Here is a 115,035-nt window from a genome sequence, read left to right as displayed (position 1 = left end):
GGCGCTAAGCTGGCCCGCGACCTTCCCCGAGCGCGTGAAGGCGTGCGTCGTGATCGCCTCGACCGCGCGCCATACGGCGCAGAACATCGCTTTCCATGAGGTCGGGCGGCAGGCGGTGATGGCCGATCCGAACTGGCGTGGGGGCGAGTATCATGACGATGCGGCGCCGACCGCCGGGCTCGCGGTCGCGCGCATGGCGGCGCATATCACGTATCTGTCGGAAGCAGGGCTCACCGAGAAGTTCGGCCGCCGCCTCCAGGCGCGCGACGCGAAGTCGTTCGGGTTCGACGCCGATTTCCAGGTCGAGAGCTATCTGCGCCACCAGGGGCTCGCGTTCACCGATCGGTTCGATGCGAACTCGTACCTCTACATCACGCGGGCGATGGATTATTTCGATCTCGCCGAGGAGCATGGCGGGCTGCTCGCCAACGCCTTCCGCGCGACCAAGTCGCGGTTCTGCCTCGTCAGCTTCGACACCGACTGGCTCTACCCCACCGCCGAGTCGCGCGCGATCGTCCAGGCACTCAACGCAGCAGGCGCGCCGGTCAGCTTCGTCGAGCTGTCGAGCCCGTATGGCCATGATGCGTTCCTGCTGGAGGCGCCAGATCTCAACCGGGTGGTCGACGGCTTCCTGAGGGCTGGCCGATGACGATCATTCTGTCCGACGACGCAGGCAAGTTGCAGATCGACCGCATCCACGGGTGGCTCGCGAGCAGCTATTGGTCGCCGGGGATCGAGCGTGGTCTGGTCGAACGCGCGATCGCCGGGTCGCATTGTCTCGGCGCGTACGAGAACGAGCAGCAGGTCGGCTTCGCGCGGATGATTACGGATCACGCGACGTTTGCGTGGCTCGCCGACGTATGGGTCGACGAGTCCGTGCGCGGGCAGGGGCTAGGGCGGCGGATGGTGAGCTGGTTCCTGGAGCATCCGTCGTTTGCCGGGTTGCGCAGGTTCGGCCTCGTCACCGCCGACGCGCACGGCGTGTATGCGGACCTTGGTTTCCATCCTCTGGTGCGCGCCGATCGCTACATGGAGAGGCTCGCGCCGGGGCTCGCCGAGCAATTGCGGAGTGCGCCATGACGCCCCCCGAGACATTGCGGACCGATCTCGCCGTCATTTCGGAGAACGTCGCGCAGGGTAGTCGCGTGCTCGACATCGGTTGCGGCGACGGCGCGTTGATGGCCGCACTCCGCGACACGCGCGATGTCGATGCACGAGGGTTGGAGATCGACGCGCTCAACGTAGCGTCGGCGGTCGCGCGTGGCCTGTCGGTGATCCAGGGCGATGCGGATATCGACCTTGCCGGCTACCCCGACGGCAGCTTCGATTACGCGATCCTCAGCCAGACGTTGCAGACCGCACGCGCGCCCGATCTCGTGCTCGATCATCTGCTGAGGATCGGCCGACGCGCGTTCGTCAGCTTCCCGAATTTCGCGCACTGGCGCGTGCGGCTGTCGCTGCTCTGGGGCGGGCGGATGCCGGTGACGCGGCAGTTGCCTGAAAGCTGGTACGACACGCCGAACATCCACCACGTCACGATCGACGATTTCCGCGCCTTCGTGAAAGCACGCGGGATCACCGTCGAGGACGCCTGGTTCCTCTCGGGCGAAAAGCGCACCGGCGCGGGGGGTGCCAATCTGCTCGCCGAGCATGCGGTGTTCCTGCTGCGACGGTAATCGTTTGTAAGAGTTGGACCATATCGGGACGAGCCGTTGATCCAAATCACTGAAATTGCGGAACCGATCGGTGGGCGACTGGTTACTCCGCCGATGACCAAGACCGCCCTCATTGTCGAAGACGAGATTTTCGTTGCACTAGATCTCGAGAGAATTCTGATGGATGCTGGTTACGGCGTCGCGGGGATCGCGGCAGATCGCGACAGCGCGATCGCGGCGGCACCGGGATGCAACTTCGCGTTCGTAGACATCAACCTGCGTGACGGACCGACCGGGCCTGAGATCGCTAGGCGGATGGCGCAGGACTACGGTGTAAAGGTCGTGTTCGTGACTGCAAACCCCGCCCAGATCGGCGATGCGGAATGCCTAGGGTATATTCGCAAGCCGTTCAGCGATTCGGCCATCCTCGCCGCTGCCGCTTTGGCGTGCAACGACGACACAAGCGCGCACGACGACGTCATTCGCGTCAGCGGCTGAACGCGGTCTTCGGAATAGTCAGGGCGACGATCAGGCCGTCGTCGTTCCACGTCCGATTAACGCTACCGCCTAACTGACGCACCGCGCTCATCTCGATCAATTGCGTGCCAAAACCGGGTGGCGTCGTGGGCTTGGTGACGGACGGACCTCCCACCTCTCGCCAGTGCAATGTCACCGTATCGGTATTGGCCGCGACGGTGATCTGCACCGTGCCGAGTTCGGTCGCGAGCGCACCGTATTTGGTCGCGTTGGTCGCAAGTTCGTGAAACATCAGCGCGAGCGGAGTCGCGGAACGATCATCGATCGTCACATCGTCGCCCACGACGCTGACACGGGCGCCATCGATTCGCTGATACGGCTCGAACAATTCGTGCAGCAAGCCATGCAGGCTATTCTGCGCCATCGATGGTCGTGAGTTGGCGCTATGAGGGCGGACGAAATCATGCGCGCGACCCAGCGCGTTGATGCGGTGACGCAAATCGGTCGCGATCCCGGCGAACTCCGGCTTTCCCCTCGCCGAGAACGCGATCAGTCCGGCGATCACCGCGAAGATGTTCTTGATGCGGTGGCTCAGCTCCTGGCTGATGACCTCTCGCTCCTCATAGGCCAACTTCTGTTCGTGGATGTCGGTACACGTCCCGAACCAACGCGTAATCGCGCCGCTCCCGTCACGCACCGGCAGCGCACGGCCGAGCACCCAGCGGTACGTACCGTCGAAATGCCGAAGCCTGTATTCGATATTATAGGGTTCACCGGTTTCGAGAGACTGGCGCCAGATCGCCCAAGCGCGATCCTGGTCGTCGGGATGGAACATGTCGTTCCAGCCTTCGCCATCGGTCGTCCCTACGGGCGTGCCGGTGAACTCGTACCACCGCGCGTTGAAGTAATCGTGGAAGCCGTCGGGCAGCGTCGACCAAACCATCTGCGGCATCGTGTCGGCGAGCGTGCGGAACTTCAGGTCGCTCGCTTCCAGCGTACGGCGGGCTTCGGCCTCGGCCATCGCCTGCTCGCGTGCGGTACGGCGATCGTCGAGCCGGCCCATCGCCGCTTTTGCCAGCAGCGTGAGGCCGTCGCGCTGGAACCGGGTCAGGCCTTCGCGGGGCTCGTTCGCGAGCACGCAGAGTGCGCCCAACGGCACGCCCTCGCTGGAGACGAGCGGCGCGCCCGCGTAGAAGCGCACATACGGCTCGCCGGTCACCAGCGGGTTGTCGACGAAGCGTGGATCAGCCTGCGCGTCGGGCACTTCCATCACCTCGTGATGGTGCATCGCGTGCGCGCAGAACGACATGCTGCGCGGAGTCTGCTCCAGGTCGAAGCCGGTCCGCGCCAGAAAACGCTGATATTCCTCCTCGACCAGGCTCAGCAACGCGACCGGGGCGCCGCACAGCTCGGCTGCGAACGCCACGATATCGTCGAGTTGGCCCTTCGCGCGCGCGCCGGCGACGTCGTAGGCCGAGATCACGCGCGAGCGCTCGGCCTCGTCGAACGAAGCGGTCGGGACTGAATACAGCGTCGTCACGGCAATCAGAACGGCACGTCGTCGTCGAGATCGTCCGAGAAGCCGCCGGTCTGCCCGAAGCTGCCGCCGCGTGCGCCGCCACCGCCACCGCCACCCGAGGGTGCGCTGCCGCCACGACCACCGCCGCCGCCGCCGTAACCACCGCCGCCGCCCGACGAGCCGCCACCGAAGTCGTTGCCGCCACCGCCGCCGGCCCAGTCGTCGCCACCGCCGCGGCTACCGCCGCCGCCGCCTGCACCACCGCCTGCGCCGCCGTTCGGACCGTCGAGCATCGTCAGCACGCTGTTGAAGCCCTGCAGCACGATCTCGGTCGAATATTTGTCCTGGCCCTGCGCGTCCTGCCACTTCCGGGTCTGGAGCGCGCCCTCGATATAGACCTTCGAGCCCTTGCGGAGAAACTTCTCGGCGACGTTCGCAAGACCTTCGTTGAAGATCGCGACCGAATGCCATTCGGTCTTTTCCTTGCGCTCGCCCGACATCTTGTCCTTCCAGGACTCGGATGTCGCGATGCGCAGATTGACGACCTTGCCGCCGTTCTGGAACGCCTTGCTCTCCGGGTCGCGACCCAGATTGCCGACGATGATGACCTTGTTGACGCTGCCTGCCACGAACCAGGACTCCACTAGTAAGGTTTGATTGCTCAGACGAGCATGAACGAATATACGGTAGCGGCGTAGGACCTGGGTGCAGATTACCCGGTGGAAGGGATGATCGCTTCTGGGGAGAAGGACCAGGACCTACGCCTTGAACGGATTTGGAGTCCGCTCAGTGCATCACCTACAAACCAGCGGCTACCGCCAGCCAGTATGTGATACCCGCCATGATGTACGCGGCGGCGAACAAATAGCCAACCATGAAGGCGGGCCATTTCCACCCATTAGTCTCGCGGCGGGTGACGGCGATGGTCGAAATGCACTGCGGTGCGAACACGAACCACATCAGGAAGGCGAGCGCGGTCGGCAGGCTCCAGCGACCGCGCAGGTTCTCGATCATCGCCTTGCCGCCCTGGTTGCTGTCGGGGTCGTCGATCGCATAGACCGTGCCGATCGCCGCGACCGCGACTTCGCGCGCGGCCATCGCCGGGATCAGCGCGAGGACGATGTCGCGGTTGAAGCCGATCGGCGCGAACACTGGCGCGATGCCGTTGGCGATGCGGCCCGCAACCGAATAATCGACCGCCGAGATCTTCGGCGCGCCAGCGGGCTGTTCGGGCGGCTTGGGAAAGCTCAGCAACACCCACAGGATGATCGTCGAGGTGAGAATGATGCCGCCGGCGCGCTTCAGGAAGATCTGCGCGCGGCTCCACAGGCCGATGCCGACGTCGCGCCACTGCGGCCACTGGTATTTGGGCATCTCCATCATGAAGCCCGACGATACGCCCTTGGTCACCGTCCGGCGCAGCACCAGCGCGGCGACGAATGCGCCGACGATGCCCATCACGTACAGGCCGAGCATCACCAACCCCTGCAACCCGACGAACGGCAGCACCTGCGTATTCGGGATGAACGCGCCGATGATCAGCGTGTAGACCGGCAGGCGCGCGGAGCACGTCATCAGCGGCGCGATCAGGATCGTCGTCAACCGGTCCTTCTCGTCGTCGATCGTCCGCGTCGCCATGATGCCGGGGATTGCGCAGGCGAAGCTCGACAGCAGCGGGATGAACGCGCGGCCGGACAGCCCGACGCTCGCCATCACCCGGTCCATCAGGAACGCCGCGCGGACCATGTAGCCGCTGGCTTCGAGGACGAGGATGAATAGGAACAGGATCAGAATCTGCGGCAGGAACACGATGACCGCGCCGACGCCGGCAATCACGCCGTCGACCAGCAGCGAGCGGAGCAGCGAGTCGGGCAGTTCGGCTGTCAGGAAGCCCTGCAACGCGGTGAAGCCCGCATCGATTGCGTCCATGAACGGCTGTGCCCAGCTGAACACCGCCTGGAACATCAGGAACATGATCGCGAGCAGCAGGATCGGCCCGGCGACAGGATGCAGCGCGACCGCGTCGAGCATGTGCGTCCAGCGGCGGACCTGCGTCTCGGACACGGTCGCCGACGTCGCGATCTGGCGCGCGCGGCGCTGGAGCGTGACGATGTCGTCCTGGACGCTGCCGTCGGATTTGCGGAGGCGCATCGGGCCGTTGACGACGATGCCGGAGAGCGCCGCCTTCAACTCGTCGAGGCCTCGCTTGCGCACCGCGACGGTCGGGATCACCGGCACGCCGAGTTCGCGTTCGAGCACCTTGGGATCGAGCTTCAGCCCGTCGCGCTCGGCGAGATCGACCATGTTGAGCGCGACGACGACCGGCAGGCCGAGGGCGATCAGCTGGAGCGTGAAGCGGAGGTGGTTGTCGAGATTGGCGGCGTCGACGACGACGACCAGCGCGTCGGGCAGGCGCTCGCCGTCCTGCGTGCCGGTGACGACGTCCCGCGTGACTCGCTCGTCGGGGGAAGACGGTTCGAGGCTGTATGCGCCGGGGAGGTCGACCAGTTCGATCGGCCGGCCGTCGTCGAGCATCAGCCGCCCGACCTTCCGCTCGACCGTGACGCCGGGATAATTGCCGACCTTCTGGCGCGCACCCGTGAGCGCGTTGAACAGCGCGCTTTTGCCGGCATTGGGATTGCCGACCAGCGCAACCAGCGGTGCTGCATTCATTTTATGGGATTATTCAGCCGCGGCAGGCATTGGCGAGACGTGGATCGCGCCCGCGACCGCGCGGCGGAGCGCAACCGTCATCCGGCCGATCCGGCAGGCGATCGGGCCCTGACCCAGAGTCGCGCGGTGGAGAACCTCGACATCGACGCCCTCGTCGAAGCCCAGTTCGCGCAGTCGGCGCGCCTCGGGATCGGCAAGTCGTGCCCATTCGATCGCGGCAACGATGCCATGCTGCTTGCGAGGCAGCGTTTCGAGGCTGACGGAACGATCGGGGCGAGTGTCCATGATGCGACTGATTATCAGTAACGCCCGGGGAAGGGAAGCCCTAACCGTCGTGGGTTACGACCGCCTCGACGCCTCGCCATCCGGATGAAAGTCAGAATACAGAGACACTTAGCCGAGCGTTGATGGCTTCAGGCAGTCGGATAGCGCAGGCGGCCGACGAATCGCGACAGGCTGAAACCGTGTTCGGTGCGCTTGAGGAACCCGGCCTTGGCCTTCTCGAACTGCATGATCCCATTGATCCGGCGACCAAGGAACGCGCGCGTTTCGGCCAGACCTTCGCTTTCGTCGTCGAGGAAGACCGTGATCGTCGACGCGTACACGCCGAGCAGGATCGTCCGCTTGGTGTAGTAATTATAGTCGGTCGCGACGTCGCCGGCCGCGCGCCAGATCGTGTCGACCGTCCGCCAGCCAAGCCGTGTCGCCTTCGCCAGGTTCTGCGGAAGCGCGAGGATCGCCAGCGCGCGCCGCAGTGATTCGCGATCGATCGACGTCGCGTCGAGCCGCGCTTCGACCAGCGCGGTGATCTTCTCGCGGACCTTCATCAGCGCGAGCCGCTCGGGCGGCACCGCGGCGAGCATGACGCCGTCGATATGCGCGAACCACGCGTCGATCGTGTCGACCGGGCCGTCCTTGAACGCGAGCGCGGCGATGTCGGTGTCGATCCCCTCCGCCTGCGCGGCCATGTCGCGCGCGGCGTCGCTCCAGCCGTCGAACGCAGCGTTGGCGGCGATGCCGGGGGCGAGCTTTGCGCGGATTTCGTCGAGCGTAAGGTCCTGGGTCATACCGTCTCCTGCCGTTCAAAATCAGGCGTATCAAGCGTGTCTTCAAGGGGGACTTCCGGGGAAGGTCCCCGGCGGACGAGCACCAGCGCGACCGCCACCATCACCACGCCGACCAGATCCGCCGCGCCGAGCCGCTCGCCATAGACCAGCCAGCCCACGACGCCGGCGACCACCGGCTGGATCAGCAACGCGATCCCGATCACCAGCGGCGAGAAGCGGCCGAGCGCATAGATCATCAGGCCTTGCCCGAGCACCTGGCTGCACAGAGCGAGCCCGATCAGCGGCCCCCAGTGCGTCGGCATCACCCGCTCGCCCATCGCCAGCGCGAACACGAGCAGCGGCACGATCCCCGCCAGCGTCGACAAAGTCAGTGCGGAGAGCGGCGCCAACGTCGCCCGCGCACGTGCCATCAGAATGAAATAGACCGTGTAAAGCAGCCCCGCGAGGATGCAGAGCAGGTCGCCGACGAGGTTTTTCGCATCGAGTTGATACGACCGCCCGAGCAACAACGCCGCCCCCGCCGCCGCCAACACTAAGGCCCATCCCTGAGTCCGCGTCGGCCACGTCTTCGCGATCAGGAAACCGTAGATCGGAAAGATCAGCGTCGCCGCGTTGCCGAACAGAGTCGCATTGGCGAGCGTCGTGCGCCGGATGCCGAGATGCCACGCACCGAGATCGGCCGCGAAGCACACGCCGCCGACGATCAGCCCGATCCACACGCCGCGGCTCAACCGGGTCGGCCGCGCGCCCTGCTGGACTGCCAATGCGATCAGGAACGGCACCGCCAACGTCAGTCGCCAGAACCCCGCAGCCACCGGGCCGACCTCGGTCGCACGGACGAACCACGGCCCGAACGCCAGCGCGACATTCGCCACCACCAATGCCGCGAAGGCGATAAGTCCCGGCGCGGCAACACTTTGCGCGGTTGGTGCAGAACTGGGCGTCGTCAAACCGTGCGGCGTATCGGGCACGCTAGATAATCTTTGCGGGTCGGGGCGATGCATGCCGCCCTGTAGCCTCCTATCTTCCGCCCGTCAGGCCAATAAGGAGCCCCCATGCCTAGCCTTTTCGATCCGATTACCCTTGGTGCCGTCGAAGCGCCGAACCGCATCATCATGGCGCCGCTCACCCGCGGGCGTGCCGACAGGGATGCGGTGCCGTCCGACATCATGGTCGAGTATTACACGCAGCGTGCGAGCGCCGGCCTGATCATCTCGGAAGCCACCGGCATCAGCCGTGAGGGCCTCGGCTGGCCGTTCGCGCCGGGCCTGTGGACCGATGCGCAGGTCGCCGCCTGGAAGCCCGTCACCGACTCGGTCCATGCCGCCGGCGGCCGGATCGTCGCGCAGCTGTGGCACATGGGTCGCCAGGGCCATTCGTCGGTGTACGAGACCCAGCCCGTGTCGTCGTCGGCAACCGCGACCGAAGGCCAGGCGCACACGTTCGAGGGAAAGAAGGACTTCGAGGTCGCGCGTCCGCTCGAGACCAACGAGATTCCGCGCCTGCTGGCCGACTACGAGCTGGCAACGAAGAACGCGCTGGCGGCAGGCTTTGACGGCGTGCAGATCCATGCGGCGAATGGTTATCTGATCGACCAGTTCCTGCGCGACAACGCCAATTTCCGCACCGACGAATATGGCGGCTCGATCGAGAACCGCGTCCGCCTGCTCCGCGAAGTCGCCGAGCGCGTGATCTCGGTCGCATGGGCTGACCGCGTCAGCGTCCGCCTGTCTCCGAACGGCGATTCACAGGGTGTCGACGACAGCAACCCCGAGGCGCTGTTCACCGCCGCTGCCAAGGCGCTGTCCGACCTCGGCATCGCGTTCCTCGAACTCCGCGAGCCCGGCCCCGACGGCACCTTCGGCAAGACCGACGTGCCGAAGCTCAGCCCGGCGATCCGCAAGGTGTTCAACGGCGTGCTGATCGTGAACTCGGACTACACGACCGTCGAGGAGGCACAGGCCGAGCTCGATTCGGGCAATGCCGACGCGATCACTTTCGGTCGCACGTTCATCGCCAACCCCGACCTGCCCGAGCGCCTGCGCACCGGCGCACCGCTCGCGAAGGACGATGCGAAGACGTGGTACAGCCAGGGCCCCGAGGGGTACATCGACTACCCCGCGCTCGAGACTGCCAACGCCTGAGCTTAATCCTCCCCCGCAAGGGGGAGGTGGCAGGCGCCAGCCTGACGGAGGGGGAGGCACGCGCGAACCGCTGTTCCGTGTCCTCCCCCTCCGTCACCTGCGGCGACACCTCCCCCTGGCGGGGGAGGATCGTGAGGGCTGCCTCTGGTCACCCGCGCCGCCATCGCCTAGCAGCGCTTCCGCGCTCTGGGTAGCGTACCGGTGACGACAGGATATCTAATGACCGACGGCTGGCCGAGCGGCGGCAGGGGAACGGGACCGCTCACGCCGGGCGCCGCCGACCGTGCCGCAAAGCGGGCGGAAGAGCGCGCCAATGGCCGCGAGCAGCGCGCGAAGGAACGGCTTGCCGCGTCCGAACAGCGATCCGAATCGCGTGCCGCACAACGCGATCTTCAGTTCCAGGAACGCGAACGCGCCCGCGAAAGCCGGCGTATCGAAGAGGATCAGCGGATCAAGGCGCGGCTCGATGCGCCGCCGACCAACGATGTCGAGGCGTTGAAGATTTCTAAACGCCGCCGCTCGGGCGCGCTCGCGCGCAGCGGCGAGGAATCGAAGACCGACCGCGACACCCGTAGCTACAAGACGATCGTCGACACCGCGCGGATCCGCACGCTCGCCGATCGCGGCGCGTCGGTGGCGGGGCTTGCCGGCGCGTTCGGCATCACGATCGAAGAGATCGAGGCGGCGTTGCTGGAAACGGCCTCGCAGGACTAGGAGTCAGGTGGCGGTACGATCCCCGGCCAGCCACGCCTTAGCCTCGTCGATATCGAGGAACGTCCGGCAGTTCTCGGCCTTCAGATAGCGTTCGGTCTGGAGCTTGGCCAAATGCGACGCGACGACCGCAGCGATCGGTGCCGACGTCACCTTCAACGCCTTGGGCATCATCGCTTCGAGCGCATCGACGACCTTCAACGGCTGGATCGCGGCCTTGCGCAGGTCGGCGAGCACGACGAACCGGCCATGATACAGCCGCGCTGCGGATCCCCGAGCTAGCAGTTCCGCAGAGAACGCCGCCGTCGTCGCGACCGACCAGAACCCCTCGGTGACGATGTTGAGTGTCTTGGTCGGGACGTCGAAGCTGATCGTGTACATGACGATCTCCGTAACGTCCGCGGCTTAACGATACCCTGATGCACCCGTGGTTTTTTGCCACTGGCTATCATTGTCGTTCTTCCGCGAGAGCGGGAGCCCAAGGTTAAGAACGCCATCGTTGGCCCCCCCGCCTTAGCGGGGAGGGGACATGGGAGAGAAGAAAGCTCTAATCGGTACCCGGCAGGTCGACATGGATTCGGCGGAAGCGCGCCTCGACCAGACTGTACGCACCGAACAGCGCCAGCCCGATACCGGTCAGCGCCAACAGCCACTTGCCGCCCGGTTGCGATTGCAGCCGTTCCAGTGCCTCTGCCACGCCGCCCGCGTCGCTGGCATGTGCGGTCCATGCAGCCAATCCGAACAGCCCGGCGACGATCAGGAACACGAGCGCCCGCGCGCCGTAGCCGATTCGACCCATCGTGCAAACATAGCCGGGCGCAGGGGCGTCGCCGCGCAGGTCCTGGATGAAGTCGCCGCGCCACGCCTTCTGCGCCTGCTGGAAGGCGGCGACGAGGATCCCGATCGCAACCGCGCCGACCAGGAGGCGGCCGGCGGGCTGGTCGAGCAGCAACGCGGTCCAGTCGCGCGCACTCTCGTCGCCGGGCGAGACGGCGATCTTGCCCTTGCCCAGATCGAGTGCGAGCCGGGTCGCGGTCCAGGCGAGAATCAGATGCGCGATACCGCTGACGACATGGCCGATCCGCCTGAGGCTGCCCTTGGCGTCGCGCGTGATCTGCTCCGGGTTCGCCGTGGCCTCGGTCAGTCGCCAGATCGCGTAGCCGAGCAACCCCGCCGCGACGACCGCCAGCAGTACGGGGCCAAGCGGTCCGCCCGCCATCGACCCGATCGCGCCCTGGTTGTCGGCAACCTCGCCGCCGTGCAGCGCCGCATCGACCGCGAACCACCCGACGAGGATATACACCACCCCGCGCGCGGCAAAGCCGAGCTTGGCGAGCAACGTCGCATTCGCATCCGAAATCATGATCGCCCCTTTGTTACGGAGGCATAACGGCGCGGATGGCGCGACGTTTCTGTGGTGGGGCGGCGGAGAGTTTGGCGGTCCGCTGCTATCGCTTGCGGGGACGTCAGATTTGTTTCCCCGCGAAGGCGGGGATCCAGACTGGGCTCCCGCCTTTGCGGGAGAACAAGGACGGGCATGGTACCGTGGTTATCGAGGGCTGCGGGGCTTCGGGTTTGAGACGGGTGAGGGTGTTTTTCGGGCCAGTCAAAGCGATAACCACTCTTGTGCTTCAAGATCGCAGACCTCGAGAATCCTCCCCCGCCACGGGGAGGTGGCAGGCTCTTGCCTGACGGAGGGGGAGGGGGCGACAACGCAGGTTTCTTGTCCTCCCCCTCCGTCGCCTGTGGCGCCACCTCCCCCTGGCGGGGGAGGATTGCAGGCGCGGCGTTCGCGAAGGGAATTTCGAGGGACAACGCCGAGTGCCACGCTCACCCTTCGCCAGGGGAAGGGTGACGTTGAGGTTATTCCGGCGTTTCGTCGGGTGCGAGGCTCTCTAGCCTCGCACCATCGAGCGTCGCTTCGAGCCGAGCCTTCACAGCCGCATCCGCCGCCTTCTCCGCCCCGGTCCGCCCGAACACCCGCCGGTTCTGGTCCGCCCGTCCCGCGGCATCAACCCGAGCCCGCTGTTTCCGCGCAAGCCGCAGGTTGATCACCTCACCCACGCGCGGTCATGCGAGAAACCGGTCCTTCAGCGCCAGCATCGCCAGCGCCGCGTTGGCCGCGCCGCCGCCCTTGTCGCCTTCGGTGGGCTTTGCGCGCGTAAGTGCCTGCGCTTCGTTCTCGGTGGTCAGGATGCCGTTGCCGATCGGCAGGCCGTCCATCGTCAGCTGCATGATCCCGCGTGCGCTCTCGCCCGCGACGATCTCGAAATGATAGGTCTCGCCGCGGATCACGACGCCCAGCGCGACATAGGCGTCGAACGTCTCGCTCTCGGCCGCCAGCGCGATCGCGCCGGGGACTTCGAGTGCGCCCGGCACGGTGATCGTCTCGTGGGTGTGGCCGGCGGCTTCGATCGCGGCCTTCGCGCCCTCGACGAGGAGGTCGTTGAGGTGATCGTAGAACCGGGCTTCGACGATGAGGAGATGCGCCATCAGTTGCTCTTTTCCGTGTTCAGGGACGCGATCGGGCGCTCGCCGACGATCGACAGGCCGTAGCCGTCGAGGCCGACCAGCGTGTGATGCGTGTTGGTGATCAGCACCATGTCGTGGACGCCGAGTTCGGTCAGGATCATCGCGCCGACGCCGTAGTCGCGCAGTTCCTCCATGTCCGGGGTGATCTCCGCGCCGGCCTTCTTCATCACCGCCGAGGTGAAGGTGTTGCTGCGCGGCCGGTTGATAACGACGATCACGCCAGCGCCCTCGTCCGCGATCATCTGCATCGAGCGCGCGAGTATGCGGCCGCGATCGCCCGATTCGCCGAAGATGTCCGCGAACGGCGACAGTGCGTGCATGCGGACGAGCGTCGGCTTGGCGGGGTCGATCTTGCCCTTGACCAGTGCGACCTGCTCGGTGCCGGTGGCCTTGTTCCAGAACGTCAGCGCGCTCCAGTCGCCACCCCATTCGGAGGTGAACTTCGCCTCGGCGCGCTTCTCGACGAGGTGATCGTGGCGGCGGCGATAGGCGATCAGGTCGCGGATCGTGCCGATCTTGACGTTGTGGAACTGCGCGAAGGTGACGAGGTCGTCCATCCGCGCCATCGTGCCGTCCTCGTTCATGATCTCGCAGATCACGCCCGAAGGATTGAGCCCGGCAAGCCGCGCGACGTCGACCGCCGCCTCGGTATGGCCGGCGCGGATCAGCACACCGCCGTCGCGCGCGACCAGCGGGAAGACGTGGCCGGGGGTGACGATGTCCGGCTTGCCCTTGGTCGCATCGACCGCCACCGCGATGGTGCGCGCGCGATCGGCGGCCGAGATACCCGTCGTGACGCCTTCGAGCGCCTCGATCGACACGGTGAACGCGGTCTCGTGACGAGTGCCGTTGTTGCGGCTCATCAGCTCGAGCCCGAGCTCTTCGGTGCGCTCCCTGGTCAGCGCGAGGCAAATCAGCCCGCGACCGAACTTCGCCATGAAGTTGATCTTCTCCGGCGTCGCCATCTGCGCGGGGATGACGAGGTCGCCCTCGTTCTCGCGATCCTCGTCGTCGACCAGGATGAACATCCGGCCGTTGCGCGCCTCGTCGATGATCTCTTCGGGGCTCGACAGATAGCCGTGCTTGAGACGGGCGAGTTCAGCTGGCTTTGACACGGTAATGCTCCATGCGTTGGAGATAGCGGGCGAGGACGTCGATCTCGATATTGACCGACTGCCCCATCTGGATCGTCCCGAGCGTGGTGACCGCCCAGGTATGTGGGATGATGTTGAGGCCGAATTCGACCTCTCCATCGATGTCTTGAACGCTGTTTACCGTGAGCGAAACGCCATCGACCGTCACCGAACCCTTCGGCGCGATGAACGGCGCGATATCGGCGCCGGCGCGGATGGTGACGCGGTGCGAGCCCCCTTCCTCGCTCAGCGCGACGACGGTGCCGAGGCCGTCGACGTGGCCCGTGACGATATGGCCGCCGAGTTCGTCGCCAAGCTTCATCGCGCGTTCGAGGTTGAATTTGCGGCCTTCGGTCCATTGGTCCTTGGCGGTACGGCTGATCGTCTCGCCTGAGACATCGACCGCGAACCAGTTGGGCCCCTTGTCGACCACGGTCAGGCAGACGCCCGAGCAGGAGATCGACGCGCCGAGGTCGACGGTGGCGGTATCATAGGCGGTGCTGACGACGACGCGCGCGTCGCCGGGCGATTCCACGGTTGTGACGGTGCCGATGTCGGTGACGATTCCGGTGAACATTATGCCTCGTTTCGTTCGCGCTCGTAGACCTCGAGCCGGTCCATGCCAAGTTGCCGCGCATCGACTTGTGTCCAGCGTTGGTGCGCTTCGGCCAGGTCGGTGAGGCCGATGTCGCGGAGTGCGGGCTTGCCGCCGCCGACCAGGATCGGCGCGCGGTAGAGAAGGAGCCGGTCGACCAGATCGGCCGCGAGGAACGCCGACGCTACGGCCGCGCCGCCTTCGACGAGGATGTGGTCGACGCGGGGAAGGGTAGCGACTTTCTGCGGCGCAGCGATGACGGTCCAACCGGGCAGGTCTTCAGCGGTCGAAGATAAAAGCACGCGCATCGGTCCGCGAGCTTCCAGCCCCGGTAGCCGCACGTCGAGTCGCGGCGCATCGGCGTCATACGTGCCGCGACCGACGAGGATCGCTTCGTGCCGACTCCGCTCGAGATGCGCGTGGGCGCGGGCTTGCGGGCCGGTGATCCAGCGGCTTGATCCGTCCGCCATCGCGATGCAGCCGTCGAGCGATGTTGCAAGCTTCAGGGTGACGTGCGGACGACCAAGCGCTTGGCGGGTGAGAAAGCCGGCCATCGAACGCCTGGATTCGTTCGCCCGAACGCCGCGCGTCACGGCGATGCCAGTGGCCTCCAGCCGGGCAAAACCCTGGCCCGCCGTTCGTGCGTCAGGGTCTTGGAGGGCGGCAACGACACGCGCCACGCCTGCCTTGATCAGCAAATCACTGCATGCGGGTCCCCGCGGGGACTGATGCGCGCACGGCTCAAGCGTGACGTAGGCTGTAGCCCCCCGAGCTTCCGCGCCAGCCTCGGCCAACGCCATCGCCTCGGCATGCGGTCGCCCGCCCGCCTGAGTCCAGCCCCGCCCGACGACGCGGCCCTCGCGCACGATCACGCAGCCGACGTTGGGATTGGGCGCGGTTCGCCCTCGGCCGCGCTCGGCGAGTGCCAGCGCGGCGCCCATCCAGCGCGTGTCGGCCTGGGTCAGATGCCCATGGCCTTCAGCTTGTCGTCCAGCCGCTTGAACGACTCGCGCTGCGCGTCCTCGCGCGCCTTCTGCTCGGCGAGCGCCTTGGCCTTGATCGGCGCGTCGATCTTCTGCTGAGCTTCGATCTGCGCATCGGTGCGGTCCGCGGGCCATTGCTCGACATAGATGATCTTCGGGCGATATTCCTTCTCGACGTACGAGTCTTTCATGAACGCGTAGATCAGGAAGCTGGTGACGCCGAGCGCGGCCGCGAGGAAAAACAGCTCGTACGGTCGACGCTGGCTGAAGAAGAGCCGCAGGTCCTGATATGCGGCGATCGGCGAGAAACGACTGAAAAAGCCCATGCGCGCCAAGATAGGGGGGCGGAGCCGGCTAGGCCAGCCCCGCACCGCTCAAGCTTTAGTTCTGGAGCACAAACGTCAGCGCCATCGATCGCCACGCCTCGACCGGGACGCCGTCTCGGGTCGCCGGCTTGAACCGCCATTTCGCCAGCGCCCGGTCCAGCGTCGCGCGGTAGAACGCGTCGGTGGTCGCGCTGACCCGCTCGACCTGTTTCACGCGACCGTCGATGCCCACGAGTACGCGCACCACGACGCGACCCTCGCGTTCGGCGCGACGTTCCTCGGACGGGTAGCTCGGCTGGAATTCGGCGGCATAGCGCGGGTCGATCCCGGGCTGGACGAACAGCGGCGGCAGTTTCGGCGGATCGACCGCGACGGTGCCCGTTCCGGTGCCTTCGACTCCGATCGGCAGCGTGTAGGGCAGCGGATCGGGGGCGACCGTGAAGCCACCGGTTTGCGGTATCTGCACTACCGTAATCGGTGCGTCGGGACGCGGGGCGGGGCGCGGTTGCTGGCGGACCAGCGGATCGGCGGGCGGTACCGGCTCGGGCGGCGGTGGCGGCGTGTACGGCACATAGGTGACGAGCGGCTTGTCGGGCACGAACGGCAGCACGTTGGGCGCAGCGAAGAACAAGGCTCCGATCACCGCGCAATTGATCGCCAGCGCGACGCCGAGGCTCCCGGGATTGAATCCGCCCGTCCGGTTCAGTCGATCCGCGTACATTACCGTCTCCTTCGCTTCTCCTCGAGGATGGCGGCGAGATAGGTACCGCCGGTTGGGATGGTACATCATTACATTTCGGGGGCAAGGGGGTTGGAGAGGAGGTGAGGGAATGTCTGGGCGCTATTTTATTGGCGTCTCGTAAGCGCCGGATACGATCGCAGTTTGCTTGGCCAGGCGGAATGGTTCGACGCACAAAATCGGACCAGTTTTGCAGCGATCTCAGCTCCACCGCCACCACCCCGGCGTAGGCCGGGGCCCAGTTGGGGGACGTCGCTAACTGAAGCAGGCGCTACGCTACCGCGACCTTTCCAGCTGGGCCCCGGCCTCCGCCGGGGTGGTGCTTTGTGGGGGGGGGGCGGTGCTTTTTCGATCACGGGCAAAGTGACGCCCGGCAAAGTTATAGTCCGTTGCGATCGGATCGACGGTAGCCCGCCCTTCCTTGTTCTCCCGCGAAGGCGGGAGTCCAGTCTGGGCTCCCGCCTTCGCGGGAGAACATGCTTTTCGAGAGCCGAACGACCTTCAGGACGCGAGATCAGCGCGCGGCCAACCGCTCCAAAGCCCGCTCCCGCCCGATCAGCGGCAGCAACGCCGCCATATCCGGCCCATGATCACGCCCCGTCAGCGCGCGCCGCAGCGGCAGGAACAACGCCTTACCCTTGCGCCCCGTCTCCGCCTTCAACCGAGCCGTCAGCGCGTGCCAAGGATCGCTCGACCAATCGATCTCCCCAGCCGCCACCAGCGCCTGGTCGAGATACGCCGCGTCGATATCGCCCTCGACCGCAACCGGCCCCTCGATCACACCCCACCAGTCCGCCGTATCCGCCAGCGTCACGAGGTTCGGCCGCACCGCCTCCCACGCCGCCACGTCCATGCCCTCGGGCAACCGCTCAGCCACCGCCTCATACGGCAGCGCATGCAGTATCCGTGCGTTCAGCGCCGCCAGTTCCGCCTCGTCGAACCGCGCCGGTGCCCGCCCGAACCGCGCAAAGTCGAACCCTGCGATCAGCGGCGCGGCATCGGCGATCGGCTCGACCGGGTCGCTCGTCCCGATCCGCGCGAGCAGCGCGCGCACCGCCTGCGGCTCGATCCCGACCTCGCGGAAATGATCGACGCCGAGCGAGCCGAACCGCTTCGACAGCTTGCCCTCCGCGCCAGTCAGCAATGCCTCATGCGCAAACCGGGGCGGCGTCACGCCGAGCCCCGCGAACATCTGCAACTGGAGCGCGGTGTTCGACACATGGTCCTCGCCCCGCACGACATGCGTCACCCCCATCTCGGCATCGTCGATCGCCGACGGCAGCATATACAGCCACGATCCGTCTGCGCGGCGGATTACCGGATCGCTCATCGTCTTCGCCTCGAAATGCGCCACGCCGCGGATCAGGTCGTCCCACGCGATCGCCGAGTCGTGATCGAGCTTGAACCGCCAATGCGGCTGCACCCCGTCCGCCTCCAACTTCGCCCGCGCATCGTCATCCAACGCCAGCGCAGCGCGATCATAGATCGGCGGCAACCCGCGCCCAGCCTGAATCTTCCGCTTCAGGTCGAGCTCCTGCGTGGTCTCGTACGCCGGATACACGTGCCCGCTCGCGACCAGTGCCGCGAACCGCGCCTCGTACAGAGCGAACCGCGCCGACTGCCGCTCTTCCGCATCCGGCGTCATCCCGAGCCAGTCGAGATCGGCACGGATCGCGTCGACGAAGCGCTCTTCGCTACGTTCGGGATCGGTATCGTCGATCCGCAACACGAACTTCCCGCCATTGGCGCGCGCGAACATCCAGTTGTGGAGCGCGGTGCGGATGTTGCCGACATGCAGCCGGCCGGTGGGCGAGGGGGCGAAACGGGTGATCACGGTCATCCCGCCGCTGTACGGAGCGGCGCGGCGGCGGGCAAACCCTTCCACCAACGGGAAGCTGCGCCTAAGGGGTGCGGAATATCGAGCGGGAAATAGCTTCATGAAACTGATGACCGGCAATTCGAACCTGCCGCTGGCGCAGGAAATCTCCGCCTATCTCGAGATCCCGCTGACCGACGTTAGCGTGCGGCGGTTTGCGGACGAGGAGGTCTTCGTCGAGATCAACGAGAACGTCCGCGGCGAGGATGTGTTCGTGATCCAGTCGACCGGCTACCCCGCCAACGACAACCTCATGGAATTGCTGATCATGATCGACGCGCTCAAGCGCGCGTCGGCGCGGCGCATCACCGCGGTGATCCCGTACATGGGGTACGCGCGACAGGACCGGAAGCCAGGGCCGCGCACGCCGATCTCCGCCAAGCTGGTCGCGAACCTGATCACCGTCGCGGGCGCTAACCGCGTGCTGTCGGTCGACCTGCATGCCGGGCAGATCCAGGGTTTCTTCGATATCCCCACCGACAATCTCTACGCGGCGCCGGTGATGTCGGCGGACATTCTGGCACGGTTCAAGGGCAAGAACCTGATGGTCGTGTCGCCGGACGTCGGCGGCGTCGTCCGTGCACGCGTGCTCGCCAAGCGACTCGACAACGCTCCGCTCGCGATCGTCGACAAGCGACGCGAGCGCGCGGGCGAATCGGAGGTGATGAACATCATCGGCGAAGTCGAGGGGCGGTTCTGCATCCTAGTCGACGACATCGTCGATTCGGCCGGGACGCTGTGCAACGCGGCGGCGGCATTGAAGGAAGCCGGCGCCGAAGACGTCGTCGCCTATGTCACGCACGGCGTGCTGTCGGGCGGTGCAGTGGCCCGAGTCGAGGGCTCCGAACTGCGCGAGCTGGTGATCACCGATTCGATCGGGAATCACGAAGTGATCAAGGACGCCCACGGTAAGATCCGCCATCTCCAGATCGCACCGTTGCTGGGTGAAGCGATCAAGCGGATTGCAGATGAGACTAGCGTGTCGAGTCTGTTTGATTGAGAAGATAGTTTGTTTCCCCGCGAAGGCGGGGATCCAGGCTGCGCTCCCGCCTTCGCGGGAGAACACATTAAGGCAAGTTACCGTCGGCAAAGCCGCCGTCGGATGGGTTCGCTTGGGCGACCCACCGGCCGAGCCTGCGATTGCGCATCGCTACGCTCGCGCATCGGCGCGGGCGTATAGCCGCGCCTATCGCTGGCTCAGTGCCACAATATGCTCGAACACCGCCGGATGCAGCGGCTTGGCGAACGCGCAGCCATATTTGAACTTGTCGCGCCACGCGACCACCGCCTCGAGCGCCGCCAACCCAGGCAGAGTCAGCCACACCACAGTTCCCGGCCACAACGTAAAGCTCGTCTCCGCACGAAATCCCGAGAGCGACAAATCCGTCACCTCGATCTCGAATCGCGTCTGGCCCCGATCGCGCAAATGCGCGCGCATCTTGACGGCCTTGCGTAGCGCCTGACGGAGCTCCTCGCCTTTCGGTTCGGCGGGGGGGATGGGGACGGGCTGTGTCATGTCCGGAACACTGCTCCCCAAGTGGTTACTAATCTCCAAACGCCTTACGATTCGGCCGCTTGAGGTTTGGCCGCGCGTGGCTGAGCGGATGCACCATTGGCACCGGCAAAGTGGGTTCGGAACGCAATGATGCGGAGTCGGATCGCCATGGTCCTGCTGTAGAGGCGGCGGAGCGCGGCGCAAAAGGAATTGCCTTGGATCAGGAGGCCCGCAGCCATTAAATCGATCTATTGATAACGACACGCAACTGCAAATGCCTTAAGGGTGGATTTGCCGCGCGCCCTGTGCTTTACGCCCAACCAATTCCCGAGTTTCCTAAAAATTGCGTGGAGCCTTCCCGATGAACATCCATGAATACCAGGCCAAGGAACTGCTGGCCAAGTTCGGCGTCCCCGTGCCTGCCGGTTTCGCGGCACTGACCGTCGAGGAGGCCGTCGAGGCCTCGAAGAAGCTTCCCGGACCGCTCTATGTCGTCAAGGCGCAGATCCACGCCGGCGGCCGCGGCAAGGGCAAGTTCGTCGAATTGGGCCCTGATGCCAAGGGCGGCGTCCGCCTCGCCAAGACCGAGGACGAGGTTCGCGCCGCGGCGACCGACATGCTCGGCAACACGCTCGTCACGATCCAGACGGGTGACGCGGGCAAGCAGGTCAATCGCCTGTACGTCACCGACGGCGTCGACATCGACAAGGAATTCTACCTCGCGCTGACGCTCAACCGCACCACCGGCCGGGTGATGATGGTCGTCTCGACCGAAGGCGGCATGGACATCGAAGCGGTCGCGCATGACACGCCCGAGAAGATCCAGTCGATCGACATCGACCAGGCAACCGGCTTCATGCCGCATCACGGCCGCGCCGTCGCTGCTGCGTTGAAGCTCACCGGCGATCTCGCCAAGCAGGCCGCGAACACTGCGTCGAAGCTGTATGACGCGTTCATGGGCACCGATGCCGAGCAGATCGAGATCAACCCGCTCGCGGTCACCAACGACGGCAAGCTGATGGTGCTCGACGCGAAGGTCGCGTTCGACGGCAACGCGCTGTTCCGCCACAAGGACCTGCTCGAGCTGCGCGACGAGACCGAGGAAGATCCCGCCGAGCTCGAGGCGTCGAAGTACGACCTCGCCTATATCAAGCTCGATGGCGACATCGGCTGCATGGTCAACGGCGCCGGCCTCGCGATGGCGACGATGGACATCATCAAGCTCAACGGCATGTTCCCGGCCAATTTCCTCGACGTCGGCGGCGGCGCCAACAAGGAGAAGGTGACGGCGGCGTTCAAGATCATCCTCGCGGATCCGAACGTGAAGGGCATCCTCGTCAACATCTTCGGCGGCATCATGAAGTGCGACATCATCGCCGACGGCATCGTCGCCGCGGCGAAAGAAGTGAACCTTTCGGTGCCGCTCGTTGTCCGCCTCGAGGGCACGAATGTCGAGAAGGGCAAGGAGATCCTCGCGAACTCCGGCCTCGCGATCGTCCCCGCGAACGACCTCGGCGATGCGGCCAAGAAGATCGTCGCAGAGGTGCAGAAGGTCGCAGCGTAATCGCGACTGACCGCGCATACTGATTCTGCGAAAAACAGGGCTCGGGCGGAAACGTCCGGGCCCTTTTTCGTTGATGTCGTACACTATCCGGCAGGTGGTCCGATCGGCATCTCGCCGTGACGCTACGGCATAGCGATGTTTCCATACCGGACTTGCGAAAACGGCTCGAAACGGCCATCTGTCGCGCCAACGCCAGTTGGCGAAACGAATGATTTCACCTTGGAAGGAACCCCGATGAAGGTGCTGGTGCCGGTCAAGCGCGTGCTTGACTACAACGTGAAGCCCCGTGTGAAGGCGGACGGAACGGGCGTCGATCTGGCGAACGTCAAGATGAGCATGAACCCGTTCGACGAGATCGCGGTCGAAGAAGCCATCCGCCTCAAGGACAAGGGCGTAACGGAGATCGTCGTCGTCTCGATCGGCGAGCAGAAGTCGCAGGAAACGCTGCGCACCGCGCTCGCGATGGGTGCCGACCGTGCGATCCTCGTCGTCAGCGAGACCAAGGTCGAGCCGCTGGGCGTGGCCAAGATTCTCGCCAAGATCGTCGAGGAGGAAAAGCCCGACCTCGTGATCCTCGGCAAGCAGGCGATCGACGACGACAACAACCAGACCGGCCAGATGCTCGCCGGCCTCCTGAACTGGGGCCAGGGCACGTTCGCGTCGAAGGTCGAGATCGCCGACGGTTCGGTCAACGTGACGCGTGAAGTCGATGGCGGCGCGGAGACCGATACGCTGAAGCTGCCCGCGATCATCACCACCGATCTTCGCCTCAACGAGCCGCGTTACGCCTCGCTACCGAACATCATGAAGGCGAAGTCGAAGCCGATGACGCAGAAGACGCCGGCCGATTTCGGCGTCGACGTGACGCCGCGCCTGACCACGCTGAAGGTGGTCGAGCCCGCCAAGCGCTCGGCCGGGATCAAGGTCGCCGATGTCGACGCGCTGGTCGGCAAGCTCAAGGAAATGGGAGTCGCCAAGTGAAGACGCTCGTCTGGGTCGAACATGACGGTCAGGCCGTCAAGGATGCCACGCTGTCGGCGGTGACTGCCGCCTCGCAGCTTGGTGAAGTCCATCTGCTGGTCGTCGGCCAGGGCATCGACGGCGTCGCGGCCGAAGCCGCCAAGATCGCTGGCGTCGGCAAGGTGCATGTCGCGGACGACGCTGCGTTCGCGCATGCACTTGCCGAGAACGTCGCGCCGCTGATCGTCGAGCTGATGGCCAGCCACGACGCGTTCGTCGCACCGTCGACCACGCACGGCAAGAACATCGCGCCGCGCGTCGCCGCGTTGCTCGACGTCATGCAGATCAGCGACATCCTGTCGGTCGAGAGCGAAGACACGTTCACGCGGCCGATCTATGCGGGCAACGCCATTGCAACCGTCCAGTCGACCGACGCGAAGAAGGTCATCACGGTGCGCGGTACGGCGTTCGCCAAGGCTGCGACCGAGGGTGGTTCGGGCGAGATCGAGGCGGTCGCATCGACCGGCGACAAGGGTCTGTCGACCTTCGCCGGCTCGGAGATCGCCAAGAACGAGCGTCCCGAGCTGACCAGCGCGAAGATCATCGTCTCGGGCGGCCGCGCGCTTGCCTCGAGCGACCAGTTCCACGCGATGATCGATCCGCTGGCGGACAAGCTCGGCGCCGGCGTCGGCGCCTCGCGCGCGGCGGTCGACGCGGGCTATGCGCCGAACGACTATCAGGTCGGCCAGACCGGCAAGATCGTCGCCCCGGAAGTGTATGTCGCGGTCGGCATCTCGGGCGCGATCCAGCATCTCGCGGGGATGAAGGACTCGAAGGTCATCATCGCGATTAACAAGGACGAGGATGCACCGATCTTCCAGGTTGCGGACATCGGTCTGGTCGGCGACCTGTTCAAGATCGTGCCGGAGTTGACGGCGAAGCTGTAGGCGAATGCCGCTGCGCACGGCGAAGCCAAGCGCAACAGCAAGCCCGGCCGGCGGCGCTCCAGCGCCGACCGACGACGCGGGATTTACTCCCGCGTCGCGTGCCACGAACGGGCGGTGTGGCTTGGGTCGCACCGCCCGTTCTTGTGTCTGCCGAACGTGCAGGTCTGCCGACGCCGAACCGATACGCCGACAAACTGAGGTCTATCGCACCCAAGCGAGTACCACCCCGGCGAAGGCCGGGGGCCAGTTGGGTGACGTCGTTAATTGAGCGTAGCGCTTCGTTACTGCGACCTTTCCAACTGGGCCCCGGCCTTCGCCGGGGTGGTGCTTGAGTTTGGCAGGCGGCGCCTCTGGCGGTATGTCGTGTAAGCCCGATCGAGTTGCTGCTGGCAAACCTTGGAAACTCGGACCTTCCCTCACAGCCACCCATCCCGTTGCCGCCCACCTCGCTCCTCCCCAATTACCCTGCATGTACGGCGTCCACCCGAACCCGCGCGACCGCCTGATATCCGCGGCCAGCGCGGCGATACTCTGCGCCGTCATCGGCTACACGCTAATCCTCGGGCTCGGCGTCAGCATTCCCAGCGCCATCCCCGACGCGCTGAAGACGTTCGCAGTCCGCCCGAAACCCCCTCCACCACCGTCGCCTGACCAGATCATCCCCCGCCTCGTGAAAAGCCACCGCCCCGAAGGCGCCGCGTCCCCCGCCAACCTCCGCTCGAAGGCGACCGAACTCGTCGTCCCGAAGCCGATCGTACCCCCGATCGTTCCACCGCCCCCGGTCATCGCCACACTGAAACCAGGCCCCGGTAGCGACGCCACTAGCGGCGCGGCGCCCGTTCCTGGACCAGGGACCGGCGCAGGCGGCGGAGGGAACGGCACCGGTAGCGGGCGTTCCGGCAATGGCGACGGTGGTCAGGAGACCCCGCCCCGCCTCATCAAGGGCCGCTTCAAGAACAAGGATTTCCCCAATGCCGAGGCGGTAATCGGCGCGGGCGGGATCGTCGGCGTTCGCTACACCGTCGAGACCGACGGCAGCGTCACGCACTGCAGGGTCACGCGCTCCAGCGGAAACGGCGTGCTCGATGCGACCACCTGCCGCCTGATCGAACTGCGCTTCCGCTATCGCCCCTGGCTCGACACCACCGGTCGGCCAGTCCGTTCTACCGTGGTCCATAACCAGGAATGGGTGAACCAGCTCGATCCGCCGTCACGCGGTGACTAAAGCCGATCGCCCCAGCCGGCCGCCACTGAGCACCCGCGCGATTGACGGCGAGAGCGCCATCAGCACCCGCCCCAGCACGACCGTGACGCCGAGCACCAGCGGCGGCTGGACCAGCAGATAGACCGGATACAACCCCGCCCCCAGCGCGCCGGTCGCCAATCCGATCACCGGCCCGAACAGCCACAGCAGCACCAGATGATCGCAGAATGCGAGAAACCCGTAGCGCTCGATCCCGCGCAATCGGTCCGCAACATTGCTCCCAGCCAAGCCCCAGGCGAGCCGCCAGAACAGCACCGCGGAGGCCAATCGAAACACGATATCGAATGCCGCCATCAGATGCGGATATGCGTCGAAGAACGCGTTCCCCAGCAGCGCGGTCCACAGCCGTGGCGCAATCAGGACGACGAATGGCAGCCCGCATAGGGCGATGGGCCAACCCGCCGCCCGCTCCACCAGGCCAAACCGTCGCACGGCGACTCCCGCGGTAAAGAACAACAGGATCTGCGGTCGCAGCAATGGCGGAACGTGTACTCCGGACACGCTCCACACGACCACTATCGATGCGACCAGCGCCAGCCAGGCATTCGACGCGCGTACCAGACCGGGCGCGATGACCATGCAGACGAACAGGTCGCGCAGGAATGGCATCTGCACGTTGACGTCGTTTGCCTGCACGAGCGGCACCAGTTCGTTGAGTGTCCAGCCGATGCTGGTCGGCGTCGGCGCTTTCAGGTCGCCGAACGTCGCCGCCGCCCCCACCAGCACAATCGCGATCGCGTTCCACAGAACCATCGGCAGCAGGATCGTCCGCGCCTTGCCGAGCACGAACGCCGCGTAGCCCTGGCTCGTTGCGGTCGAGACGACCAGCCAGCCGGAGATCATCCCTAGCAGCGGCACAGCGCTACGTCCGAACACTTCGCCGAGCACCGTTCGCAGCACCGCCTGCCAACTGAACGCCACCGCTGCCAGTTCTTCCGCGGTCCGCCCGGTCCAGGCGTGAACGTAGACGATCCCCATGATCCCGATCAGCCGCGCGATCGCGATCGCGGTGGAGAGCCGGCTATCCGCCTCGCGCGCCGGTTCGGCCATTCCCGTGTACAATTCCGACCCTCTTCTCACGTTCGGCGAGCGCCTTACCCGGCTTGTCGCGCGCGAACACCTCCTTCAGGGTGGGGTGGACGCCATGGGGGACCAAGACATGATCGCCGCATTCCTGCTGCTGGCCGCGCAGGCGAGCCCCGACGCTGCCCTATCGCGACGCGTCGAACGCGTGCTGGAGCGCAGCCCGGTGATCGACGGGCATAACGATCTCGCCTGGGAGATCCGTGAACTGCACGACGCGAAGGTCGAGGCGGTCGATCTTTCCGTCGACACCGCGCGGCTGCCGAACCCGTTGCAGACCGACATCCCCCGGCTGCGTAAGGGTCATGTCGGCGGCCAGTTCTGGTCGGTCTACATCCCCGCCGATGCGCCGCGCGCGGTCGAGATGACGCTGGAAGAGATCGACATCGTTCGGCGCTTAGTCGCCGCCAACCCGGCGGCATTCGAACTCGCCACCACTGCCGCGGACATCCGGCGGATCGAGAAGGCCGGACGGATCGCCTCGTTGATCGGCGTCGAGGGCGGGCATCAGATCGACGGGCGGCTATCGGTGCTGCGCCAATATCGCGCGCTCGGTGTGACGTACATGACGCTGACGCACGGCAAGAGCCTGAATTGGGCGGACAGCTCGACCGACATTCCGCGCGCCAACGGGCTGAGCGACTTTGGGCGGCAGGTGGTCGCGGAGATGAACCGGATCGGGATGATTGTCGACGTGTCGCACGTGTCAGACGCGACGATGGCAGCGGCGCTGGCGGCGACCAAGGCGCCGGTGATCGCATCGCACTCCAGCGCGCGAGCGATCGCGGACGCGCCGCGGAATATCCCCGACGACCTGCTCCGCGCGATCGGCGCGAACGGCGGCGTGGTGATGGTGAACTTCTATCCCTCGTTCTTGTCTGGGGCATGGCGCGCCTGGGACGTGGCGCGCTCCGCCTATGCGAAGAGCGTCGGCGTGCCGGCAGGGGCGTACGGCGCGAAATCGCCCGCGCCTTTGGTGGCGTGGGACGCCGCGCACGCCGAGCCGCAGGTCACTGCTGCAACGGTCGCCGATCATGTCGAGCATATCGCGAAGGTCGCGGGTCACAATCATGTCGGGATCGGCGGCGATTTCGACGGTATCCAGGGAACCGGGCCGATCGGCCTGAAGGGCGTCGATGGCTATCCGCTGCTGTTCGCCGAACTGGCGCGGCGCGGGTGGAGCGATGGCGACATGGCGAAGCTGTCGGGCGGCAACGTCCTCCGCGTCATGGAGCGGGTCGAAGCGGTCGCGAAGGGAATGGCGGGCATGCCGCCGGTCGACGCGATTGACGTGGGGTCGCGGTAGAGGGGCGAGTGCACGTTGCTCGAGTTCGACCAAACCCGCCAGATCCCGTCACCCCAGCGAAAGCTGGGGTATCCCTCCGTATCAGATAACGTGGGCCAAACGATGATATCCCAGCTTTCGCTGGGACGACGGTTCGAGGCCGTCAAGGATCCGGCATCCGCTGCGGCGCGCGCGGCTCGACCACCAGTGGCGGTACCGTGCGCAACACCAGCCCGATCACCAGCGCGGCCACGCCGAGCAATAGGCAGAACGCCGTTACCCCCGGCCACCCGGCATGCGTCCACGCGAATCCACCTGCCGACCCCAGCACGCTCGACCCCATGTAATAGAAGAACAGGTAAAATGCCGCCGCCTGTCCGCGCGAGCCCTGTGCCCGCCTGCCGACCCACGCGCTCGCGATCGAATGGGCGCCGAAGAAGCCGATCGTCACCACCGCGATCCCCGCGATCACCAGCACCAGCGGCGTCATGGCGGTCAGCGCGACTCCGGCGATCAGCAGCACGACCGGGATCCAGAAGACCTTCCGCCGCCCGAGCCGCCCCGCTAGCGTGCCAAACTTCGCCGAACTCACCGACCCCAGCACGTACAGCAGGAACACGCCGCCGACTGCCGCCTGGCTGAGGCCGTAAGGTGGGCTCATCAACCGGAAGCCAGCGTAATTATAGATGGTGACGAACACGCCCATCAGCAGGAACGCCTCGAGATACAGCAGCGGCATCGCGCGATCGGTGAACAGCGCTCCGGCACTCCGCAGCAGCGCGCCCGGCCGTCCGACGCTCGGCGTGAAATTGCGCGAGAGCGGCGCGAGCCGGCGGAACGCCTCCGCCATCGCGAGGCCTGCGACGCCGACCGCGGCGAGTGCCCAGCGCCAGCCTTCAAGATCGGCGACGACGCTCACGACCAGCCGCCCGGCCATCCCGCCGAGTGCGCTGCCGGCGATATACAGTCCCATTGCCGCGCCGACCGATCCGGCGTCGACCTCCTCCGCGACATAGGCCATCGCCACCGCCGGCACGCCCGCGAGCGCGACGCCGGTCAGGAAGCGCAACACGAGCAACCCACTCCACCCCGGCACGACGGCCGCCGCCAGCGTCAGCGCGCCGGCCGCGAACATCGCCGCGATCATCAGCGGACGCCGGCCGACGCGGTCCGAGACGAACCCGGCGAACAGGATCCCGATCGCGAGTGGCCCCGTCGCCAGCGACACCGCCAGCGATGCGCCCTCCGCGGTCAACCCAAACTGCGCGGCGAACAGCGGCAGCAACGGCTGCACTGAGTACAGCAACGAGAAGGTCGAGAACCCCGCGAACAACATCGCCAGCGTCAGCCGGCGGTAGGCGGGTGTGCCGATCGCGATCGGCGCCTCAGAACCCACCAAGAAAACTCGCGACATTGTGGCCGAGTGCGTCGACCGCGTAGCCGCCTTCCATGACGATCGCGGTCGGCCAGCCCCGTGCGGAGATATCTCTGGCCAGCACCGTATAGTCGGGCGTGGTCAGCGCGAAATGCGAGATCGGATCTCCCTCCCACGTATCCGCGCCGAAGCTGACGACGAGCAGGCCGGGGTTGAATGCGGCGATCGCGTCGAGCGCGGTGGTCTGCGCGGTGCGGAAGGCAGCGATCTGCGTGCCGTGGGGAAGCGGGAGGTTTAGCGTGGTGCCGAGTCCTTCGCCGTCGCCGGTCTCGTCGGCATGACCCCAGTAGAACGGGTAGTCGGTCTTCGGATCCGCGTGGACCGAGGCGTAGAACACGTCGCCGCGGGCGTAGAAGATGTCCTGCGTGCCGTTGCCGTGGTGATAGTCGATGTCGAGGATCGCGACGCGGGCGACACCGGCGTCGCGCGCGGCCTGCGCGGCGATCGCGGCGGTGTTGAGGTGGCAATATCCGCCGCAATAGTCCGCGCCGGCGTGGTGGCCGGGCGGGCGGCACAGCGCGAATGCCGCGCGGTCACCGTCCAGGACCACGTGGGTCGCGGCGAGCGCGGACTGCGCGCTGCCATAGGAGGCGGCCCAGGTCTCGGGGGTGATTGGCGTGGTCGCATCGAAGCTGTGCGCGCCGATCAGCGCGTCGATCCGGGTGAGATCGAGCGGCCGGCGGCCGCGGATCGGGAAGGTGTAGGGGATCGCATCGCCTTCCCGCCCCGCCTCGCGCCAAAGTCGCGCGGCGTCTTTCAGGAACGTGAGATAGCTGGGCGAGTGCACCGCGAGGATCGGTCCTTCACCACGATCCTCCGGCGTCTCGACCGGACCGATCGCGCGGAGGATCGCGTCGATCCGCGCGGGCGTCTCGGCATAGGCGGTGAACGCACCGTTGTGGAGTTCGCGCGCGGGCGCATGGGTTCGCTGGGCGTCGTCGAAGAACAGCCGCATTGTTGCTCCTTGGTGCGCGGTCACGAGGGAAGAACCAACCGAACGCGTCCGGGGTCCTACGGGATCGCGCGCGTCCGGCAAATTCGAAGGCTCAGAACAGGGCCAACTGCCGATCGTCGTCGCCGCTCAGCAGCCAGCGGCCGAGCACATCGTGTCGCGTTCGCCCTATATGGCTGTGGACCAGTACGAACGCATCCACGTCCCAGCCGATCGGCGCGATGTCTTGCGTGAACGGCGCGCCGTCGCGGTAGCCGAGCGTCATGTGAGCACTCGAGCGAAATCCAGCGCGGGCGCGTAGCCCTGCCGCCTCGCGCGCTACGGCGATCCGCTGATACAATGCGGCGAAGGATGCGTTCTTCCGGCGGGGACGCATCGCAATGGATCGATCGCTGCCGATCACGGTATCGAACTCGATCCCGAACGGCGCTGCCTCGACCGCATCGCCCATCGCCTTCAGGTCCCGCTCCAGCGCGGTCGATACGCGGTCTTGGTCATCGAGGATGTCGATTGTGACGTGGAGATGCTCGGGGCGCAGCTTGTCCCCGTCGGCCTCGAACCACGACGCTGCGGCGGTGATCTGACGCGCTAGCGGGAGTGGCGGGCGAAGCGCGAAGAACAGGCGATGACGCGCGAGCGGTCGATGGAACATGCCGGTTTCCGAATCGGGGGAGGCGGACCTGTTGCTAATATGTTCTACCAAATTCGTCTAGGTAGCGCGCGAAATCGAAGGGCTCCATGCACCACCCCGGCGAAGGCCGGGGCCCAATTGGAAAGGTCACGGTAACGAAGCGTGCAGGGGAGTTAGCAACGTCCCCCAATTGGGCCCCGGCCTCCGGCGGGGTGGTGCATCCCTTCCGGATTGCCTTACCGCGCTAATGCCTCAGCGATCAGCTTCCGCGAGTTCGCCACGCCGTACAGCGCGATGAAGCTGCCCATCCGCGGGCCCTGCTCGGAGCCGAGCAACGTCTCGTACAACGCCTTGAACCAGTCGCGCAGGTTCTCGAACCCGCCGGTCTTGCCGATTTCGTAGACGATGTTCTGGATATCCTCTGCGCTCGCCTCCGCCGGCAGCGCGGCGAGTTCCGCGTCCAGCCGCTCCAGCGCCGCGACCTCGACACCCTCGGGCGCGCGGCGCTTCAACGTCGGCGCGACAAAATCACGGCTATAGGCCAGTGCATAGCCGATTAGCCGATCGAGCTCGGGATATTTCGCGGCCGACGCATCGGGCACATAGTTCGCCAGATAGCCCCAGACCTGCTCCTTGCTCGCATCGCCCATCACGCCGACAAGGTTGAGGAGCAGTCCGAACGTCACCGGCAGTTCGCCGGTCGGCAGCTTGCCGTCGTGGATGTGATGGACCGGATTGCCGAGCTTCTGCTTCAGGTCTTGGCCCGCATAATTCCCGCGGAACTGCCAATACTCGTCCACAGCGCGCGGGATCACGCCCATGTGCAGCGACTTGGCCTTCTTGGGCTCGCGGTACGCATAGAACGCCAGCGATTCCTCGGGACCATAGGTCAGCCACTGCTCGAGGCTCAGGCCATTACCCTTCGACTTCGAGATCTTCTCGCCATTCTCGTCGAGGAACATCTCGTAGTTGAAGCCCTCGGGCGGGCGCCCGCCGAGCACGCGCGCGATCTTCGACGACTGCGTGACCGAATCGATCAGATCCTTGCCCGCCATCTCGTAATCGACGCCGAGCGCGACCCAGCGCATCGCCCAGTCGACCTTCCACTGGAGCTTGGCCTTGCCGCCGAGCACGCTCTGTTCGATCCGCTGGCCTTCGTCTTCGAACGCGATCAGGCCCGTCTCGGCATCGATCACCTCGATCGGCACCTGCAACACGATGCCGCTGGTCGGCGAAATCGGCAGTACTGGCGAATACGTCGCGCGACGCTCTGCCCGCAGCGTCGGCAGCATCACGTCCTGGATACCCTGGAAGTGGCGGAGCACACCCTTCAACGCCTCGTCGAACCGCCCGCCGGTGTAATATTCGGTCGACGACGCGAACTCGTAGTCGAAACCGTAGCGGTCCAGGAATTCGCGCAGGATCGCGTTGTTATGCGCGGCAAAGCTCGAATGCGTGCCAAACGGATCGGGGATCTGCGTCAGCGGCTTGCCGAGATGTTCGCGCAGCATGTCGCCGTTGGGGACATTGTCCGGCACTTTCCGCAGGCCGTCCATGTCGTCAGAGAACGCGATCAGCCGCGTCGGCGTATCGCTCAGAGCGTGGAAGGCGTTGCGCACCATCGTCGTGCGCAACACTTCGTTGAACGTGCCGATGTGCGGCAGGCCCGACGGTCCATAGCCCGTCTCGAACAGCACCGGATCGCCCGACTTGCCGTTCGGATACCGCTTGAGGAGTTTGCGCGCCTCCTCGTACGGCCAGGCTTTGGACTCGAGGGCGGCGGTGCGGAGTTCGTCGGTCATGATACAGCGCGACTAGCGCGTGCATTCGTGTCCGTCACCCCCACCGCCGCTCGCGACTCAGCGGCAACGATCCTTCGCGGTGATCGTCCGGTCGACCGCACGGCCACCGAGCGCACCCGCTGCGCCGCCGGCGAGCGTGCCGAGCAAGCCTCCGCCGACCGCATTGCCGAGCACCGCGCCGCCGACGCCGCCTGCGACGAGGCCGGTCGTGCCGCTCGAATGACGGCAACGCTTGGCGCGGTAACGACGGTCATGGCCGCGATATTCGCGCTTCGAGCGCGCCTCGGCCTTGCCCGTGGGGATCACGGCAGCCGCCGGGATTGCGAGCGAGAGCGCGCTCAGCGCCATGAGAAACTTCCGCATGATGATCGTCCCTGTTGATGTAGGTAAAGTTCGATATCGATGAGTGCGCAACGCACGTAGACCGTGCCGGTTGCGTAACGGCCGATATGGGTGCCGATACAATCCTTCCCCGCCAGGGGGAGGTGGCGCCGAAGGCGTCGGAGGGGGAGGACACGGAACCCCGGTGATCGCTTACCGCCCCCTCCGTCAGGCTGCGCCTGCCACCCCCCCTGGCGGGGGAGGATTGCTAAGACATTCATATCTGGAGCACTGAGGCTTCACAAAAGGTTGCCCTTTCGTTCTCCATCCCACAAGGTCGCGCAGTGCTTCGCTATCCTGCCCTCCACGCCAGCCACGCCGGCATCTGGATCGCGAACGCGGACGGCGCGCGTCCGATCGGGCGGGGCGAAGCGATCCGGATCGCGGCCGATACGCCGGTCATCATGCTCAACGCGCCGCTGGTCGGGCAGCGACTCGGGTATCCCGATCTGTCAGGGCTCGATCTGCTCGAACTCTACGCGTTCCTTCGCCCGGCGCAGTTCGCGGTGCCGACGCCGAAGGGGATCGCGCGGGTTACCGGGCTCGACGTGCCGAGCGAGGACGCGGAGGTCGCGCCGTTCCTGCTGCGCGCGGCCGAGGCGATGCTGGCGCTTACCGATGGCGACTGGCCCGAGCGTGAGGGCGCTTGGACCGCGGCACAATCGCTGTTTCGCCTTCGCTGGCCTTGGGCGCCGGTCGTCGCCGAACGTCTGAAGAAGCCCGCGGTCAACGAACGCTGGCTGTTTTCGTCGCTTCCCGAATGGGAGGAGCACGCGCCGCGACCTGCGCCGCGCACCGTGACGATCGAACCTGGTGACGCCGAAGCGCGGCTGGTCGACCTCACCGGCCACGGCGCCGAGGAACGCCCTGGCCAGCGCGCCTATGCCGGTGCCGCCACCGCCGCCTTCGCCCCGAGAGCGATGCGCGATACGCCGAACCTCGTCCTCGCCGAGGCTGGCACCGGGATCGGCAAGACACTTGGCTACCTCGCCCCAGCCTCGCTCTGGGCCGAAAAGGCCGGCGGCGCGGTATGGATCTCAACCTATACCAAGACGCTGCAACGCCAGTTGGGGCAGGAAACCGCACGCCTTTATCCCGACGCGGCGATCCGGAAAGCCAAGGTCGTTACGCGGAAGGGGCGCGAGAATTATCTCTGCCTGCTGAACCTGGAGGACGCGCTGCAAGGCGGCTTCGCGGGGCGCGCGGCGATCCTCGCGCACCTCGTCGCACGCTGGGCTGCGTACAGCGCGGATGGCGACATGGTCGGCGGCGACCTGCCCGGCTGGCTGCCGACGCTGTTCCGGCGCAACGGTTCGACCGCGCTGACCGACCGGCGTGGGGAATGTGTCTACGCCGGCTGCCCGCACTACCGGAAATGCTTCATCGAGCGCGCCGCCCGCGCCTCGTCCGACGCCGACATCGTCATCGCCAACCACGCGCTGGTGATGGTCAACGCGGCGCGGGGCCGCGAACTCGCGACCCGGCCGACGCGCTACGTATTCGACGAGGGCCATCACATCTTCGACGCGGCCGATTCGATGTTCGCGACCGCGTTGACCGGCGCGGAGACGATCGAACTGCGCCGCTGGATCCTAGGCCCCGAATCGAGCGGTCGCGGGCGGCGGCGGGGGCTTGCCGCACGCCTGTCCGATCTCGCCAGCTATGACGAACAGGGCGCGCGAGCGATCTCCGACGCGGTGACCGCGGCGGGGGCGCTCGCGTCCGACGGCTGGCTGCAACGCCTCGGCGAGGGTGCGCCGTTCGGGCCGATCGAGACGCTGCTCGCTGCCGTCCGTGGGCTCACCTACGCGCGGGCCGAACAGCCGGGCGACGCGGGGTACGGCCTGGAGACCGAACTTGCCGAACCCGACGCGACGCTGATCGAGGCAGCCGCACCTGCCGCTGCGGCACTCGACGCCCTCGTCCGCCCGCTCGTGACGCTCGGTCGTCGCCTCGAAGCCGTGCTCGCCGAAGCCCCAGACTGGATGGACGCCCCCGCCCGCGCGCGAGTCGAAGGCGCGATCGCCTCGATCGGCTGGCGCGCGGAGACGGTGGCATCGTGGCTGTCGCTGCTCGCGCGCGTCGGTGGGCCCGTGGATGGCGATTTCGTCGACTGGCTCGCGGTCGACCGGATCGAAGGGCGCGAGTTCGACATCGGCCTCCACCGCCACTGGCTCGACCCGACCCGGCCGTTCGCCGAGATCGTGCTGAAGCCCGCGCACGGTGCACTGGTTACCTCGGCGACGCTGACCGGCGGCGGTGATTGGGAAGTCGCGGAAGCCCGCACCGGCGCGCCGCACCTGCTGCGCCCTGCCGCGCGGTTCGAGGCGAAGAGCCCGTTCGATTACACGCGCCAAGCCGAAGTGCTGATCGTCACCGACGTGAAGCGCGGCGATATCGGTGCGCTCGCCAACGCCTATGCGCAGCTGATCGTCGCCAGCCGCGGCGGCACGCTCGGACTGTTCACCGCGATCCGGCGGTTGCGCGGTGTCCACGGCCGCATCGCCGACCGACTCGCCCGCGAAGGCCTGCCGCTCCATGCGCAGCACGTCGATCCGATCGACACCGGCACGCTGGTCGATATTTTCCGCGATGATCCGGGGGCATCGTTGCTTGGCACCGATGCGCTGCGCGATGGTGTCGACGTGCCCGGCGAATCGTTGCGGCTGGTGGTTATGGAGGGCGTGCCTTGGGCTAAACCGTCCGTTCTGCACGCCGCGCGGCGTCTGGCCGGTGGCGGCTCGGCGTATGACGATCGGCTCGTTCGCGCGCGGCTCGCACAGGCATTTGGTCGCCTGATCCGTCGCGCAGACGACTCCGGCGTGTTCGTGATGCTGTCCGCCGCGATGCCCTCGCGGTTGCTCAGCGCGTTCCCGCCGGGCGTGCCGATCGCCCGCGTCACGCTCGAGGAAGCGGTGGCCCGGGTCGCAAGCCGGCTTTCCTCCAATCCACTTTCTTCTGGCGCGGCGGTAGGGCATGAGAGCCGCGAACCCGCTCGAGGATTGCCATGAAGACGTTGACGCTGTTGCGCCACGCCAAGTCCGGCTGGGACGATCCGGTCGCGCGCGATTTCGACCGCCCGCTCAACGCCAAGGGCAAGCGCGCCGCGGCGATGGTGGGGCGGCACATGCGATCGCTGGGGCTTACGTTCGATCACGCGATCGCGTCGCCGGCGGTGCGGGTTTCGGAGACGTTGGAGCAGATCGAATCGGGCTATGGCCGGACGATCGCACCGGACCTGGACCGGCGGGTGTATCTCGCGTCGGCGGCGACGTTGCTGGATGTGGTGCACGGGTTTCCGGCCGAGGCGGAGAGTGCGTTGCTGGTCGGGCACAATCCCGGGTTGGAGGATCTCGTCCTGATGCTGGTCGCGGATGGGCGCGATCCGCTGCGCGACGCGGTCGAGGACAAATATCCAACGGCGAGCATTGCCGAGCTTCAGTTCGAGGGGAAGTGGGTGGATGTTGCAACCGGTACGGCTCGCCTGACCCGCTTCATCCGCCCCCGCGATCTCGATCCGACTTTAGGGCCCGACGCAGACTAAAGCCTTGTTCTCCCGCGAAGGCGGGGACCCAGACTGGGCTCCCGCCTTCGCGGGAGAACAAGGCGGCGTGAGCGTTCCGCTCCTTCAACTTCACACCACCCCGGCGAAGGCCGAGGCCCAATTGGAGAGGTAGTTGTAACGGCGGACCGCCCTACCTCACTATCGGCCCCCAATTGGGCCCCGGCCTTCGCCGGGGTGGTGCAGATTTTTTGGTAAGCTAATCTCGAACAAGCCCGAGACCGCGCCGCTGCTCAGCTCTTCTCCGCCATCCTAGCCTTCAGATCCGAGAACGCATTCGCCGGCCGGAACTCGTCCTCGCTGATCACCCCTGCCGCCGCCAGAGCCGCCGCCGCGTTCGGCCCCCGAGGAAACGGATCGATCGCCAGCGCCAGCGTATCCGCCGCCGCTTCGCCAAGATCGATCGTGCCACCCTCGATCGCGACCGTATCGAGCGCGTCGTCGGACAGCTCGACCTCGTCGCCCTCGGACACCAGTTGATCGACGAACAGCAGCGCGACCGGCTCGTCGATCTGCGTATCGAGCGGTTCGTCGGTCACCGAACACGCCTGCACCGCCGCGCCGGTCACGCGGCCCTTCACGACGATGCCGCTGTCGGTGCGCTTGATCCCCAATCGCGCGTCGAGTCGCGTGATAGAGAGCAGCGCGAACCGCTTCGCCAGCGCCGCGCGCTCATCCTCGGTCGCGGCGATCTCGACGATCCGCTCGCGCTCGCCGATCGTGTCGAGGCGTTCGGGGCGGCTGAACTCGGGCTTCACGGCAATTCTCCAGATAACAGATTTGGTAGTGGCGTCGCAGCCAGCCCCGCATGAAACGCCATTACCGACTCGCGGACGTGAGTCAGCGCGGAAGCGTCCGGCGCGGCGCCCCGGTACAGGTTGCGCACGAGGGCCGGCGCGATATCGCCCGCCGCCAGCCCGTCGCGGTACGCGCCAAGCCGCCCGCCAAGCATGCTCATCATCTTGCCGATATGCTTGCCGACGATGATGTCGCCGATCCCGATCTCGCGCAATTGCCCGTCCATGTCGTCGACGAAGCGCTCGGCCAGACGCGCCGCGGGTTCGCCGCCAGCGGGCTCCGTCTCGAGCCGCAGCATGACGATCGCCAGCAAGGTCGCGATCATGTCGAAGCGGCCGTCGACCGTGTCCGGCACCGCGCCCTCGCGATACCAATGTTCCGCGCGCGCCCGGCCAACTACGGCGTTATACAGCGGTAGCGCCTCGTCGGGCTTCTCGCCGAGCAGTCTTCCCAACCAGCTCAAAATCTATCGTCCTCAACACGAAGCCGCGCTTCGGCTTGTTTGCCCGCGCATCCTCGCATATCGAGGCGATCGGCGGCCGATGCAATCGCGTGGGACCCGTCACGTGTTTTCGCGTGCCCCGGTTGGGAGTTTATATGAGCGTGTTTTCCGCCCGTACGGGTCTCGCCGCCGCACTTGCGGTCGCCGCATTGGCCAGTGGGGGCTGCACCCAGCTGCGCTCGCACCAGGGCTATGTCGTCGATACTGACCTCGTCAACTCGGTCCAGCCGGGCGTCGACAACCGCCAGTCGGTGCTCGCCACGCTCGGCAAGCCGACGCTGGCTGGGCAGTTCGACCAGGGCGACTGGTATTATCTGGCGCGTGACAGCCGCAACCTCGCGTTCCGCAACCCGCGCGCCAACGCGCAGATCACGTTGCAGATTAGCTTCGACCAGAAGGGCACCGTCACCGCGATTCGCCGCGGCGGTCTGGAGCAGGTCGCGTCGATCGCACCTTATGGCAAGAAGACGCCGACGCTGGGTCGCGAGCGGGGATTCTTCCAGGATCTGTTCGGCAATATCGGCACGGTCGGTGCCGCGGGTGCTGGCGGCGGCGGTGGCGGCGGCGGCGGTAGCAACACCGGCGGCGGCGGTCGAAATCGACCATAGCCGGTCGGTCTGAAGGGTAAGCCCGGATTCGGTTAGGCCGCACCGCGTGCTACGCAGCGGTGCGGCCGGGCCGGGCATCATCGGCGCCGATCCCGAAAGGGGGGAAAGGGATCATCGTCGTAACGCACGTTCGACGCGATGGTTCGCCGTGTCAGGCTGTAATTCGCGAAAACGACAAACATCCGTTCTCGATAAGACTATATCCGTTTCGACGGTGACTTGCGGTACCCTTGGTTCGGGGGTGTGGCTTGGGCGAGTCGCTGTGGATCATCGACGCGTCCGCGCGAGAGATGCTGCTGTTTGCGGGCGTCGGACTGCTACTCGGTGGTATCGATGATCTGCTGGTCGATCTGGTCTATATCGGTCACCGGATCAGGCATGGCGGCCGGGCTCGCCTGACTCTCGCCACTCTGCCGTCGCCGCGCATTGCAGGCCGGATCGCTGTGTTCGTCGCGGCGTGGGACGAGGTCGCGGTGATCGGCGGGATGCTGACGACTGCGCTCGATCGCTACGAACACGATAATTACCGCATCTATGTCGGCGCCTATTCGAACGACCGGGGGACGATCGATGCGATTGCCGCGGTCGCCGAGCGCGACTTGCGGATCCGGCTCGTGATCGGGCTACGAGACGGGCCGACGACCAAGGCCGACTGCCTCAACACCCTGTGGCACGCGCTGTGCCGCGACGATCTGCGCGAGGGGGCAGGGACGGATCAACCGACCAAGGCGGTCGTGCTCCATGATGCCGAAGATGTCGTGCACGCGCAGGAGTTGCGTGTCTTCGACAGCCTGATCGAGCGATACGACGTCATCCAGCTTCCCGTCCTGCCGCTGGTCCACCGCGGTGCGCGGCTTGTGTCGGGGCATTATGCCGACGAGTTCGCCGAATCCCACGCCAAGCAGATCGTCGTGCGGACCGCGCTGGGCGCCGCGATGCCGCTTGCCGGCACGGGCTGTGCGATCGCACCGGCCGTCCTCGCGATGATTGCCCAGGCACGGGGCGGCGATCCGTTCGACGCGACCAGTCTGACCGAGGACTACGAGCTGGGCTTGCGACTCGCAGAGCTAGGCGCACGCGGCATTTTCGCGCGCGTTGCGGCGGACGATGCCGGGACGGTGGTCGCGGTACGCGCGTATTTCCCGTGTACGCTCAGTGGATCGGTGCGCCAGAAGACGCGGTGGATGATGGGTATCGCGCTGGCCGGCTGGGATCGTACCGGCTGGGGGCGGCCTCGCGCAGTCGCCGATCACTGGATGCGAATGCGCGATCGACGCGCGCCGCTGGCCGTCGTGATCCTCGCGGTGGGCTATCTTGCGGTGCCGATATGGGTGTTCTCGCTGCTGGCGCACGGCCAAGCCGGCGGGGCGTCACCCTACGCGAACGGCGCCTACCCGATCGCCTTCTGGCTGCTCGTCGCCAATGGCGGGTTGCTGGTGTGGCGGTTGATCGTGCGGATGATATTCACGGGACGCAGTTATGGCATGCGCGAGGCGATCTGGGCGCTGCCGCGGTTTCTCGTGGGCAACCTCGTCTCGCTGATCGCCGCACCGCGCGCGGTGATCGTCTATATCGGCATGCTGCGCGGTGCCGCGCCGGTCTGGGACAAGACACAGCACGAGTTTCCCGACGCGCTGCCCATCGACGTCATCACTGACAGCATCAACCATCCAGGCCTCGCCGCCGCGGTACGATGAGCGTCGGGCGCCCGCTGCGCTTTCTTGCATTGGCGTTGGGCGGATGGGTGATGGTCCGCGTGGCGTTGTTGTTGCCGGAGGTAACCTCGCTTCCACCCTCGGAGATAATTCCGCGAGTTGTCGAAGTGCTCGTGCCGCAAGTCGCCGCAGCAATTCTCGGGCGACCCCGCGTGGCTCCGCGGGTGGTGACCATGCGACGCGTCGCTGTCGAACCGCCGATGGTCACCAAGCCGCGGCCATGGCAAGGACCAACAGTTATGCCGCCACTATCGGTATCGCCTGATCTTCCTGATCTGGCCGTCGTCGCAGAGCCCCAGACATACGCAATTCCGTCGCCGGTGGCGCCGCCCTCAGTCGCTAAGGCGCCGAGTCGTCTCACCGGAAGCGCATGGCTGCTCGCGCGCGGCGGTCCCGCGGGTACGGTGTCGGGCGGGCAGCTCGGCGCGTCGCAGGGCGGTTTGCGATTGGCCTATGCGCTCGGCAGCCGCCGTAAGTTCGCGCTCGTGGCGCACGTCGCCACGCCGCTCAAAGGTGCCGGGCGGGAGGCGGCGTTCGGGATCGAATGGCAACCGACGCGGTTACCGATCCGCCTCGTCGCCGAGCAACGATTCGCGCTCGATGGCGGCCGCGGCGGACCGACGGTGGGCGTCATCGCCGGCTATGGTCCCGCCGAGGTCGCGCCCGGTATCCGCCTGGAATCGTACGGCCAGGCCGGCGGGATTGCGCGTGACGGGATCGAAGGTTTCGTCGACGCCTCCGCACGACTCACGCATCCGCTGGGAAAGCTTGCCGGCGCGAACATAGACATCGGCGTTGGCGCTTGGGCAAGCGCACAACGCGACGCCGAACGCTTCGATATCGGACCCTCGATCGTCGCCGCGCTGCCTGTCGCGCGCAAGACCATCCGCCTGACACTCGACTGGCGCGAACGCATCTATGGCGGCGCGCGTCCGGGCTCTGGACCGGCCCTGTCGATCGGCAGTGACTTCTGAGCGGTCGAGCCTAGCCCCGCCCGCGCAATCCGGTGTAACGCTGCGGCCGTGGATCTGTATCTCCCCGTCGCCAACTTGTCGGTCAACGCGCTCGTCATCATCCTGCTCGGCGGGGGCGTCGGGCTGTTGTCGGGGATGTTCGGCGTCGGCGGCGGTTTCCTGACGACGCCGCTGCTGATCGTTTACGGCATCCCGCCAACCGTTGCCGCAGCCTCGTCCGCGAGCCAGGTAACCGGCGCGAGCGTCTCCGGCGTGTTCGCGCATTTCCGGCGCAAGGGCGTCGATACCAAGATGGGCGGCGTTCTTGTCGCGGGCGGTATCTTGGGCTCGTTCTTCGGTGCGTGGCTGTTCCGCCTGCTCCAGCAGAGCGGTCAGATCGATACCGTAATCGCAATCGTCTATGTCGTCATGCTCGGATCGATCGGCGGCCTGATGGCGAAGGAGTCGATCGGCACCATCGGCCGCGCGCAGACCGGCCGGCCTCCGAAGGCACGCAAACGCCGCCATCACCCGCTCGTCGCTGCGCTCCCGCTCAGGACGCGCTTCTACGCGTCGGGGCTCTATATCTCGCCGTTGGCACCGCTGTTGCTGGGGTTCTTCACCGGCATCCTGACGATCCTGCTTGGCATCGGCGGTGGCTTCATCCTCGTCCCCGCGATGATCTACCTGCTCGGCATGGCGACGTCGGTCGTGGTCGGAACGTCGCTGTTCCAGACGCTGTTCGTGACTGCGGTTGCGACGATGGTGCACGCGACCACCACCAAGGCGGTCGACATCGTGCTCGCCGCACTGCTCCTGCTCGGCTCGGTCGTGGGGGCCCAGGTCGGCGCGCGGTTCGCGACCAAGTTCCGCCCCGAATATCTCCGTCTCGGACTTGCGGTCATGGTTCTGCTGGTCGGCGCGCGTATCCTGCTCGGACTCGTCTGGCGCCCCGAGGAGATCTTCTCGGTCACGCTGTCGTGAAGCCTGGCTGGCTAGTTCTGCTCGCGCCGCTGCTGATGGCGCAGGCGAAACCCGTGCTCGTCCCCGATGTGTCACAACGCAATATCGAGATCGCCTACAGCTTCACCGGCGCCGAGCTGCTGCTGTTCGGCGCGATCCTCTACCCAGGGGGGCGCCTGCCGACCGGTGAGCAACCCACCGACATCGTCGTCGTCGTCAAGGGCCCGACCCAGTCGATCCTGATGCGCGAGAAGGAGAAGGTCGCCGGCATCTGGGTCAACGCCGCGCGCCTGCGATACCGCTCGGCCCCCAGTTTCTACGCAATCGCGTCATCCAAGCCGATCGACCGCCTCGTCGACGACCGGACGCGCGCGATCTACGAACTCGGCCTCGACAGCCTGCAATTGTCGCCGGCGTCGAGCGCACCGGCGCCGATCCAGGACCGTTTCCAGAAGGGGCTCGTCGACCTCAAGCGCCGCGCTGGCCTGTATTACGAGGCGCCGCGTGCGGTCGAGATCACCGACGGCGTGCTCTATCGTGCGCGCGTATCCATTCCCGCCCGCGTGCCCGTCGGCCGATTCACCGCAGAAACCTTCCTGATTCGAGACGGCCGCGTCTTGGCAGCCGCAGTACGCGACATCGACATTCGCAAATCGGGTTTCGAGCGCTTCGTCGCGCGCGCCGCGGATCGTTCTTCGGTGACCTACGGGCTGGTGGCGGTAGCGCTGTCGGTGTTCCTCGGCTGGGCGGCAGGCTGGATCGCGCGCCGGGTCTAGCGCGTCACGGCGACTATACGCGGTGGTTTTCTCAGCAAGTTCAACACCGTCGTCATCGGATATTTACAATTATGGCGGCAGGGTCGGTCCGAAATGACTGGAGACTTTGCGGCGATGAGCGACATGCCGGGACCTGGCGCATTCTTGCGCGCGGCGCCCCTGACAGGGGGATTCGCGAGCGCGAGCACCGCGGCCGCGCCCGTCGGCGTTGTCTTCGCGATCGCCGGATCGAGCAGCCGCATCCTGCTCGATCGCGCTGCGATCGCGGTGCTGCATGACGATTCCGATCCCGTCGTCGCAGCGGCCGGACAGGTCGGCAGCCAGATCAAAATGCGTGTTGGCGCGACGTGGTTGGTCGCCAACATCCGCTCGCTCAAGCTGGAGGATGCCGCCGGCACCTGCGTCGCCGCGGAGATCGACTATCTCGGCGAAGGCGACGAGGACAAACTCACCGGCAAGCTCTATCGATTCCGCCGCGGCGTCACGCGCTATCCGATGCCCGGCTGCGAGGTGTTCCCGATCACCACGGCTGACCTGCAACAGGTCTATGCCGCAGACGACCGTGCGAACATCACGATCGGCACGGTCTATCCGACGGCAGACATCCCGGCCGCGCTGTATGTCGACGCGATGCTCGGCAAGCATTTCGCGCTCGTCGGGTCGACCGGCACCGGCAAGTCGACCAGCGCCGCGTTGATCCTGCACCGCATCTGCGAACTCGCGCCGCAGGGGCATATCGTGATGATCGACCCGCATGGCGAATATGCCGCCGCGTTCAAATCGAACGGCGCGATCTACGACGTCTCCAATTTACAGATGCCGTATTGGCTGATGAACTTCGAGGAGCATTGCGAGGTCTTCCTGACCAGCAGCGGCTCTGCGCGACAGTTCGATGCGGACATCCTAGCTAAATGCCTGCTCGCGGCGAAAGCGAAAAGCCGCCTCGGGCAGGAGATCGCCAAGCTCACCGTCGACGCGCCGATCCCGTATATGCTCAGCGACCTGACGACGATCATCAGCGCCGAGATGGGCAAGATGGACCGCGCGGGCGACACCGCGCCCTATCTCCGGCTCAAGTCCAAGATCGACGAGATCAAGGCCGATCCGCGCTACGGCTTCATGTTCTCCGGCATGCTGGTGGCGGACACGATGGCGAGCTTCCTCTCGCGCATCTTTCGCCTGCCCGGCGACGGCAAGCCGATCTCGATCATCGACGTCTCGGGCGTACCGTCGGATATTACGTCAGTAGTGGTCGCGGTGCTCGCGCGGATGACGTTCGACTTCGCGATCTGGTCGCGCAACGAACCGCAGCGGCCGATCCTGCTCGTTTGCGAGGAGGCGCATCGCTACATCCCGGCAGGGCAGGAGGCGAACAGCTCGGTCGGCCGGATCCTCGGTCGGATCGCCAAGGAAGGGCGCAAATACGGCGTGTCGCTTGGGCTCATCACACAGCGCCCGTCGGATCTCGCGGAGGGTGTGCTGTCGCAATGCGGCACGATCATCGCGATGCGTCTCAACAACGATCGCGACCAGGCCTTCGTCCGCGCGGCGATGCCCGAAGGCGCGCGCGGCTTCCTCGATTCGATACCCGCGCTACGCAATCGCGAATGCATCATCTGTGGGGAGGGCGTGACGATCCCGATCCGCGTGAGCTTCGACGGATTGGAGGAGGAGAAGCGCCCCGCCTCGGGTGATCCGCTGTTCTCCGAACTATGGCGCGACGTCGGCGGGGAGGACCAGATCATCGGCCGCACGATCCAGCGCTGGCGAGCACAGGGGAAGTAGGTCCGATCGGTCATGCAGGGATCGGCAAGCATAATCCGTCGCTAGCCATATTCCGGTAAAAGAGGGGATCTGATCGTGGACGTGATCACATGCCGTTCTTTGTTTTTCGGTCGATCAGGACGGCCTGCTGCCATCGGCTCGGGGCCTTGTCGGTACGGTGAATACAGCCCGCCCAGCAACAGGGGCGCTTCTTGCCCTCGAACAGCTCCTGACCCGTACGTTCTATGCGGCGCTGTCGCGTTTTCGGCTGTTTTGCGTCCTCTATCCAGCAGATGAACTCGTTCCGGCCGAGCGGGGTCAGCGTCTGCCACAGTGCAAAGAGGCTTGGATCGGAGCAAATCGCCGACTGGAGATCGTCGCTGGCGGTATGGACAGTGCCGTGAAGAAAAGAGTTCGCCACGAGTCCTCCAAGCACTATCGGCTAATGTAATGGGCCATTCTCACGAAGAATAGCCGTTCCTCACGTTGTTGACGAGCGCACGGCTCGTAATGAGCACCAACAAAAAACTCCGTCGATGCCGCCGTCGCGCACCGCGTCGACGTTCATCAGATGGTTAGACGCCGACCCGTATTGTCAGCAGCTGGGCGACCCTTGCCTTGAACGCGCGCAGTTTCTCCCCCGACAACTGCGCCACGCTCGCAAACGAGACCGATCGCGGGTTGATGGCCGCGCCGTTCTTCCACACCTCCCAGTGAAGATGCGGGCCAGTCGACATGCCGGTCGATCCGACATAGCCGATCACGTGGCCCTGCCGGACCCGCGTGCCCGATGACACCGCGATCCGGCTCATATGGCCGTAGCCGCTCGCCATCCCGCCGCCGTGCACCAGTTTGACGAAATTGCCATAGCCGCCGGTCCGCCCCGCGAATGCTACGACGCCGTCGGTCATCGCGTGGATCGGCGATCCGTACGGTGCGCCGATGTCGAGGCCCTTGTGCATGCGCGTGAAGCCCAGCAGCGGGTGGAACCGCATGCCGTAGTTCGACGTGATCCGGCCGGTGACCGGCATGCCAGAAACGGCGCGGCGTTCGGTCTGGCCGTTCGCATCGAACCAACCGCCGCGACTCGACTTGTCCTCGGTATCGACGTTCGTCGCATCGGGTGCGAACCGCACGAGCTGCACCTTGCGTCGTCCCTGATCGATCCCGGCGAACAGCAGCTCGCCGATCCGGGTCTCACCGGTTGCGGCACGCTCACGCTCCACGATGACGTCGAAGGTGTCCGCCGCCGTCACGTCGCGGCCGATCGAAAGTCGCGTCGAGATCGCTTTGATGAACGACTCCACGGCCTTTCCAGGAACACCGGCGGCACGCGCGGATCGGTACAGGCTGGAGCCGACGAGGCCCTGGATCCGCAGCGGGGTCGAGTCGATTGCGATCGGCTTGCGGTTCACGGTCAGCCCGCCCGCACCACGCGTCAGCGACAGCGCCAGATCGAACCGCGCGCGGAAATCGAGCTGCTCCAGTGGCCGCGCGACGGTGCGATCCGGCCGCCGCCCGAGCGTAAGCGCGATCCGCGTGCCCGCCGGGATGGCCTTCGGATCGACCGACTGCGCGACCAGCGCCGCCGCGGCTTCGGCATCGTTCCGACCGACGCCAGCGCGCATCAGCGCCCGGTCGAACGCATCGCCCTGGCCGAGCGTTGCCGACAGTTCGAGCGTCGGACGTTCGGGGGCATTGGCGAGCGGGGCAACGAGATCGTTGGCCGCCATCCGCCGCCCGGTAGTCGCGCCCTGGCCGAGCGGCGCGATGCCTTGCGCCCGCGTCTCCTCCCACTCGGCGCCGGCTAGCGGCGACGGCACTACACCGACCAGCGGCTTGAACCCCGGCGCTAGCATGACGGTCGCGGCACACAGCACGGTGCAGGTCGCGAGCCCGCGCCACCAGTCGCGACTACCGATCCGTGCGCCGAGATCGGGCACCCAGTCGATCCGCGAGGGGGCAGCCTCTGGCGCGATATCCGGCTGCCGATCGAGCGCACGACCAAAGCCGCGCGCCCCGCCGCCCGCCAGTTCCAGCGCCTGATCCTTCTGCAAATACACGCGTGCCCGCCCCGAAATCGTCCGAATGCTCGTGCGCCGTTTCATCCCCGGCGCGAGCGTCGGGTTGTGGCGGGGACATGCTAAAGTCAAATTAACCGGGGTGATTGTGGGCCTTGGCGGCGGCGGGGCGTGCTCGGGTCGAGGCGGACGAGATTTGGAGAAGGATACCCTCACTTTTAATTGTCAGGATTGAAGACCGTCCAAACCTTTCTACCACCCCGGCGAAGGCCGGGGCCCAGTTGGGCAGGCCAAGGCGACGAAGCGCGCCCTATGGTAATCCTGTTACCCAACTGGGCCCCGGCCTTCGCCGGGGTGGTGTTGGATATAAGTGAACGCGTCCTCTCCGCTCGCTGGTTCAGCAATCGAGCGCACCCGGCAATTCACCTCGCCAACACTGCGCAATTCCACCCAGGTCATTGCGCCAGCCCACTTTACCCCCGATGTTGCCCGCCATGAGCGACGAAGTCTCCGCTGGCGTGACCGCGGTCCTCGGCCCGACCAACACGGGGAAGACGCACCTCGCGATCGAGCGGATGTGCGCGCATTCGAGCGGCATGATCGGTTTCCCGCTGCGCCTGCTCGCGCGCGAGGTCTATGACCGCGTCGTCGCGATGAAGGGCGCGAACCGAGTCGCGTTGGTCACGGGCGAAGAGAAGATCGTGCCGCCCGACGCACGTTGGTTCCTATGTACCGCCGAGTCGATGCCCGACCGCAACGTCGCCTTCGTCGGTATCGACGAAGCGCAACTCGGTGCCGATCCGGAGCGCGGCCACGTCTTTACCGACCGGCTGCTGCGGGCCCGGGGCCGCGAAGAGACGATGATCCTCGGCTCCGAGGCGTTGCGGCCGATGATCAAGAAGCTCGTTCCCAGTGCGGAGATCGTCAACCGGCCGCGATTCTCGACGCTGACCTATGCTGGCGCGAAGAAGATCAGTCGGCTGCCCAAGCGCTCGGCGATCGTCGCGTTCTCCGCGGAGGAAGTGTACGCGGTCGCCGAGATGCTTCGGCGCCTTCGCGGTGGTGCGGCCGTCGTCATGGGGGCGCTGTCGCCGCGCACCCGCAACGCGCAGGTCGCGATGTTCCAGGCGGGCGAGGTTGATTACTTGGTCGCGACCGACGCGATCGGCATGGGGCTCAACATGGACGTCGCGCATGTCGCGTTCGCCAGCCTCAACAAGTTCGACGGCAAGCGCCAGCGTCGCCTGACGGTGGCGGAGATGGCGCAGATCGCCGGGCGTGCGGGGCGGCACCAGCGCGATGGCACGTTCGGCGCGCTGTCCGACGACGGACCCGGCGCGTTCCTCCCCGAGGAAGTGCTGGCGATCGAGGAACACCGGTTTCCGCGACTGGAAAACCTCTACTGGCGACAAGGCGAACCCGATTTCGCGAGCATCGACGCGCTGATCGCCAGCCTGGAGGCGCGCCCACCCGCCGGCGTTTTGCGTGCCGCGCCGCAAGCGCTCGACCTCGGCGTCTTGAAGCGGCTGGCCGAGGAGGGCTGGGTGCGCGAGCGGGCGCGGCATCCGGCAATGGTCGCGCGACTTTGGGCGGCGTGTGGCTTGCCCGATTTTCGGAAAGTCGGCCTCGACCCACATGCGCGGTTCGTGTCGCGGGTGTTCGGGCATCTGAGCGAAGGGCGGGGGCATATCCCGCACCAGTGGTTCGCCGACGAAATCGCACGGCTCGATACGGTGGCGGGCGACGTCCCGGTGATCGCCGGGCGGATCGCGGCAACACGGATCTGGGCGTATATCGCGCAGCGCGCCGACTGGCTGGCCGAACCAACGCTCTGGGCCGCGCGTACCGCCGCGCTCGAAGAACGCCTGTCGGATGCGCTCCACGCCAGCCTGACGCAGCGGTTCGTCGACAAGCGCACGACCGCGCTGATGCGCCAGATTGGCGCGGATGCGGGCGCGCTGCCGGTAGTGATCGGGCCCGAGGGCGAGGTGATGGTCGAGGATCATCCGATCGGTCGGCTCGACGGGTTCCGGTTTACCGTCGCCGCGGATGCGCGGGCGAGCGACAAGCGGTTGCTGCTCGCGGCGGCGGAGAAGCGTCTCACCGGCGAGCGGTCGCGGCGCGGGCAATCGCTGGTCGATGCGCCGGACGCCGATATCGCGCTCGACGATGTGGCGCAGATCATCTGGGCGGGTCACCCGGTCGCCAAGCTTGGCGCGGGGCCGTCGTTCGCGCGGCCGAAGCTGATCCTCGACCGCTCGCTCGATTGTCTCGACAAGCCCGCGCGCGAGCGGATCGAGGCACGGCTGTCGCTCTGGCTCGGGGCGATGCTCAAGCGGCGGATCGCCGTGCTGGTCCACCTCGCCGAATTGAGCCGTGATCCGAATGCCACGCCGGCGTTGCGAGCGGTCGCGAGTGCGATCGAGGAGGCCGGCGGGATCCTGCCGCGGTTGCCGATGCGGCTGGCGCTCGACGCGATCGATCCCGAGGAGCGCAAGCGGTTGCGCAAGGTCGGCATCACGGTCGGGGCGCTCGACCTGTTCGACGCGCGGTTGCTCAAGCCCGAGTCGGCACGATGGCGGCGGATCCTCGCGGCGGCTCGCGGCACGACGATCGCCGCCCCGCGAGATGGGGCGACCGTGCTGGCGCGTGGCAGCGAGGGTGCGGTTCTTGAGGCAGGGTTCCGCCCCCTCGGGCTCCAGGCGGTCCGGATCGACCTGATCGAGCGTATCGCGCGGGCCGCGCACGACTCGCGGCAGGGTCGCACGCCGTTCGCGCCCGATCCTGCGCTGGCCACCTCGATCGGCGTCGATCCTGCGTCGCTGGAGCGGTTGATGGCCGAACTCGGGTTCAAGGCGCTGGCGGGGGACACGCCGCGCTGGGTCTGGCGTGGGCGTCCGCCAGCGCGGGCTGTGGCTCCGACGCCGATCGATCCGTCGCGGCAGAACGCGTTTGCCGGGCTAGCCGCACTGGTTCGCCATGGTTGAAGGCGCGATGCGGATCGATCGGTTCCTGTGGTTCGTGCGGCTCGCGAAAACGCGCAGCGCCGCGCAGGCGATCGCCGAGAAGGGGCACCTGCGCATCGACGGTCGCCCGATCGACCGTGCGCATTGCCCGGTGCGGATTGGGAATGTGCTGACCTTCGCAGCCAACGACCAAGTCCGCGTCATCCGGGTCGAGGCGCTGCCAGCGCGACGGGGGCCGGCGCCCGAGGCGCAAGGATGCTATCAAGATCTGATTGCGGGGAAGACGCCGGCCGGTACCGTCCGCGACCCGGCTTCCGAATGACCGACGAGGCTCGACACGAGCGATCGCCGTCATCCTGACGAAAGTCAGGACCCAGAGCCACGAGACGCTGTCCTTGGTATCTTGGGTCCTGACTTTCGTCAGGATGACGGAGGAGGGCTTGAACAGTGTGGGATCGAAGCGACAAAGCCTGATAACGTCTCGCAGAAGGCTTGCTATGATTGACGCGAGGGGCAGGCGCGCATAGTCGCTGGCGCGTTCGTCGCCGGAAAGGAATCCGGCCCAGGAGTTCTGCAATGACCTACGTCGTCACCGATGCCTGCATCCGCTGCAAGTACATGGACTGCGTGGAAGTGTGCCCGGTCGATTGTTTCTACGAGGGCGAGAACATGCTGGTGATCAATCCCAGCGAGTGCATCGACTGCGGCGTGTGCGAGCCGGAATGCCCCGCCGAGGCGATCCTGCCCGATACCGAGAGCGGCCTTGAGCAGTGGCTCGAGCTCAACACGACCTTCTCGGCGCAATGGCCCAACGTCACGCGCAACGACAACCAGACGCCGCCGGATGCCGACGCGATGAAGGGTGTCGAGGGCAAGTTCGACAAGTATTTCTCGCCCGAACCCGGCGCAGGCGACTGATTGATCCCGGTTAGGTCAAGCCGGCTGCCATGCGCGGCCTATGTGCGGCTGGTAATTTTGTTGCAAAGCTGCTACTAAGGTCCGCGACGGGTGCGATGACGGAAGTCGTGTGCCTGGCGTGAGTTAGACCTATCCCTCCCCCGATGCAGCAGCGACGAGTCCTTCGTCGAGGCGTCGCGTGGAGGCCTGATCCGGAAAGGCCCCAAATGGCTGCCAAGGCACTGTCCTTCGATGTCGGTGATTTCGTCGTTTATCCCAAGCACGGGGTCGGCCGTGTGATCGAGCTCCAGCGCTCGGAAATCGCCGGCATGACACTGGAACTCTACGTCCTCCGGTTCGAGAAGGAGCGCATGACGCTCCGCGTGCCGACCAACAAGGCCGAAAGCGTCGGCATGCGCAAGCTGTCGTCGGACAAGACGATGCGCGAGGCGATGGACACGCTCAAGGGCAAGCCCAAGGTCAAGCGCACCATGTGGTCGCGCCGCGCGCAGGAATATGAAGCGAAGATCAATTCGGGCGACCTCGTGTCGATCGCCGAAGTGGTCCGCGATCTGTTCCGTGCCGACGATCAGCCCGAGCAGAGCTATTCCGAGCGCCAGATCTTCGAAGGCGCGACCAGCCGCCTCGCGCGCGAACTGGCTGCAATGGAAGAGCTCGACGAGCCCAAGGCGCAGGAGAAGATCCTCGACATCCTCCGCGCCGCGGCCGCGATCTATAACAAGGACAAGGTGCCGGCTTAACTGCTGGGGGCTTTGTGAGACGAAGGGGCGGTCCTGCGGGGCCGCCCTTTTTCGTTCTGCTGCTTCCTTCCTCAAGATAGGGGGTCGTGCAGCGAGCCAGCGCCAGACAAGTTTCTCATTGCGCCGTCCAGTACCGGGTGTATTGTGTCAATAATACACAGGAGGATGCGATGAACTTTCTTGCGCTCGGACTGATCATTCCTCTCGCGGCCTGCTCGTTCAGCTGGAACGGCGACAATGAAGGCTCGGGGGCTGCGGCGGCCGGCTCGGGGACCACCCGGACCTTCCAGGTTGCCGGTTTCAACGGCATCGACCTTCGGGGCTCGGACGACGTCGACGTCCGCGTCGGTACCGGCTTCTCGGTTCGCGCCGAGGGGCCGAGCGAACAACTCGATCGCCTGCGCATCGAGCGTGACGGGGATACGCTCAATATCGGTCGCAAGAACGGGGCAAGCATGGGCTGGAGCAAGGGGGCCAAAGTTAAGGTGTACGTCACCCTGCCGCGGCTGACCGACGCGAGCGTCTCGGGATCGGGCAACATGGCCGTGGACCGTGTCGAGGGCGGTGGGTTCGAAGGCGGAATCGCCGGATCGGGCAATCTCGACATCGCCGCGATCAAGGTCGACGTTGCGAAATTCACGATCGCCGGATCGGGTACCGCGCATGCGAGCGGCACGGCACGCGATCTGAAGGTGGACATCGCAGGCTCGGGCGATCTCGACGGCACGCGGTTTGAGGCGCAATCGGCGACGGTCGAGATCGCCGGTTCGGGAAGCGTGCGCGCGGTGGTGAACGGCGCTGCCAAGGTCGCCATGTTGGGCTCGGGTGACGTCGATCTCGGGTCGAAATCCCGCTGTACGATCTCGAAGATGGGTTCGGGGCGGGTCCGCTGCGGGCGGTAAGCCGCCGCCGCACTTGCGCGGGGGTACATAACCGGCGACGTTCGCGGGCATGAGATATCTGCTCGCCGCGTCGCTGCTCCTGTCCTCGCCGGCATTCGCCCAGTCTTCCCCGACGAGCCGGACGGTCTCGGTCGGCAGCTTCGATCGCGTGCGGGTCGAGGGGCCGTTCGAGGTCCGCGTCACGATCGGCTCTCCGCGTGCGACCATCACCGGCCCGGGCAGGGGGGACGATGTGGCCGTCCGGGTCGATGGTACCACGCTGTCGGTGCGAAAGGGTACCGGCGGCTGGGGCGAACAGACGCGCGGCGGCGGCGGGGCGGGGCCGATCCTCGTGACGCTCTCGACACCCGGGCTGACCTCGGCCAGCGTCGCGGCCGGCGGGCGGCTGACGATCGCGAAGATGCGCGGGATGCGCGTCGACGTGACGGTCAGCGGGAACGGGAGCTTGGCACTCGCGGCGGCCGATACCGATCAGCTGAACGCGACGCTGATCGGCACCGGCCAGATGACGCTCGCCGGCCGCGCGGCGCGCGCGCGCCTCGTGACGAGCGGGCCAGGCGCGATCGACGCATCGGGGCTGGCGGTCAATGACCTGACCGTCCACCTCGACGGCGTCGGCGAGACGAAGGCGGCGGCGCGCTACACGGCGCAGGTGACGAACAGCGGGCTGGGAACGGTCACGATCACCGGCAACGCGAAATGCCGCGTCGATGCAGCGGCCGGTGGGCCGGTGGTCTGCGGGAAGCCGGCGGCGGGAGTCTCTGCTCCGTAGAAGGGGATGGTGTGGTGCTGCCTCATCCACACCGACCTCTCGCGGGCAAAATCCGCATCTGGATCGAGCGCGTTACCCTGTCCGTATCGGCCCTCATACCTTCCGAACGTGTGTCGTCATTCCCGCGGAGGCGGGAACCCATACTGGCTGACCTCACACTGGGATCGCTATCCTCTGAGGATATGGATCCCCGCCTGCGCGGGGATGACGGTGGAGTTTATCGTCGGGTGGGATGAACCTCGACGAGTTCTGGGCCCCACCCCTTTAAATGAGCGCCAATTCCGCCAGCTTGGTCATTAGCGCGGGCGGCATTACGTCCAGCCCGGTCGCATCGCCACCCAGATCGAGCGGCGCATCCGCCCCTTCCAGATACCGCCACCCCTGATGCGCGCGTTTCGGCCGCGCTTGAACCAGCACGAGCTTGGGATCGATGTGGATGGCGACGCGACCTTCCTCAGCCTCGCCGAATCCGAGGATCGGCGAGCGGGCGATCAGCTGGTGCTTCAGGATCCAGAACATCGAACCCTGACCAGCGACCTCCTCATGCCGCTTGGGCAGGTAGCGCGTGGTGAGGAACACCGGCCCCTCCTCGCCGCGCAGCCGGAGCCGTTCGGCGAGGTGGTCGACGCTTTCCGCGCCGAACGCGACTTTGGTGAGGTGGAGCGGCATAGCGTTGGAAATGGGCGTTAATACCGGACGATCAACCGTGCAGACCCCACAAAGACGCCAGCCCGAGGAACGAGAAGAACCCCATCGTGTCGGTCATCGTCGTCACGAACACCGCCGACGACACCGCAGGGTCGATCCGGAACTTGTCGAGCGTCACCGGTACCAGCACGCCACTCAGCCCTGCCGTGATGTTATTCACCAGCATCGCCGCCGCAATCACCAGCGACAGGTCGGTATTGCGGAAGATAACATACGTCCCAAGTCCGATCAGCGCGCCCAGCATGACGCCATTCGCGGCGGCGATCCGGAACTCGCGGCCGATCATCCGCGCGGTGTTCGAACTCGTAAGCTGGTTTGTCGCGAGCGCGCGCACCACCACCGCCAGAGTCTGCGTACCGGCGTTGCCGCCCATCCCAGAGACGATCGGCATCAGCACCGCGAGCAGCGCAAAGCTCGCGATCGTCCCCTGGAACAACCCCACGACCGACGATGCGACCATCGCGGTGCCGAGATTGACCACCAGCCACGTGAACCGCGTCCGCACCGTCAGCCGGATCGGCTCGTTGATGTCGCCGTCGCCGGCCCCTGCCAGACGCAGCGTATCCTCGCCGGCTTCTTCCGAAATGATGTGGACGATGTCGTCGACCGTGATCATCCCGACCAGCCGTCCGCCATGATCGACCACCGCGGCGGAGATCAGCGCGTATTTCTGGAAGCGCAGCGCGACTTCCTCCTGATCCATGTCGACCGGGATCAGCGTCTGCTCGCGCTTCATCACGTCGGCGATCGCGATCCCGCGCGGCGTCCGCAGCATCCACGACAGCTGGCACGTGCCGATCGGCTTGTGCGCAGGGTCGACGACGAAGATCTCCCAAAAATCAGTCGTCAGCTCCTCATGCCCGCGGAGGTAATCGATCGCGTCGCCGACGGTCCAATGCTCGGGCACCGCGATCAGCTCACGCTGCATCAGGCGACCGGCGGACTCCTCGGCGTAGCTCAGCGCCTCCTCGATCGCCGCGCGATCATCCGGATCGAGCGCGCGCAGCACCGCGCGCTGCTCGTCCTCGTCCATGTCCTCGATGATCGCGACGGCATCGTCGGTATCGAGTTCAGACGCGAGATCGGCGACCTGGTGCGGCTCGAGCGCATCGATCAGATCCTCGCGGACGTAATCGTTCATTTCGGCGAACACGTCGCCGTCGAGCAGGTCGGTGACCGCACGGGCCAGCGCCGCGCGATCCTGTTGCGGGGTCAGCTCGAATAGATCGGCGATGTCGGCCGGGTGCAACGGCTCGACCAGCGTACGCGCTGCCTCGTCGTCGCCATCCTCGACCGCATCGAGCACCGCCCGCACGAATTCCGGACGCAGATGGTCGTCGCGGTCGAGCTGATTTTCGGGCTGGGTGTCGGTTTCGACCTCGGGAAGCTCGAGTTCGCTCATGGCTGCCTCCCTTAAAAGATGCGCGGTTGGGCCCTAACGCGGCGCGCGTGCATTTGCCAGTCGGAGTGCGGCTCCCTATCTGCCGCGCATCAATTCAGGAGAACATGAATGGCTGACACCCCCGAAACGCTGACGCTGACCCTCGACGGCGGCGACGTCACGATCAAGCTGCGCCCCGATCTGGCGCCCAAGCACGTCGAGCGGATCGTCGAGCTGGCGAACGAAGGCTTCTACGATGGCGTACCCTTCCACCGCGTGATCCCGGGCTTCATGGCGCAGGGCGGTGATGGTGGTCGCGGCGACGGCACCGGCGGGTCGAGCAAGCCCAACCTCAAGGCGGAATTCTCGGCCGAGCCACATGTCCGCGGCGTGTGCTCGATGGCACGCACGAACCAGCCCGACACGGCGAACTCGCAGTTCTTCATCGTGTTCGACGACGCGCGCTTCCTCGACAAGCAGTACACCGTCTGGGGCGAAGTCACCGACGGCATGGACCTGATCGACGCGCTGCCGAAGGGCGAGCCCCCGCGTTCGCCGGGCAAGATCGTCAAGGCACGCGCTGCGTAAGCTGAATTCCCCTCCCGCTTGCGGGAGGGGCTAAGGGGGGGAGCGACGCACGTACCGGCGTCCGGTGCGTGAGGCATGCCCCTTCCCCGCCCCCTCCCGCAAGCGGGAGGAGAGTAGCGGGTCAGACCTCCGCCACCGTCCGTATCAGCCAGTCGTGGAACAGCTTGACCGGCTTGGTCTGCAACGCCCGCGGGCGGCATACGAACCAGTAGCTGTACGGGCTCTCCACCTCGATATCGAACAGGCGGACCAGTCGCGGATCGTTCGCATCCTCGAAGTGGCTCGCATGCATGAACGCGACGCCGAGCCCTTGCGCGGCAGCCTCCAGCATCAAAGCCCCCGAATCGAAATGATCGATCGCCAGCGGCTCGATATCGTCGAGCCCCGCCGCCGTCCGCCATGCCGTGAACGTATCTGTCATGTCGCGGTGCACCAGCGCGGTCAGCGTCGAGAGCTGTTCGGGTCGCGTGACCGGGTCCGCGCGCTCCAGCAAACTCCGCGCACCGATCACATATACCGAGTTCCGATCGAGCCGCCGCGCGTAGAACGCCGGATCGATCTCGCGCGACAGGGCGATCACCGCGTCGAGCCCATCGCCGAGCCGCGACACCAGATGCGCCGCAGTATCGATATCGAGATGCAGCTCCGGGTGCGACGTCCTAAGCTCGCCCAGACGTGGAAACAGTTTCTGTGAGGCATAGAGCGGCAGGATCCCGAGACGCAGCCGCAGCACCTCAGTCGTGCTGGTCAGCGATTCGACCGCGTCCGAAAGCGAGTCGAGCACCGGTGCGATCTGTGCCAGAAGCCGTTCGCCGTCCGCATTCAGCACCATCGCCTGATGACGGCGTGCGAACAGCGGCTTGGCGATGAACCGCTCGAGACTCTGCACGCGGCGGCTGAGCGCAGGCGCGGACAGTGCGAGATCCTCGGCGGCGGCCTTGATCGACCCCAGCCGCGCGACCTGCACGAACGCCTCGATAGCCCCCAGTGGCGGCAGCCTGCGCATGATTCCTCTTTCGACTCGACGAGTGTGACAACGACTGCTGGGCGCATTCATGCATGCGATTGCAGTTAGCGCAATCGTAGCTGATCCCTTCGCACTTGCAACATGAACCGTCTCGCCGCAAAAAGACCTCGCCTTTCAGGCATCCTCTCCTAAAAACTTTCATGGGCTGGCCTTCATTGGCCGGCCCTTTTTTTGTGTTTTCAACCCCTGACAAGGCTGGAACCGGCCCCCTATCTCGGACGCTACGAGATCGAATGGAGTCGACATGGCCGATAGCGAAATCCCCACGCGGAAAATTCAGGTCGCCAACGCGCGTCCCGAAGACAGCGGCCGCGGCCTGGCACACCTGCCGCGCGCGCTGATGGCGACGCTGGGTATCGGTGAAGGCGACGTGATCGAGATCCTCGGCAAGCAGAACACGCCCGCGCGCGCCGTCGGGCCCTATCCGGAAGACGAGGGTCTCGACATCCTCCGCCTCGATGGCCTCCAGCGCGCGAACGCTGGCGTAGGCTCGGGTGATTACGTCGAGGTGCGCAAGGCCGAGTCAAAGCCGGCGACCCGCGTCGTTTTCGCGCCAGCCCAGCAGAACCTCCGCCTCCAGGGCTCGACCAACGCGCTCAAGCGCACGTTCCTCGGACGGCCGATCTGTCAGGGCGATATCGTCGCGACCGCGGGGCATCAGCGCGTCGGCAACATGCCGCCGGGCGTCCAGCAGTTCATGAACGCGCCGGCGTATGCGCTGCAGGAAATCCGCCTCGCGGTGATCGCCGCCAGCCCCAAGGGCGTGGTGCACATCGACGAGAATACCGAGATCGAACTCCGCTCCGAGTACGAGGAGCCGCAGGCCGCACGGCGTGCCGACGTCACCTACGACGATATCGGCGGCATGGCGCAGACGATCGACCAGTTGCGCGAGATGGTCGAACTGCCACTCCGCTACCCTGAACTCTTCCAGCGCCTGGGCGTCGATCCACCCAAGGGCGTGTTGCTGCACGGCCCTCCCGGCACCGGCAAGACGCGTCTCGCCCGCGCCGTCGCCAACGAATCCGACGCGCAGTTCTTCCTGATCAACGGCCCCGAGATCATGGGATCGGCGTACGGCGAGTCCGAGTCGCGCCTCCGCGAAGTGTTCGAGGAAGCCGCGAAGGCGGCGCCTTCGATCGTGTTCATCGACGAGATCGATTCGATCGCACCCAAGCGTGGCCAGGTGTCAGGCGAGGCGGAAAAGCGTCTCGTCGCGCAGTTGCTGACGCTGATGGACGGTATCGAGTCGCGCGCGAACCTCGTCGTGATCGCGGCCACCAACCGTCCCGAGGCGATCGACGAAGCGCTGCGCCGTCCGGGCCGGTTCGACCGTGAAATCGTCGTCGGCGTGCCGGACGAACGTGGCCGTCGCGAGATCCTCGGCATCCACACGCGCGGTATGCCGCTTGGGGACCGCGTCGATCTCGACGAGCTGTCGCGCACCACCTACGGCTTCGTCGGTGCCGATCTCGCCGCGCTGACCCGCGAGGCGGCGATCGAGGCGGTCCGCCGGATCATGCCCAAGCTCAACCTCGAGGAGCGAACGATCCCGCCCGAAGTGCTCGACGAATTGTCGGTCACCCGCGAGGATTTCCTCGGGGCGCTCAAGCGCGTCCAGCCCTCGGCCATGCGCGAAGTGATGGTGCAGGCGCCGACCGTGCGCTGGGCCGATGTAGGCGGTCTCGACGACGCGCAGATGCGCCTGAAGGAGGGTGTCGAACTCCCGCTCAAGAACCCCGACGCGTTCCGCCGGCTCGGCATCCGGCCGGCCAAGGGCTTCCTGCTCTACGGCCCGCCCGGCACCGGCAAGACGTTGCTGGCAAAGGCGGTCGCGCGCGAGGCGGAGGCGAACTTCATCGCCACCAAATCGTCCGACCTGCTGAGCAAATGGTACGGCGAAAGCGAACAGCAGATCGCCCGCCTCTTCCAGCGCGCACGCCAGGTCGCGCCGTGCGTGATCTTCATTGATGAGCTCGATTCACTGGTGCCCGCACGGGGCAGCGGTGCTGGTGAGCCGCAGGTGACCGAGCGCGTCGTCAACACGATCCTCGCGGAGATGGACGGGCTGGAAGAGTTGCAGTCGGTGGTCGTGATCGGCGCGACCAACCGGCCGAACTTGATCGACCCGGCGTTGCTGCGGCCGGGTCGGTTCGACGAACTCGTCTATGTCGGCGTGCCGGACAAGGCAGGCCGCCGCCGTATTCTGGGCATTCAGACCGAGAAGATGCCGCTGGCGTCGGACGTCGATCTCGACCGTCTCGCAGACCGCACCGACCGCTTCACCGGCGCGGACCTGGAGGACGTTGTCCGCCGCGCCGGCCTGGTGGCGTTGCGGAGGTCGATCGATTCGACCGACGTCACGATGGCCGATTTCGATGGCGCGTTGAAGGAGTCGCGCGCCAGCGTGACTCCGGAAACCGAACGCGAATACGAACAGATGGCCGCACGCCTGAAGCAGGACGCGACGGCCATCCAGCCCCTGGGCTTCGCGTTCCCCAGCAAGGCGGACGACTGACCCTCGCTCCCCACCCGGTTCCCGCCGGGTGGGGAGATAGGCGTATCGAGCTTGCCACCGGGATCATCGTTGCACGCATTACGGCGATGTTGTACCATTCGGTACAAGTTGATCGATAGGTGCCGTCATGTCCCGACCGCCACTGCCTCCGTTTACGCATGAGACCGCAGCGCAGAAGGCGCGCATGGCGGAGGACGCGTGGAACAGCCGCGATCCGGACAAGGTATCGCTCGCCTACACGGCCGACAGCGTCTGGCGGAACCGGGCCGAGTTCCTGACCGGTCGCGAGGCGATCGTCGCTTTCCTGACGCGCAAATGGGCAGCGGAACTCGACTATCGCCTCATCAAGGAAGTCTGGGCGCATGACGGCAACAGGATCGCGGTGCGGTTCGCCTATGAATGGCGCAACGACACCGGCGACTGGTTCCGATCCTATGGCAACGAGAATTGGGAGTTCGACGACGCCGGGCTGATGGCGCGCCGCATCGCCTCGATCAACGACTGCGCGATCGCGGACGGAGACCGAAAGTTCCATTGGCCGCTCGGCCGTCGCCCCGACGACGATCCTTCGCTAAGCGATCTCGGCCTCTGACCGCCAAGCGCGTCCTGACCGATCGTGCCGACGCCTTGCCGGCACTGGCCGAGGCGTTTCGCGAATACGGCTTCGAGGGCGCTAGCCTAGCGACGCTCTCGAAGGCGACCGGGCTCGGCAAGGGCAGCCTCTACAACTTCTTTCCCGGCGGGAAGGCGGAGATGATGGACGCCGTCCTCGCCGAGATAGACGATTGGTTCGCCACGACGATCTTCGTGCCGCTGGAGAAGACGAGCGATCCGGCCTCGGCGATCACTGCCATGATCGAGGACGTGACGGCGTATTTCCAGTCCGGGGGCAGGGCCTGCCTCGTCGGCTGGCTTGGGCTCGGTGCCTCAGGCGATGTTTTCGCGGTCCGGATCAGCGGGTATTTCTCCCGTTGGATATCGGCCTTGGCGCACTGCCTCGAAACGAGCGCTCTTCCGTCGTCGCTGGCCCTGCGCCTCGCCGAAGAGACGGTTGCAGGGATCCAGGGCGCGATCGTCCTGGCGCGCGCGTTGGGTGAGGAGACCGCATTCGTGCGAATCGTCCGTCGGCTAGAAGAGATATTGCTCGACGCAGTGGCGTGTCATGGCAGGTCCGATGCGTAACCGGCCTGACCCAGCTTAAACGTCTTTCGCATCACGCAGCGAAACCCAGGCATAGGCGATCATCACGACACAGGCCGCGCCCGCGACGAGATACGGCAGCGAGTGCTGCGCTTCGTACAGCCCGACCCCGATCGATGGCCCCAGCACGAAGCTCGCGCCGTTGATCGACGTCACTTTCCCCGCGACCGAGCCTTGTGCGCTTGCACCGACCGCCAGCGAAGAGCCCGCCGTGAACCCCGGTCGCGTGAAGCCGAAGCCGAGGCTCGCCAGCGCGTAGGCCGTGGCGATCGTGTAGAGCGAGGTCGCGATGCCGGTCAGCGCTGTGCCGACGGCCGCGAGTACGAGACCGGTCAGCACGAGTTGCCGCGGGGTCATGTTGAGGCGCGGGATGATGCCCCATTGCGCGAGCAGCGCAGCGCCTGCGCCCATCATCAGGACGATGCCGGTCGGCTCCAGTGCAAGTGCGGGCGCCAAGTGGAGGCGATCGATCACGAGGAAGCCGATCGCCTGGCCCGTCATCGCCTGCGCATGGCCCATCACCAGTCCGGCGATCATCCACGCGCGGATGCGGGGATCGGTGTAGCCGACATGCTCGACATGCGATCCGGTCGCGGCAGCGACCGAAGCGCCGGTCGGCGCGCCGCCGATCGAGGGATAGGCGGAACTCGCGCCGTGCGTTTCGTGCGGGGCGACGATCTTGTCGTCGGGCAGCATCCGCCGCACCGTGATCCACACCGCCACCCCGAACACCGCGAACAGGAACGCGGGGCCCGCCAAGCCGATCTCGACTCCGCCGATCGAGCCGAGGATCAGATACGGCGCGATCGCCGGCCCCAATATGGTGCCGAGCCCGAATGCCGAGGCGAGCAACGTAAGCGCCTTGGTCCGCTCCTCGCGCGTTGTCTCGCCGGCCACGAGCGCCTGCACCGCCGGCGGTGCGGCCGCGCCGAACGTGCCGTAGATCAGCCGACCGCCGATGAAGCACAGGAACGCGGTCGTGCCGCCGATCCAGGCGTTGATCCCGGCGAGCAGGAACACGCCGCACACGGTCAGCGACACACTGAACCCACCGACGCCGAGCAGAATCATCGCGCGCCGGCCGTGCTTGTCAGACCGGTTCGCCCAGAACGGCGCGGCGATCACCCACAGCAACGCCGACACCGAGAAAGCCGCCGCGACCGCGCTGTCGGCAACCCCGAGCGACCGCCCGAGTGCGGGCAATACCGATTGCAGCGCGGTATTTCCCGCCGCGATCGTCAGCATCACCAGGAACATCAGCGCGAAGCGGCGGTCGATCTTCGGGCCTTCGGTCGCCGAACCTGTCATGGCCGTTGCCATGCGTAGGCGCGCTCGATCCGCGCGACGTTGACCGAATAGCTATCGTACCAGTGCGCCCGCCCGCGCTCGCGAATCGCGGTGTGCTCGGGATGGTCGCGCCATGCGATCGCCGCAGCGTCGTCCGCCCAATAGCTGACGGTGATTCCCATGCCGCCCGCCTCGCGCGCGCTGTCGACGCCGCGATAGCCAGGCTGAGCTGCGGCTAGCGCGTCCATGGCCATGGACGCCTCGCCATACCCGGCGGCGTCCGCGTCGTTACGGATCGACACGAAAATAACCGCAATCTGTCCTGCCCGATCGTCGTTCATGATCCATGCTTAAGCGATGCCGCACGCTTGGCAAAGCTGCCCGAACCACTTGGCGCAGCACGACTTCCGCTTCGGTTCGTCGCCCGATGCAACCTGCGGCCCTTGAAACGCGTTCGGAATTCGTGCGACGGGAGGACCAAAGCCTCGCCAGCGTGCGGGACCCCTGACCGTAAGGAACGCGATGCCCAGTTCGACCACCGCCACCCGGCGTGCACGCAGCCGACCAGCCGGCGTGCCGTCCCCGTGGCAGATGTTCTTTTCAGGGTTCCTGAAACACCCGGTGATGGTCGGCTCGATCGTGCCGTCGTCGGACAAGCTGATCCGCAAGATGCTGGGGCCCGTCGACTGGGCGAACTGCAAGCTGTTCGTCGAATACGGCCCGGGCGTCGGCACCTTCTGCCGCCCGATCCTCGACCGGATGGCGTCCGACGCCAAGCTGGTGGTGATCGATACGAACCCCGAATTCATCCAGTATCTGCGCCACACGATCACCGACCCACGCTTCTTCGCGGTTCTGGGATCGGCCGACGAGGTCGAGACGATCGTCGCCGACCATGGCTTCGAGAAAGCGGATTACGTGTTGTCGGGTCTTCCTTTTTCGACATTGCCGCCCGGCGTCGGCCCGGCGATCGCGACGGCGACGCACTCGGTGCTTCGGACTGGCGGTGCGTTCCTAGTCTATCAGTTCTCGCCCAAGGTGAAGGACTTCCTGACCCCGCATTTCGAGTCGATCGATCACGACATGGAGTGGTGGAACGTCCCGCCGGCGCAATTGTATTGGGCGTGGAAGGACTGAAGCAGGCGCGGCAGCGTCCGCGCCGATGCGCAAAGCGCAGCGTCAGGCCCGGACGGCGGGTCGGCTAGAAGTAGCCGAGCCCGTCCGACGGCGGCTTTGCCGTCGGCGCTGGTGTCGCTCCAAGTCAGGTAAACGGAAACCTCGTCCAAATCCTCTCCGTCATCCTGACGAAAGAGAGTAGATGCTCCTCGGCCCCCTATTCGTCGATCCCGAAGTTCAGCCCGCGCGACAAGCTCGGGTCCACCACCGCCACGACAAAATACGCGCCAAGCTGCTTGATCCGCTGCACCCACCCGGTGTTCGCCTGGTATAGTTCCTTGGTCACCTCGACCGACTTCGCCACCTCACCATCGATATACCCCCGGACATGCGCTGCGAACGCCGCATCCTCGATCCGCAGCATCAGTTCGAGATTGATGAACAGGCTGCGCATGTCGAAGTTCGCCGAGCCGATATGGACCGCATCGTCGATCACGTAGAGCTTCGTATGCAGCTTGGTCGGCTGGTATTCGAACAGCCGCACGCCCTTGCGCAACAGCCCTGCATAGGTGAACCGCGCCGCCGCGATCGTCGCGTTGTTGTCCGATTTGCTGGCCGTGACGACCCGTACTTCAGCCTGCCGCCGCCCAGCCTTATCGAGCCGCCGGAGCAGAGCGGGACTAGGCGTGAAATACCCGGCGATGATGTCGATCCGTCGCCCGCGCCGCATGTCGTCGCGCACCGCCCGCGCCCAGGGCGACAGTTTCCGCGTCGGGCCACCAATCAGCCACCGCGTTGCGCCCTTGGCCTCGCTCCAGTGCGATAGCGCAGCGTTCAGATGACGCAGCTTCCCCTTGGGTTCATGAATCCAGTCCTTCAGCGCATCGAAATAGCCGGCCAGCCGTCCCGCCGCCGGACCCTCGACCAGTAATCCCAGGTCGCGCCACGCCTGCTCTGCGGCAGTCCCGAAATAATCGTCCTCGATGTTGAAGCCGCCGATGATGATCCGCGTCTCGTCGGCGAGCGCGAGCTTCTGGTGGTTGCGGAGCAGATAGCGGCGGCCGAAGCGTGCGGAGAACCGGCATACCGAGATGCCGGCGGTTTCGAGCGGCTCGAAGAAGGCGTGGGGCGCATCGTCGCTGCCGAAGCCATCGACGATCAGCGCGACCTCGACCCCGCGCTTGGCGGCGGCGATGAGCGCGGCGTTGACGCGCTTTCCGGACTCGTCGTCGGCGTAGATGTAATAGAGTATGCGCAGAGTCCGCTCGGCACCGTCGATCAGCGCGAGCACCGCGTCGAGGCGGCGGGGGCCGGTATCGAGCAGCGTCATCTGGTTGCCGTCGACGCTGAAAGTCGGCTGGTTTGCGGGATCTTCCATGGGCAGCCTGATGGACATGGCGGGCACCGGAGGCAAGCTAGAGCGCATTTCTTGACTTTGCAGGCCACTCCCCGTAGGCGACGCATTCTCATTCTATCGTTGTTACGAAGGAAGCCGCATGGCGCGCGTTACCGTCGAGGATTGTGTCGACAAGATCCCCAACCGGTTCGACCTGGTGTTGTTCGCGGCCCAGCGTGCGCGCCAGATCTCGGGCGGCGCCGAACTGACGCTTGACCGCGACCGCGACAAGAACCCGGTCGTCGCGCTGCGCGAGATCGCCGACGAGAACGTCAAGCCGGCGCATCTCAAGGAACAGGTCATCCAGGGCCTGCAAAAGGTTCGCGTCGACGACGACGACGAAGTCGATGCCGTCGGCAGCTTGGCCGCTTCGGCTGAGGCGTTGCGGCTTACCGCTGCTGCGCCGCCGCGGAACCAGAACTTGGGTGCGGATTACGAGGGGTGAGGCCACGGATTAGCGAAAGCTAATCCGTGGCTTGGCCGAAACCCCGGCCGGCGGGCATAGCCCGGCCGACGACGCGGCTTTGCCGCGGCGCGCGGAATAGAGAGAGCCCGTGGACCCAAAAGGTCCACGGGCTTTTTCTTTGTACCCTCTCCCTGAAGGGGAGAGGGAAGGGGCCCGCGGCGCTTGCCGTGGGAAGGGTGAGGGCACGTAGTAGTGCGACCCCGCCTCCTTGTTCTCCCGCGAAGGCGGGACCTCAGTCTGGATCCCCGTCTTCACGGGGAAACATGCTGCCTAATTCAGTCGTTAGGCCCGGTACCACTCTAAGGTAGGGCGCCACGGCAAAGCCGCGTCGTCAGTCGTTGCTGCGCAACGCTGGCCGGGGTCGGTCCGCGATGCGGATTAGCCAGGTCTAATCCGCTGACCGACCCTTAAACCCCTGCGCAACAACAAACCACTCGACCGACCCCTTGCGGCTCGCCGGCGGTTTCGCATGCTTCACCGTCTTGAAGTTCCGCTTCATCTCCGCGACCAGCTCGGAATCAGCGCCGCCCGCGAACACCTTCGACACGAAAGTCCCGCCCGGCTCCAGCACCTCGCACGCAAAGTGCAGCGCCGTCTCGACCAGCGCCATCGTCCGCAACGCATCGGTCTGCGGATGCCCGACCGTATTCGCCGCCATGTCCGACAGCACGAGGTCGGGCGCGCCACCCAGCGCCTCGATCAGCTTGCCAGGGGCCGCATCGTCGAGGAAATCCATCTCGAAGATCGTCACGCCCTCGATCGGATCGACCGGTAGCAGGTCGATGCCGACGACAGTCGCCTTGGGTATCCGCCGCCGGATCACCTGTGCCCAGCCACCCGGCGCAAGACCGAGATCGACCACGCGCTTCGACCCGCGGATCAGCTCGAATCGCTCGTCGAGCTCGATCAGCTTGTAGGCCGCCCGGCTACGATAGCCGTCGGCCTTGGCACGCTTCACATACGGATCGTTCAGCTGCCGCTCGAGCCAGCGCGTCGACTGCGCGGTCCGCTTGCGCGCGGTGAGCACGCGGACATGCCCGCCGGAACCACCGCGGCTCATGCCGCCGCTCCTGCGGCCTTGCCGGGCTTGGGCGAACCCATCAGGCCGCGCAGGATACCCTCGCGAATGCCGCGGTCGGCGATGCCGAGCCGTTCGGCGGGCCACAAATCCATGATCGTCTCCAGAATGGCACAGCCCGCGACCACCAAGTCGGCGCGCTCGTTGCCGATGCACGGCAGCTTGGCGCGCTCCGTGATCGACATATGGGAAAGGTCGGCGCTGATCTTGCGCATCGCCGAGGCGGGCACGATCAGCCCATCGACCACCGAGCGGTCGTAATGGCTGAGCCCGAGATGCACGCTGCCGAGCGTCGTTACCGTGCCGCTGGTGCCGAGCAAACGCGGCCGCTCGATATGCCGGGGTAGGCGGCTAGCGAACCCCGCGAAACTGTCGGCAACGACCTGACGCATCTTCGCATACGCGGCACGACGGCCGCCTTCGCCCTCGCCGCCACCGGCATGCTCGGTCAGCGACACCACGCCCCACGGCGCCGAATGCCAGTCGAGCACGGTCGGGATCGGCGTCGAGGTATCGACTAGCACGAGCTCGGTCGAGCCGCCGCCGATATCGAACACGAGCGCGGGATCCTCCCCCGGCTCGATCAGTGCATGGCAGCCGAGGACCGCCAGCCGCGCCTCTTCCTCGGCGGAAATGATGTCGAGATGGATGCCCGTCTCGGCGAGCGCGCGCGCGATGAACGCAGGCCCGTTCGACGCCTGCCGACATGCCTCCGTCGCGACCGATCGCGCCAACGTGACGTTGCGCCGCTGCAACTTATCCGAACAGACGCGCAAAGCCGCGATCGTCCGCTCGATTGCTGCATCGCTGAGCTTGCCAGTCGAGGCTAATCCCTCCCCCAGCCGGACGATTCGCGAGAACGCATCGATCACCGCGAAGCCGCCAGCCTGCGGCCGTGCGATCAGCAATCTGCAATTGTTGGTGCCGAGATCCAGCGCGGCAAACGCCTGCGCATCGGCCCACCGCCCACGAGAGGGCCGGGTTGCCGCCGGACGGGCAGGACTACCCTGCCGGAACGGCATTCGGGCGGAAACATCCCCCATCGCCGTAAAACTCGCTATCTATGTCTGCCGCCGCGGGAAAATACCCGCCCGGTGCTTGGATGCGAATGTAGTGCGGCGGCGCGATTACGCAAGCGAAGTGGCGGAACGGCATCATCTTGGCGTTGACAGCCTCGGCGGCCACCCGTAGAGCCCGCCCTCGCTGATGCCCCGTCGTCTAATGGTAAGACTGCGGTTTCTGATACCGCCTATTGAGGTTCGAATCCTCACGGGGCATCCAGCGCGTTATCCTTTGACATCAAAACTCGACCTCCGTGACAGGGGCCGTCGTCGGCGTGCTTGGCCTCGGTGGAATCAGGGTGCGGTCCTGCTGGTGGGCTAGTTTCCAAGCTGCTTCGGTAAGGCTTCAAGCCGCTGGGAGGAGAAGGCGTTTCGTCTTTAGGCAGGCAAACACAACGCCCTTTTCTGTCTGTTGGCGAGTTTACCGGCGTGTTCAGGCTTGTGTGCCACTGAGAGTGGTAAGTAGGCGATTGGCCAACAAGTGGCAGCGAAGACCCAGAACCGGTCTTTCGCAAGATCGTCTACTATGCCCAACTTTGGACATGTGTTCAGGTAGTTGTACGTGCGCGAGGTAAGAGACGGCGTCTCTGCACCACACTCGGAATTTAGATCGAGACCATAGCCATAGCGTGTTCCGTTGCAACGCCGGATCTCGCATGTCGGTGGCAACCACCGAAATACTCCCTTGTCAAATAGGGCCATCACCGTCGACGCAACGGCGGGTTGATGCGTCAAGCTTCGGTACAGAATTGCGTGTCAAATCGTCTACTTTTGCTGGATGACCGGCCTTTCCCGCTTGTCTAAGGTGGATTTTGCGCCATCGGCTTATCGGTGCATGTTTTGGGGGATGACGTTGGCGGCCGACATCACATCGTATCAGGCCCGTGTCGAGCGCTGGCTCGAGGCCTGCTTCCCGCCTTCGGTTCGGTCCGACCGCAGCGAACGGACCCATCGCTTCCTCGAAGAGGCCCTAGAGCTCGCCCAAGCCAACGCCTGTTCGCGCGATGACGCCATCGCCCTTGTCGATTACGTGTTCGGCCGGCCGCAGGGGCTGCCGGCCCAGGAGGTCGGCGGCGTGCTAGTGACGCTGGCGAGCCTGTGCAGCGCCGTCGAAATCAACATGGACGAGGCTGGCGACAGGGAACTTGAACGCAATTGGGATCGGATCGAAGCCATTCGCGCCAAGCAGCAGTCGAAGCCACACGGATCGCCGCTACCGCAATGACGTCCGAGTACCCCTGTCCGTCCATGGCCCTATTCGTCCGCCGCGTGGGGGATGAGCATGACGACGGCGGCGTGGCTTGATCAACATCACATTTGAAGGCGAATCGCTCCACGAAGCCTGCGTCGACCTGCACAAGGCGGAGCAGGCCTATGGCAGCATCGCGGCCGCATCGCTTGTCACCTTCCTATCGGATGCACAGGCGTTCGAGACCGCCGATGAATTGATCGACCTGTTTGGCCACGACATAAATATTTTGGTGAACGATTCCCTTTCCGTCGCGATTGGTTCAGACTATCGCGCAGCGCTTGCCGTGGTCGGCACGCGTCACAAGGTGGATGCCGGCGGCCGGATTGTCTGGTCCAGCGTAACAAGGTTGAAGCTGTTGGAAATATCGAGGCTGCCTTGACGGACGGACACGAGTTCACGCCCGATTGGTTTTCAAAGCCCGGTGACTCTTTGCGCGCGCTAATGGTGCGGCGCGGTGTCACGGCGCAGCAGGTCGCCGAGAATCTTGCGGGCGGAATGGTCACTCTTCGCGGTCTCCTGGGAGGTGCAGAAGCCGTCGACGCGCATCACGCCGAGGTGCTTTCCGCCTCCCTGGGCGGTACTGCGTCGTTCTGGCTAAAGCGTCAGTCCAACTACGAGGACGCGCTCGAACGTGCGCTCGAACGGGCGACAGCGAGCATGGATGAAGCGCAGTCGTGGCTCCAGCTGCAGGTCCCGGGTCCGCGGCCGAGGGGCCGGCTTTGCGATGAGCGTCGCCGGGACGAGGTTCGACGGCGTCTTGCGTTCTTCAACGTCGGGACAATGAAAGCGTGGGAAGCGCGCTACGGCAGGATCTGTTCGGACACGTTGTTCAGGACCTCGAGCTCTTTCGAATCCAAGGACACCGCCGTTCTAATGTGGCTGCGCAGCGGCGAGTTGGCGACCGACATGATCGCAACCCGGCCATGGAGCGCGGGGAACCTTCACGATCGCCTGGATGCCATCAAGGCGCTTACCAAACTTAAGGATCCCGAGCGGTTCCTGCCCAAGCTCAAGACCCTGTGCGCCGAGGCCGGTGTTGCGGTAGTCGCCAAGAAGGCGCCCGAGGGTTGTCGAGCGTCGGGTGCCACCCGCATGGTCGCCCCCGACAAGGCCATGATACTCATGAGCTTCCGTGGTCTCGCGAACGACAAATTCTGGTTCACGCTGCTGCATGAGATCGGGCACCTTCTTCTTCATGGCGCTAAAACCTTCGTTGACGAAGACATGCATGGTGTCGATCAGAGCGAGCGTGAGGCGAACGAGTTCGCCGCGCGGTGCATCGTCCCGTTGGACAGGCACGAGGAATTCGAATGCCTCGGCGACAACCGGAATTCGGTGATCAGATTCAGCGTCCGCTCCGGTGTAGGGCCTGGCCTGACCGTAGGACAGATGCAGCACCATCGCATGATCGGGCCGGCTCAGCTCAACGAGCTGAAGAAGTTCTGGAAGTGGCGCGACCTCTCCCCGGTGCTCGACTAGCCTACGTAGTGAATGAAGCGGCGGGGGCTCTTCTGCCAGTTGCATAGCGCGTCCTCCATGACGGCCATCCCGACCTGAAGCCGTTGATCGAGCGCATCGAGGGAATTCTGAATCGCTTGGTTGCCGGTCGCGCTGGTAGGATTTCCGTCTACGATCAGACGGGCGCCGCGCCCGGGCCCAGTCGCCCCGTCGAGATAGGCCTTACCAGCTTCGATCGGCGCGAGGCGGTAGCGGCCAATGTTAGAGAGATAGTCGAACTTCGCCAAACGACCGAACGAACGGATCTTCAGGCGGTTATAAAGATAGTCGAAGATTGTGCTGGGATTATTGCCGGCGGCCAGGACGGCGTTCGCGAAGAACGCGGCATGCCCGCCAGGTCCGATCCATACGATGTAATCGGCCACCGCCCGCTTCATCGGTCGGTTGGTGTTGGGATCCATGCTTTCGTACTTCCGGTGGTTTCCAAAGGCGCCACCGACGTTCTGCCAATTGGCGTCGAGCCAAGCGTAAAACGCGGCCGGATTGGCGACGACCGCGGCCCAGCTCCACCGTCCGCCGCCTAGCTGGCCATAGACGTCTTTCAGCCGCTGCCATCCGGATAGAGGACGGGCGAAGTGAGTCATCAGAAAGATCAGCCAACCGGCCTCGTCGACGTCGCCTAGCTGCATATGGAAGGCGACCGCACGCTCGGGATCGAACGACGCGTTGTTGGGGTCCGCGCGTGCCGGCCCCAACGGCTTCAGCTGCACCAAGCGGTAGTATGCCTCTCGACGCAAACTGGCGACGAACTGCATGGCCAGCGTGTCAATCGTGGCGGCATCCGGCAGGCCCGATAGTCCGAGCGGCGCCTTGGCGGCCCGCAACTCGTTCACGAGGCGCCGATGTTCAGCGTTCTTCGACGGCCACATGATTTTCCCCAATTTGCGCAGCTTCGGCCTGCGGCTGCTCCGCGCGACTCTTAAGGTGCAGTCTGCCGTCGACATACGGTCGATAAAAGGTCGTTGCCAGCTGTCCCCGCAGTTCGGCCAGCCGCGCAGGATGGTCCGCGGCCCAGACCCTCGCCCAGAATACCTGCAGCAGCCGCACTATGTCGCCCCAGTACGGATCACTCATTTCCGCATGGGCATCTAGATCATCGCCTTGACGCAGCCGGTCTTCGATGCCGAGGAGTTGATCCACTAGGTCAAACGGGTCGCTGCTCGGCATTGGAGGCATCTCCATTGTACGCTGGAAGCCTTCCGCGACATACTGGTCAAGCAGGTCGAGATGTTTCTCATAGACGTGCATGCTGCCGACGTACTGATAGTATTCCCCGAGATCGACGCCGAGGCGGCGGGCTATCATCTCCTGCAGCATGGTGAAGCAGAACACGTCGTGCGGCAGTCCCCAGTACGCGTCGTTCGAACGCATGGTGACCGACATGTGGAGCTGGCCGTCGCGCAGATGGAATTGCAACGTGGTCGTGCAGGGGATCTCTTTATGCTCGGTGGCTATATCCTCCGCGTTGAACAGCTGGATCACGGCACGACGCGAGCCTGGCTTCCTAGACAGCAGCGCCTCAATGCTGGCGAACTGGTCGATGCCCTCGCGCATGGCGCGAAGTCTCGGGCCGTAAGCCCCCTGGATGATGCCCTCAACCGCGTCATCCCTGTACGCACTTACATACGGCTCGATGAATTCCAAAGTGTCGGACCCCTTCAGATACCAAAGCAGTTCGCCGATCGCGCTAAAGGGCTTCCCTCGGTTCTCCGACCGGCTGATGCGAGCGCGCGGCTTCGTGATGCGGAGCGCCACGCCCAGAAGCTCGATCGTGTTTCCTCTTGAGCCTGCGTTAGGCCGGCCGTGTTCTTTTATCTCTTGGTAGAGGCGATACAGGACCGCATCGATACATTCCCGTTCGATTTCCATGATTGCCGCCCCTCGCGGCATAGACAACCGCATTACAAGTTTGGCCGGAGGCCTCAAATGGGTCAATCGGAGGGACGGTTTATTTTCGATGGTTTTGCAGTGGGCGCCCGTGGCTTTCGACAGATCGCCAAGAGTACCGAAATCGGCTGCTCAAAAACCTGCCGCATCATCATTTGTCCATGTCTGTCGTTTGATATTAAACACTCTAAACAATCAGCCGTAATTAATAAAGTCTGCCCAAGGCAACGGAATATATTTTGTCAAACTAAATTACTTAGCCGACTAACTCCGTTAGTATAGAATTATAGAAAAGAAATATTCGAAAATAAATTTTTATAAATGTGTCCGAAACCCCCCTGCTCTGACTTTCGGACAAATCAAAAGCACCAGTTTTTTTATAGGGCAGCGTTATAGAGCTGCGAGCGTAAACACTTGTAAACAGAAGAGAGAGCTTGACGGCTTGGCCGATTCATGATTCGAATCGCATATAGGTCGTGGGGGCAAAACAGTCGCTGCGACTTGGCGCAAATCACTTCCCAGTGAGGTAGACAATGGGCGGCGAAGATTGGCACGGGCACATCAAATGGGCGCTGGAACGCCGTGGCACTTCGCTGTCGCAAATCGCCCGTGATTTGAGCGTCAGTCCCAGCACTGTCACCAGAGTTTCCAAAGGCCTCGTGCGCTCGCGCCGGGTGGAAGAGGCGATCGCCGCAGCGGCCGCCTTTACGCCTGCGCAGCTCTGGCCTGCGCATTATTCGCAACCAGCGGGAGGAGATCGATGATGTCGTAGCAGATGGTCGCGCCAACGCGCGGAAACATTACCAAGCTACGGAAATGAAAAGGCCCCGCCGGTTGCACCCAGCGAGGCCCATAGAAGATCAAGGACCTTACTGCCCCTGATCTCCTTCATTCCGTGAAACCTGTCAAGGTTCGGGGCCGTCCCGGATCATGTCCCCTCACGTCCATCGCATCCGATTGCGAGATGGAAGGAACGATAAATGAAAGTCGATGCCGCAGACCACGATCACCTGCCGGAGCTATTGCTCAGCTTCAATGGCGAACCAACGCCCCAGTTCATCCGCGACAAACATAGCGACGCGCATCATGTGCGGATGATTCGGGCTGACGATGGTGGTGCGCTGCGCACCTTCAACGGCGGACTCGCCCATGAAAATGGCTGGTACACAAGCCGCAAGGCCAGACGTGTTCTTCACTGGCAGGGTGCGGCCCAGTACGATTTCCTGACACGCGCCGAGGTGGAGTTCGCCGTGGTTCGGGTCGCATCAGAATCTGTGCGCTTTGAATTCACGCGGGGAGGCAAAAAGCAGGTTTACACCATCGACGTCGAATTGGTTGCACCTGATGGCACCGTCACGCTCATCGAGATCAAGCGAGATCAGCGTGACCTTGCCGACCCGGAGTATCGCGCGAAGCTGACGGCGGTCCACGAAATTTGTGATGAGCATGGCATCCGGTTCAAGGTCATCCTTCGTCACCAGATCTGGGACAGCCTCATTCATCGTCGCAACGTGATGCTGTTTTGTTCACGCAGGTTCGTGACGATCCTACCGGAGCATTTGGAGCGTCTGGAAGCTCACGAAAGGCAGGTGGGCACGGATGCTACCTTCGGAAGTACCGCCAAAGCGATCGCGCCTAACTGCCCACGCACCGGCGAAGCCTTGATTCAAGCGCTGACGGTTGCTCGGCGCATTGAAATCGACCTTACCCGTTCGCTCTTGGATACGACGCCGGTGACCATTCACTGAGGCGCCGGTGTTTGCCCGGGATCCGATCTCCTCAATGGCCTGGGCCACTATCCAATCTCGATCCGAAGCGCCTGTCGCCGGCATCATCTCGATGCCGGCCACCTACCGGCGCGTCCCGAAAGGTTAGAATTCCATGGCGCACATCCGCTTTTCTCCCGGCGCGATCGTCGATGTTCGCGGAGCCGAATATCATCCTGCCTATGCTCACGGCCGGGTCCAGCTTACCCACCTGATCACGGGCGAGATCCTCAAGTACGAGCAGAAGGACGGATCGCTCGAATTGCCGACCGTCGAGCAATTCCAGCTTATGCAGCACGGTGGAGATGCTGTGACCCGGACGCCGCGTTCATCCGACACAATCCGCAATTACAACGATAGCGCAGAATGGACACGCGATCAGGCGGGTGCGATCTCTTCCCGCGCTTTGCGCATGGCGACCGCCTGCCAAATGCTGGACGAACGGGGCGTTCCGCAAGGCATCGGCGCTATTGAGGCCGCCCTCGACGATTGCTGGACGCCCGAGTTGGCCCATCGATTCGGACAAAAACCTTCTGCCTCGTCGGTGAAGAATTGGCGAAAGAACCGCGGCAGCATCGGAAATCGCCATCCTCGTCACATGGTCCCGCTGTCCGGCAGGCGCATCGCGCGTTCGCCGGACGGCAGCATCGATCAGCAGCTCCTCTGGACATGCGTGCTCGAGGGCAGGAAGGCGGGGCGCCACGTCGCGGACATCCATGCCGATTATGCCTATCGGCTCAATCTGGTGAATGACGGGCGTCACCCGTCCATCGACAAGCCGCACGAGCCTTTTGAGGTCTGCTCAGAGCGCACCGTGCGACGCCGTTTCAACGAACTAGAGTCGGACAAGACCTTGGCCACCTCCATAGAGGTAGAGGCCGTCAAGCAGGATTGGTCAGGAGCGGGCAAGCCGCTCGCGGCTGATTTCGTCATGCAGTATGTGATAGTGGATCACACTTGGCTCGACGTACATGTCGTATGTCCGGCCCTTCAGATGGTTCTTGGACGACCGTGGCTGACACTCGCTATCGACGTCAAAAGTCGTGCCATCGTCGGCCATCTGATAACCTTCCAAGATCCGTGCCGATGGTCGGTCAGCGAGATATTGCGGCGCATCGTGCTGCCCAAACGTCCCCCGCCGGCCATGACAAGCCGATATCCGGTTCTTGCGATGCTTTGCGGCAAGCCGGGCTGCCTGATCCTCGATAACGCCGTCGAATTTCGTAGCCACACGCTCGAAGCGGCAGCGCGGGATGCGGGATTTTCCGTTCGGTTCTGCCCGATCAAGCAGCCAACCTACCGAGCGATCGGCGAGCGTGCGATCAAAACCCTGAATGATCAGACAACCCGTCTGTTGCCAGGGCGAGCATTGACGCTGAACGATGCCAGACGTTGGGGTTACGATGCTGAGGCTCAAGCCATCGTCATGCTCGATGAGCTGGAGGCGATCGCGAACCAGATCATAGCATCGTACAATGTCGAGCCGCATGACGGCCTGGGTAGCCAGCAGCCCGCGCTTGTATTCGAACGTGACATCAATCGCTTCGGCATCAACGACTTCGCGGACTTCGCATCGTTTGCGCGCGACGTGATGGAGGTGCGCTCCGACGCGCAGCTTTCTCCCTCCGGTATCCGCGCTTTCAACCTGCGCTATCATGAGATTCAGGCGGTGCCGGAACTGTTGCGCGACCTTGTGCCCATCGAGCCGCGCCGCCAGCGGCGCAGCGATGCCACCGCGACCGTCGAGTTCCGCTACGACAGTATGGATATCAGTCGCATCCATGTCTGGAACCGTAAGACCCGGAAATATGTCGAACTGATGTGCGCCGACGAGAGGTACAGCAGCGGCATGCCCTTGTGGCTGCACGAGCAGATCGAACGCGAGGCGCAAAAGCAGGGGTTGGCGTTCAATACGCAGGAGGAGCGGATGAACGCCCGCGGGCATCTCATTGACGCTATCCGTAATATCAGCCCTGGCGACCTTGCCGCTTCACGAAAGCGCCTGGCCACCCTCATCGAGGTGCCGCGCATAAGGCAAACCACAGGAAACATTGTTGATCTGGTTCACGCGACGCCCTCTTCGGTAACGCTTGGCGATTTCATCGCCAATGACCGCGCGAGGTTGACCTCGCTCGACCAGGACATCGTCTCATCAAGACCTGACCCGCGTACCAAACCGGCAAAATCGGCGCTTGAGCGCCGCCGTGAGCACGCGGCGACGGGGCAAATCGAACTTGACGCCCCGGCTCGCAAGCGCCGGCTGCCTATGACCAAGGGGGGCTACCAATGACCGACCGGTTCAGCTCTGCCCCCGAGCAAGAGATGCCCGCCAGCGCAGCCACCCGCGTCGGCAAGGCCAAGGCGAGGTTTGATGCGATCCGCGTGGATTACCCACCTCAGACCGCGGTCGTGGCCGCGCTTGATGAGATGCGCATTGCGGCGATCGGTCGCCCGGCACATGGTCCTTGCGGCGGGGCCATGCTTGTCGCGCCTCACGGTTGCGGCAAAACCGAATCCATTGTCGCCCTTCGCCGTCGTCTGGAGGCATCGGCTGAAGAGAGCTGCAAACCGTTGCTCCATGTCGAGACCGCGGGGGCCGGCACGACCGACTCCCTGCCGACCTCGATCCTGCAGGCGCTCGGCGCTGCCCGGCCGGATGTCGGCACCGAAAAGGCGCGCTGGCCAAGAGCGATCGCGGAGATGCAGCGCTGCGGTGTGCAGATCGTCGTCTTCGATGAGTTCAACCGCGCCGCACGTAGACCCCGAATGAGCCGTGCTATCGCCACGGCGATCCGCGAAAAGATCATGGACGCAGGTATCGCGCCGGTAGCCTTTGTTGGATCGGAAGATGCCGGATCGGTCCTGGCGCAGGTGCCCGAACTGATGGAGCGGCTCGACGATGACATCGATCTCTCGCCCCTACGCTGGGACACGAAGGGGGATCGGGCACTCTTTGTGAGTTTCCTGGCTGATCTCGACGACGCGATGGTGGATGCAGGCATTCTGGCTTGCCTGTCCGGTCTTACGCACGAGAGTATTGCGCGGCCGCTTTGGGAGGCGTCGGCGGGCCGAGTGCGGCGCATCTGCAAAATCGTCCGCGCTGCTATGGCTGTTGCCCTGCACGATGGACGTGCCTCCGTCGATCGGAACGATCTGGCAGAGGCAGTCGATAGCTACTGCATCCCGCGCGATTTTTGCCAGAGCAACCCGTTTGCCAGACAGCACGTGCAATGAGCACCGCTCTTTCGCCATGGCGTGTAACGCGCGTTCTCCCGATAATCGCAGGGGAATCGTTGGACGGCTATGTCGCGCGCGTTGCGGCGGGTCATCACATGCCGCGAATGGCAAAGATCACCGAGGTCACGGGTGACATTCAATCGGATCGCCCTCACGCCTCCTTCTGCGACGATACGGGTTTGGAAATCCTTGCCGACTGTCTGGGGGTCAGTACTGAAATCACCCGACTGCACTCCCCGTTATGGTCACCCGATGCGAGAATGCTCAATCTCTTCGGGACGGCCGTACCTCGGGATTTTCTACAATTTTCGTACAGGCGCTTTTCCCCAAAGGCATTGGCGATGTCCGCGCATCATCGTGGCCTATGGCAAGTCCGCCAACTCCCGATTTGCACCGAAACATGGGAGTATCTTGAAGAGCGTTGTCCGAACCTAAACTGCCGTCGCCGTCAGGTCTGGCGACGTACGGCGGGCATCGACCTGTGTGACTACTGCGCAGAACCACTTACGCGAGCGCGCGCCGCCCTGGTTCCCGAAAATATCCGTGACAGCATGGCAATGCTCGTCGGCTTGATACACCATGACCCGGACAAGCGAAGGATCGCACGGCGTTATCTGCCACCGGAGCTAAGCGGTCTGGGCGGCGGGCATCTGCTGGAACTCGCTTGCGCGCTCGCCCCTGTCGTAGACCAGCGAGTGGGTTCGCTACTACACCACAGGTCTCTTTGCCTAGACAGCGCTCGGGACATTGTTGTTCCGGCCCTTGCGGCTGCATGGCCTTTCCTCACTGGCTGGCCCGGCGCTGTTGAGGCGCATGTTGCCGATAAGCTTAACCTTGGCGGTCGAGAGAAGGGTGGGAGTACCCGGAAAGCATTTTACGAAGTTCTTTCCGATCGCAACGGTTTGAGAGTATCACCGGCGGTCCAGAAGTTAATTTCCCACATCTTTGAACGATGCCAGACTGCGCGATCACGCGGTGTCACCATCTTAGAAATGGCCAAGTTGATCGGCGCTGACCGGCGGACTCTCTTTGAAATGCGCAAGGCTGGCAAGCTGCCTTCGTTCCTGGCGCTTGACGGGATCAGGTTGCAAGTTCTCGTTGATCGAGAAGCGGTAGCGCCAATGCTCACACGCAAAAAGACTCGCCTTCGCCTAGTTCAGGCCGCCGAGATTCTCGGTACGCCGACGTACGCTATCCGCGAATTGGCTCATCTCGGTTTGGTAGCAGTTGCATCCGTACCGCCGGGCCGTGGAGACTCTTTGCAGCTCGCCGTATGTCGAGACAGTTTGGAGGCCTTCCGAGACAAGTTGTCTCGCCGTTTAAGCCCGTCAAATGAGGGGTGTCCAGTTAGGCTTACAGAGGCGATGCGGGGGATTGGCGGGCATCCAAAGCCGTGGGCGAGAGTGCTTCAAGCGATTGCTGAGGGTGACTTGGCGGCAAGCGCAGTTGACGGGGACGCGCCTTTGGCAGATCGTATAACAATAAGATCGGAGGCGATACTCTCACTCGAATGTTTCCAGCCTACCGAAGGCATGGATTGGAGCGCCTGCATGGTAACAAAATCCGATCTTGCTGAAATCATGAACATCAGTCCCCCGCACTTTAGTCGGCATTCGGAGTTCCTGCTTGGGCCAGGCCCCGCTTTTCGGGAGATAACTATGGATACAGCCCATGAATTAGCCCGAAGGTATATCAGCACGAGTGAGATGAGCCGAAAATTACGTTTGTACCGGCGCGCAGTTGGCAATTTCGCTAGAATTCATGGAGTTAAACCTCAGGCTTCGGGCTTGTTCAGCCGTACTGAGGCCGAACAGCTTATCCCGGGTCTGCTCGTTAGCTGACACCGCGGTAGGAACGACAGCGGCATGATCGTCGCAGTCCTTCGTCGCTTGTCCTGATTTTCGCGACATCTGTGCAAGGAGCGGCGCTGTGAAACGTCGATGACGAATGGCGTATATTGCGGGCACTAGATGCTATCTGGGTAATGACGGGAAGCACACGATAGTCGCCAATCGGGGTTGGCAACGGCGTTCTGCGATCATCAAGGGGCTGCCGTCCGAAATCACCTGTTTCTCGCACAGTGGCGATTGAAACAGGGTTTCCACGCATCTGACTGCTGAAGGGCGATAATGGGAGGAATGCGGACCGTCCGCTATTGGGAAGGCAGATAGCGTTGGCGGACGTCGCCCGACGCTGAGGCCTTTCCCGAAAGGATGGTTTATAGAGAATATTTTTGGCTTCCCATAACCGATATGTGGCAGGTGAAATGGGAAAACCAGCGCCGATCGCGATCACCGATCGTGGGAATTGGCTTGTGCTTCGGTACGAACGAATAATCCGTTTTAGGTTTCGACGGTGAATAGTAGCGTGAATAGGCTGCCACCTTCGACGCGCTGCTGATATCGAACAGTTCCACCCGATTGCTCCATCAGGCGTGCCGCGACCGACAAGCCAAGCCCAGTCCCGTTGCTCTCGGTGACACCGCGCCGGAAACGCTCGAAAAGCTCTGTTGCGGTTGATGGGTCGATGCCGGGACCATCATCCATCACCGTCACCGCGGCGACGCCGACGAGGATGGTGATCGACGTTCCGCGCGGCGTATGCAGCACAGCGTTCTCGAGCAGTACTTCCAATGCGCGCGCCGCATAGTCCGGCTCCGTCAGGACGATCATCGGATCGCCCTCTTCGACCTCGATCGATTGTCCGCGCCTGATAGCCAGAGGAGCGATCTCAGCCGCGCGGTCGACGGCCAGCATACGCAGATCGCACGGCATGAAAGCCTTCGGCGCGGTGGCGTCGATCTCTGCAATTGTCAGAAGCCCTGCTACGACTGCGCGCAACTGATCGATCTGAGCCAGCATAGGCTCGCGTTGGACGCTATCCGAGATATCTTCTGCGCGCAGACGAAGTACGGCGAGCGGCGTCCGCAAGGCGTGCGCCGTGTCGGTTATGAAATCCCGCTCGGTACGGTACGCCAAAGTGACCCGCTCGAGTGCGGCATTGGCGGCAAGCGCTAGTGGCAGCACCTCGCTTGGAAGGTCGATAACGTCGATCCGTTCGTCGGTCTCGTGAGGACGCATAGCCTGGACCGTTCGCGATGCGCGGCGAATTGGCGCGAGGCTGCGCCGGACGATCACGACGTCGATCGCTAGCAAGGCGGCGAGCAGGATAAGGATGATCGCCGCCCCCAAGACGACGACATGGGTGACGATATCGTCGAAGATCACGGTAGGATGCTCGAGATCCTGAACGACAACAATCCATCGATCGCGCACGCCCGCAATTGGTACGGTCAGCCCAGAATAAATCGTTGCGCCATCGACCCTGCGAAACTGCGTCGCAACTGCACGGCTTGGAGGCGCTAGTGTCGGTGGTGGAGGCGGCAGACCATGCAGCGACCGGACCGTGCCTCCTTCGATTACGGCGAACGAAAAGCTTGCTCCACCACCGCTGAGTGCGAGGCGATCGGCGTCCGACACGGTCCAGCCGTGCCGGTCCCGCCGTACCCCGTGGGCGAGCGTCGTGGCGAAGGCTCCCAGGGTCTGGTGCTGCAGCCGCAGGCTCGTTGTTTCCAGCAGCAGGGCGACGGCCCCCGCTGCCACCAGCGCGGTCACGAGGGTGGCTATGCCATGTAGAATCAGAATACGGGACAGGATCGAGCGGGAGCGGATCACGCGGTCGTCGCCCGGAGCAGGTAGCCGATGCCGCGCATGGTCACGATCTCAATCTCGGCATGCGTCGCCTCCAACTTGCGACGCAGGCGGTGCACGGACACCTCTACCGCGTTGGACGAAAAGTCGTCGCCGAGCCCGAAGAAGTTCGCCTCGATCAAGCCTTTTCGGACCACCTTACCGCGATCACGCAGTAACAGGTGCAGCAACTGCGTCTCGCGCGGAGGGAGCATCAAGGGCTGATCATCCAGATATCCTGTTTGCGATCGCGGATCCCAGGCAAGCCGTCCGCATCGCCACATCATGGCGTGGCCGGTACTGGCGCGACGTAGCAGGGCCTGTACCCGCGCGACGAGTTCGTCCGTCGCAAATGGCTTGACCAGGTAATCGTCCGCGCCTGCGTCCAGCCCGGCGACCCGATCAGCGACGGCTGACCGCGCCGTAAGGATCAGGACAGGAACCTCGCTCCCCGTCGTCCGCAGCCATCGTAGCAATGTCAGGCCGTCGCCGTCTGGCAAACTCAGGTCGAGCAAGATCGCACCGTAATCTGCTGCCTGGATCGCCAATCGAGCCATGTCCACGGTATCATACCAATCGGCGACAAGCCCCGCGCGCGCCAGCCGTTCGATAACCAGTCCGGCCAGTTCACGATGATCCTCGACAACGAGCAGGCGCAACGCTTTCTCCCGTAAGGTCACCGTAAGGCAAGCGCCTCCAACCGGCGGTGTATCGACAATGCAGCGTTCGCGACAGGCTCGGTCGACTCCGATCGCCAGCGGACGCTTCCGGCAAGGACTTCGAACGAAATGCGCCTGATCATGGCGACGGTGCTAACGACCGTCCTTACCATCGCGCCGCTTGACGCGCAGACCACACTAGGCGGGGCCACCAGCTATCCGGATGTTCCTGAGCCCATGGTGTTCGACATGGTCCGCCCGCTTGGCGCGCGACGTGGGGAGTTGGAGATCAACACCCTGGTGCAAAGGAACGGCTCCGGTCCACATGCCAAGGCGGAATGGGCGCCCGAGGTTGAATATGCGGTAGCGGACGGTTTCGCGGTAGAGCTAGAACTTCCTGTCGAGGGGCTCGGCATCGCCGCTTACAAGATGGGGTTGCAGGGTACGTTCGGCACCTTCGCCGGCGGGCGCGGCGTACACGGGGTGCAATATCTCGGTCTCTACGACCGGACTGACAGGCAGTGGCGCAGTACACTGCTGTATCTCGTCGGTTTTCGTCTCGATGACAGGTGGAGCACGATGAGCATGATAGGTGCCGGCGACGTTGCCCTTAGCGGCCGCGATCGTTCGAGGCTGATCGTCAATCATTCGACTTTCTACGATCTCTCCCACACCACGTTGGCAGGGGTCGAGGTAAACATGCGGCTCGGGGGCAGCAGATATACGATGCTCATGCCACAGGTGCATCACCGTCTACCCAAAGGCTTCAGCATACAGGGTGGTGTGGGTGCGGTTCGCGACGACGGTGAACCGTGGCGTCCACGGGCAGGCGTTCGCGTCATCAAGCAGTTTTGACAAGGAGGCGAGCCGGCTCGCGTAGCCGGCTCGCCTCCTTGACCGCATCGCGTCTGGACATCTTTTCATTTGCCCCGTGCGACGCACCTGCCGCCATCCGGCCCGACCATCCCGTTGCAGGTGCGGGTCGCTAGCGTCGGCTCGGCGAGTTCCGCCAGCCGGTTCAGACCGTCATTGCCGCGGGCAAGATCGAAACCGTCATAGAGTTTGCCCGACGCCGTGAACGTACGGAACCGGAGCTGGTCGCCAGCGACGTCGACCACCTGGTAAAGTTCGGTCGCCTCGGCCGTCTTGTCGGGCTGGCTGCGCGCGCGATCGTTCAGGCCATACATCTTGGAGCCGGTGACGGAGACGAGATAGACCGGCCCCTGGATGCCGCCTGTCTTTGCGCGCACGGCGCGGCCTGCGTCACGTCCGGTTTCCGCGGTCAGCCGGCTATAGCAATGGTCGTGCCCCTGCAGCACAAGGTCGACCTTGCGCGTTTCGAAGATCGACTTCCATGCACTCTTCAACGCCGCGGTATCTTCAGGGCGTGCGCAGGTGAATAACGGCTGGTGGAACAGCACGACGTTCCACTTCGCCTTACTGGCCGCGAGCGTTGCGTCGAGCCAGCGGGTCTGGCTGTCGAGTTGGCCGAGTTCTAGTGCTGCGGTGCCGTCGAGCACGACGAACCGCACGCCTTGGTAATCAACAAAATAGGTCGTCGCCTTAACGGGCGCGGCGCCATTGCCGGGCAGCGCGAACTGCAATGGCCAATAGGGTCCGAGCTTGCGGCTTTCCGTTCCGTTGGCGAGTTTTACGTCGACATATTCGTGATTGCCGGTCGCCGGCAGCTGCGGCAGCATCGCGTAGTTATAGCCGCCAGCCTCGTCGAACTCGCCCCATTCGTCGTCATGATCCAAGTCGTCGCGCTGTGCCGCCAGATCGCCGGCATGCACGACCAGCTCGATTCCGCCATTGGCATGAAACGCCTGCCGGATCACGCGGGCGGCATAGGTGAGGATGCCGTTCTGGATGTCGCCGAGATACAGGAAACGGAATGGCTTTGCCTCGACCGCCGCGGTACGGAACTGGATCCACTCGCTCCAGCCGGCACTGCCCTTCAGACGGTATGCGTAGACCGTGTCGGGGGTCAGTCGTTCGAAGCGTATGTGGTGATAGCGCGCGGCCCCGTTCGCGCTCGTCATCGCGGTGCTGGTTCCGGAAACCAATATCGCCTTATCGGCCAGTGTCGGCCCATCGACGGCCACCGCGATCTGCGCCTGCGCTGCCGCCTGCGCCATATCGGTGCGATAGGACACCGCCATTCCGCGCGACGGGTCCGCGGCGGCGGTCAGCATGATGCGATCGGGTAGATTGCGCGCGGCGTAGGGCAGGCCGGGGGAGCGGGGGATAGCCGATACCGACTGCGCGACGGCATCGGAACCGAGCGCCAGCATCAGGAGGGTGGCCGCCACGGGGAGAGTCGGTTTCAGCATTGAGGGTCTCGATAATGACGCGGGGACATGGGGGCACGGGATGGCCGCTTGGGGGATACCAAGCGGACGATCGGTCAAAAGCTGGCCATCACGCCGAACTTGGCGGTCCAGTTATACTTCTCATATTGCAGCAGGCGCTGCGACCCGGCGAAGTTCTGATAGGCATAATAGGGCGCGTCGGTGACGTTGATCCATTCCGCGAACAGTCGCGTGCGGGGCAGGACCCGGAACTTGGCGGACAGGTCGAGCTGGAAGTGATCGTTGACGATACGGTCTTCGTCCGCCGCCCCGCCAACCTCATCGAGATACTTGTCCCGGTACGTCCCTGCCGCGCGCAGCGATATCGGGCCCTTCTCGTAGCCAAGAACGACGTTGAACGTGTTCTTCGACGCCGAGGGTAGGGCGATGCGACGCGGGTCGTCGCGGTCCCCGCCGGTGAACACCGTGCCGGTGGCGTCGGTGTAGGTGTAGTTCGCGTTGAGCAGCAGGCCGTCGAACGGGGCGGGCAGGAACGTCAGTGCCTGGTTGAACGACAGCTCGATGCCCTTCACCGTTGCCGTCTCGCCGTTCACGAAGGTCACCGCCTCGGTATAGTCGATCCCATACGCCGTGCCGGGTTCGAAATCGCGCTGTTCGACGACGAAATCCTTGATCGACTTCCAGAACACACCGACGGTCAGCGCGGCGCTGTTCCCGAAATACCATTCCGCCGAAAGATCTCCGTTCCAAGCCCGATAGGGCTTGAGGTTGGGGTTGCCAAACTCCGCTTCGGCATCCTCGTTCAGCAAGAAGCGCGGCGCAAGGTTGGACAGTTTGGGACGAACGAGGCTTTTCGAACCGCCGATCCGCAGGACGACGTCCTTTGCCGGCTCGTAGCGCACTGTCAGGCTCGGCAGCACGTCGGTATAGTCGCGGCGGAACCGGTTGGGGGTGATGACGACGTCGTCGCCGTCGGTCGCGGTCAGCGCAGCGCGGATGTCGTTGCGCGTTCGCTCGACGCGTAGCCCGCCAACGACGCGGATCTGCTGGCTGTCCCAACGGCCCAGCGCGTAACCGGCCTGGACGTCTTCATCAATCGCATAGTCGGATGATCCGGAGTTCAGCGCGGTCTCGATGGGGTCGAGTTCGAACAGCGATCGGTTCGCATTGAAGAAGTCGCGTGGCGCGGTGCGATCGACCACCGGGCCGAGATCCGTGAACCGGTACGTCTGCCGGCCGAGCACGTCGGCCAGCGTATAATCGCCGTCGTACCCGCCGAAATACTCCATATCGAAGTCGTAGCTCTTCTTGCGCCAGCGCAGCTTCGTGCCGGCCTGCACAGTGAACGTCCCGCCATCGGCGGCAAATTCGCGCGATACGTCGCCGCGCAGCGTGAATTCCTGGTCCTGCGAGTCCGACAACGCAGTGCGTTCCACCCGGTTAAACTCATATTGCCCGGGGTCGTTGACCAGGTCAGTGCCACTAATGATCGTGTAGAGTGGCAGAAGCGGGTTCGCATAGTCGAAGTTCACGTCGACGCCATCGCCGTCGAAGCGGGCGCGGAAGCGGGTCGGGTCAAGCGAACCGCTCTCCTTCTCCGATGCTTTCGAATAAGCACCCGAATAGACGAACTTCCAGGGACCAGTGACGGTTTCGCCGCCCAGCGTAAGCGAACCGATGCGCTGCTTCTCGAAGCGATCCTTCATGCCGCGGCGGATCTCAATACGGCCATCGGCATCGGTGAACGCCGCGGAGGTCGCGGTACCGGAGGCGGCGGGCTCGTCGAATATGAACGACAGATCGCCGCGGTACTCGTGATCGCTGAACTGGCTATATAATCCGCGCGCATAAAGCTTCGTCGTGTCGCTAGGGCGCCAGTCGAGAGTGAGCGAGCTGCCCAGGCGCTTTCGCTCGACGTCATAGTCGCGATACTGGACCTCTTCGACATAGGCGACGCCGTCGTCGTTGACGTCCCAGCCCGATGCCTCGACATTGTCCGTCTCGAACTTGCGTCGGTAGTAGCTGATGCCACCAGCAACCCCAAAATTGTCCGTCAGGCGTTTGGAGAAGTCGAAGCTCGCTTTTGGGGTCAGCGCATCCGCATAATCGTTGTAGCTACCTTCGAGCTTGACCGAGAATAGATCCTTCTTTCGGTCGAAAGCGCTGGTTGTGTTGATCTCGATTGAGGCCCCGATGGTGTCGCCGTCCATGTCCGGAGTGAGCGATTTCTTAACCTCGATCGATTCGATCAGTTCGGCGGGGATGACGTCGAGCGCGACCGAGCGTACGTCGCTCTCCGGCGCGGGCACTCGCGTGCCGTTGATCGAAGCCGCATTCAGTTCGGGATCAAGGCCACGGACCGATACGAACCGACCTTCGCCCTGATCGTTCAGGATATTGACGCCGGGCAGGCGCCGCAGCGATTCCGCTACGTTCTGGTCGGGAAACTGGCCGATTGCGTCTCTTGTCAGGACGCTTTCGACGCCGTCGGCGGAGCGCTGCCGCGACAGGCTGCTGGCGACATTCGCTGCCTGCCCGACGACGAGGATCTCCTGGTCGGACGTCGAGCCCATTGCGATGTCGGCACGCGCAGCGCCGGTATCTGCAACGATAACGGTCGCGCGGATCGGCGCTGCGTTAATGTAGCGTGCCTCGATCGTGTACGTGCCGGCGGGGACGTCGACGAAACGGAAACTACCGTCCCGCCCGGCTTCGGCGACGCGATTGAGTTCGATGATCCGCAGCGACGCGCCTTGCAGTGTTCGCGTACCGGTTCCGTCCGAGACGGTGCCGACAATCTCGCTGGCGAACGCAGTAGCCGGTACCAAAAAGGCGGCGGCCAGGGCGAGATGACTGGCGCGCGAAAGCGCGCGGCGAAGCGTGTTCATATGTCTTTGAGCCCCATTCGATGCGCGAAGCGTCGATTAGGATCGACCGTCGCGTCTTGTCGGGACGAGCAAGTGTGCGTGCCGGATGACAAACGTGCGACGGATCCGCGTCGATATCGTTACGCAACCGAACATTGGGACAACGCAATGTTTGCCGAGGCAGACAGTCCTCACAGAACGGATACGGTGATTGCCTCTTTAGGTCGCGGGAATGTAGCCAAGCGATAGCATTCCAAGCAGTATCGATCCGGCAAATACTCGGTACAGGACAAACGGCATGTAGCTGCGGGTGGATACGATCCGCAGGAAGACGATGATCACGCCGTAGCCGACCCCGAACGCTACGAGCGTCGCGATCGCGAGGCAGGCGGGGGATGGACCTCCCGTCACGTCGCGGCTCGCGATCAGTTGGTAGAAGCCCGACAGCAGGACGGCGGGTACCGCGAGCAAGAACGAATACCGGGCCGCGGCAGCGCGGGTGTAGCCGAGCGCCAGTCCGGCACTAATCGTGCCACCGGACCTCGACACGCCGGGGATCAAGGCCAAGGCCTGGGCAAATCCCAACACGATGCCATCGCGCCATGTCATACCGTCAAGCTGGCGGGTCTTCCGACCGATCACGTCGGCCACCGCGAGTAGCAGCCCGAAGAGGATCAGCGTCGTCGCGGTCAGGTACAGGTTGCGCAGCGAGGTTTCGATCGCATGCCGGAACGCAAGGCCCATCAGCGCGATCGGTACAGTTCCCAGCAGGACTAGCCACCCCATCCTCGCATCGGGCGACAGCGGCTCGCGACCGCGAGTAAACGATGCAAACCAGGCGACGCCAATCCTCCAGATGTCATGACGGAAATAGAGCAGGACGGCCGCCTCGGTGCCGAGTTGGGTGATGGCCGTGAAGGCTGCGCCGGGATCCTTGCCGCCCTCGAGGACGAGACCTGCGATCCGAAGATGCGCGCTGGACGATACAGGCAAAAACTCCGTCAGTCCCTGGATGAGACCAAGCAGAACTGCTTCTAGCCACGTCACGCGGCGCTGGCCGCAACACTGGCGGCGGTGATCGCGGCATCGCGCCGGTGTGCCTCGAAGCTCTGGGCCTCAATGAAGACGCGTGTGACTTCAGGATGCGTTTCCTTGATCGCGCGCTCGAGTGCGCTGACCGTGGCCTCGACCCCAGACGCACGAAGTCCATCGCTGAAGTCCAGGCTCACCGCGACGAGAACGTCGTTCGGTCCGAAGTGCATCGTCAGCAGTTCGTTGACGCGCAATACGCCGGTCCCCGACGCAGCGATTGTACGGATGCTGTTGCGCACGGAAGGCCTGACGCCTTCGCCGGTGAGGAGACTCTGGCATTCATAGGCCAGAAAGGCGGCTGTTACCGCGAGGATCACACCGATGACGATGGAGGCTACGCCGTCAAGCCAGGGCAGATTAAGCGCCTGGGACAGGAAGATACCGAGCATCGCCGTCAGCAAGCCCAGCAAGGCAGCAGAATCCTCGAAGAGGACGGTAAAGATGGTTGGATCCTTACTTGCCCGGATCGCTTCGATCCAGCTGCCGGAACCCTTCTCCTTGCGGAACGCACGCAATGCGACCCACCATACGCTGCCCTCAAAAACCAGTCCGAAGGCCAGCACCACATAGTTAATCCAGGCACTTTCGACAGGGTGGGGCGACTGAATTTTGTCGATCCCCTGATAGATCGAGATGCCCGCGCCCAGCCCGAAGATCAGGATGGCAACCACGAACGCCCAGAAATACAGACGCAAGCCATAGCCGAACGGGTGGTCGGGCGTCGCAGGCTTTGCTGCTTGTTTAATCCCGTAGAGGAGAAGGATCTGGTTGCCCGTATCGACGAGCGAATGCACACCCTCTGACAACATCGCGGAAGATCCGGTGAACCAGGCGGCGACGAACTTGGTGACAGCAATTGCCGCGTTGCCGGCAAGCGCGGCATAGATCACGGTCTTGGAACTGTTGGCGGCCATGACGTCTTAGAAATCCTGGAAAGAGTGCGTGTCGTAAAAGGGTCGAAGATTCTATGATGGTTTGCGCGCAGTTCTGGCTATCCGGCGCCGGTCGCGGCGCCCCGCATCGCTACCGATTGCTCTTGCACCGATGATGCCACCAGCGACGGTCATAACCGCAATCGCGGCGCCGAAGAGCAAAACGTGAGTGTTGGTTATCGCCCCACGCCCACCAAGCGATTGGGCGGCTAGAAAACCGGGGGCGAGCAGTGCTGGCACCCAGATCAAGGCTGACGTGATGTTGGCAATCTGGAACGAGCGTAGCGGCATTCCGATCAGGCCGGCGACGAGCGGTACGGTTGCGCGGATGGGGCCGAGGAACCGACCAAAAAGGATGGATGCCATACCGTATCGGCGAAAGAACAGCCGCGCGCGAGCTGCAGCGTGGCGGTGTCGGTTGAGAGGCCAGCGTCGCAGTGCAGAGGGACCGATCGAACGACCGATAACGAACGAGAGCCAGTCGCCAAGCACTGCGCCAATGATCGCGCACGAGACGATCGGCCAAGGGCTAAGCAGACCTGTGGCGATCATGCCCCCAACTGCCATCATCAGCGCCGTTGCCGGTATGAACAGGCCGACTACAGCGAGGGACTCGCAGAACGCCAGGACACCCATGACGGGGCCGGCCCACAGCGCATGGCGGACGATGAAGGCCATCGTCTCAGTGATCAGTGCGTTCAGGAAATACACTCCGGGCGAGACTGGTCTCGGACGCGAACCGTGGGCGCTAGCGGACAAACCGCTTCGCCGTTGATCGATGATCGAGCTAGGCGTCCTGACGAGCGTGAACAATCTCGGCGACCGCAGATTGGGAATTATCAATCTTTCCCTCGTCGCAGCGCCTGCGGAGCGCGATAAGGATGGTCGCGTAGGTCGCGGACCGTATTGAGGTGTAGCCAATCGTGAGACTGCTGTTGATCGAGGACGATGCCGAGGCGGCGCAGACCATCTGCCGCGCTTTGTCGGGCGAGGGGCATGAAGTCAGCGCTGAACGGGTCGGGTGGGAGGGCTTGGCAAGCCTGCTTCGCGAAGCGCCGGACCTGATGATCGTTGACCGGATGCTCCCCGACATGGACGGGCTCGAGATTGTGGAGACGGTGCGGGTCAACGGATATCTTGGTCCAGTGTTGTTGCTGACGGCGCTCGGCTCGATTGAGGATCGTGTCACCGGGCTTCGCGCGGGCGCTGACGATTATCTGGTCAAGCCGTTCGCGATCGCTGAACTCATCGCACGTGTCGAAGCCCTTTTGCGGCGCGGCGCTAATCAGCAGGAGGTTGCGAGCTTTGGCAGTATCCGCATCGATCGGATGCGTCGTGAGGCATGGAGGGAAGATCGGCGGGTCGTGCTACAACCCCGCGAATTCGAACTCCTCGAGCGGCTGGTAAGCCAGAATGGCAAGACGGTGTCGCGAACGATGCTTCTCGAACAAGTGTGGCATCTGCATTTCGATCCACAGACGAACATCGTCGAAACCCATATGAGCCGGCTCCGACAGAAACTGAACGCCGGATTTGACGTGGACGCGATCCGGACCGTGCGTGGGATAGGCTACAGCCTTCGTAACGATGGCTGAGACCGCGCGGACTGCCCGCCAGATCACACTGTTCTTTATCGGCGGGTTCACGCTGGTAACGCTGGCGCTGGGGGTGGGCGCCGATCTGGTCGGAAAGCGCATCCTAACCGAGCAGCTTGACGAAGAAATTGCTTTCGAGATGCGAAGCCTCCTCACCGTTGCCGGAAAAGGCGGTGCGCCTGCAATGCACCGTGCGCTTCAGCGCAGGGACGACCGCGGAGTGAATAACTTCGGCTATTTGCTGATCGGGAGCGATGGCCGCCGACTTGGCGGCGAGCTCGCAACGACACCCCCTCGCAACGGCTGGGACAATATCCGGTTTCGCGATCTGGAAGGAGGTCAGCACGCGGCCAGAGCACAGACTACGACGCTAAGCGACGGCGCTCGCCTGACCGTCGCGACCGAACTTGCCCCAGCCGAGGAGTTGCGCAGCACTCTGCTGTCGCTGTTTCTCGCCGGGTTCTGCATCATGCTGGCAGTCGGTCTTACAGGCGGGGCGCTATTTGGGCGTATGATCCGCGCACGGCTTGGATCGGTCAACCGCGCGGCAATGTCGGTCACCGAAGGGGATCTCGGTCAACGGATCGCGGTTAGCGATCGCCAGGACGAATTCGATCAACTCGCGACGACGCTCAACAACATGCTCGATCGCAACGCGGCTTTGATCGAGAACCTGAGACACGTCTCCAGCGACATCGCCCATGACCTCCGAACGCCAATTATGAGGTTGCGACTTCGTTTCGAACAGGCATTGGCTTTGGCAGAGGATGATAGTGAGCAGGCCCGACAGATGGATCGATCCATCGCAGACATCGATGCGATATTGTCATTATTTGCGGCGCTTTTGCGTATCGCTGAGATTGAGTCGGGAGCACTTCACGCCTATTTTCATCGTGTCGAACTCAGTCAAACTGTCGCCATGCTCGCTGAAAGCTATGTGCTCGTTGCGCAGGACAGTGGCCGCAGCCTAGCGTGCCACATCGATGATGGTATCGCCTTGACGGGAGACACCGAACTCCTCGCGCAAATCGTCGTGAACCTGCTCGAGAACGCGTTGAGGCACACGCCCAATGGCAGCATCATCAAACTTGAGCTGACCCAAGCGGACAATACGGCGATTCTGACTATCGGAGACAATGGAATTGGCATTCCGGACTGTGACCGGGCCCGTGCCGTCCAGCGATTTTCTAAGCTGGCACGTGGGCCGGCTAGTGGTCACGGCTTGGGACTGAACCTTGTCGCTGCAATCGCCGCAGCGCATGGCGGCAGTATGAAACTGCTAGACAATCACCCAGGTCTTATTGTCTCGATCGCCTTACCAATTTTTGACAATCCACAGCATACCATAGCGCCCAAACGAGACCCCAGCAGCTAGTTGTCGTTGGCTGCTACTTGCAAGAGATCGGGCTGTAATATGCCAAGTTCATCCATGTGGGCAACAAGCTTCACCAGTTGAGCTTCGATTTGCTCGGCACAGACCGATATGTCGATAGTCCAAACACTGCTAGTCATTGAATAGATATATCCGACACTGGCGGCGTTAACGATAATTGGTCTACGACCGCCGGTTGCTCGGCGGTCGTAGTATGGGGTTATACCTTAGATCTTGTCGCCGAGAGCACCCTTTACGCTACCCTTGACGTCTTGACCGGTGCCCTTGAGCTGCTGCGCCTCACCTTCGGCTTCCAGTTCAGCGTTATCGGTGGCATCACCGTACAACTCTTTCGCCTTACCTGCGATCTTGTTGCCCACTGCTGCGGCCTTGTCGGTAAATTCACCCACGTGATGTTCCTAGTTGCTAAACCTCAACCTGAGGTCGCTTCGGGAGTGATAACGCACAACCCGCAGAAGCTAACCGCCCCTGACCCGAAATTTTACGACATTGGGGAATCGCAATGTTTGTGGGGATGCCTGCCTGCCGGCGAAGGCCTGCGTTACGTAGATCGTCCGTCCGTCGGCCTCGTAAGGTGGCAGGTGCGTCGTATCGACCACGGGCAAGACCGGCGGCAGTCACCCTGCCACGCTCCCTTCAAGCGCTTCGGCGTCGATCCCCGCAGCCACGCCACGACGCCGTGCGCTTCGGTACCGTCACCGTTGATCATAATGACGGCGCGATTGCGGACAGCCGTCGACCATTCGGCGACCGTCTTCTACTGGCGGATGAACGACCCCGGTATCCAATGCGACATTGCCATGTCGCGCACATCGATCATGGTCGGGGCGGACGGCACGCCGATCGGCCGGACGAGTCCATCCGGTACGATGGTATTGAGAGCGGGCATGACGCCTCCTTCGAACTAATCGGGACGCCCTACCCAGTCCTGTCGCCTGGTGGGAAGATGGCGGTCCCCACGTCAGCCATGGCGACCGATCATAGGCGTCCTGTCGACACTCACATTTTTACCCGCAGGAACAGGTCGGCCTGTACGCGTCTGCCAACTCACGCGGTAGGTGACGCGAAAGCCGTCGTGATCAGATAGCCTCGGGCTCCCAGCGGATCCATCGAACAGGGCTTCGACACGGATCGGAATGATCCGCACGCTCGATCCGCTTTCGAACAGTTGCAAGTCCTGCGTATCCATCCACGGCTCGTCACCGTCCCACGAGATGCGCGTATCGCACAGCAGCGGCTGGTCAGTGCACCATTCGTGCACGATCTCGAATGGCTCTGCGACATTGCGAAACCGCTCGAACCGGATCGCCGAGCCTTTCATGTTGAAGTCGCCCCCCAGCACCGTGGGTATATCCGGGCTACCCACCGCCGAAATGAAATTGACTAGTTCCTCCACCTGGAGCCGGTGAGCGTGTCCGTGTCGCTGTGGCGACACGCGTGACGCACCTTGTGAATTAAGGTGAGCATTGAACAGGTTGATCGCACCGGGAACGCCGGGAATTGCGATTCTCGCATAGAGCATGCCCTTGTTGCTCAGGCAGTCCAGACCCGCACAACGCCGCCTTCCGAACGGCTCGGACAGCATTTCGACAATCGGAAAAGCGCTGAGTATCGCCAGTCCGGAACCGGCGAAATGCAAACCGATTTCGCCCCTCTTCCATTTATAGGGTTTTGGCATCCGACCGGCGCCAGGCAGCTGTTTTCGCTGCGTGCGGGAAGGCCCCGATACCATGTTCGGATACTCCAGATTGGTGATGGCCCGGACCGCGGCCTGACTGAACATTTCCTGGACCATGACCACGTCCGGCGCCTCGCCTTTTGCCTCCATGCCGCGCAGTACCATGCTGATCCGTTCGAGTGACGGTCGACGGCCCCGACGTGCGGGCCAGCCAAGGCCTTCCACGTTGAAAGTCAGAACATCGAACGTAGTGCTGGCTCTCGTCCCGTCAGCAGAAAACGTGATTGGTCTGGCGGCTCTTTCCAGGCTTCGGTTCATCACAGGGGGCGGCAATGAGGTGCAACCTGCCGACAAGCAAAGCATGATCACCAATAGCCAGCCCCATTGAGGGAGATTGCGACCGGGAGGGTGGCACTGGCGGGTGTCGGAAAATACCATCGAAGGCTGCGCTTTGGTAATAACGCGCTCAGAACGCAAGACAGCATGAACCGCCAACGGTACGTCGATAGCTGCTGACTAAGTTTCTCGATTGGGACGTGAAACGGGGGCAGCGGGCAACAGCGGCGAGTGAACTGATTCCGCTGCAAGCCGCTTTCCCAAAAACCGTTCCAAACGTTTTCTCGAGATGGCGTGATCTCGACGGAGTTATGGGAATGAAAAAAGGTACGCTCGTTAGGCGACGCAAAACACAAGATAGTCGCCAATCGGGGTTGTCGACGGCGTTTTGCGACGATCAAGATGATACCGTCCGAAAACATCTGTCTGTCGAACAGTCGTGATTACGATCGGGTTCTCCATACATATGACCGCTCAACAGCGATAATGGAGAGGATAGCAGGCCGGCCGCTTATAAAACAGACAAGAGGGCTTAGGCCCTTAAGAGAACTTGTAGCGACCACGCGGCCACATTTGATACCCTCGAACTGTGAAGATCTCAAGTATGCCTGCTGATCTCGCAGGAGAAGTCAGAAGCGTTCGAGAGCGGCCGAGCGAATTAACACCCTGATTTTTCGAGAAATTCAGCATCGAGTGCACGCCTTGCGATCTACTAGCGGCTATTTATGTTAGTAAACTAAATTAGGATCCGGGTGTTAGATAGACTATGGCGGACGGACAGCGCTATCGAGAGGACATACGGCTTGCTTCCTGAAATGCCGATTGCCCATGCCTGGCAACCCGAACACCTCCAGTTAGCGATGACCGCAGCCGGCGTCGCGCTGTGGGCCTGGAATGTCGATAGCGATCTTTTTACGATGGATGAGCGAGGCTTTGAGCTTTGGGGCATGCCGTGGCGTGACACGGTAACGTTCGAAGAGCTGTCTGCGCATATCCACCCCTCCGATCGCGACCGCGTACGGTCGGCCTTCGCGGCGACGCGCGCTGTTCTCGGGCCTTACGAGACAGACTTCCGTATCCTGGCTGGTGACGACGTCCGATGGATTTCTGCTCGCGGCCAAGGGGATGATGCCGGCATCGTTGGCCGCACCATGTTCGGCATCTTTCTCGATGTGACCGGGCGAAAGCACGCTGAAGAAGGCAACGAGCTTCTGGCAGGTGAGATGAGCCACCGCGTGAAGAACCTTCTCACGATTGCTACCGGCCTGACCGCGATCACGTCCCGAGGAACCGCCAACAAGGAAGAAATGGCAAGCGAGCTGACCGAGCGCCTGTCAGCACTAGGCCGCGCGCATGATCTCGTGCGGCCGCTTCCTAGCGGGCAAGGCAACGCCGCCCTGTTGGGCGATCTGCTGACGGTACTGCTCGCGCCGTATGACGATATGGGCGCCTTCAGGGGACGAATTCGCGTCGCGGTCGAGCGCATGGGAGTGGGGGAGTCCGCAGCGACGGGTCTTGCCTTGGTCATACACGAGCTGGCTACGAACTCGATGAAGTACGGCGCCCTGTCGGTGCCGACGGGCACGTTGGACCTTTCCAGCCCGCCTGATGGCGCCGAACTCATTATCACGTGGCTTGAACGGGGCGGACCGCGGGTTTCGCCGCCTGAAAGCGGTTCCGAGGGCTTCGGCAGCAAGCTTGTTAGGCGGACCGTGGCTGGCCAACTGGGCGGGTCGATCGCGTACGATTGGTCCGAAGGTGGGCTGATCGTTACCCTCAGAATTAGTCGGGAGCGACTATCGTCTTAATGGCAAAACGGGGAGGCCCGCGCCGAGGCTCTATATCTCAGTCGCGATGATTATTTCGTACAGCCGCTTTGCCGAAACGCTACTCTCGCCCAGCGCGAACCCTAACAAAAACGTGGTGCCGGGCGTGCTTACTTCTCCGCCGTCGGCACGGCGCATCGCCCAGTCCCCGAACTGGCGAGACATAACATCGCGATCGAGGACCATCTGTATATCGGTGTGCCTCGGATCCGCTCGTATGCGGTCCATCGTGACACCCACCTTGTCATGTTCGCCCTCGATAACCTGCGCAAAATGGGCGTCGTTCGACCACAGCATCCCCGTGACGCCGGCTTCTGTATTCCAGGTACTCGACTCCGCCAGGATGGCATCGAGTGCGGTTTGGTCGCCCCCAATGAGTGATCGGCTGGTATAGATTATTCGACGCATCGTTGCAGAACGAGCCGGTGGCCATTTCGAAGCCGAACGATGCTCATTTTCCAGGGTAGTCTGATGCCCGTGTCGGTTCGGCACACACAACAAAGATCGGGCGATAGGGCTGATCTCGGCAGTTATGCCCTTAGGAGCGATGGCCTATGATCGATAGAGCCGTAGGAAGTGGTTCAATCTGAAGAGCTGTCAAAAGTTGACAGCTATCTTCTGGTCACGAAGAGAACGGCATGTCCTCTACCCCAACCCGCAACGTCGCACTTACGACGGAACTCGAATCGTACATCCAGGCGCAGGTTGCGACGGGACGGTACAGCAGTTCCAGCGAAGTCGTGCGCTCTGCCCTCCGTCTGATGATCGCCCGTGACGAAGCTCGGCTGCACGGGCAGCAGCGTAATGGTTGAGGCAGTCGCTACGCGCGAACAAGAGCGGCTTGCGGCATTGGCGCGCTACGAGGTGATGGACACACCGCGGGAGCAATCCTTTGATGAACTGGCGGCGCTGACTGCGCGGCTCTGCGACGCGCCCATCGCGGTGGTCAATCTGATCGGCGATGGCCGACAATTCTTCAAGGCTGAGGTTGGTCTTGGCGTACGCGAGACGCCACTGGAAAGTTCATTCTGCGTCAAGGCGCTGCTTGAGGAAGAGTTTCTAGTCGTACCGAACCTGACGCTGGATACCCGGTTCGAATGCAATCCGCTGGTGACATGTGATCCGCATATCCGCGCCTACGCCGGCGCACTGTTAAAGACCGAGGACGGATTGCCAATCGGTACGCTCTGCGTGCTGGACTACCGCCCGCGGCCATTCACGGCGCTCCAGCAGGATACGCTGCGCGTGTTGGCGCGGCAGGTCATGTCGCAACTCGACCTGCGCCGCACGGTGCGGGAACGCGATCAACGCGTTCAGACCTTTCGCGTCAACGAAGAGGCGCTCGCTCTCACGCGCGTCGAGCTCGTCGACAGTGAAGTGCGGTTTCGAAACATGGCCGACCATGCCCCGGTGATGATGTGGGTCACGGACCCGGACGGAAATTGCACGTACCTCAACCGCCAATGGTACGACTTCACCGGGCAAACGCCTGAAGAGGCGGCGGGTCTCGGCTGGCTCGATGTCACCCATCCAGACGACAAGGCTCCAGCTGGCAATATCTTCCTCGACGCGAACGCCCGGCAGGAGCCGTTCCGTCTCGAGTATCGGCTGCGTCGTGCGGATGGCATGTATCGTTGGGCAATCGATGCCGCGTCTCCGCGGTTCGGGCCCTGGGGTGAGTTCCTGGGTTACATCGGTTCCGTTATCGACATCGGCGATCGCCGCGAAGCGGAAGATGCGCTGCGTGAAGCGAATGCTCTCCTGTCAGCCGTGATGGAAGCGGTACCGGGTGTGGTTTATGCCAAGGACCGTGCGGGGCGGATGTTGGCCGCCAACCGCGGCACCGCCGACCTGGTCGGTAAGCCTCTTGGGGAGATCATCGGGCGAACCGATCGGGAGTTTCTCGATGATTCCGCCCAAGCCGATATCGTCATGGCGAATGACGAGCGTGTCATGACCGAGCAGACAACGGAGGTTGTGGAAGAGGAGGTCAGCCTTCCGGGCGGCGCCTGTGCGACATGGCTTTCGACCAAGTCCCCGTTCCGAGACGCGAACGGCGTCGTGAACGGCCTGATCGGATCGTCAATCGACATCACTGAACGCAAGCGCGCGGAACTCGAACTTCAGCGGCTCAACGAGACGCTCGAGGACGAAGTCGCTGAACGAACCGCCGAGCGTGACCGGATTTGGGAAACTTCGCCAGATCTTATGGTTGTGCTTGATTTCGGCGGGACATTCAGGCGCCTCAACCCTGCCTGGACGGCCATGCTGGGTTATTCTCAGAGCGAACTCGTCGGGCATCACGTCAACGAGTTCGTCGTGCCCGAAGATCATGACGCCACGACAGACGCCTACGAGCTCGCCGCAGACGGGGGGCGTCCGATCATCGTCAACCGCTACCGCCACAAAGATGGCTCGACCCGGTGGATCTCCTGGGTTGCCGTTCCGGCTGTCGACATGACCTATGCGACTGGTCGCGATATCACGGCTGAGAAAGATCAGGCGGACGCGCTGCGCAAGACTGAGGAGCAGCTACGTCAGGCGCAGAAGATGGAAGCGGTCGGTCAGCTGACCGGCGGGCTGGCGCATGACTTCAACAATCTCCTCACCGGCATGATGGGCAATCTGGAACTGCTCCAGCTTCGTGTCGCGCGCGGGCGGCTGGACGATCTCGATCGTTTCATTAACGCTGCGCAGGGCGCTGGTCGACGCGCTGCGTCGTTGACGCAGCGGCTGTTGGCGTTTTCGCGACGCCAGACGCTTGATCCCAAACCAACCGACGTCAACCGGCTCATAATCGGTTTGGAGGAGATGTTGCACCGGACAGTTGGCGCGACCGTCGGTATCGAAATTGTCGGCGCTGCCGGCTTGTGGACCGCGGACATCGACGCCCCGCAGCTCGAGAATGCCGTGCTCAACCTGTGCATCAACGGCCGTGATGCGATGCCTGAAGGAGGGAAGCTTACGATCGAGACCGCGAACAAGTGGGTCGACGATCGCATAGGACGGGAGCGCGATCTGCCGCCAGGGCAGTATATCTCGATCTGTGTCACAGACACAGGAACCGGCATGACGCCTGCGGCGATCGAGCGGGCCTTCGAACCGTTCTACACGACCAAGCCGATCGGGCAGGGTACGGGCCTGGGGCTATCGATGATCTACGGATTTGCCCGGCAGTCGGGCGGGCAGGTTCGGATCTACTCTGAAGTTGGGCGGGGCACGACCGTTTGTATCTATCTTCCGCGTCATCATGGCGAGGCGGTCGACAGCCCCGAGGAGAGCGCAACGGGTCTTCCAGCGAACGGCAATGCCCAGACGATACTCGTTGTGGATGACGAGGCGACCATCCGCCACCTCATCGACGAGGTGCTTGATGATCTGGGCTACACTGTCATTGGCGCCGCTGACGGTGCGGCGGGGATCAAAGTACTTCAGTCCGGTGCTAGGATTGAACTCCTCATAACGGATGTTGGCTTGCCCAATGGCATGAACGGGCGCCAAGTTGCGGACGCCGCGCGTGCCTTGCGGCCCGGACTGAAGGTGCTGTTCATCACAGGCTTCGTTGAAAACGCTGCAGTAGGTAATGGCCACATGGAGCCGGGCATGGAGTTGCTCACCAAGCCGTTCACTCTCGAAGCACTCTCGACCAAAGTCGCTCAAATGCTGAGAACCCCCGCCGAGTAGAGCCATGAGATCTGAGATACCCTAGACTGGCAATCGTCAGCATGTGCAGCGGAGTAGGCTCAGCTCCCGACCACATACGCAACGTACCTTTGCGCTCGCGTCAGATTGGGGTCGGTATATAGAACGGACCTAGATATACGCATAGCATCGGCAGACCGCCTCGGGTGACGCGAAACACCTGTTTGTCGAGCATCCGAGAAAGCGACAGCGTTTTCCGCCACCTATTCTGCCAAGCGATCGATAATCGGACAATCCGGCCGATCATCACCGTGGCACGCTTGGGCAAGATGAATCAGCGATCGTTGCATAATTTCCAGGGCGCGGGCTTTACGGCCCAGCTCGGCAGCGCGGGATTCAGCCAGCTCCTTCACTTCTGCGCTCGATCGCCCCCGATCGGACCACAGCCCGAGCAGCGTGCGGATTTCCTCGATCGGAAAGCCCAAGTCGCGTGCATTGGCGATGAAGCGAAGGCGATGAACGTCGCTATCGGTATAGTCCCGGTAGGTGCCGCGTCGAACTGGCGCGGGCACGAGGCCAATCTTCTCATAATGGCGGATCATCCGCTGCGAGATGCCGCTGGCACCCGATGCCGTTCCGATATTCATAACTTCACCGTGTTCAGCCGCAGCGCGTTGAGGACCACGGTAAAGGACGAGAGCGCCATCGCTGCGCCGGCCAGCATTGGCGAGAGCAGAATGCCCGCCACGGGGTAGAGCACTCCGGCCGCGACCGGCACGCCGATACCGTTGAACAGGAAGGAGAAGAACAGATTCTGCCGGATATTCCGCATCGTCGCCTGCGCGAGCTTGCGCGCTCGCACGATCGCCGAAAGATCGCCGCGCGTGAGCGTCATCCCGGCGCTTTCGATCGCCACGTCCGTTCCCGTGCCCATCGCCAGGCCTACGTCCGCAGCTGCCAGCGCTGGAGCGTCGTTGATGCCATCACCGGCCATCGCGACCTTGGCACCGGACGCTTTCAACTCGCCGATGATACGCGCCTTATCTTCAGGGAGCAGACCGGCGCGCACGTCGTCGAGCCCGCCAACCGCGCGCGCGACCGCATCGGCGGTCGTTTGGTTGTCACCAGTCAGCATGATGACGCGGAGCCCTTGTTGGCGAAGCGCGGCGATTGCCTCATTGGCATTGGCGCGAACCGGATCGGCGACCGCGAGCAGGCCGGCAAGAGCGCCATCGATCGCCACTAGAATGACGCCTGCACCGTCGCCGCGATGACGATTGGCGGCTTCATCGAGCGGCTTAGGATCAGCGCCGACCCGGTTCATTTGCGCGGCGTTCCCGATCACGACCGACCGACCGTCTACCGTGGCGCTGACACCCAGACCAGTTTGCGAGACGAAATCGGCGACCGTCCCGAGCTGCAATTCACGTTCTTTAGCGGCGACGACGATCGCGTGGGCGAGAGGGTGCTCGGATTGCCCTTCAACCGCAGCAGCGAGGGCAAGCAGGTCGTCTTCCTTGACGGCACCGACCGTCTCGACCGCGATCAGCGACGGTTTGCCTTCTGTAAGCGTGCCCGTCTTATCGATAACGAGCGTATCGACCTTTTCGAGGCCCTGTAGCACTTCGGCATTCTTGACCAGAACGCCAGCCTGAGCCCCGCGGCCCGTCCCGACCATGATCGACATGGGAGTAGCGAGACCGAGCGCGCAGGGACAGGCGATGACCAGCACCGCAATGGCGTTGAGCAACGCATGACCCATCCGCGGCTCCGGCCCGACCAACGACCACACCACGAAGGTCGCGATAGAAACGAGAACGACCAGGGGCACGAACCAACTCGATACCCGATCGGCGACTGCCTGGATTGGAGCACGGCTACGCTGCGCATCGGCGACCATGCGGACGATGCGGGCGAGCATCGTATCACAGCCGACCGCGCGGGCTTCCACGACCAGGCTTCCTGTGCCGTTGACCGTGCCCCCGGAGACGGCCGCCTCGACTTCCTTGAGGACTGGTGCGGGTTCGCCGGTGAGCATGGATTCATCTACCGAGGAGCGACCCTCGATCACCACGCCGTCAACGGGGATCGCATCCCCGGGGCGAACCCGCAGCCGATCACCGGTTGCCACATCAGCAAGGCTGACTTCCTCCTCTGAGCCGTCCGATCGCACCCGACGCGCAGTCTTGGGGGCAAGATCCATGAGGGCACGTATCGCGCGTCCCGTTGCCGCCCTCGCGCGCAGTTCCAGAACCTGTCCGAGCAGCACCAGCGCCACCACGACGCCAGCGGCCTCGTAGTAAACCGGGACTACGCCCCCGTGCATTCGGAACGTCGGGGGAAAAATGCCCGGCGCAACCGTCGCGACTAAGCTGTAAAGGAAGGCAGCACCGACCCCGATCGAGATCAGCGTGAACATATTGAGATGGCGAGTGCGAAGCGAGATCCACCCCCGCTGAAAAAAGGGCAAGCCCGCCCACAACACGATCGGTGCGGTGAGTGCGAGCTGTATCCAAGGCGAAGCGGTAGAGCTCACAACATGGACGCCGAGCATTTCGGCGACCATCGAGATCGCCAACAGCGGCACGGCGAGTACGCCCGCCACCCATAGCCGGCGCGTGAAATCCACCAGTTCAGGGTTAGGCCCATCGTCGAGCGACGGCTCTTCCGGTTCGAGCGCCATGCCGCATATTGGGCACGTCCCTGGTCCCTCCTGACGAATTTGCGGGTGCATCGGGCACGTCCAGATCGCCCCTGGCGTTGCCTTAGGCTCAGGCTTCGGCTTGTCGCCGAGATAGACGTCAGGGTTGGCAACGAACTTGGTCCGGCAACCGGCGCTGCAAAAATGATAGGTTTGGCCGGCGTGCTCGGCATGATGCGCCGTTTTCGCCGGATCGACGGTCATCCCGCACTCCGGGTCCGTGACCATCGTCGTGCCCTTGGCGGCTTGGTCGCCAGAGCAGCAGCCACCAGGCTTGGCTTTGCTATGAGCTTGATCGACTGTCGCGGGAGCCCCGCTCGCCGGTTCACCCGAGCAGCAGGACGCAAGCGCGACGGCCGGCACTACCGACGCAGGCTCGGCTTCGCGCTTTTCCAAGCAGCCGCAGCGCTTGGCTTGAGGATCATGAGAATGAGGGTCGGTCATGGCGTAAGACTCCTTCGACCCGAAAGCATGTAGGGTCTGACATCATGTCAGGGTCAAGGCCTGATCGGTGTAAGGGTCAACCATCGGATTCTACGCGCCATGGAGGGGTTTGACACATGGTGTGGCTGTGGCGACGCTGGACAGTCGGTCCATCGTTACCTTGGCTTCCATCCGCCCAGAAAGTGCACACACGACACGCGAAACAACGTGTCGCACGATACTGCGGTTGAAGATGACGTAGCCTCAGCGACGATGCTATATGGGCCATAGGAGGGCGATCAGGGGGGACGCCACCGTCGTGGCTACACCCTCCGTTTAGCCTGAAGACACCATGTCGAACGACGATCAAAGCCACGAGCGAGCCGAAGATAGAGACCGACTGGCCGCTCTCAAGCGTTACGATATTCTCGATACGTCTGCGGATCCGCGCTTCGATCGGATCGTTGCACTGGTGCAAAGCATTTGCCGGGTCCCGATCGCGCTGGTGAGCCTGATCGACGCTGACCGGCAGTGGTTTAAGGCCAAGGCTGGCGTTGAGGTCGATCAGACGTCGCTGGATACTTCCGTCTGCGCCCTCGCCATCCAACAGCGCGACGTCTTCCAAATCGAGGACTTGTCCAAGGACTCCCGTACCGCGGGCATGTCACTGGTCACGGATGAACCGGGCATTCGCTTCTATGCCGGAGCGCCGCTGGTCACGCGTGCGGGGTATGCCCTTGGCAGTCTGTGCGCCATCGATACTATCGCTCGCCCGGACGGCCTCGACCCCATGCAGACAGAAGCCTTATCGCTTCTAGCCGAGCAGGTGGTCGACCTGATCGAGACCAGTGACGCTATCAAGGAGCGCGACCACGCGCTGGCACTTGGTGAAGCGCACTCGCGTTTCCGTGATGTCGAGGATCGCTACCATGCGATCGTCGACTCCGCGATCGACAACGCCATCATCGCTATGGATGCTAACGGCATCGTCACGAGCTGGAGCAAGGGCGCCGAAAGCGTGTTTGGATGGACCGAGGTAGAAATGCTCGGGCATAGTGCCGAACGTTTCTTCACACCGGAAGATCGTGAGGCTGGTTTTCCTAAAAGGGAGTTTTCTACGGCTCGGGCCAAAGGCCGAGCATCAGACGAACGGTGGCACCTGCGTAAGGATGGTAGCCGCTTCTTTGGTCATGGCGCGATGACGCCATTAAAGGGCACTCAACAGCCAGGCTTCGTCAAGGCCGTCCGCGACGTGACTGCGGAACATGCGACACGTACTGCGCTGGAAGCGGCGCGTGCTACGGCCGAACGCATCACCGCTGCCGCCCGATTAGGTACGTTCGACTATGATTTGACGACTGACGAACTGAGCTGGGACGACAGATGCCGAGCCCTGTTCGGCTTGTCACCAGGAACGCCTATTACCTATGCGGAGGCATTCATACGTGGGGTACATCCTGATGATCGCGCGTCTGCCGATGCGGCCGTGGCGCGCTCGTTAGACCCGAGCGGCAACGGCGTCTTCGAGATCGACTATCGAACCATCGGGATCGAGGACGACAAGCTGCGCTACGTCGCCGCGCGCGGTCAGGCGTTTTTTGAGGACGGCAAGGCTGTCCGCCTTCTCGGCACCGTTCAGGATGTTACCGCAGCACGATCGGCTGAGGCAAAGCTGCGTGAGACCGAACAACGGCTGCGCTTCGCGAACCGCGCTACGAACGATGCGATCTGGGACTGGGACCTAGTCCGCGACCACGTCACCTGGAACGAGGCGATCGAGCGTGCCCATGGCCATCAGCTTGCAGCAGTCGATCCGACGGGAGCCTGGTGGATCGACCATATCCACCCGGACGACCGCGCTCGCATCGACGCCAGCATCCACGCCGTGATCGATCATGACGGAACGGATTGGACCGACGACTATCGTTTTCGGCGTGGCGACGGCAGCTATGCGGACATCCGCGATCGAGGCTTCGTCATTCGGGACGAGACCGGTCGCCCGATCCGAATGATCGGGGCCATGCTCGATCAGAGCGAGCGAATGGGGGTGGAGCGAGAACTGCGGCATCATGCCACCGATCTCGCCGGACAGGTGGAGGCGAGCGAGGCAGAGGTCGAACGCCTTTGGAATGCCTCGCCCGACCTGCTGGTGCTCATCGACGCCGATGGGCGATATCGCCGCGTTAATCCAGCGTGGACGACGGTGCTCGGCTATCAGCAGCGTGAGCTGATCGGCATGTCCGCCATTGAGCTGGCCCATCCTGAAGAGGTCCCCGCCTCTCAGGAGGCGCTTGAGATGGCGCAAACTAACAGCCTGCCCGGCGTTATCGTTCGCGTCCGTCACAAGGATGGCAGTTACCGCTCGATATCCTGGGTAGCGGCGCCGAGCGAGCACGAGGTCTTCTGTATTGGCCGCGATGTGACCGCGGCAGTGGAGGCGGAGACAACCCTTCGACAGACCGAAGATGCCTTGCGGCAGGCGCAGAAGGTCGAGGCAGTTGGGCAGCTCACCGGCAGCGTCGCGCACGACTTCAATAACCTGCTGACTGTCATCCGCGGCTCGGTGGACCTCCTACGGCGTCCGAGCGTCAGCGAAGAACGCCGGGTGCGCTACGTCGATGCGATCGCCGACACGGCCGAGCGCGCGACCAAGCTTACGAGCCAGCTTTTGATGTTCGCGCGTCGTCAGACATTGAAGCCACAGGTGTTCGACGCGGCTGCCAACGTCGCTTCGCTCCGCGACATGCTGCGAACGCTCGTCGGATCGCGGATTGCGATAGCTTACGACCTTCCCGAAGATCGAGCGATGGTTCTGGCCGATCCCAGCCAATTCGACACCGCCATCGTCAACATGGCGGTTAACGCCCGCGATGCGATGGACGGTGAGGGAAGCCTCACCATTGCTGTTCGTACCATCGATAAACTTCCGTCCGTGCGAAACCACCCGCAAGTCCTCGGTGATTATGTCGCGATCTCGATTAACGACACCGGCGCAGGCATCTCGGCAGCCGACATCGAGCATATTTTCGAGCCGTTCTTCACCACCAAGGGCGTTGGCCACGGCACCGGCTTGGGGCTCAGTCAGGTGTTCGGGTTCGCCAAGCAGTCATCCGGTGAGATCACCGTCGACAGTGAACCCGGAAAGGGCACTACGTTCACTCTCTACCTGCCCCTAACGACGGAGCAGGAGTCTCAGGTCGTTGGTCAGAGCGGTGAAATCTCGGAGATGACCGCTGGCTGCATTCTCGTTGTCGAGGACAACAGCGAGGTAGGCGAGTTTGCCACCCAGGCGTTGGCTGAACTCGGCCATGACTCGCGTCTGGCGATCAATGCCGATGCGGCTCTCGCCGAGCTGGAGCGTGGCGCCGACCGGTTCGACATCGTCTTCACCGATGTCGTCATGCCGGGCCGCTCAGGTATCGAACTGGCAGCTGAGATCGGGCGGCTATACCCCAAGCTACCTGTCGTCCTGACCAGTGGGTACAGCCACGTTCTCGCACAGGAGGGTACCAAGGGATACGAACTGCTTCGTAAGCCATATTCGATCGCGGAGCTGGCACAGACCCTAAACCAAGCATTGGAACGCAAACGGATCACAAATTAGGCCAAGGTGGCCTTGAATAACGCAGCGGCACGTCGCGACCCTCGATCTGCCCGTCAATCTACTGGCATAATCGGAACGTACGTCGTGAACACTCAAGTCCCACGCTGTTCGTTCCCAACAGAACGGCGTGGCTAGGCCGGCTTATCGTTCGTTAACGCACGGTAGGTCATTGCCACTTGGCGAGAATTAAACGGCTTGGTCAGCACGACAGCCGGTGCGATGACCGGTACGCAATCCTCCGGGTGGCCTGTCAGAAACAGTACGGGAATGCTGCCGTGCCTACCGAGAATGGTGGCGACCGCCTTCGGGCCAGTGCCTTCCAAGAGAGCAACGTCCGAAGTGATAAAGGTGGGCAGATGCTCGTCTGCCAGCGCAACGGCATCCTGCTCGGTTGCCGCAACGTCGAAGCTTGTGACGCCCTCATCTTCCAATGCCATTTGAATAGCGAGCGCGATCATTGGCTCGTCTTCAATAATTAATACGTGATTCAACGCGTTACTCCTCCAGGGGGAAGTAACGAACGATGGGGATAATAGAGCCGGGGCAACGGGTGCGTTGTTCGTTGGGTCGCGGTGTTACAACGGGGCGGTTGTGAAGCTGCCGCAGACTCACGCATTTTGCACGGCGAGAAGTGTCAGAACCCCGGTTCGAAATGTCCGCTTTCGAAAGCGGCCAATTTTCTTGCTATGACCGGCTTTGGGCGTTTTTCACCCGCCCGTCACGCCTATGATAGGGCAGCGCTGCTAGCCGTTCGCGCTGCTGGCCGATCATCAGGGCAGCGTCGTGGATGACCAGATGACCGAAGGCCAAGGCGATCTTCTAGGCAGCGTTATAGTGCTTCTCAGCACGGCCCTGCTGCTCGGCGCCGTGCACTTCGCCAGCACCGCCGTGGACAAGCGAAAAGTTCGATGGCTCACAACGCTGAGCGTCATTCTGTCGATCGCAGGCGTGGCCATCGTTATCGTTACCTGACGACCGCTTTGGGAAGGAAAGCGGACGAGCTACTTTTGAGTGACCGGTGCTGGATAGCTCCCGTTCGATCGGGTAGGCGACGATACGTGGATGGCGCGTAGCTCAGCAGGGGTAGAGCGTCGGTTCAGTCCGAAGGTCCTTCGTTCGATTCGGGGCCGTCGTTCACACCCGTCGTCAGTTGTGGGAGGAAAGTGGCCCGGCTGCTTTTGGGAAGGCAGATGGCGTTAGCGGAGGTCGCCTGACGCTGCGACCTTTTCAAAAAGGATGATGAATTGCGAATCTGAGATAAAAGGGAAAACCGGCTTAGCGCCATCCGCTGCCACCTACGACATTGTGCATCACTGAGTGTGCTTCTAGATGCATCCAATGAAACGCCGGGCTCGCCCACTCTCCAAGATATTGCATTCCATGGCGTTTTTCGTCCTGGCGGTGATGTTGCTGGTCCGGCTTGGCCCGCTCTGCGAGACGATGGCGATGGCCGCGCCTCCGGCTGCGTCTGCGATGATGGACTGCGCCAGCAAATCAGCAGGCGCTCCCATCAAAAAGGCGCCTGCGTCGGCCTGCGCCATACCGTGCGTTGCGGTTGCCGGCGAAACCGTCGAGCATATCGAGCTGGTTCCGTCATCCCGTCTATCGCCTTGGCCGGCTCCACAGACGGGCCTTTTAGGCATGGCATACGCTCCGGCCACACCCCCTCCGCAAACCGTGTGACGTCGAACACCATCACACGTAAATTTCGGAGAATATCATGACCAAGTTCAAGCTTATCAGCGCTGCCTTCGCCCTCACCCTGTCGACTGGCGCATTCGCCGCTGTCGCCAATTGCTGCGCCGACATGGCGTGCTGCAAGGACGGTGCGGACTGCTGCAAGGATGGCGCAAAAGCCAAGGCTGCTGACTGCTGCGATCATGCCAACGGCGACATGAAGCACGGCTAAAAGCTGGATAGGGGCGGGCAACCGCCCCTATTTGCAAGGCTACGTTACCCGCCGTGTCACGCCGTCCCGCCACGGTCGCTGTGACGAGCGGAGAGTTACCCTCAGCGTTGAGGCTCTTCCCCGAACCGCATCCATCGTTCGCCCCATCTCGCGTGCGATCACCGCCAGAGTATGCTTGGCCTCGACACGCCGACGAAGCTCGGCGTCATCATCATCGGTCCACGCCGTTCCACGTCGAGCGGTCAGCCCAAAAACTCCTCGATCAGGAGCAATCCCAGAAACCCGATGAAAAACATCGCGCTGATAAGCGGGGTGTCTGGCTTCTCGTGCGCTTCGACCAACAGCTCTTCCGTCACGAGGTAGAGCAGCGCCATCAAGCCGAAACTGAGAAACCCGGCGATGACAACGGGTGGAAACGTCGCAACGGGAGTCGCTATCGCCGCACCGATCGGCAGCAACAAGGCGATCCCCATCGTAATCGCGATGATCCGTGCCTTGGACTTGATCGTCTCGCCCAACTCGGTCGTCACGGTCAGTCCGAGAAACAGCACCTCCAACGTCAACGCGATCGTCAGCAACACGCCGGCCTTCGCCAGCGACGAACGCCAATCCGAGAACAAGCCCGTCGATCAGGATATCGACCGCAACCGCACCCAGCATGGCGATCGGTCCACTGGCGCGACCCTCAAGGGCTTTGAGCGACAGCATCACGAGGATGCCTAGCGCGCCGCCTGTGAATGTCGCGATCGGTGAACCTTCGTGCATCACCTGGGGCAGGATCTCGGCTGCCGCTGCGGCGAACACGACGCCTGCCGCCAAGTGCTGCATGGCGCTTACGAAGGCATCGCTTGGCCGTCTCGATACCGCGAATAGCGAGCCGATGAGTACGGCAACGACGGGAATGAGAGTGAAGGCAACGGCCTGCATAGCTTAGGCCTTCACGCTGTCATGAGCCAAAGGCGGCAGTTCGATGTGTCCCCCTGATGGGGCTGGCAGCTCGCGCCGTCCGAAACGAGCATAAAGGGTCGGCAGAACGAACAAGGTGAGCAGGGTTGCGGATATCAGGCCACCAATGACGACGGTCGCCAGCGGCTTTTGCACCTCGGCTCCAGCCCCATGCCCCAGCGCCATCGGCACGAAGCCAAGCGACGCAACGAGCGCCGTCATTGCTACCGGCCGGAGCCGCGCCAGAGCGCCTTGATGCGCCGCTACCGCACGATCCATGCCTTGCCGCATCAGATCATGGATGGACGACACCATAACCAGCCCGTTGAGGACTGCGACGCCCGATAGCGCGATGAAGCCAACTGCCGCTGAAATGGAGAACGGCATGCCTCTTAGCACCAGCGCAAGAATGCCCCCGACCAGAGCCAGCGGAACGCCGGTAAACACGATTAGCGCATCCCTGACGGAGCCAAGCGCGCCGTAGAGCAGGAACATGATGACCACGAAGCAGATCGGCACCACAACGCTGAGCCGATCGCGGGCAGATGCCAGGTTCTCGAACTGACCGCCCCATTCGAGGTACGTGCCAGCTGGCAATTTCACCTGCGCGTCGATGGCTGACCGGGCATCAGCCACAACGCCGGCCACATCCCGATCGCGCACGTTGGCCTGCACCACGACGCGCCGCTTGCCGTTCTCGCGGCTGATCTGGTTAGGACCATCGACCACGGCGATATCCGCCACAGTCGATAGCGGTACGAAGCCGCCACTGCCGGTCGGCACCGGCACCTGAGCAACCGCCGTCAGATCGGAGCGCGAGCTTTCCGCCATCCGGATCACGACCGGGAAGCGACGATCGCCTTCAAAGATCACGCCAGCCTGTCGGCCGCCAATGGCTGCGGCAACCGTGTCCTGCACGTCACCCGCCGTTACCCCGACACGGGACATGGCGGTGCGGTTCGGCCGAATATCGAGCATCGGCAAACCTTCGGTTTGTTCAACCCGCACGTCTGCTGCACCCCGCGTCCTTCGAAGGATGCCGGCGATCCGATCTGCGGTCGCGTTCATCTCGCCAAAGTCATCGCCAAAGACCTTGATCGCGATATCGCCGCGTACGCCTGCAATCAGCTCGTTGAACCGCATCTGGATCGGCTGGGTGATCTCATAGGCGTTGCCCGGCAGGGTAGAGAGACGCTTTTCAAGCCGCTCCACCAGCTCTTCCTTGGACAGGCCGGGGTCGGGCCACCCCTTCTTCGGCTTCAGGATGACGAAGGTGTCGGTCGCGTTAGGCGGCATTGGGTCCGATGCAATTTCAGACGTGCCAGTGCGGGAGAAGGCAAACCGTACCTCCGGTGCCTTGGCGAGCGCCTTTTCCACCTGAAACTGCATCGCCTGGCTCTGATCGACCGACGTGCCGGGGATGCGGACTGCCTGCACGAGGATGTTGCCCTCATCGAGCTGCGGCAAGAACTCCTGCCCCAATGTCGTGAAAGCGGCCCCGGCAAGCGCCAGCGCGCCGATCGCGACGCCGATGGTGAGGGTGGGCCGGCGCATTGCCGCATCGAGTCCCGGCTCGTAGCGCTGCCGGAGGAATGTGACGACGCGGCTTTCCTTCTCTTCGACCCGCTTGCTGAGCCAGATCGCAATCGCTGCCGGTATGAAGGTCAGTGACAGGATGAAGGCGAACACCAGCGCGATGATGACCGTCAGCGCCATCGGCTCGAACATCTTGCCTTCGACGCCCGTAAAGGTCAGCAACGGCGCATAGACAAGGATGATGATAGCCTGCCCGTACACCGATGGCCGGATCATCTCGCGCGCCGATGCCGCGACAATCCCGAGACGTTGCTCGATCGTCAGCACGTCATCGCGACCATGCTGCGCCTCGCCCAAACGCCGTAATGCGTTCTCCACGATGATGACCGCGCCATCCACGATCAGACCAAAGTCGAGCGCGCCAAGGCTCATCAGATTGGCCGAAACACCCGCCTTCAACATGCCGATGCTGGTCAACAGCATCGTGATCGGAATGACGCAGGCCGCGATCAACGCCGCACGGAAATTGCCAAGCAGCGCAAACAGAACGACGATCACCAGCACCGCACCCTCGGCAAGGTTGCGGGCAACCGTGGCGATCGTGGAGTTCACCAGCTCGGTCCGGTTCATAACCGGCTTCACGACAACATCGACCGGTAACGAGCGGCCGATCTGCGTCAGCCGTTCGGCAACGCCCGTCGACACAGTGCGGCTATTCTCCCCGATCCGCATGACTGCGGTCCCGACGACAACCTCATGACCGTTTTCCGATGCCGATCCCATGCGTAGCGCCTGCCCGGTGCGAACGGTCGCGATCTGGTTGAGCAGTATTGGAACGCTCTCGCGGGTGGCAACGACGGTACGGGCCAGCTCGTCGGCGTTGCGGACACGCCCATCCGATCGAACCGCCAACCCTTCGCCGTTGCGGTTGACCACGCCAGCGCCCGCGCTGGTATTGCTGCGCTGTAGGGCGGTGGTGAGATCCTGCAGCGTTAGCCGCATTGCCGCCATGCGCTGTATGTCAGGAATAACGAGATATTCCTTGGTGTAGCCACCAAGGGAGTCGACGCCCGCAAGCCCAGCCGTGCTTTTGAGCTGCGGCGTGACGATCCAATCCTGCACAGTGCGCAGATATGTCGCCTTGTCGGCGTCGCTGACGAGGTGATCCCCCTCGGGGGTGATATAGCTGGCATCGCGTTGCAGGCCAGGTTCCCCGTTGCGATGATGGACCTGATCCAGCTCGCGGTATTCGACGGTCCACATGAAGATATCGCCAAGGCCCGTGGCGATCGGCCCCATCTCGGGGTTCACACCTTCGGGAAGGTCTTCCTCTGCGGTTCGCAGGCGTTCCGCGACCTGCGCCCGTGCGAAGTAGATATCGGTCTTTTCACCGAAAACCGCTGTGATCTGGGCAAAGCCATTGCGGCTTAGCGAGCGGGTATATTCAAGACCGGGAATGCCCGCGAGCGCGGTTTCGATCGTGAACGCAACCTGCTTCTCGATCTGATCGGGGGACAGGGCGGGAGCAACGACGTTGATCTGCACCTGGTTGTTGGTGATGTCGGGTACGGCGTCGATCGGAAGCTGACGCAGCGCGCCAATCCCGAGCAATGCAGCCGCGATAGTGAGAAGCAGGACGAGCCAGCGCTTCTCGACGGAGAGGGTGACGATGCGACCGATCATGGCTCAGTCCTCATCCCCGCCCGCACCCTTGCCGAGTTCGGCTTTGAGCGTGAAGCTGTTGGTGGAAGCGATGCGCTCCGAGCCGGTAAGGCCTGCCGTTACGGTGACTTGCCCGCCATTGGTGCGGCCAAGCGTCACCGGAATTGCCCGGAAACCTGTCGCGGTGCGGACGAACACAAACGACTTGTCCTCGATCATCTGCACTGCGGCCGATGGTACAGCAACGGTACGGTCCCCGGTCGAAGGAACGAGGATCGATACGTTGACCGTCTCACCAACGCGCCATGTGCTGCCGGCGTTGTCGAGAGTGGCAATCACGGGCACCAATCGGGTCGTCTCGTCCAGAATGGGGGACACGAACGTAACACGCCCCTCCTGACGCCGCCCCGGTGCCGTTACTTCGACACGCACGCCGGGTTTCACCCGACCGGCATCGGTGGGGACGAGTGATGTGGTGACAGTGACCTTCGACAGATTGGCGACGCGGAACAGCTCTGCATCGGCCGCGACGGCTTGCCCGAGGGTGGCCGATCGCGCGATGACCTGGCCGGCGATCGGCGAGCGAACCGCGATGCGGTTGAGCGCGCCGCCTCCGCTGCCCGTCGCTGACAACTGCTGCTGTGCCAGGCGAAGGGCAATGCTGGCCTCCGTTGCGGCCGTTCGCGCTGCGACCAGATCCTGCTCTGGCGAAACCCGTTCAGCGAACAAACGCTGTTCGCGGCGAAGGTTCGATTGGGCGAGTGCGGAACGCGCGCGCGCGGCTTCTACCTCCGCTTTCAATGATGCCGCTTCCCGGCTTTCGATGATAGCCAGCGGGTCTCCCCGGCTGACTGACTGCCCGAGATTGCGGGTGAGGGAAACGAGCCGACCGCCTACGGAGGTGGACACAACCTGCACACCCTGAGGATCGCCCTCGATCGTTGCTGATAGCTCGATCGCTCCGGCCACACCGCCTACTGTAGGACGCGTAACTTCTATCCCGGCATCCGCGATCTGCTGCGCGGACAGGGTGACGATATCCTTTGGACCCTCCTTGGCTTCGCCGGCCTCGGCACCTTCGATCTTCTCGGCTCCGGCCTTCTCACCGGCCTCGCTGTTGCCACCCCCGCCGCACCCGGCAAGGAGGATAGCCAGGGTCACAGGCGCGAGCGCCCGTATGATGATCTTCGTCATTGATTGGTTTCCTCGGGCGAGGGCGCTGCAGCGACGAGCCGTTCGAGGCGTGCCTTGGCGTCGTGATAGGTGGCGAGCGCATCGATCGCGGCGGTTCGTGTTTCGGACAGGGTACGTTCGGCATCGAGCAAATCGAGCTGCCCGAACTTGCCCTCCCGGTAGCCTATCCGGGCAATACGAGCGGCTTCGCTTGCCGATGCCAATGCCGGCCCGCTGGCGTTACGAGCGGTCGTCGCGGCATTCGCGACGTTTGCCTGTGCGCTTGCGATATCCTGCGCGGTATCCAGCTCGGCGACGCGACGTAGCGCCTGCGCCTGATCGCTCCGCGCCCGCGCCTGCGCCACTGCCGCCTTGCCGTTGTTGAACAGCGGAAACGGGATCGACACCCCGAACACCGCTGCCACGTCGTTCGTAGCCTCAAGCCGGCGTGCGCTGGCGCTGAGTGTCACGTCGGGAATGCGTTGCGACCTGGCAAGCCGCACCTGTGCCTCTGCCGTTGTCACGTCTGCGCGGGTCGCTGCCAATGCCAACGTCCCTGCGGTCTCGATCGGCCGTGCCGGACCAAAGCCCTCGACGCGATTGAACCACGCCAAGTCCAACGGTCCCGTGAGGGGTTGGCTGATCCGTCGGGCAAGATTACTTCGCGCGACCTCGGCAAGCCGCTCTGCGCGCTCCAAAGCCGTGTCCGCGTTGATCCGCAATACATCGGCGCGCTGCTGTTCGAGCGGTGATGCTCGCCCTGCTTGAACGCGGACGCCGGCAGCGCGCGATGCTTCGCGGGCGATACCGGCCTGCTCGCGCGCGGTCACCAGTCGGCGTTCCGCTGCGGTCGCCTCGATGTAGATCTGCGTGATGGCAAGCCGTAGATCGGCCGCGGCCAACGCCGTGCCTATCCTCGCTCGATTACCAATCGCATCTGCGACAGCGATCCGTGCCGATCGTTTGCCACCCAACTCGATCGGTAGTGCCAATCCTGCCGTTGTCTCGGCGCTGCGAAGGCCGCGATATTGACCGCTACCGGCAATGTTCTCGGTCTCGGCGACGATCGACGGGTTAGGGCGGTAGCCGGCAACCGTGCGGCCTGCCTCTGCTGCCCGGACGCCTGCTGTAGCAGCCTCAAGGCTGGGGGCGGTCGCTCCGGCAAGTGAAAGCGCCTGATCAAGGGTGAGCGGGGGACTGGTCGATGTGGGATCGGCTGACTGCGCCTGTGCGATCGACGCGCACGACGCCACGGCCAATAAGGCCGCAATAAAACGGTGCATGGGTAATGGACTCCTGACGAACCTTGGGCGTCCGCACGGGCTTTCCCGGCGGAATTAGGCGTTGGTCAGGCTTGGGGAGGACGTAGGGCTGGGTCCGACGCTACCGGGGCCTTTGGCGCATTGCGCCACACCGATGCAGTCAAACGAACGCTGCTGGCTGGTCCGGTTGAATCGGACGCGATCGGCACGCCGACATGATGGCCGTGGCAACCGCCATGATGGTGAGGATACGCCTTGTCGGCGTCTGCCGGCACTTGGTCGGCATCGCCGTCGCAATGATCAAGGGAGCTGACCGCTGTGGTATCAACGCACGTCACGCCTTCGGTCGCATGCGCGACTGATCCAAGCCCGAGCATAAGCACGAGCATGAAACTGAGGAACATGGCGGAAAGGCGGTGCATCGGCCCGCGCCTTAGCAGCTTACCGACTGCCATGTAACGACTGCTGGTAAGTAGCGGGGGCGGGTGAGGGCTCGCTAAGCATTTCGGCGCGCGCCTGCCGCATGATCTGAAAACCGCCCGATATTCCCAACACCGCCATCAAGGCGGCGACGGCAAGATCAGGCCACGCACTGTTGAGGCCGAACACGCCGCCTGCGGCCAGTACGACGGCGATGTTGCCGATCGCGTCATTGCGCGAGCAAATCCATACCGACCTCATGTTCGCATCACCGCTTCGGAAGCGGTACAGCATGACCGCGACCACAAGGTTCGCGATCAGCGCCGCGATGCCGACTACGCCCATAATTTCGGCATGGGGCGTTGCGTCGTGGAGCGCACCCCATCCCGCTGCGAACAGGACATAGACGCCTAGCAAAGCAAGCGTCGCCCCCTTCAATATCGCAGCGCGTGCGCGCCAGGCTATCGCCATCCCGGCAACGCCAAGGCTGATTGCGTAGTTCGCAGTATCCCCGAAAAAGTCGAGCGCGTCGGCTTGCAGCGCCTTCGATCCACCCGTGATGCCGGCCGCAATTTCGATAACGAACATGCCGCCATTGATGGCGAGCGCGATCCATAGGGCGCGCCGCCACTTGGGGTGGTTGAGAGTACCCGACTTGTCGGACGTGCAGCTTGTGCAGGCCATGTTCGCCACCTCGAAGAATCGATCTGACAGCCTATATGCACCCTCTAGTCGCTAGAGGGTCAAGTGTCGTGTCTGAGAAACTGACGATCGGAAAACTGGCCGGTGCGACCGGTACGAAGGTCGAAACGATCCGCTACTATGAGCAGATTGGCTTGCTGCCGGCACCTGCGCGATCGGCGAGTAACTATCGGACCTATGAGGGCGTGCATCTGCGCCGCCTGTCGTTCATTCGGCGTGCGCGGGATCTTGGCTTTTCAATCGACCAGGTGCGCGAGTTGATGGGGCTTGCCGATCACCGCGATCAGTCGTGCATCGCTGTCGATGTCGTTGCCAACCAACACCGCGACGCGATCAGGCGCAAAATCGCAGACCTCACCGCGCTCGCTGGTGAACTCGACGCGCTGATAGATTCCTGTAGCCGCAACACCGTCGCCGACTGTCGGATCATCGAAGCACTTGCTCCTTCGGCATAGCGCCTCGCTGCTACCAGGTTTCCCACAACGGAACCTTTGCCCGGAAAGTCCATGCCCTCTGCCTTATGATCGAACCAGTCGATCACGCACGGGCCTGTCCGAAACCACATGATAGGCGACACCCCGGCATCCGCTTTTTCTGAACCCTAGCGCCTTTTCGTTCATAACAGTCGACAAACCCTGTCGCTTTGATAGGCTGTGTGGAAACATGCTTTTGAGGGTTTGTCGTACATGCTGGTCGGATACATGCGGGTGTCGTCGGCCGACGATCGCCAAACGGTCGATCTCCAGCGCGATGCGCTAGTCGCAGCTGGCATCGATCATCGTCATCTCCATACCGACAATGCATCAGGCGCGCGAGACGATCGGCCGGGGCTTAAGACGTGCCTCACTTATTTGAACGCGGGTGACACGCTGATCGTGTGGAAGCTCGACCGCCTCGGGCGCTCGCTGCCGCATCTGCGTACGATCGTCACAGACCTGAAAGCGCGGGGCATCGCGTTCCGCTCGCTGACAGAGCAGATGGATACGACCACGCCGCACGGCG

Annotated in this window: 107 protein-coding genes, 2 tRNA genes and 1 pseudogene (2 of these 110 cut by a window edge); 54 read left to right on the top strand and 56 right to left on the bottom strand. The window is 63.8% G+C overall.

Annotated elements, in window-relative coordinates; translation table 11 throughout:
* The 4 genes from E5673_RS02470 to E5673_RS02455 form a co-directional block, all read left to right on the top strand.
* Positions 1–649, top strand: the 3' portion of a protein-coding gene (locus E5673_RS02470; protein ID WP_136191310.1) for a homoserine O-acetyltransferase. It extends 503 nt beyond the left edge of the window; 649 of the gene's 1,152 nt are visible here — the last part of the coding sequence; its start codon lies beyond the left edge, outside the window; its stop codon occupies positions 647–649.
* Positions 646–1,080 carry a GNAT family N-acetyltransferase gene (locus tag E5673_RS02465; protein ID WP_136188804.1) on the top strand — a complete coding sequence of 145 codons (435 nt, stop codon included), beginning with the start codon at positions 646–648 and terminating at the stop codon, positions 1,078–1,080. The genes E5673_RS02470 and E5673_RS02465 overlap by 4 nt, the downstream gene beginning before the upstream one ends.
* Entirely contained in the window at positions 1,077–1,676 is a 600-nt protein-coding gene (gene metW, locus E5673_RS02460) for a methionine biosynthesis protein MetW (RefSeq protein ID WP_136188803.1), read from the top strand. The genes E5673_RS02465 and metW overlap by 4 nt, the downstream gene beginning before the upstream one ends.
* A 93-nt stretch (positions 1,677–1,769) precedes the next feature.
* Positions 1,770–2,153 (top strand): response regulator, encoded by a 384-nt coding sequence (locus tag E5673_RS02455; RefSeq protein ID WP_136188802.1) that lies wholly within the window; start codon positions 1,770–1,772, stop codon positions 2,151–2,153.
* On the opposite strand, the gene E5673_RS02450 is transcribed toward E5673_RS02455, so the two are convergent.
* The 6 genes from E5673_RS02450 to E5673_RS02425 form a co-directional block, all read right to left on the bottom strand.
* A complete protein-coding gene (locus E5673_RS02450; protein WP_247599537.1) occupies positions 2,143–3,672 on the bottom strand; it encodes a PAS domain-containing protein in 1,530 nt (509 codons plus the stop codon). The genes E5673_RS02455 and E5673_RS02450 overlap by 11 nt on opposite strands.
* A 5-nt stretch (positions 3,673–3,677) precedes the next feature.
* Positions 3,678–4,280, bottom strand: coding sequence for a single-stranded DNA-binding protein (gene ssb / locus E5673_RS02445; RefSeq protein WP_136188801.1), 603 nt, complete (start codon positions 4,278–4,280; stop codon positions 3,678–3,680).
* A gap of 169 nt (positions 4,281–4,449) precedes the next feature.
* Positions 4,450–6,324 carry a ferrous iron transporter B gene (locus tag E5673_RS02440; protein WP_136188800.1) on the bottom strand — a complete coding sequence of 625 codons (1,875 nt, stop codon included), beginning with the start codon at positions 6,322–6,324 and terminating at the stop codon, positions 4,450–4,452.
* A gap of 9 nt (positions 6,325–6,333) precedes the next feature.
* Positions 6,334–6,609 carry a FeoA family protein gene (locus tag E5673_RS02435; RefSeq protein WP_056487822.1) on the bottom strand — a complete coding sequence of 92 codons (276 nt, stop codon included), beginning with the start codon at positions 6,607–6,609 and terminating at the stop codon, positions 6,334–6,336.
* Between the two features lie 128 nt (positions 6,610–6,737).
* The gene (locus E5673_RS02430; RefSeq protein ID WP_136188799.1) at positions 6,738–7,391 is read right to left on the bottom strand and encodes a COQ9 family protein; all 654 of its coding nucleotides are present in this window, start codon (positions 7,389–7,391) and stop codon (positions 6,738–6,740) included.
* A complete protein-coding gene (locus E5673_RS02425; RefSeq protein WP_247599536.1) occupies positions 7,388–8,341 on the bottom strand; it encodes a DMT family transporter in 954 nt (317 codons plus the stop codon). Before E5673_RS02425 ends, E5673_RS02430 begins: the two co-directional genes overlap by 4 nt.
* A gap of 105 nt (positions 8,342–8,446) precedes the next feature.
* On the opposite strand from E5673_RS02425, the gene E5673_RS02420 reads away from it, so the two are divergent.
* Positions 8,447–9,535 (top strand): alkene reductase, encoded by a 1,089-nt coding sequence (locus tag E5673_RS02420; protein WP_136188797.1) that lies wholly within the window; start codon positions 8,447–8,449, stop codon positions 9,533–9,535.
* A gap of 219 nt (positions 9,536–9,754) precedes the next feature.
* Positions 9,755–10,249, top strand: coding sequence for a hypothetical protein (locus E5673_RS02415; RefSeq protein WP_210731793.1), 495 nt, complete (start codon positions 9,755–9,757; stop codon positions 10,247–10,249).
* A gap of 3 nt (positions 10,250–10,252) precedes the next feature.
* Here the strand turns inward: E5673_RS02415 and E5673_RS02410 are convergent, their stop codons facing one another.
* The 10 genes from E5673_RS02410 to gltX all read right to left on the bottom strand — a co-directional run bounded on the left by E5673_RS02410 (position 10,253) and on the right by gltX (position 18,394).
* Positions 10,253–10,627, bottom strand: a complete 375-nt coding sequence (locus E5673_RS02410; protein ID WP_107954246.1) for a hypothetical protein — start codon at positions 10,625–10,627, stop codon at positions 10,253–10,255.
* A gap of 166 nt (positions 10,628–10,793) precedes the next feature.
* Positions 10,794–11,609, bottom strand: a complete 816-nt coding sequence (locus E5673_RS02405; protein ID WP_136188796.1) for a DUF1206 domain-containing protein — start codon at positions 11,607–11,609, stop codon at positions 10,794–10,796.
* 500 nt (positions 11,610–12,109) lie between these two features.
* Complete coding sequence (locus tag E5673_RS02400; RefSeq protein WP_136188795.1) at positions 12,110–12,310, bottom strand: DUF4169 family protein; 201 nt, start codon at positions 12,308–12,310, stop codon at positions 12,110–12,112.
* A 6-nt stretch (positions 12,311–12,316) separates the two neighbouring features.
* Positions 12,317–12,739 carry a 6,7-dimethyl-8-ribityllumazine synthase gene (ribH, locus tag E5673_RS02395; protein WP_056419110.1) on the bottom strand — a complete coding sequence of 141 codons (423 nt, stop codon included), beginning with the start codon at positions 12,737–12,739 and terminating at the stop codon, positions 12,317–12,319.
* Positions 12,739–13,893, bottom strand: coding sequence for a 3,4-dihydroxy-2-butanone-4-phosphate synthase (gene ribB / locus E5673_RS02390; RefSeq protein WP_136188794.1), 1,155 nt, complete (start codon positions 13,891–13,893; stop codon positions 12,739–12,741). Before ribB ends, ribH begins: the two co-directional genes overlap by 1 nt.
* On the bottom strand, positions 13,877–14,488 hold the full coding sequence (locus tag E5673_RS02385) for a riboflavin synthase (protein ID WP_136188793.1): 612 nt from the start codon (positions 14,486–14,488) through the stop codon (positions 13,877–13,879). Before E5673_RS02385 ends, ribB begins: the two co-directional genes overlap by 17 nt.
* A complete protein-coding gene (ribD, locus tag E5673_RS02380) occupies positions 14,488–15,471 on the bottom strand; it encodes a bifunctional diaminohydroxyphosphoribosylaminopyrimidine deaminase/5-amino-6-(5-phosphoribosylamino)uracil reductase RibD (RefSeq protein WP_136191308.1) in 984 nt (327 codons plus the stop codon). Before ribD ends, E5673_RS02385 begins: the two co-directional genes overlap by 1 nt.
* Positions 15,468–15,815, bottom strand: a complete 348-nt coding sequence (locus E5673_RS02375; protein ID WP_136188792.1) for a hypothetical protein — start codon at positions 15,813–15,815, stop codon at positions 15,468–15,470. The genes ribD and E5673_RS02375 overlap by 4 nt, the downstream gene beginning before the upstream one ends.
* 55 nt (positions 15,816–15,870) lie before the next feature.
* Positions 15,871–16,536 carry a TonB family protein gene (locus E5673_RS02370; protein WP_136188791.1) on the bottom strand — a complete coding sequence of 222 codons (666 nt, stop codon included), beginning with the start codon at positions 16,534–16,536 and terminating at the stop codon, positions 15,871–15,873.
* 532 nt (positions 16,537–17,068) lie between these two features.
* The gene (gltX, locus tag E5673_RS02365; protein ID WP_136188790.1) at positions 17,069–18,394 is read right to left on the bottom strand and encodes a glutamate--tRNA ligase; all 1,326 of its coding nucleotides are present in this window, start codon (positions 18,392–18,394) and stop codon (positions 17,069–17,071) included.
* Positions 18,395–18,491: 97 nt separating this feature from the next.
* Here gltX and E5673_RS02360 point away from each other — a divergent pair, with 97 nt between their 5' ends.
* A complete protein-coding gene (locus tag E5673_RS02360) occupies positions 18,492–19,430 on the top strand; it encodes a ribose-phosphate pyrophosphokinase (protein WP_056064113.1) in 939 nt (312 codons plus the stop codon).
* A gap of 186 nt (positions 19,431–19,616) precedes the next feature.
* Here E5673_RS02360 and E5673_RS02355 read toward each other — a convergent pair whose 3' ends face one another.
* Positions 19,617–19,946 carry a PilZ domain-containing protein gene (locus tag E5673_RS02355; protein ID WP_056487867.1) on the bottom strand — a complete coding sequence of 110 codons (330 nt, stop codon included), beginning with the start codon at positions 19,944–19,946 and terminating at the stop codon, positions 19,617–19,619.
* 340 nt (positions 19,947–20,286) lie between these two features.
* Between E5673_RS02355 and sucC the strand changes: the two genes are divergently transcribed.
* The 4 genes from sucC to E5673_RS02335 all read left to right on the top strand — a co-directional run bounded on the left by sucC (position 20,287) and on the right by E5673_RS02335 (position 24,621).
* Positions 20,287–21,489: an ADP-forming succinate--CoA ligase subunit beta gene (gene sucC, locus E5673_RS02350; RefSeq protein WP_056053980.1), complete on the top strand. Its 1,203-nt coding sequence runs from the start codon at positions 20,287–20,289 to the stop codon at positions 21,487–21,489.
* Positions 21,490–21,723: 234 nt separating this feature from the next.
* Complete coding sequence (locus E5673_RS02345) at positions 21,724–22,470, top strand: electron transfer flavoprotein subunit beta/FixA family protein (RefSeq protein ID WP_136188789.1); 747 nt, start codon at positions 21,724–21,726, stop codon at positions 22,468–22,470.
* Positions 22,467–23,396 carry an electron transfer flavoprotein subunit alpha/FixB family protein gene (locus E5673_RS02340; RefSeq protein ID WP_136188788.1) on the top strand — a complete coding sequence of 310 codons (930 nt, stop codon included), beginning with the start codon at positions 22,467–22,469 and terminating at the stop codon, positions 23,394–23,396. The genes E5673_RS02345 and E5673_RS02340 overlap by 4 nt, the downstream gene beginning before the upstream one ends.
* Positions 23,397–23,865: 469 nt before the next feature.
* Entirely contained in the window at positions 23,866–24,621 is a 756-nt protein-coding gene (locus E5673_RS02335; RefSeq protein ID WP_136188787.1) for a TonB family protein, read from the top strand.
* On the opposite strand, the gene E5673_RS02330 is transcribed toward E5673_RS02335, so the two are convergent.
* Entirely contained in the window at positions 24,607–25,710 is a 1,104-nt protein-coding gene (locus E5673_RS02330; RefSeq protein WP_136188786.1) for an acyltransferase, read from the bottom strand. The genes E5673_RS02335 and E5673_RS02330 overlap by 15 nt on opposite strands.
* A 109-nt stretch (positions 25,711–25,819) precedes the next feature.
* Here E5673_RS02330 and E5673_RS02325 point away from each other — a divergent pair, with 109 nt between their 5' ends.
* Positions 25,820–27,049, top strand: a complete 1,230-nt coding sequence (locus E5673_RS02325; protein ID WP_136188785.1) for a dipeptidase — start codon at positions 25,820–25,822, stop codon at positions 27,047–27,049.
* Positions 27,050–27,191: 142 nt separating this feature from the next.
* On the opposite strand, the gene E5673_RS02320 is transcribed toward E5673_RS02325, so the two are convergent.
* From E5673_RS02320 to E5673_RS02300, 5 genes are all read right to left on the bottom strand, one after another.
* Positions 27,192–28,424 carry an MFS transporter gene (locus E5673_RS02320; protein WP_247599535.1) on the bottom strand — a complete coding sequence of 411 codons (1,233 nt, stop codon included), beginning with the start codon at positions 28,422–28,424 and terminating at the stop codon, positions 27,192–27,194.
* Entirely contained in the window at positions 28,414–29,418 is a 1,005-nt protein-coding gene (locus E5673_RS02315) for a histone deacetylase family protein (RefSeq protein WP_136188783.1), read from the bottom strand. The genes E5673_RS02320 and E5673_RS02315 overlap by 11 nt, the downstream gene beginning before the upstream one ends.
* Positions 29,419–29,509: 91 nt before the next feature.
* Positions 29,510–30,067, bottom strand: a complete 558-nt coding sequence (locus tag E5673_RS02310; protein ID WP_136188782.1) for a 2'-5' RNA ligase family protein — start codon at positions 30,065–30,067, stop codon at positions 29,510–29,512.
* Between the two features lie 215 nt (positions 30,068–30,282).
* The gene (locus tag E5673_RS02305) at positions 30,283–31,848 is read right to left on the bottom strand and encodes a lysine--tRNA ligase (protein ID WP_136188781.1); all 1,566 of its coding nucleotides are present in this window, start codon (positions 31,846–31,848) and stop codon (positions 30,283–30,285) included.
* Positions 31,849–31,905: 57 nt separating this feature from the next.
* Positions 31,906–32,211, bottom strand: coding sequence for a hypothetical protein (locus tag E5673_RS02300; protein ID WP_056053958.1), 306 nt, complete (start codon positions 32,209–32,211; stop codon positions 31,906–31,908).
* A 302-nt stretch (positions 32,212–32,513) separates the two neighbouring features.
* Between E5673_RS02300 and E5673_RS02295 the strand changes: the two genes are divergently transcribed.
* Positions 32,514–35,240 carry an ATP-dependent DNA helicase gene (locus tag E5673_RS02295; RefSeq protein WP_136188780.1) on the top strand — a complete coding sequence of 909 codons (2,727 nt, stop codon included), beginning with the start codon at positions 32,514–32,516 and terminating at the stop codon, positions 35,238–35,240.
* Entirely contained in the window at positions 35,237–35,773 is a 537-nt protein-coding gene (locus tag E5673_RS02290) for a histidine phosphatase family protein (protein ID WP_136188779.1), read from the top strand. Before E5673_RS02295 ends, E5673_RS02290 begins: the two co-directional genes overlap by 4 nt.
* 251 nt (positions 35,774–36,024) lie before the next feature.
* Here E5673_RS02290 and E5673_RS02285 read toward each other — a convergent pair whose 3' ends face one another.
* Positions 36,025–36,549: a DUF177 domain-containing protein gene (locus E5673_RS02285; RefSeq protein WP_136188778.1), complete on the bottom strand. Its 525-nt coding sequence runs from the start codon at positions 36,547–36,549 to the stop codon at positions 36,025–36,027.
* Positions 36,546–37,052, bottom strand: a complete 507-nt coding sequence (locus E5673_RS02280) for a ubiquinol-cytochrome C chaperone family protein (RefSeq protein WP_247599534.1) — start codon at positions 37,050–37,052, stop codon at positions 36,546–36,548. Before E5673_RS02280 ends, E5673_RS02285 begins: the two co-directional genes overlap by 4 nt.
* A 134-nt stretch (positions 37,053–37,186) precedes the next feature.
* Between E5673_RS02280 and bamE the strand changes: the two genes are divergently transcribed.
* From bamE to E5673_RS02250, 6 genes are all read left to right on the top strand, one after another.
* A complete protein-coding gene (bamE, locus tag E5673_RS02275; protein ID WP_136188777.1) occupies positions 37,187–37,699 on the top strand; it encodes an outer membrane protein assembly factor BamE in 513 nt (170 codons plus the stop codon).
* A gap of 248 nt (positions 37,700–37,947) precedes the next feature.
* Entirely contained in the window at positions 37,948–39,396 is a 1,449-nt protein-coding gene (locus tag E5673_RS02270) for a glycosyl transferase family protein (RefSeq protein ID WP_247599533.1), read from the top strand.
* Between the two features lie 338 nt (positions 39,397–39,734).
* Positions 39,735–40,388, top strand: a complete 654-nt coding sequence (locus tag E5673_RS02265) for a hypothetical protein (RefSeq protein ID WP_247599532.1) — start codon at positions 39,735–39,737, stop codon at positions 40,386–40,388.
* A gap of 48 nt (positions 40,389–40,436) precedes the next feature.
* A complete protein-coding gene (locus E5673_RS02260; RefSeq protein ID WP_136188775.1) occupies positions 40,437–41,351 on the top strand; it encodes a sulfite exporter TauE/SafE family protein in 915 nt (304 codons plus the stop codon).
* Positions 41,352–41,386: 35 nt separating this feature from the next.
* Complete coding sequence (locus E5673_RS02255) at positions 41,387–42,106, top strand: TIGR02186 family protein (RefSeq protein ID WP_056064071.1); 720 nt, start codon at positions 41,387–41,389, stop codon at positions 42,104–42,106.
* Positions 42,107–42,220: 114 nt separating this feature from the next.
* Positions 42,221–43,891 (top strand): ATP-binding protein, encoded by a 1,671-nt coding sequence (locus tag E5673_RS02250; protein WP_136191305.1) that lies wholly within the window; start codon positions 42,221–42,223, stop codon positions 43,889–43,891.
* A gap of 85 nt (positions 43,892–43,976) precedes the next feature.
* On the opposite strand, the gene E5673_RS02245 is transcribed toward E5673_RS02250, so the two are convergent.
* Positions 43,977–44,291: a YdeI/OmpD-associated family protein gene (locus E5673_RS02245; protein WP_136188774.1), complete on the bottom strand. Its 315-nt coding sequence runs from the start codon at positions 44,289–44,291 to the stop codon at positions 43,977–43,979.
* A 154-nt stretch (positions 44,292–44,445) separates the two neighbouring features.
* A complete protein-coding gene (locus tag E5673_RS02240; RefSeq protein WP_247599531.1) occupies positions 44,446–45,978 on the bottom strand; it encodes a M23 family metallopeptidase in 1,533 nt (510 codons plus the stop codon).
* Positions 45,979–46,385: 407 nt separating this feature from the next.
* Here E5673_RS02240 and E5673_RS02235 point away from each other — a divergent pair, with 407 nt between their 5' ends.
* The 6 genes from E5673_RS02235 (at position 46,386) to E5673_RS02210 (ending at position 52,189) form a co-directional block, all read left to right on the top strand.
* Positions 46,386–48,878, top strand: coding sequence for a helicase-related protein (locus E5673_RS02235; protein ID WP_136188773.1), 2,493 nt, complete (start codon positions 46,386–46,388; stop codon positions 48,876–48,878).
* Complete coding sequence (locus E5673_RS02230) at positions 48,871–49,179, top strand: RNA-binding S4 domain-containing protein (RefSeq protein WP_247599530.1); 309 nt, start codon at positions 48,871–48,873, stop codon at positions 49,177–49,179. Before E5673_RS02235 ends, E5673_RS02230 begins: the two co-directional genes overlap by 8 nt.
* A gap of 254 nt (positions 49,180–49,433) precedes the next feature.
* The gene (fdxA, locus tag E5673_RS02225) at positions 49,434–49,775 is read left to right on the top strand and encodes a ferredoxin FdxA (RefSeq protein ID WP_031393648.1); all 342 of its coding nucleotides are present in this window, start codon (positions 49,434–49,436) and stop codon (positions 49,773–49,775) included.
* Between the two features lie 206 nt (positions 49,776–49,981).
* Positions 49,982–50,515, top strand: coding sequence for a CarD family transcriptional regulator (locus E5673_RS02220; protein ID WP_056053923.1), 534 nt, complete (start codon positions 49,982–49,984; stop codon positions 50,513–50,515).
* A gap of 170 nt (positions 50,516–50,685) precedes the next feature.
* Positions 50,686–51,417, top strand: a complete 732-nt coding sequence (locus E5673_RS02215) for a head GIN domain-containing protein (protein ID WP_136188772.1) — start codon at positions 50,686–50,688, stop codon at positions 51,415–51,417.
* A gap of 49 nt (positions 51,418–51,466) precedes the next feature.
* Positions 51,467–52,189, top strand: a complete 723-nt coding sequence (locus E5673_RS02210) for a DUF2807 domain-containing protein (protein WP_136188771.1) — start codon at positions 51,467–51,469, stop codon at positions 52,187–52,189.
* 264 nt (positions 52,190–52,453) lie between these two features.
* Here E5673_RS02210 and E5673_RS02205 read toward each other — a convergent pair whose 3' ends face one another.
* Complete coding sequence (locus tag E5673_RS02205) at positions 52,454–52,858, bottom strand: DUF1489 domain-containing protein (protein ID WP_056053914.1); 405 nt, start codon at positions 52,856–52,858, stop codon at positions 52,454–52,456.
* Between the two features lie 31 nt (positions 52,859–52,889).
* The gene (gene mgtE / locus E5673_RS02200; RefSeq protein WP_136188770.1) at positions 52,890–54,299 is read right to left on the bottom strand and encodes a magnesium transporter; all 1,410 of its coding nucleotides are present in this window, start codon (positions 54,297–54,299) and stop codon (positions 52,890–52,892) included.
* A 108-nt stretch (positions 54,300–54,407) separates the two neighbouring features.
* On the opposite strand from mgtE, the gene E5673_RS02195 reads away from it, so the two are divergent.
* Positions 54,408–54,866 carry a peptidylprolyl isomerase gene (locus E5673_RS02195; protein WP_133020215.1) on the top strand — a complete coding sequence of 153 codons (459 nt, stop codon included), beginning with the start codon at positions 54,408–54,410 and terminating at the stop codon, positions 54,864–54,866.
* Between the two features lie 121 nt (positions 54,867–54,987).
* On the opposite strand, the gene E5673_RS02190 is transcribed toward E5673_RS02195, so the two are convergent.
* Positions 54,988–55,872 carry a LysR substrate-binding domain-containing protein gene (locus E5673_RS02190; RefSeq protein ID WP_056487937.1) on the bottom strand — a complete coding sequence of 295 codons (885 nt, stop codon included), beginning with the start codon at positions 55,870–55,872 and terminating at the stop codon, positions 54,988–54,990.
* Between the two features lie 265 nt (positions 55,873–56,137).
* Between E5673_RS02190 and E5673_RS02185 the strand changes: the two genes are divergently transcribed.
* From E5673_RS02185 to E5673_RS02175, 3 genes are all read left to right on the top strand, one after another.
* Positions 56,138–58,411 (top strand): CDC48 family AAA ATPase, encoded by a 2,274-nt coding sequence (locus tag E5673_RS02185; RefSeq protein WP_136188769.1) that lies wholly within the window; start codon positions 56,138–56,140, stop codon positions 58,409–58,411.
* A 127-nt stretch (positions 58,412–58,538) separates the two neighbouring features.
* Positions 58,539–59,003: a nuclear transport factor 2 family protein gene (locus tag E5673_RS02180; protein ID WP_136188768.1), complete on the top strand. Its 465-nt coding sequence runs from the start codon at positions 58,539–58,541 to the stop codon at positions 59,001–59,003.
* A gap of 35 nt (positions 59,004–59,038) precedes the next feature.
* Positions 59,039–59,593: a TetR/AcrR family transcriptional regulator gene (locus E5673_RS02175; protein WP_247599529.1), complete on the top strand. Its 555-nt coding sequence runs from the start codon at positions 59,039–59,041 to the stop codon at positions 59,591–59,593.
* Between the two features lie 15 nt (positions 59,594–59,608).
* Here the strand turns inward: E5673_RS02175 and E5673_RS02170 are convergent, their stop codons facing one another.
* Both E5673_RS02170 and E5673_RS02165 read right to left on the bottom strand, forming a co-directional pair.
* Positions 59,609–60,931 (bottom strand): MFS transporter, encoded by a 1,323-nt coding sequence (locus tag E5673_RS02170; protein ID WP_247599528.1) that lies wholly within the window; start codon positions 60,929–60,931, stop codon positions 59,609–59,611.
* Positions 60,916–61,239 carry an antibiotic biosynthesis monooxygenase gene (locus E5673_RS02165; RefSeq protein WP_136188767.1) on the bottom strand — a complete coding sequence of 108 codons (324 nt, stop codon included), beginning with the start codon at positions 61,237–61,239 and terminating at the stop codon, positions 60,916–60,918. Before E5673_RS02165 ends, E5673_RS02170 begins: the two co-directional genes overlap by 16 nt.
* A 181-nt stretch (positions 61,240–61,420) precedes the next feature.
* Here E5673_RS02165 and E5673_RS02160 point away from each other — a divergent pair, with 181 nt between their 5' ends.
* Complete coding sequence (locus E5673_RS02160; protein ID WP_136188766.1) at positions 61,421–62,035, top strand: methyltransferase; 615 nt, start codon at positions 61,421–61,423, stop codon at positions 62,033–62,035.
* A 196-nt stretch (positions 62,036–62,231) separates the two neighbouring features.
* Here E5673_RS02160 and E5673_RS02155 read toward each other — a convergent pair whose 3' ends face one another.
* The gene (locus E5673_RS02155) at positions 62,232–63,392 is read right to left on the bottom strand and encodes a phosphatidylserine/phosphatidylglycerophosphate/cardiolipin synthase family protein (protein WP_136188765.1); all 1,161 of its coding nucleotides are present in this window, start codon (positions 63,390–63,392) and stop codon (positions 62,232–62,234) included.
* Between the two features lie 118 nt (positions 63,393–63,510).
* Between E5673_RS02155 and rpoZ the strand changes: the two genes are divergently transcribed.
* Positions 63,511–63,855, top strand: a complete 345-nt coding sequence (gene rpoZ, locus E5673_RS02150) for a DNA-directed RNA polymerase subunit omega (RefSeq protein WP_055882033.1) — start codon at positions 63,511–63,513, stop codon at positions 63,853–63,855.
* A gap of 409 nt (positions 63,856–64,264) precedes the next feature.
* On the opposite strand, the gene E5673_RS02145 is transcribed toward rpoZ, so the two are convergent.
* Together E5673_RS02145 and E5673_RS02140 are read right to left on the bottom strand one after the other, a co-directional pair.
* On the bottom strand, positions 64,265–64,936 hold the full coding sequence (locus tag E5673_RS02145; RefSeq protein WP_056487962.1) for an RlmE family RNA methyltransferase: 672 nt from the start codon (positions 64,934–64,936) through the stop codon (positions 64,265–64,267).
* The gene (locus E5673_RS02140) at positions 64,933–65,976 is read right to left on the bottom strand and encodes a Ppx/GppA phosphatase family protein (RefSeq protein WP_136188764.1); all 1,044 of its coding nucleotides are present in this window, start codon (positions 65,974–65,976) and stop codon (positions 64,933–64,935) included. The genes E5673_RS02145 and E5673_RS02140 overlap by 4 nt, the downstream gene beginning before the upstream one ends.
* Positions 65,977–66,161: 185 nt before the next feature.
* On the opposite strand from E5673_RS02140, the gene E5673_RS02135 reads away from it, so the two are divergent.
* The 4 genes from E5673_RS02135 (at position 66,162) to E5673_RS02120 (ending at position 68,746) form a co-directional block, all read left to right on the top strand.
* Positions 66,162–66,235 (top strand) — tRNA-Gln (locus tag E5673_RS02135).
* A 558-nt stretch (positions 66,236–66,793) separates the two neighbouring features.
* The gene (locus E5673_RS02130; RefSeq protein WP_247599527.1) at positions 66,794–67,240 is read left to right on the top strand and encodes a hypothetical protein; all 447 of its coding nucleotides are present in this window, start codon (positions 66,794–66,796) and stop codon (positions 67,238–67,240) included.
* A gap of 76 nt (positions 67,241–67,316) precedes the next feature.
* The gene (locus E5673_RS02125) at positions 67,317–67,646 is read left to right on the top strand and encodes a hypothetical protein (protein WP_136188763.1); all 330 of its coding nucleotides are present in this window, start codon (positions 67,317–67,319) and stop codon (positions 67,644–67,646) included.
* Positions 67,643–68,746: an ImmA/IrrE family metallo-endopeptidase gene (locus E5673_RS02120; protein ID WP_136188762.1), complete on the top strand. Its 1,104-nt coding sequence runs from the start codon at positions 67,643–67,645 to the stop codon at positions 68,744–68,746. Before E5673_RS02125 ends, E5673_RS02120 begins: the two co-directional genes overlap by 4 nt.
* Here E5673_RS02120 and E5673_RS02115 read toward each other — a convergent pair.
* Together E5673_RS02115 and E5673_RS02110 are read right to left on the bottom strand one after the other, a co-directional pair.
* Positions 68,743–69,654, bottom strand: coding sequence for a hypothetical protein (locus E5673_RS02115; protein WP_136188761.1), 912 nt, complete (start codon positions 69,652–69,654; stop codon positions 68,743–68,745). The genes E5673_RS02120 and E5673_RS02115 overlap by 4 nt on opposite strands.
* Positions 69,632–70,654 (bottom strand): thymidylate synthase, encoded by a 1,023-nt coding sequence (locus E5673_RS02110; protein WP_136188760.1) that lies wholly within the window; start codon positions 70,652–70,654, stop codon positions 69,632–69,634. The genes E5673_RS02115 and E5673_RS02110 overlap by 23 nt, the downstream gene beginning before the upstream one ends.
* A gap of 551 nt (positions 70,655–71,205) precedes the next feature.
* On the opposite strand from E5673_RS02110, the gene E5673_RS02105 reads away from it, so the two are divergent.
* The 5 genes from E5673_RS02105 (at position 71,206) to E5673_RS02085 (ending at position 77,516) form a co-directional block, all read left to right on the top strand.
* The gene (locus E5673_RS02105) at positions 71,206–71,436 is read left to right on the top strand and encodes a helix-turn-helix domain-containing protein (RefSeq protein WP_136188759.1); all 231 of its coding nucleotides are present in this window, start codon (positions 71,206–71,208) and stop codon (positions 71,434–71,436) included.
* A gap of 216 nt (positions 71,437–71,652) precedes the next feature.
* Complete coding sequence (locus E5673_RS02100) at positions 71,653–72,420, top strand: TnsA endonuclease N-terminal domain-containing protein (protein WP_136188758.1); 768 nt, start codon at positions 71,653–71,655, stop codon at positions 72,418–72,420.
* A gap of 133 nt (positions 72,421–72,553) precedes the next feature.
* The gene (locus E5673_RS02095; protein WP_136188757.1) at positions 72,554–74,728 is read left to right on the top strand and encodes a DDE-type integrase/transposase/recombinase; all 2,175 of its coding nucleotides are present in this window, start codon (positions 72,554–72,556) and stop codon (positions 74,726–74,728) included.
* The gene (locus E5673_RS02090) at positions 74,725–75,672 is read left to right on the top strand and encodes a TniB family NTP-binding protein (RefSeq protein ID WP_136188756.1); all 948 of its coding nucleotides are present in this window, start codon (positions 74,725–74,727) and stop codon (positions 75,670–75,672) included. Before E5673_RS02095 ends, E5673_RS02090 begins: the two co-directional genes overlap by 4 nt.
* 107 nt (positions 75,673–75,779) lie before the next feature.
* Positions 75,780–77,516, top strand: a complete 1,737-nt coding sequence (locus E5673_RS02085; RefSeq protein ID WP_247599526.1) for a hypothetical protein — start codon at positions 75,780–75,782, stop codon at positions 77,514–77,516.
* A gap of 501 nt (positions 77,517–78,017) precedes the next feature.
* On the opposite strand, the gene E5673_RS02080 is transcribed toward E5673_RS02085, so the two are convergent.
* Both E5673_RS02080 and E5673_RS02075 read right to left on the bottom strand, forming a co-directional pair.
* A complete protein-coding gene (locus tag E5673_RS02080; protein ID WP_168711549.1) occupies positions 78,018–79,349 on the bottom strand; it encodes a HAMP domain-containing sensor histidine kinase in 1,332 nt (443 codons plus the stop codon).
* Positions 79,346–80,023 carry a response regulator transcription factor gene (locus tag E5673_RS02075; protein WP_136188753.1) on the bottom strand — a complete coding sequence of 226 codons (678 nt, stop codon included), beginning with the start codon at positions 80,021–80,023 and terminating at the stop codon, positions 79,346–79,348. The genes E5673_RS02080 and E5673_RS02075 overlap by 4 nt, the downstream gene beginning before the upstream one ends.
* A gap of 129 nt (positions 80,024–80,152) precedes the next feature.
* Here E5673_RS02075 and E5673_RS02070 point away from each other — a divergent pair, with 129 nt between their 5' ends.
* Positions 80,153–80,878, top strand: coding sequence for a hypothetical protein (locus tag E5673_RS02070; protein ID WP_247599525.1), 726 nt, complete (start codon positions 80,153–80,155; stop codon positions 80,876–80,878).
* A 65-nt stretch (positions 80,879–80,943) separates the two neighbouring features.
* Here E5673_RS02070 and E5673_RS02065 read toward each other — a convergent pair whose 3' ends face one another.
* The 5 genes from E5673_RS02065 to E5673_RS02045 all read right to left on the bottom strand — a co-directional run bounded on the left by E5673_RS02065 (position 80,944) and on the right by E5673_RS02045 (position 87,904).
* Positions 80,944–82,356 (bottom strand): metallophosphoesterase family protein, encoded by a 1,413-nt coding sequence (locus E5673_RS02065; protein WP_136188752.1) that lies wholly within the window; start codon positions 82,354–82,356, stop codon positions 80,944–80,946.
* A gap of 74 nt (positions 82,357–82,430) precedes the next feature.
* Positions 82,431–85,223, bottom strand: coding sequence for a TonB-dependent receptor (locus E5673_RS02060; protein ID WP_136188751.1), 2,793 nt, complete (start codon positions 85,221–85,223; stop codon positions 82,431–82,433).
* 198 nt (positions 85,224–85,421) lie between these two features.
* Positions 85,422–86,249 carry an undecaprenyl-diphosphate phosphatase gene (locus E5673_RS02055; RefSeq protein WP_136188750.1) on the bottom strand — a complete coding sequence of 276 codons (828 nt, stop codon included), beginning with the start codon at positions 86,247–86,249 and terminating at the stop codon, positions 85,422–85,424.
* Positions 86,246–87,208 (bottom strand): cation diffusion facilitator family transporter, encoded by a 963-nt coding sequence (locus E5673_RS02050; RefSeq protein WP_136188749.1) that lies wholly within the window; start codon positions 87,206–87,208, stop codon positions 86,246–86,248. The genes E5673_RS02055 and E5673_RS02050 overlap by 4 nt, the downstream gene beginning before the upstream one ends.
* 51 nt (positions 87,209–87,259) lie before the next feature.
* Positions 87,260–87,904, bottom strand: coding sequence for a DedA family protein (locus tag E5673_RS02045; protein ID WP_136191298.1), 645 nt, complete (start codon positions 87,902–87,904; stop codon positions 87,260–87,262).
* Between the two features lie 257 nt (positions 87,905–88,161).
* On the opposite strand from E5673_RS02045, the gene E5673_RS02040 reads away from it, so the two are divergent.
* Together E5673_RS02040 and E5673_RS02035 are read left to right on the top strand one after the other, a co-directional pair.
* On the top strand, positions 88,162–88,821 hold the full coding sequence (locus E5673_RS02040; protein ID WP_247599524.1) for a response regulator transcription factor: 660 nt from the start codon (positions 88,162–88,164) through the stop codon (positions 88,819–88,821).
* Positions 88,814–90,196 carry a HAMP domain-containing sensor histidine kinase gene (locus E5673_RS02035; RefSeq protein ID WP_136188747.1) on the top strand — a complete coding sequence of 461 codons (1,383 nt, stop codon included), beginning with the start codon at positions 88,814–88,816 and terminating at the stop codon, positions 90,194–90,196. The genes E5673_RS02040 and E5673_RS02035 overlap by 8 nt, the downstream gene beginning before the upstream one ends.
* A 224-nt stretch (positions 90,197–90,420) precedes the next feature.
* Here the strand turns inward: E5673_RS02035 and E5673_RS02030 are convergent, their stop codons facing one another.
* From E5673_RS02030 to E5673_RS02025, 3 genes are all read right to left on the bottom strand, one after another.
* Positions 90,421–90,603 carry a CsbD family protein gene (locus E5673_RS02030; protein WP_136188746.1) on the bottom strand — a complete coding sequence of 61 codons (183 nt, stop codon included), beginning with the start codon at positions 90,601–90,603 and terminating at the stop codon, positions 90,421–90,423.
* A gap of 368 nt (positions 90,604–90,971) precedes the next feature.
* Positions 90,972–91,103, bottom strand: coding sequence for a hypothetical protein (locus tag E5673_RS20145; protein WP_281727881.1), 132 nt, complete (start codon positions 91,101–91,103; stop codon positions 90,972–90,974).
* 72 nt (positions 91,104–91,175) lie between these two features.
* Entirely contained in the window at positions 91,176–92,210 is a 1,035-nt protein-coding gene (locus tag E5673_RS02025) for an endonuclease/exonuclease/phosphatase family protein (protein WP_247599712.1), read from the bottom strand.
* An 821-nt stretch (positions 92,211–93,031) separates the two neighbouring features.
* On the opposite strand from E5673_RS02025, the gene E5673_RS02020 reads away from it, so the two are divergent.
* Entirely contained in the window at positions 93,032–94,036 is a 1,005-nt protein-coding gene (locus E5673_RS02020) for a sensor histidine kinase (protein WP_247599523.1), read from the top strand.
* A gap of 30 nt (positions 94,037–94,066) precedes the next feature.
* Here E5673_RS02020 and E5673_RS02015 read toward each other — a convergent pair whose 3' ends face one another.
* Positions 94,067–94,462, bottom strand: a complete 396-nt coding sequence (locus E5673_RS02015) for a BLUF domain-containing protein (protein ID WP_168711548.1) — start codon at positions 94,460–94,462, stop codon at positions 94,067–94,069.
* 230 nt (positions 94,463–94,692) lie between these two features.
* On the opposite strand from E5673_RS02015, the gene E5673_RS02010 reads away from it, so the two are divergent.
* Both E5673_RS02010 and E5673_RS19825 read left to right on the top strand, forming a co-directional pair.
* Positions 94,693–94,866 (top strand): type II toxin-antitoxin system ParD family antitoxin, encoded by a 174-nt coding sequence (locus E5673_RS02010; protein WP_136188744.1) that lies wholly within the window; start codon positions 94,693–94,695, stop codon positions 94,864–94,866.
* Positions 94,826–97,738, top strand: coding sequence for a PAS domain S-box protein (locus E5673_RS19825; RefSeq protein ID WP_348769881.1), 2,913 nt, complete (start codon positions 94,826–94,828; stop codon positions 97,736–97,738). Before E5673_RS02010 ends, E5673_RS19825 begins: the two co-directional genes overlap by 41 nt.
* 221 nt (positions 97,739–97,959) lie before the next feature.
* Here the strand turns inward: E5673_RS19825 and cueR are convergent, their stop codons facing one another.
* Complete coding sequence (gene cueR / locus E5673_RS02000) at positions 97,960–98,343, bottom strand: Cu(I)-responsive transcriptional regulator (RefSeq protein ID WP_136188742.1); 384 nt, start codon at positions 98,341–98,343, stop codon at positions 97,960–97,962.
* Positions 98,340–100,625: a heavy metal translocating P-type ATPase gene (locus E5673_RS01995; RefSeq protein ID WP_136191296.1), complete on the bottom strand. Its 2,286-nt coding sequence runs from the start codon at positions 100,623–100,625 to the stop codon at positions 98,340–98,342. The genes cueR and E5673_RS01995 overlap by 4 nt, the downstream gene beginning before the upstream one ends.
* Before the next feature lie 547 nt (positions 100,626–101,172).
* Here E5673_RS01995 and E5673_RS01990 point away from each other — a divergent pair.
* On the top strand, positions 101,173–104,424 hold the full coding sequence (locus E5673_RS01990) for a PAS domain-containing protein (protein WP_136188741.1): 3,252 nt from the start codon (positions 101,173–101,175) through the stop codon (positions 104,422–104,424).
* A gap of 131 nt (positions 104,425–104,555) precedes the next feature.
* On the opposite strand, the gene E5673_RS01985 is transcribed toward E5673_RS01990, so the two are convergent.
* On the bottom strand, positions 104,556–104,915 hold the full coding sequence (locus E5673_RS01985) for a response regulator (protein WP_136188740.1): 360 nt from the start codon (positions 104,913–104,915) through the stop codon (positions 104,556–104,558).
* A 292-nt stretch (positions 104,916–105,207) separates the two neighbouring features.
* Between E5673_RS01985 and E5673_RS19550 the strand changes: the two genes are divergently transcribed.
* From E5673_RS19550 to E5673_RS01980, 3 genes are all read left to right on the top strand, one after another.
* On the top strand, positions 105,208–105,396 hold the full coding sequence (locus tag E5673_RS19550) for a hypothetical protein (RefSeq protein WP_168711547.1): 189 nt from the start codon (positions 105,208–105,210) through the stop codon (positions 105,394–105,396).
* Positions 105,397–105,486: 90 nt separating this feature from the next.
* A tRNA-OTHER gene (locus E5673_RS19545) sits at positions 105,487–105,559 on the top strand.
* Positions 105,560–106,144: 585 nt separating this feature from the next.
* Complete coding sequence (locus E5673_RS01980) at positions 106,145–106,333, top strand: hypothetical protein (RefSeq protein WP_136188739.1); 189 nt, start codon at positions 106,145–106,147, stop codon at positions 106,331–106,333.
* Between the two features lie 242 nt (positions 106,334–106,575).
* On the opposite strand, the pseudogene E5673_RS01975 reads toward E5673_RS01980, so the two are convergent.
* The 4 genes and pseudogenes from E5673_RS01975 to E5673_RS01960 form a co-directional block, all read right to left on the bottom strand.
* Positions 106,576–107,260: pseudogene (locus E5673_RS01975) on the bottom strand (transporter).
* Between the two features lie 3 nt (positions 107,261–107,263).
* Complete coding sequence (locus tag E5673_RS01970; protein ID WP_136188738.1) at positions 107,264–110,497, bottom strand: CusA/CzcA family heavy metal efflux RND transporter; 3,234 nt, start codon at positions 110,495–110,497, stop codon at positions 107,264–107,266.
* Between the two features lie 3 nt (positions 110,498–110,500).
* Positions 110,501–111,670 (bottom strand): efflux RND transporter periplasmic adaptor subunit, encoded by a 1,170-nt coding sequence (locus tag E5673_RS01965; RefSeq protein ID WP_136188737.1) that lies wholly within the window; start codon positions 111,668–111,670, stop codon positions 110,501–110,503.
* Positions 111,667–112,932 (bottom strand): TolC family protein, encoded by a 1,266-nt coding sequence (locus E5673_RS01960; protein ID WP_136188736.1) that lies wholly within the window; start codon positions 112,930–112,932, stop codon positions 111,667–111,669. Before E5673_RS01960 ends, E5673_RS01965 begins: the two co-directional genes overlap by 4 nt.
* Positions 112,933–113,126: 194 nt before the next feature.
* Between E5673_RS01960 and E5673_RS19540 the strand changes: the two genes are divergently transcribed.
* On the top strand, positions 113,127–113,273 hold the full coding sequence (locus E5673_RS19540) for a hypothetical protein (protein ID WP_168711546.1): 147 nt from the start codon (positions 113,127–113,129) through the stop codon (positions 113,271–113,273).
* A gap of 79 nt (positions 113,274–113,352) precedes the next feature.
* Here E5673_RS19540 and E5673_RS01955 read toward each other — a convergent pair whose 3' ends face one another.
* Positions 113,353–114,015 (bottom strand): cation transporter, encoded by a 663-nt coding sequence (locus E5673_RS01955; RefSeq protein WP_136188735.1) that lies wholly within the window; start codon positions 114,013–114,015, stop codon positions 113,353–113,355.
* A gap of 35 nt (positions 114,016–114,050) precedes the next feature.
* Between E5673_RS01955 and E5673_RS01950 the strand changes: the two genes are divergently transcribed.
* Complete coding sequence (locus E5673_RS01950) at positions 114,051–114,488, top strand: helix-turn-helix domain-containing protein (protein ID WP_136188734.1); 438 nt, start codon at positions 114,051–114,053, stop codon at positions 114,486–114,488.
* 231 nt (positions 114,489–114,719) lie between these two features.
* Positions 114,720–115,035 carry the 5' portion of a recombinase family protein gene (locus E5673_RS01945; protein ID WP_136188733.1) on the top strand. Its footprint extends 269 nt past the window's final position, so 316 of the gene's 585 nt are visible here — the first part of the coding sequence; it begins with the start codon at positions 114,720–114,722; its stop codon lies off the right edge, out of view.

Origin of the sequence: Sphingomonas sp. PAMC26645 (assembly GCF_004795835.1) — a bacterium.
In the GTDB taxonomy this organism is placed as follows: Bacteria; Pseudomonadota; Alphaproteobacteria; order Sphingomonadales; family Sphingomonadaceae; genus Sphingomonas.
The sequence above is the reverse complement of the archived record's forward strand: the minus strand, read 5'-3'. Positions and strand labels throughout refer to the sequence as shown.

Bases quoted from the DNA above. Each gene is read 5' to 3' on its own strand.
- E5673_RS02465 (WP_136188804.1), top strand. From the start codon at position 646: ATGACGATCATTCTGTCCGACGACGCAGGCAAGTTGCAGATCGACCGC.
- metW (WP_136188803.1), top strand. From the start codon at position 1,077: ATGACGCCCCCCGAGACATTGCGGACCGATCTCGCCGTCATTTCGGAG.
- E5673_RS02455 (WP_136188802.1), top strand. From the start codon at position 1,770: ATGACCAAGACCGCCCTCATTGTCGAAGACGAGATTTTCGTTGCACTA.
- E5673_RS02440 (WP_136188800.1), bottom strand. From the start codon at position 6,324: ATGAATGCAGCACCGCTGGTTGCGCTGGTCGGCAATCCCAATGCCGGC.
- E5673_RS02435 (WP_056487822.1), bottom strand. From the start codon at position 6,609: ATGGACACTCGCCCCGATCGTTCCGTCAGCCTCGAAACGCTGCCTCGC.
- E5673_RS02430 (WP_136188799.1), bottom strand. From the start codon at position 7,391: ATGACCCAGGACCTTACGCTCGACGAAATCCGCGCAAAGCTCGCCCCC.
- E5673_RS02420 (WP_136188797.1), top strand. From the start codon at position 8,447: ATGCCTAGCCTTTTCGATCCGATTACCCTTGGTGCCGTCGAAGCGCCG.
- E5673_RS02415 (WP_210731793.1), top strand. From the start codon at position 9,755: ATGACCGACGGCTGGCCGAGCGGCGGCAGGGGAACGGGACCGCTCACG.
- E5673_RS02410 (WP_107954246.1), bottom strand. From the start codon at position 10,627: ATGTACACGATCAGCTTCGACGTCCCGACCAAGACACTCAACATCGTC.
- E5673_RS02405 (WP_136188796.1), bottom strand. From the start codon at position 11,609: ATGATTTCGGATGCGAATGCGACGTTGCTCGCCAAGCTCGGCTTTGCC.
- ribH (WP_056419110.1), bottom strand. From the start codon at position 12,739: ATGGCGCATCTCCTCATCGTCGAAGCCCGGTTCTACGATCACCTCAAC.
- E5673_RS02385 (WP_136188793.1), bottom strand. From the start codon at position 14,488: ATGTTCACCGGAATCGTCACCGACATCGGCACCGTCACAACCGTGGAA.
- E5673_RS02375 (WP_136188792.1), bottom strand. From the start codon at position 15,815: ATGGGCTTTTTCAGTCGTTTCTCGCCGATCGCCGCATATCAGGACCTG.
- E5673_RS02370 (WP_136188791.1), bottom strand. From the start codon at position 16,536: ATGTACGCGGATCGACTGAACCGGACGGGCGGATTCAATCCCGGGAGC.
- gltX (WP_136188790.1), bottom strand. From the start codon at position 18,394: ATGACCGTGATCACCCGTTTCGCCCCCTCGCCCACCGGCCGGCTGCAT.
- E5673_RS02360 (WP_056064113.1), top strand. From the start codon at position 18,492: ATGAAACTGATGACCGGCAATTCGAACCTGCCGCTGGCGCAGGAAATC.
- E5673_RS02355 (WP_056487867.1), bottom strand. From the start codon at position 19,946: ATGACACAGCCCGTCCCCATCCCCCCCGCCGAACCGAAAGGCGAGGAG.
- sucC (WP_056053980.1), top strand. From the start codon at position 20,287: ATGAACATCCATGAATACCAGGCCAAGGAACTGCTGGCCAAGTTCGGC.
- E5673_RS02345 (WP_136188789.1), top strand. From the start codon at position 21,724: ATGAAGGTGCTGGTGCCGGTCAAGCGCGTGCTTGACTACAACGTGAAG.
- E5673_RS02335 (WP_136188787.1), top strand. From the start codon at position 23,866: ATGTACGGCGTCCACCCGAACCCGCGCGACCGCCTGATATCCGCGGCC.
- E5673_RS02330 (WP_136188786.1), bottom strand. From the start codon at position 25,710: ATGGCCGAACCGGCGCGCGAGGCGGATAGCCGGCTCTCCACCGCGATC.
- E5673_RS02325 (WP_136188785.1), top strand. From the start codon at position 25,820: ATGATCGCCGCATTCCTGCTGCTGGCCGCGCAGGCGAGCCCCGACGCT.
- E5673_RS02315 (WP_136188783.1), bottom strand. From the start codon at position 29,418: ATGCGGCTGTTCTTCGACGACGCCCAGCGAACCCATGCGCCCGCGCGC.
- E5673_RS02310 (WP_136188782.1), bottom strand. From the start codon at position 30,067: ATGTTCCATCGACCGCTCGCGCGTCATCGCCTGTTCTTCGCGCTTCGC.
- E5673_RS02305 (WP_136188781.1), bottom strand. From the start codon at position 31,848: ATGACCGACGAACTCCGCACCGCCGCCCTCGAGTCCAAAGCCTGGCCG.
- E5673_RS02300 (WP_056053958.1), bottom strand. From the start codon at position 32,211: ATGCGGAAGTTTCTCATGGCGCTGAGCGCGCTCTCGCTCGCAATCCCG.
- E5673_RS02290 (WP_136188779.1), top strand. From the start codon at position 35,237: ATGAAGACGTTGACGCTGTTGCGCCACGCCAAGTCCGGCTGGGACGAT.
- bamE (WP_136188777.1), top strand. From the start codon at position 37,187: ATGAGCGTGTTTTCCGCCCGTACGGGTCTCGCCGCCGCACTTGCGGTC.
- E5673_RS02255 (WP_056064071.1), top strand. From the start codon at position 41,387: ATGGCGCAGGCGAAACCCGTGCTCGTCCCCGATGTGTCACAACGCAAT.
- E5673_RS02250 (WP_136191305.1), top strand. From the start codon at position 42,221: ATGAGCGACATGCCGGGACCTGGCGCATTCTTGCGCGCGGCGCCCCTG.
- E5673_RS02240 (WP_247599531.1), bottom strand. From the start codon at position 45,978: ATGAAACGGCGCACGAGCATTCGGACGATTTCGGGGCGGGCACGCGTG.
- E5673_RS02235 (WP_136188773.1), top strand. From the start codon at position 46,386: ATGAGCGACGAAGTCTCCGCTGGCGTGACCGCGGTCCTCGGCCCGACC.
- E5673_RS02230 (WP_247599530.1), top strand. From the start codon at position 48,871: ATGGTTGAAGGCGCGATGCGGATCGATCGGTTCCTGTGGTTCGTGCGG.
- fdxA (WP_031393648.1), top strand. From the start codon at position 49,434: ATGACCTACGTCGTCACCGATGCCTGCATCCGCTGCAAGTACATGGAC.
- E5673_RS02220 (WP_056053923.1), top strand. From the start codon at position 49,982: ATGGCTGCCAAGGCACTGTCCTTCGATGTCGGTGATTTCGTCGTTTAT.
- E5673_RS02215 (WP_136188772.1), top strand. From the start codon at position 50,686: ATGAACTTTCTTGCGCTCGGACTGATCATTCCTCTCGCGGCCTGCTCG.
- E5673_RS02210 (WP_136188771.1), top strand. From the start codon at position 51,467: ATGAGATATCTGCTCGCCGCGTCGCTGCTCCTGTCCTCGCCGGCATTC.
- E5673_RS02205 (WP_056053914.1), bottom strand. From the start codon at position 52,858: ATGCCGCTCCACCTCACCAAAGTCGCGTTCGGCGCGGAAAGCGTCGAC.
- mgtE (WP_136188770.1), bottom strand. From the start codon at position 54,299: ATGAGCGAACTCGAGCTTCCCGAGGTCGAAACCGACACCCAGCCCGAA.
- E5673_RS02195 (WP_133020215.1), top strand. From the start codon at position 54,408: ATGGCTGACACCCCCGAAACGCTGACGCTGACCCTCGACGGCGGCGAC.
- E5673_RS02190 (WP_056487937.1), bottom strand. From the start codon at position 55,872: ATGCGCAGGCTGCCGCCACTGGGGGCTATCGAGGCGTTCGTGCAGGTC.
- E5673_RS02185 (WP_136188769.1), top strand. From the start codon at position 56,138: ATGGCCGATAGCGAAATCCCCACGCGGAAAATTCAGGTCGCCAACGCG.
- E5673_RS02180 (WP_136188768.1), top strand. From the start codon at position 58,539: ATGTCCCGACCGCCACTGCCTCCGTTTACGCATGAGACCGCAGCGCAG.
- E5673_RS02170 (WP_247599528.1), bottom strand. From the start codon at position 60,931: ATGGCAACGGCCATGACAGGTTCGGCGACCGAAGGCCCGAAGATCGAC.
- E5673_RS02165 (WP_136188767.1), bottom strand. From the start codon at position 61,239: ATGAACGACGATCGGGCAGGACAGATTGCGGTTATTTTCGTGTCGATC.
- E5673_RS02160 (WP_136188766.1), top strand. From the start codon at position 61,421: ATGCCCAGTTCGACCACCGCCACCCGGCGTGCACGCAGCCGACCAGCC.
- E5673_RS02155 (WP_136188765.1), bottom strand. From the start codon at position 63,392: ATGGAAGATCCCGCAAACCAGCCGACTTTCAGCGTCGACGGCAACCAG.
- rpoZ (WP_055882033.1), top strand. From the start codon at position 63,511: ATGGCGCGCGTTACCGTCGAGGATTGTGTCGACAAGATCCCCAACCGG.
- E5673_RS02145 (WP_056487962.1), bottom strand. From the start codon at position 64,936: ATGAGCCGCGGTGGTTCCGGCGGGCATGTCCGCGTGCTCACCGCGCGC.
- E5673_RS02140 (WP_136188764.1), bottom strand. From the start codon at position 65,976: ATGCCGTTCCGGCAGGGTAGTCCTGCCCGTCCGGCGGCAACCCGGCCC.
- E5673_RS02130 (WP_247599527.1), top strand. From the start codon at position 66,794: ATGACCGGCCTTTCCCGCTTGTCTAAGGTGGATTTTGCGCCATCGGCT.
- E5673_RS02115 (WP_136188761.1), bottom strand. From the start codon at position 69,654: ATGTGGCCGTCGAAGAACGCTGAACATCGGCGCCTCGTGAACGAGTTG.
- E5673_RS02110 (WP_136188760.1), bottom strand. From the start codon at position 70,654: ATGGAAATCGAACGGGAATGTATCGATGCGGTCCTGTATCGCCTCTAC.
- E5673_RS02105 (WP_136188759.1), top strand. From the start codon at position 71,206: ATGGGCGGCGAAGATTGGCACGGGCACATCAAATGGGCGCTGGAACGC.
- E5673_RS02100 (WP_136188758.1), top strand. From the start codon at position 71,653: ATGAAAGTCGATGCCGCAGACCACGATCACCTGCCGGAGCTATTGCTC.
- E5673_RS02095 (WP_136188757.1), top strand. From the start codon at position 72,554: ATGGCGCACATCCGCTTTTCTCCCGGCGCGATCGTCGATGTTCGCGGA.
- E5673_RS02090 (WP_136188756.1), top strand. From the start codon at position 74,725: ATGACCGACCGGTTCAGCTCTGCCCCCGAGCAAGAGATGCCCGCCAGC.
- E5673_RS02085 (WP_247599526.1), top strand. From the start codon at position 75,780: ATGGCAAAGATCACCGAGGTCACGGGTGACATTCAATCGGATCGCCCT.
- E5673_RS02070 (WP_247599525.1), top strand. From the start codon at position 80,153: ATGCGCCTGATCATGGCGACGGTGCTAACGACCGTCCTTACCATCGCG.
- E5673_RS02065 (WP_136188752.1), bottom strand. From the start codon at position 82,356: ATGCTGAAACCGACTCTCCCCGTGGCGGCCACCCTCCTGATGCTGGCG.
- E5673_RS02060 (WP_136188751.1), bottom strand. From the start codon at position 85,223: ATGAACACGCTTCGCCGCGCGCTTTCGCGCGCCAGTCATCTCGCCCTG.
- E5673_RS02050 (WP_136188749.1), bottom strand. From the start codon at position 87,208: ATGGCCGCCAACAGTTCCAAGACCGTGATCTATGCCGCGCTTGCCGGC.
- E5673_RS02045 (WP_136191298.1), bottom strand. From the start codon at position 87,904: ATGGCCTTCATCGTCCGCCATGCGCTGTGGGCCGGCCCCGTCATGGGT.
- E5673_RS02035 (WP_136188747.1), top strand. From the start codon at position 88,814: ATGGCTGAGACCGCGCGGACTGCCCGCCAGATCACACTGTTCTTTATC.
- E5673_RS20145 (WP_281727881.1), bottom strand. From the start codon at position 91,103: ATGCCCGCTCTCAATACCATCGTACCGGATGGACTCGTCCGGCCGATC.
- E5673_RS02025 (WP_247599712.1), bottom strand. From the start codon at position 92,210: ATGAACCGAAGCCTGGAAAGAGCCGCCAGACCAATCACGTTTTCTGCT.
- E5673_RS02015 (WP_168711548.1), bottom strand. From the start codon at position 94,462: ATGCGTCGAATAATCTATACCAGCCGATCACTCATTGGGGGCGACCAA.
- E5673_RS02010 (WP_136188744.1), top strand. From the start codon at position 94,693: ATGTCCTCTACCCCAACCCGCAACGTCGCACTTACGACGGAACTCGAA.
- cueR (WP_136188742.1), bottom strand. From the start codon at position 98,343: ATGAATATCGGAACGGCATCGGGTGCCAGCGGCATCTCGCAGCGGATG.
- E5673_RS01995 (WP_136191296.1), bottom strand. From the start codon at position 100,625: ATGGTCACGGACCCGGAGTGCGGGATGACCGTCGATCCGGCGAAAACG.
- E5673_RS01990 (WP_136188741.1), top strand. From the start codon at position 101,173: ATGTCGAACGACGATCAAAGCCACGAGCGAGCCGAAGATAGAGACCGA.
- E5673_RS01980 (WP_136188739.1), top strand. From the start codon at position 106,145: ATGACCAAGTTCAAGCTTATCAGCGCTGCCTTCGCCCTCACCCTGTCG.
- E5673_RS01970 (WP_136188738.1), bottom strand. From the start codon at position 110,497: ATGATCGGTCGCATCGTCACCCTCTCCGTCGAGAAGCGCTGGCTCGTC.
- E5673_RS01965 (WP_136188737.1), bottom strand. From the start codon at position 111,670: ATGACGAAGATCATCATACGGGCGCTCGCGCCTGTGACCCTGGCTATC.
- E5673_RS01960 (WP_136188736.1), bottom strand. From the start codon at position 112,932: ATGCACCGTTTTATTGCGGCCTTATTGGCCGTGGCGTCGTGCGCGTCG.
- E5673_RS19540 (WP_168711546.1), top strand. From the start codon at position 113,127: ATGATGGCCGTGGCAACCGCCATGATGGTGAGGATACGCCTTGTCGGC.
- E5673_RS01955 (WP_136188735.1), bottom strand. From the start codon at position 114,015: ATGGCCTGCACAAGCTGCACGTCCGACAAGTCGGGTACTCTCAACCAC.
- E5673_RS01950 (WP_136188734.1), top strand. From the start codon at position 114,051: ATGCACCCTCTAGTCGCTAGAGGGTCAAGTGTCGTGTCTGAGAAACTG.